The sequence below is a fragment of the Comamonas sp. Z1 genome, assembly GCF_008121555.1.
GTDB classification, from domain to species: Bacteria; Pseudomonadota; Gammaproteobacteria; order Burkholderiales; family Burkholderiaceae_C; genus Comamonas; species Comamonas thiooxydans.
Genome location: NZ_VOQT01000002.1, coordinates 55,855 through 171,197, shown reverse-complemented (window position 1 = coordinate 171,197; position 115,343 = coordinate 55,855). Strand labels below are relative to the sequence as shown.

Here is a 115,343-nt window from a genome sequence, read left to right as displayed (position 1 = left end):
GTCAGATCAGTCTCAAGCACTTGCCTTTCAAGTGCTACCAGCTCTACGTTATGTAGTGTGGCAATGGCCGCATGCTGCTGGACCAGCGTTTGAGCCCTGGCATGAGTGCGGTTGACCACGACTAGGCGGCAGGGCTTTTGCTCCAGCAAAGAGCCCAGGGCTCCAGCGGCGGCGCCGCCCGCGCCAAGCAGCAGCACATCACGCCCGGCGATGGGCACACCGGCATTGCGGGTGATGTCGGCCACGATGCCCAGGCCATCGGTGTTGTCGGCATGAATGCCGTTGGCGCCGAATACCAGCGTATTGGCAGCACCAGCCAGCCGCACGCGCTCGCTGGTGCTGGTGGCCAGCTCGGCCGCCTGCAGCTTGAAGGGCACGGTCACATTGCAGCCCTTGCCGCCGCGCGCGGCAAAGTCGCGCACAAAGTCGGCAAAGCCATCCAGCGGCACCAGGGCGCGGTCATAGCTGACGGGCTGGCCGGTCAGCTCGGCGAAGCGGGCATGAATCCAGGGAGAGCGGCTATGGGCAACGGGGTTGCCCATGACGCAGTAGGCATCAAGCGTATTTGTCATAAAAAGGCTGAAGGAAATCGCTGAGCAGAGTTGGGTACGCGTTGGGGCAGTGGCCGGCGAGATCGGCGCAGCCTAAGCCAAGGCAGCCGCACAAGGGCCGTCCCGCCGCGCTGGCTGCGTTCCCCGCCTGCAAGCGAAGCGATGCGAGAGCGGGGGAAGGCGCCGAAGGCGGCACAGGGGGTCACCTTATGTCTGTTTCCAATGTCTGCTCGCGTGTGAACTTGAAGCGCGAGACGACGGCGATCTGATCGGCCTTGGTGCGCATGGCCGGGCCGAAGTGGCCGTAAGGGGCTGCGGCGCGGGCAATGGCCTCGGCACGGGTATCGAGCATGCGGTTACCCGAGCCCTGCACAACCTCGGTGGAAAGCACGCGGCCGTCATGATTCACGGTCAGGATCATGACCAGCTCGCCATACAGCTTCTTGCCCTTGTTCTCGGGGAAGTTTTCCGTGCCCTTGTCTTCCACCTTGCGGCGCAGCGCATCGTAGTAGACGGCGTACACGGCCTCCTTGGTGGCGGGGCTGATATAGCGCTTCTTGGGGCGGGCGTTTTCTGCGTTGATACGCTTTTCAATCTCGGCCAGCAGCTTGATGAGCTGCAAGCGCTTTTCTTCCTGGGCCTCCAGGGCCTTGTTGTCGGCGCTCAGGCGCGGGTCTATCGGGGGCAGCGCGGCCACCTGCTGGCGCAGTTGGGTCAGCAACTGATTCTGCTGCTCCTGCATGGCATCGAGCTGGCGCTGTTTTTCCTCGAAATCATCGCCCACCGTCGTCAGGGCCGAGTAGGGCATGGGACTGGTGGAACGGCCCTGGTCGGCATCGCCGCCGCCGGCCAGCGAGGTCTGGGCAATGGCCTGGGCCTTGTCCGGCGTCTCGTTGGCGCGGGCATTGACCAGAATCACTTCCAGCGGCGTGTCCTGAAACACGCGCTCAAAGCGTTCCGGGTCCACGAAGCGGACGGTCAGCAACACGGCATGGACGGCGATGGAAACGCCCAGCGCCAGCTGCAGCGTACTCAGTCGTCGAAGAGAGGTGGGCAGTTTCACGGCAGCGTCAGGGCGATGAGATGTGGAGGTCAGGACTTGGGCTGGTCTGCAGCGGGATCGGCGTCGTTCATGTCCACCGCAATGGAAATGGGGCCGGCCACGGCGTCGTCATCGTCCTCGCCGCTGTCCTCACCTTCCCTCTCGGCTTCGGCGCCTGCATCCAGGTGCTCGATCAGCGTGCCCGAGATGTCCAGCGAGATCTCGTCGATCTCGCCGAGCTTGACACGCACATGGGCGCCGCGAGGCAGGTTCTGCGCACCCAGTACGGGCAGTACCAGCGGCAGATTGTCGGCGCGCACCAGGAAGGAGCCGTTGGGCCCTTCCTTGAACACGCTGGCCGTCAGTTCGCTGATGCCGTTCTGCTCCAGATACTTGAGCGTCCAGAAGCGCTCCATGCCGGCCTGATAGCCGTTGTAGGCGCTGTAGGCGCCGTCAAAGCTGCTGATGATGCCGAACAGCTCGGCATCCTTGGGCTTGAAGGGCGCGGCCAGGGCAGCCGTCTTGCCATGGCGGGCGCAGGCAATGATCTGCCACTGATTGACCAGATCCACATAGCGGCGCAGCGGGGAGGTGGCCCAGGAGTAGGCTTTCACGCCTATGCCGGCATGGGGCAAGGCCTTGGTGCTCATGCGTACCTTGACGCCGGGTGCCAGGCTGGCCTGGCTGCGGTAGATGCCGGGCACACCGTGCTCGGCCAGCATCAGGCCCCAGGTGCTGTTGGCCACGATGGCGGCCTCGGCCACGATCAGGTCCAGCGGCGCGCCGCGCTTGCGCACGGTGATCTGCACCTGCTCGCTGCCATTGGGCTCGGCGCCGTCGTTGCCGACGAGACGGAAGTTGTAGTCCGGGCGGTTGAAGTTCTCGGGCTTGCCGCGCACCACTTCGCGATTGGCCTTGAGGAACTTGGACCAGCGCTGCAAAAAGGTGAGCTCCTTGCGCTTTCCCAGCAACGAATCAGGCGTATTTTCAACCTCGATTGAGGAGTCGGTCAGCCATTCCTCGGTGACGATGTGATCTAGCTTGTCGTAGCGGAAGTTGACTTCCACGGGCACGCGCTCGAGACGGGTTTCACTGGAGATGGTCTCCAGCGTCTCTTCGTTGATCTGCACATACAGCGAGACCGCGGGGTTGGAGCGGCCTTCGTCCAGCGTGTAGATATGCACCACGTCGTCGGGCAGCATGGTGATCTTGTAGCCGGGCATGTAGACGGTGGACAGGCGGGCGCGGCCCAGCTTGTCCAGCTCGCCGCCGGGCGTGATGGCCAGACCGGGGGCGGCAATGTGGATGCCCACGGTGACGGTGCCCGTGCCCAGGCCCGTGACGGACAGTGCATCGTCGATTTCGGTGGTGGCCGAGTCGTCGATGGAAAAAGCCTTTACATCGGCCACGGGCAGGTCGGCCGGTGGCTGGGGGGCCTGCACGGAGGGGAAGCCCGTGCCCTTGGGAAAGTTGTCGAACAGGAAGCGCTTCCAGTGAAACTGGTAGGAAGAGTCGATGGCGCCGGCGCGGTGCAGCAGCTCCAGCGGGGCCAGCTTGGTGGCGCGGCTGGCATCGACCACGGCCTTGTATTCGGCTGCGTTCTTGTCGGGCTTGAACAGAATCTTGTAGAGCTGTTCGCGGATTGCCTGCGGGCACTCGCCGCGGCCCAGTTCCTCGGCCCAGGCGTCGATCTGTGCCTGAATCTGCTTTTTCTTCTCGATGGCGGCAAGGGCTTGCTGCAGGATTTCTGCAGGAGCCTTCTTGAAGCGGCCCTTGCCCGCACGACGGAAATAATGCGGTGCGTCGTACAGGCAGAACAGCGCACCGGCCTGCTGGGCCAGCGTCGCGGATTCGGAAAAATAGTCACGCGCCAGGTCGGCAAAGCCGAACTCTTCCTCGGGCGCAAATTCCCAGGCCAGATCCAGGTCGATCTCGGCGGCCTGGGCCTGGCCCTGGGCGACCAACTCGGCAGGAGCCGGCTTCTCGAACTTGAGCAGGATATTGGCGGCCTTGACCTTGACCCGCTTGCCCGAGTCCAGCTCGACTTGGGCAGAGGATTCGGCTTCGGAGAGGATGCGCCCGGCCAGAAATTTGCCGGCTTCTTCAAACAGTGCGTGCATAACCGCGCATTTTCCCACGAGCCGAACATTCGGCGCTCAGAAGTGATTCAGTTCATGCTTGAGGTCGGTCAATATCAGACGCGGCCCCCGCGCGGTCAGGGCCGTGCACAGGGGGGCGCGTTGCAGCAATACAGCCGTTTCCTGGGGTGGCGCCTGGAGTCGCCGAGGGCATCAGGCCAAGGCCAGAAATTCGTCGATCCGGTCCAGATACTCGGCAAAGTTGCTCAGGGCGTGGTCGCCGCCTTCTTGCACCAATTGAAGTGCGTGAGGGTAGCGCTCGCTCATCTCGTTCCAGTCCAGCACCTCGTCGCCCTGGGCGATCAACACCATCTCGGGTGCTGCCGGCGTCATGGTGCGGGTGTCGAGCTGGCGCAATTCCTCAATGTATTCGGGGCGAAAGAAGAAGGTTTCCTCGGGGTCATGCCAGCTGGACTGCTCGCCGATGTATTTTTCCAGGTCGCGGGCCGGGTTGACGGCGGGGTTGATCATCACGCTCTTGCAGCGCGCCAACTGGGCCACCCAGCTGGCGTAATAGCCGCCCAGCGACGAGCCCATGACGGCCATGTTCTGGCGTGGCCAGTTGGCGATGCCCTCTGCTATCACGGCCGCCGCTTCGCGCGGCGAGGGCGGCAGCTGAGTGCACCACCAGCGTACCTTGGAATGCCTGGCGCCCACATAGTCCGCCATGATGCGTGCCTTGTTGGACTGGGGGGAGGAGCGAAAGCCATGCAGATACAGCAGGTGGGTGGTCGTCATAGCGGCAATCTCCTCTGGTAAAAACACTTCTGTCTCGGTCATTGTGGACTGTCTGCCCCAAGACTATCAGGGGAGAAGGCCTATGGCGGGAGGAATGAGCGTGGGCCGACTTGAGTCGTCAGCAAAGCTCAACCCTGCAAGCTGCACGGCAGTCGGCTCCCACGATAATTGCGGCCCATGTCCGCCATCGAATTCGATAAGCCCTCGCTGCTGCAACGCATTGTTCCGCTGTTTCGCGGCTTTGATTTCCTGCTGCTCCTCTTTATCGCCATGTTGGCGGGTGCGGGGCTGCTGGCCATGTACTCGGCGGGTTTCGATCACGGCACGCGCTTTGTGGACCACGGTCGCAATATGCTGATTGCGGCGGGTCTGCTGTTCGTGCTGGCCCAGATATCCCCCCAGCAATTGATGAAGGTGGCCGTGCCGCTCTACACCCTGGGCGTGGTGTTGCTGGTGGCGGTGGCGCTGTTCGGCATCACCAAGAAGGGGGCCACGCGCTGGGTGAATGTGGGAGTGGTGATTCAGCCCTCCGAGCTTTTGAAGATCGCCACGCCGCTGATGCTGGCCTGGTGGTTCCAGCGCCGCGAGGGCAATCTGCGTGCATCGGACTTTGTCATCGCCTTTGTGTTGCTGATGGTGCCCGTGGGCCTGATCATGAAGCAGCCAGACCTGGGCACCTCGCTGCTGGTGATGGCTGCCGGCCTGTCCGTGATCTTTTTTGCCGGCCTGCCCTGGAAACTCATCGTGCCGCCCGTGCTGCTGGCCCTGGTCGGCATTTTCCTCATCGTCTGGTTTGAACCCCAGCTCTGCGCCGATGGCGTGAGCTGGTATTTTCTGCATGACTATCAGCGGACACGCGTCTGTACCTTGCTGGACCCCACGCGCGACCCGCTGGGCAAAGGCTTTCACATCATTCAGGGCATGATTGCCATCGGTTCGGGCGGTGTCTGGGGCAAGGGTTTCATGGCTGGCACGCAGACCCACCTGGAATTCATTCCAGAGCGCACCACCGACTTCATCTTTGCCGCCTATTCCGAAGAATTCGGCCTCATAGGCAATCTCTTCATCATCGTCGGCTTTCTGCTGCTGGTCTGGCGCGGGCTGGCCATTTCCATGAATGCCAACTCGCTGTTCGGCCGGCTGATGGCAGCTGCCGTGGCCATGATCTTTTTCACCTATGCGTTCGTGAACATGGGCATGGTCAGCGGCATTTTGCCGGTGGTGGGCGTGCCCCTGCCTTTCATCAGCTATGGCGGCACGGCCATGGTCACGCTGGGCCTGGCGCTGGGCGTGCTGATGTCGGTGTCGCGGGCGCAGCGGCAACTACCCGGCGGTGATGGGCATATTCCCCATGCGTGAAGACCCGTGATAGGGATTGGATGCTCTTGAAAGGAGAGCTTCCATCCTATGTTTTTCAAGCCTTGAGTAATGGTTTTGTGTGAAATTGCGTGCTGGGGCGGCGGGCTTAGATCGTTGAAAAATGTCAGTAGTTCCGTCCAGGGTCTTGCTTCGACTGTAAACAGCGTTTACAAACGGTTCTGGGGGGTCAGAAGACCGATCAAGCGGGAGCGGCAAAGACCCAGGTGGGGTTCTGCAATGCAAAGCGGGCAGGGCGGAACCCGGCAAGTGCGAAGCTAAGTGAATGGAGCGGAATGTTGTTCAGCCTGGTGGGGCAGCATTCCGCTCTTTTTTATGCGCAGCCCGAGACAAGTCAGGGCTTGCAGCTATCTCTACAATGCTCTCATGATTTCCCGCGAACCCACCATCGAACGCTTGGCCACGGCCCGTCAGTTGCTGCTTGAGCCCTTCGGCCTGGACGAAACCCATCTTGCGCGTGCGCTTGCCGAAATTCGCTCGCACCAGGTGGATGACGCCGATCTCTACTTCCAGTACACCCGCGCGGAAGGCTGGAGTCTGGAGGAAGGCATCGTCAAGACCGGCTCCTTCTCCATCGATCAGGGAGTAGGCGTTCGGGCGGTCAGCGGCGAGAAGACGGCTTTTGCCTATTCCGACGACATTTCCGAAGCCTCGCTGCTGGATGCCGCACGTACCGTGCGCTCCATCTCCAGCGCAACCCAGACGCGCCGCGTCAAGGCGGGTGCGCAGAAGATTGCGCAAAGCCGCTCGCTTTATCCTGAGCTGGACCCCATCAGCACGCTGGACAGCACGGCCAAGGTCGAGTTGCTGGGCAAGGTGGAAAAGCTGGCCCGCGCCAAGGACCCGCGCGTGGTGCAGGTCATGGCCGGTCTTGCCAGTGAATACGATGTGGTTCTGGTGGCGCGTGCGGACGGCACGCTGGCCGCTGACGTGCGCCCGCTGGTGCGCCTGTCGGTGACGGTGATCGCCGAGCAAAAGGGCCGTCGCGAGGTGGGCTCCTCCGGTGGTGGCGGTCGCTTCGGTCTGGCCTATTTCAGCGACGAGCAGATCAGCCAGTATGTGGACGAGGCCGTGCATGCGGCCCTGGTCAACCTCGAATCGCGTCCCGCACCGGCCGGTGTGATGACGGTGGTGCTCGGCTCGGGCTGGCCCGGCGTGCTGTTCCACGAGGCCGTGGGCCACGGCCTGGAAGGCGACTTCAACCGCAAGGGCTCCAGCGCCTTCAGCGGCCGCATCGGTCAGCGCGTGGCCGCCAAGGGCGTGACCGTGCTGGACGACGGCACGATTGCCGATCGCCGTGGCTCTCTGAACGTGGACGACGAGGGCCATGTCAGCCAGAGCAATGTGCTGATCGAGGACGGCATTCTCAAGGGCTATATCCAGGACTCGATGAATGCACGCCTGATGGGCGTCAAGCCCACGGGCAATGGCCGTCGCGAAAGCTACGCCCACATCCCCATGCCGCGCATGACCAACACCTATATGCTGGGTGGCGACAAGGATCCGCAGGAGATCATTGGCTCCATCAAGAAGGGCCTGTACGCCACCAACTTCGGTGGCGGTCAGGTGGACATCACCAGCGGCAAGTTCGTGTTCTCTGCCAGCGAAGCCTACTGGGTGGAAAACGGCAAGATCCAGTACCCCGTCAAGGGAGCGACCATCATCGGCAGCGGCCCGGAGTCGCTCAAGCACATCAGCATGATAGGTAACGACATGCGCCTGGACTCGGGTGTGGGCACCTGCGGCAAGGAAGGCCAGAGCGTGCCTGTGGGCGTGGGCCAGCCTACGCTGCGCATTGACGGCCTGACAGTCGGCGGCACGGCCTGATAGAGGTTTCATGACGGCTTTGCCCGTCGCGAGCACCAATCCCCGCTTTGCATGGCAGAGCGGGGGTTTTTCATTTCAGTGTGTTGCAGACCGTTCGCCACAGGCCGTTTACGGCAAAACAGCTTGTGGCAAACCGCTGTATATCGCCTGGCAGCAGGGTTTTTTCATGGCGTTTCGAGGCCTTGCCATGAATATTGCCGATTCGCTGGAAAATTGCACTGATTCTGGTTTGGTAGAATTTTTTATCAATAAAATTCTAGAAAATAAGAAAAAACGCAAAAATATTGCGAATGAATAAATTTTGAAAATGCGCCATTTCAGAGGGAAAACCTGTTTTTGACAGAACAGCGGTGCGAGCTGCCGATGTTGCAATGCAAAAGAGCTGTGCTACATTGAAAGACATGCAAACGCAACGCGCCTATTTCTTTTACTTTTGGTTCTCGCCCCCGGCGGCTGAGAGGTAAACGCGCGCATCCTGCAAACACCTCCCAAAGAACCGCCGAAGCTGCAAAGCCCGGCGGTTTTTTTTCACCCCTACGTTTCAGCACCCCCGGTTTTCAACGATCAAACACCTCACGAAAGATTGCCATGACTGCTCTGAACACTTCCGCCACCGATTCCTGGTATCGCGCCGGCTCTCCCAAGACAGGCCAGACCGACGACGCACGTATCAAGGAAATCACAGTGTTACCCCCTCCAGAGCACCTCATTCGCTTCTTCCCCATTCGCGGCACTGCCGTGGAGACGCTGATCAGCGACACCCGCCGCAGCATCCACAACATCATGCGTGCGCAGGACGACCGTCTCCTGGTCATCGTCGGCCCTTGCTCCATTCACGATCCGGCTGCTGCCCTGGACTACGCCCGCCGTCTGGCCGTGGTGCGTGAGCAGTACAAGGACACGCTGGAAGTGGTGATGCGCGTCTATTTCGAAAAACCCCGCACCACCGTGGGCTGGAAGGGGCTGATCAACGATCCCTACCTGGATCAGAGCTATCGCATCGACGAAGGCCTGCGCATTGCGCGCCAGCTCCTGATCGACATCAACCGCCTGGGTGTGCCAGCGGCCAGCGAGTTTCTGGACGTGATCTCGCCCCAGTACATCGGCGATCTGATCAGCTGGGGCGCCATCGGTGCCCGCACCACGGAAAGCCAGGTGCATCGCGAACTGGCTTCGGGCATCTCGGCGCCGATTGGCTTCAAGAACGGCACGGACGGCAATATCCGTATTGCCACCGACGCGATTCAGTCGGCCAGCCGCGGCCACCATTTCCTGTCGGTGCACAAGAACGGCCAGGTCGCCATCGTGCATACGGGCGGCAATCAGGACTGTCACGTGATTCTGCGCGGTGGCAAGACGCCCAACTACGATGCCGAGCATGTGGCGGCCGCCTGCAGGGATCTGGAGACAGCGGGCCTCACACCTTCGCTGATGGTGGACTGCAGCCACGCCAACAGCAACAAGCAGCATGAGCGCCAGAAGGATGTGGCCCGTGATATCGCGGCTCAGATCGCCGGAGGCTCCAGCAGCGTGTTCGGCGTGATGATCGAAGGCCATCTGGTCGGCGGTGCGCAGAAGTTCACGCCCGGCAAGGACGAAGTCTGCGATCTGACCTACGGCCAGAGCATTACCGATGCCTGCCTGGGCTGGGATGATTCGCTGGCAACGCTGCAAGAGCTGTCGCAGGCCGTGAGCCAGCGCCGCGCTGCTGCGCTCGCCAGCAAGCAGGAAGCAGAAGTGCTCGCCTGATCGATAAAGCGGGCGTGAACGAAACAGGCCACAGGGAGTATTTCCTGTGGCCTGTTTGTTTTTCTATATGGGAATGGGGCTGCTTGCCTGCTCGATCAGTGTTTGGTGTCCGGCGTTGATGCCGGAGTCATTTCGCATCCATTGAGGGTGGCATCGATGCGGTTGAGCAGGCGCAGCAGCTGTTGCTTGTCAAAGTCGGTGCGCTGCTGCCACTCGTGGTCGGCCAGCGGATAGACATGGCTTTGGTGGGGGAGGCTGCCCTTGGCATCGATCACGGCGCGCAGGCGCGGGATGAACACCCATTGCAGCCACTCGTGCAGCTTGAGCGTGTCGTACATGAAAGGCGTGGTGGATTCCAGTGCCTTGGGGTCTGGAGCAACGGCAGACCAGAGTTTCTGGACTTGAAGTTCGGCTTCCAGCTGCAGCAGATGCTCGCGTATTTCTTGGTGGATGTTCTCAGCGGTCATGGTGATGGTTCCTGAAGGCGTTGCAAGGCCTGCAAACTGGTATTCGTCAAAGATTTATGCAGTATGTAAGTCCTCTCATCACATTTTCAAGGCAGGAGCCTGGATGGAGATAACTGGCGGGTTACGAGTCCGTAATGACACTTGAAAAAGACAGTTTTGCCCTTATATTCTTGCCAAGCAAGCGAGCAATGCTATGAAATTTAAAGATTTTTCATTGCTTTGCATGCCATGTTCCTGTAACCACTGTGATGCTTGATGCAAGTCTTTCAGGCCATGCATTGGTTGCCGCAGCTGTTTGCAAGCCGTCAGCTTGCAGCGTCTTCAGCACCGCGGTCACTATTAAGCTGTGGCCACGACAACGAATGGTGCAAGAGTCACCAGGTCAGAGGAGATTTATGCGTAGTGAAGTAATCGTGGTTTTGGATGGCGACCGTGAATACCGGGTCGATACCCAGTCGCTGTCCCCTATCAGTTCGGACGAAGGCCGACGCTGGCTGGATCAGCAGTTTGTCTCGCTCGAGTGCGAGCCTTTGCGGGCTACTGGCAAGGTGTTGCTGGCTGACAAGCTGGTGGTGGTGGCGCGTGAGGCGCGCAATCGCCCCGAGCTGTTTGACAACGAAGACTGGCGCAACAGCTATGCCCTGGCAGCGCATGCAGTGTTGTCCAAGCCCTTGATCCGGGTGGATGTGCCTGCGATGTCGATAAGTTATTGATACCCCTGAGCCGCTTTGCGGCTTCCCTCTCTCTGCTTCGCGGAGGGGGCGACAGCCTCGCTGCGAGACGGCTCTTGCTTGCTGTCTCCGTGTCAAGGCATGCCAGTTTTGAAGGTTGCTGATGAAAATGCACGCGTAGAGCGGGCATTTGCTTTTATCGGGGCTTATTTCAGCGCTTGCAACAGCTTGGCGTGGATGCCGCCAAAGCCGCCGTTGCTCATGCAGACGATATGGTCGCCGGGGCGGACGACGGCGCTGATCTGCGCTATCAGGGTCTCGATATCACCTGCTACCTGAGCGCGCTGGCCGGGGCCTACGCCCATGGATTCCAGGGCTTCGGCGGCATCCCAGTCCAGACCTGCAGTGTGGCAGAAGACCAGATCGGCGCTTTCCAGCGACCAGGGCAACTGGCTCTTCATGGTGCCCAGCTTCATGGTGTTGCTGCGAGGCTCGAACACTGCCAGGATGCGGGCCTCTGCCCCGAGCTTGCGGCGCAGGCCGTCCAGGGTGGTGCGGATGGCTGTAGGGTGGTGGGCGAAGTCGTCATAGACCTCGATGCCGTTGACCGTGCCGCGCAGTTCCATGCGACGCTTGACGTTCTGAAAGCGCGACAGGGATTCGCAAGCCACCTCGGCACTAACGCCCAGATGGTCGGCGGCAGCGATGGCGGCCAGTGCATTGAGCTGGTTGTGCACGCCGGTCAGGCTCCAGCGCAGTTGCGCCACCTTTTTGCCGCGGTGCAGCACGGCAAAGTCGCTGGGATCGCCATCGGCGCTGAAATCACTGACCGCCGAGCCGAAGCTCCGCACTTCGCTCCAGCAGCCCTGGGCCAGCACGCGGGTCAGGCTCTCTTCCAGGCCGTTGCTCACCACACGACCGGTCGACGGTACGGTGCGTATCAGGTGGTGGAACTGGCGCTCGATGGCTGCCAGATCGTCAAAGATGTCGGCGTGATCGAATTCCAGGTTGTTGAGCACGGCCGTGCGCGGGCGGTAGTGCACAAACTTGCTGCGCTTGTCGAAGAAGGCGGTGTCGTACTCATCGGCCTCGATCACAAACACGGGTTCGTCACCGACGGGGCCAGGACCAGCGGCGGGGCGCTGGGCCGCACCGAGGCGGGCGGAGACGCCAAAGTCCAGTGGTACGCCGCCGACCAGGAAACCGGGTTGCAGACCTGCGCACTCAAGCACCCAGGTCAGCATGGAGGTGGTGGTGGTCTTGCCGTGGGTGCCGGCCACGGCCAGCACATGGCGACCGCGCAGCACATGCTCGGCCAGCCATTGCGGGCCGCTGGTATAGGCGGCGCCGGTGTCCAGAATCGCTTCCATCAGCGGGAATTTGGGCGACCCGTCGGGCAGACGTTTGCGGCTGACGACGTTGCCGACCACATACATATCGGGCTTGAGCGCAATCTGGTCGGCGCCATAGCCCTCGATCAGCTCGATGCCCAACTGGCGCAGCTGATCGCTCATCGGCGGGTAAACACCGGAATCGCAGCCCGTCACCCTGTGACCGGCTTCTCGTGCCAAGGCGGCCAGGCCCCCCATGAAGGTGCCGCAAATGCCCAGAATATGTATGTGCATGGCCGGGGATTCTACGTTTGCCTGCATGACCTGGAGGCAAGCCATGGCCTGCCTGAGCGCTGACGGTAACCTTTCTTACCAAATTGATAGCTGGTTGCGCATGGCCCATATGGATTTAAATGTGTTTTTACTTTCGGTTCGATACAAAGCGGTCGCTAGCAGCTATCAAAACCTTGGTCTGTACGGGCCAGGTCAAAGTGCGGTCATTCATCTGGGTCACAATGCGACATGACCTGCCGCGTCTACTGCGGCGGGCGTGATGAAATAGCGCTATGAGTTTGGATAACGTGACTGCTGAAATCGCTCAGACAGCGGCCCGCCTGGTGGTGGAGGAAGGCCTCGAATGGGGTCCGGCCAAGCAACGGGCCGTGCGTCAGCTCGGCCTGCCCGGCCGCACGGCGCTGCCCGACAACGACCAGCTTGAAGAAGCGGTGCGTGAATATATAGAGCTGTTCTGCGGCGACACCCAGCCGCAGGAGTTGCAGGCACTGCGCGAGCTGGCCCTGGTCTGGATGGACAGGCTGCAGGAATTTCGCCCGCATCTGGCCGGAGCAGTCTGGCGCGGCACGGCCACGCGGCTGTCGGATATCTATCTGCAACTGTTCTGCGATGATCCCAAGTCTGCCGAAATAGCGCTCATCAACAACCATGTGCAATACGAGCCGAGCACGGTCACAGGCTTTCAGGGCAAGCCGGTCGAGGCACTTTCCATTCATGCACTGTGCAAGCCGATCAATGAAACCGTGGGCGTGCATCTGCTGGTCTACGACCATGATGATATGCGCGGTGCCATGAAGCCCGACAGTCATGGCCGCAGCCCGCGTGGTGATGCCAAGGCCTTGCGCAAGCTGCTGCAGGAGAGCTGCGATGAGTGAAAACACCTCTGAGAACAAGTCGACCAATGGCTCGCGCCGTCTGTGGCTGACCGGCGCAGTGGCCGCAGTGGCGGCCGGGGGCGGCGCCGGCGTGGCCTGGTGGCGCAGCCAGCCTCAGGCCATGGGCCCTGGCATCGAGGCGCAACTGTGGGGTCAGACCTTTGAAACGCCCGATGGCAAGCCTTTTGTCATGGCAGGCTTCCAGGGGCGGCCCTTGCTGGTCAACTTCTGGGCCACTTGGTGCCCGCCCTGTGTCAAGGAGCTGCCGATGCTCAGCGAATTTGCGGCGCAGCAGGGGGCAAAAGGTATTCAGGTCGTTGGTCTCGCGGTCGACAAATCCGAAGCCGTGCTGCGTTTTTTGCAGCGTCAGCCTGTGCAATTTCCCGTAGCCATCGCCATGCAAGGGGGATTGGGACTGAGCAGAAGTCTGGGTAACTTGCAGGGAGGCCTGCCATTCACGGTTCTGTTTGATGCCAAGGGGCAAGTGCGGCAACGTAAAATAGGCGAGCTTTCCAGCGAAGATCTGACAGATTGGAGCAAATAGAGCGAATGAACATTGCTCTTGTCGTCAGAAAAGTGTAGGTAACTAAATTCCATGGCGACGTTAGTGAAAAATATCTGCCAATGCACGCAGAAGGCCGAATTTGAGGTAAATTCGCGCCCTGTTTAGAAATACGTCGCTGGAGCTCCCATGGATTTGCGAAAACTCAAGACCCTTATTGATCTGGTGTCCGAATCGAATGTGTCGGAACTGGAGATCACCGAAGCAGAGGGCAAGGTCCGTATCGTCAAGAGCGAAGGTGTGGTTCACCAATACGTTGCTGCCCCCGTGCAAGCCGCTCCTGTGATGGCTGCCCCCTTGGCGGCAGCTCCCGTTGCCGCTGCTCCCGTGGCGGCCGCAGCACCTGCTGCTGCTGAAGGCCATGTGGTCAAGTCGCCCATGGTCGGTACCTTCTACCGTGCCTCCAGCCCCGGCGCCAAGCCCTTTGTGGATGTGGGAAGCCAGGTCAAGGAAGGCGAAACCATCTGCATCGTTGAAGCCATGAAGATCCTCAACGAAATCGAAGCCGACAAGACCGGCACCATTGTTCGCGTTCTGGGTGAAAACGGCCAGGCTGTGGAATACGGCCAGCCTCTGTTCGTGATCGAGTGATAGATCATGAGGCGTTGCGTGCAGTTCGCATGGCAGCGCCGAGGTGCGCTAGCCACTGGCTGCGCGACTGAGTCATTGGCAGTAGTCTGTGCCGCGGCACAGGCACCAAGCTGCGAGGAACTTCATGTTTAAGAAAATTTTGGTTGCCAATCGGGGCGAGATCGCCCTGCGCATCCAGCGCGCTTGCCGTGAGCTGGGTATCAAGGCGGTGATGGTGTACTCCGAAGCCGATCGTGATGCCAAGTACGTCAAGCTGGCCGATGAGGCCGTCTGTATCGGCCCGGCTCCTTCTCCGCTGTCCTACCTCAATATGCCGGCCATCATCTCGGCTGCCGAGGTGACCGATGCAGAAGCCATCCATCCCGGTTACGGTTTCCTGTCCGAGAACGCCGACTTTGCCGAGCGAGTGGAAAAGAGCGGCTTCACCTTTATCGGCCCGACCCCCGAGAACATCCGCACCATGGGTGACAAGGTTTCGGCCAAGCAAGCCATGATCAAGGCCGGTGTGCCTTGCGTGCCCGGCTCGGACGGCGAACTGCCCGATGATCCCGCACTCATCAAGCGCATTGCAAAGACCATCGGCTATCCCGTGATCATCAAGGCCTCGGGCGGCGGCGGCGGTCGCGGCATGCGTGTGGTGCACACCGAAGCTGCGCTGATCAATGCCGTGCAGATGACCAAGGCCGAAGCCGGCGCTGCTTTCGGCAATCCTGCCGTCTACATGGAAAAGTACCTGCAGAATCCGCGGCACGTGGAGATCCAGGTGCTGGCCGATACGCACAAGAGCGCCGTGTATCTGGGCGAGCGCGATTGCTCCATGCAGCGTCGCCACCAGAAGGTGATCGAGGAGGCTCCGGCTCCCGGCATTCCCCGTCGTCTGATCGAGAAGATCGGCGAGCGCTGCGCTGCGGCCTGCAAGAAGATCGGCTATCGCGGTGCGGGTACTTTCGAGTTCCTGTACGAGAACGGCGAGTTCTACTTCATCGAGATGAACACCCGCGTGCAGGTGGAGCACCCCATCACCGAGCTGATCACGGGCATCGACATCGTGCGCACCCAGATCATGATCGCTGCCGGCGAGAAGCTGCCTTTCACCCAGCGCCAGGTCGAGTTCAAGGGGCACGCCATCGAGTGCCGTGTGAACGCCGAAGATCCGTACAAGTTCATCCCTTCGCCCGGCCGCATCTCCATGTGGCATGCTCCCGGCGGTCCTGGTGTACGTGTTGACACCCATGTGTACAACAATTACTTCGTGCCGCCCAACTACGACTCCATGATCGGCAAGATCATTGCCTATGGCGATACTCGCGAGCAGGCCATGGCCCGCATGCGCACGGCCTTGCTGGAGACCGTGGTGGAAGGCATCAAAACCAATATTCCGCTGCACCAGGATCTGATGGTCGACTCCAAGTTCATGGAAGGCGGCACCAACATCCACTATCTGGAAGAGTGGCTGACGCATCGCACGCCCAACAAGCGATGAGATCAGGAGCCTTGCTGCTCTGAGTTCCCATGCTGGCCTCTGGCAACGGAGGCCAGCATTTTCGTTTTTCAGGAAAGTACAAGTGCGTTCTCTCCGTCAGGGCTGACCTGGCATGGAGACGCAGTTGCTAGAAAGGATGGCCATGTTCGAGCTGAGCCTGCTGTGCCCCGAAGATCGGGTCGAAACCATTAGCGAAGCGCTGGATGCACTCGATGCATTGAGCGTGTCCGTAGAAGATGCCGATGCGCAGACCGAAGCCGAGCAGGCACTGTTCGGCGAGCCTGGCATGCCCGCACCGAAGGAGGGCTGGAATCGCAGCCGCGTGATCGCCCTCTATCCCGACGAAGCCGCGGCCACCGAGGCGCGTGATCTGCTGCTGCCTCAGGACTTTTTTGAAGGCTGCAAGATTCTGGCCCTCAAGCCCGTTCCCGAGCAGGACTGGGTGCGCCTGACGCAGTCGCAGTTCGAGCCCGTGGATATCACGCCCGAGTTTTGGATCGTGCCCACCTGGCATGAACTGCCCGAGCAGGCCAAGGTCAGCATCCGTCTGGACCCTGGTCTGGCTTTCGGTACCGGCACCCACCCCACTACTCGCATGTGTCTGCGCTGGATTGCACGCCAGCCCAAGGGTACCCTGGGACGCACGCTGGACTATGGCTGTGGCTCGGGCATTTTGGCCATTGGTGCAGCCAAGTTCGACGCGACCGATGTGGATGCGGTGGACATCGATCCCGCGGCCGTGGAATCGACCAACTACAACACCAGTGCCAACCATGTGGAAGTCAGGGCCGGCCTGCCAGATGCGGCTGGCGGCGAGTACCAGACCGTGCTGGCCAATATTCTGGCTACGCCGCTCAAGGTGCTGGCACCGCTGCTGTGCGGTCGTGTGCAAGCTGGCGGCAATCTGGTGTTGGCGGGCATTCTGGAACGCCAGGCCGACGAGCTGAAGGAGGCCTATGCGCCTTATCTCAAGCTGGAGGTGGCCGACAGCGAAGACGGCTGGATTCTCATGACTGCACAGCGAGCAGCCTGATTGCGACGCAAACCCGCAGCCAGCAGGTGTGCGGGTTGTTGCTGCCTACAATTGAACCCTGATGAGCCAAGTCACCCGTTGCCCCTCCTGTGGAACCCGCTTCAAAGTGGTCGCCGACCAACTGCGCATCTCGCAGGGCTGGGTGCGCTGCGGGATGTGCCAAAGCGTCTTTGATGCCTCGCAGGAGTTGCAGTCCGTGCCCGACGAGCTGCTGCAGCCGGAAGCTGCTGATGCGCCGCAGAGGCCTGCCGTGCAGGAGGTGCAGCCGACGGAAGCCGGAGAGCAGCGGACGCCGGTTTGGCCTCAGCAGGATGCCGCGGATGCTCCCGCCCCCGATACGCAGAAGGCTGAGGCCTTGCAGGAGCTGGCATCGGACTCGGTGGACGCGGCACCGGCTGCTGCCCAGGTCGCAGAAGTCGCACCGGCAGCAGAGTCTGCCGATGTGGTTTCCGAATCCGAGCTGTCCGGGTCCATGCCCGGGATGGCGGATGCACAGCCCTCGTTTGTCGATCAGGCGCGCCCTCTGACTGAAGAGGATGCAGCGGCTGCTCAGCATGATCCTCATCCGGATGCGAGCGAGCCGGAGGCTGGGCTGGAGTCTGGTGATATTCCCGCTCCCACCGAGCCGGAGCTGCTTGTGCCGCCGCCGCCGAGCGAGGTCCTGATGGCCGAGGCTGCGCAGGACCTCAAGGATGAGGCCCAGGCCGAAGCTGTCTCGAAGGAGGCGCTGCTGCATGCCGATATCGGCGCCATACAACCCGCCAGGGACCGGGCGCAGGCTGTCACGGAGGCGGATCAGGATGAGGCCGCAGCCATTGCCGGCAATGAACCTGGCTTTGTGCGTCAGGCCCGCCGGCAGGCGTTCTGGCACTCGGCAGGCATGCGTGTGGCGCTGGTGCTGGGCTCGCTGGTAGCCGTAGCCGGTGTCGTGGGGCAATATGCTTGGCTGCAACGCGATGTGCTGGCTGCGCAATATCCGGCACTGGCCCCTGTGCTGACCAAGGCCTGCAGTCTGGCGGGTTGCGAGCTGCAGGCCCGCCGCGCGATTGCCGATGTGGTGATCAGTGGCTCGGGCTTCAAGCAACTTGCCGATGACCATCAGTACCAGTGGAGCCTGACATTGGAGAACCGCTCCGATGTGCCAGTGGCCATGCCCATGGCCGAGCTGACCTTGACCGATGCACAGGACAGGCCTTTGCTGCGCCGTGTGATCGACCTGAGGCTGCTGGGTGCCCCGGAGCAGCTGCATGCCCGTCAGGAGTGGAGCGTGAACGTTCCTGTGCAGGTGCAGGATCTCGGCGCTGCAGTGGCGGGTTACCGGGCGCTGGTTTTTTATCCCTAATTCATTTCTGAAAGAGAACGCACCATGGCCGCTTTGATCTGCGGGTCGCTGGCATTCGACAACATCATGACCTTTGAAGGTCGTTTCGTAGACCAGATTCTTCCCGACCAGCTGCACATACTGAATGTATCGTTTCTGGTGCCCACGCTGCGCCGCGACTTTGGTGGCTGTGCCGGCAATATTGCCTATAGCCTGAAGCTGCTTGGCGGCGATGCGCACCCCATGGCCATGGTGGGCAGCGACGGTGCGGATTATGTGCAGCGCTTCAAGGAACTGGGCATTGAGACCCGTCATGTGGGTCAGCTGCAGAGCACGCATACGGCGCAGTGCATGATCATGACCGACCATGACAACAACCAGATCACGGCTTTCCACCCAGGCGCCATGATGCAGGCGCACGAGAATCGCATCACTGCCGACATGGCTGCCGATATCAAGATCGGCATTATTGCTCCCGATGGCCGTCAAGCCATGATCGAGCACGCCGCCCAGTTCAAAGCTGCAGGCATTCCCTTTGTGTTCGATCCCGGCCAGGGCCTGCCCATGTTCAATGGCGACGAGCTCAAGGCTTTTATCGAGCAGGCCGACTGGGTGGCAGTGAACGACTATGAAGGCAAGATGCTCAGCGAGCGCACGGGCCTGAACTTTGACGAGATCTCGCACAAGGTGCGCGGCCTGGTCGTGACCCTGGGCGCCGAAGGCTGCGAAGTCTGGCAGCAGGGTGAAAAGACATTGGTTGCTCCGGTGAAGCCCGCTGCCGTGGTCGATCCCACGGGTTGCGGCGATGCCTGGCGCGGTGCCTTCCTGTTTGGTCTGGAGCGTGGTTGGGACCTGGTGCGTTGCGCCGAACTGGGAAATCGCATGGGGGCGCTCAAGGTTGCGCATCGCGGCCCGCAGAACTATCAGCTGGACTTCCAGCCCTGATTGGGTGTCCGTGCCCTGAGGGCACTGATATCAGGCATGTAAAAAAGCCCGACTCTCGCAAGAGAGGTCGGGCTTTTTTATGGCGTGCAGGTCAGCGAACCGATCAGGGCTTGTTACCTGTGGGGAAGGGCCAGGCGGCTTGAGGTGCCAGGCGGGTCTGTGCCACGGGTGCAGCGGTTTCGGTTACTGCGGCAGGAGCGGGTGCTGCTGCAGCCTTCTTGGGGGCAGCCTTCGCTGGAGCAGCGGCCTTGGCAGCAGTTGCAGCCTTCTTGGGGGCAGCCTTTGCGGGAGCAGCGGCCTTGGCAGCGGTTGCAGCCTTCTTGGGGGCAGCCTTTGCGGGAGCAGCGGCCTTGGCAGCAGTTGCAGCCTTCTTGGGAGCAGCGGCCTTGGCAGCAGTTGCAGCCTTCTTGGGAGCAGCGGCCTTGGCAGCAGTTGCAGCCTTCTTGGGGGCAGCCTTTGCGGGAGCAGCGGCCTTGGCAGCAGTTGCAGCCTTCTTGGAGGCAGCCTTCGCTGGAGCAGCGGCCTTGGCAGCGGTTGCAGCCTTCTTGGAGGCAGCCTTCGCTGGGGCAGCGGCCTTGGCAGCAGTTGCAGCCTTCTTGGGTGCAGCCTTTGCGGGAGCAGCGGCCTTGGCAGCGGCTGCAGTCTTCTTGGGAGCAGCCTTTGCAGGAGCAGCAGCCTTGGCAGCGGTTGCAGCCTTCTTGGGTGCAGCCTTAGCAGGAGCAGCGGCCTTGGCAGCGGTTGCAGTCTTCTTGGGCGCAGCCTTTGCAGGAGCAGCAGCCTTGGCAGCGGTTGCAGCCTTCTTGGGCGCAGCCTTTGCAGGAGCAGCAGCCTTGGCAGCGGTTGCAGTCTTCTTGGGTGCAGCCTTTGCAGGAGCAGCAGCCTTGGCAGCGGTTGCCGCCTTCTTAGTTGCAGCCTTTGCAGGAGCAGCAGCCTTGGCAGCGGTTGCCGCCTTCTTGGGTGCAGCCTTTGCAGGAGCAGCAGCCTTGGCAGCGGTTGCAGCCTTCTTGGGTGCAGCCTTTGCAGGAGCAGCAGCCTTGGCAGCGGTTGCAGCCTTCTTGGGTGCAGCCTTTGCAGGAGCAGCGGCCTTGGGGGCTGCGGTCTTGGTTGCAGCTGCCTTCTTCACAGCTTCAGCCTTGGGCGCGGCCGCCTTCTTGGCAGGTGTCTTTTTCTCGGTTGTGGCCTTGGCGGCCGTCTTCTTCGCAGTTGCCATCATTTTCTCCTTCGTTGATTTGCATAAGACGTCCGGTTCCTTGCGGTGCCGGACGATTCAAAGCGATGTGGAGTTACGCATCGCTAGGAACACAAATTTGCTTCACGCCAAAAATCTCAGTTTTTTGTAGCAATGAAGTGAAGCAAGTCATGACTCGCATTGTGCCTGCTTAGAAGCAATTAATCCCAAGAAAGTGCGCCTCCGGTCTGATACTCGATCACTCGTGTCTCAAAGAAGTTACGTTCTTTCTTCAAATCGATCATTTCGCTCATCCAGGGGAAGGGATTTTCTTCACCGGGGAACAGTTCCTCCAGACCGATCTGCGTGGCGCGACGGTTGGCGATGTAGCGCAGATAGCCCTTGAACATGGATGCATTCATGCCCAGCACGCCGCGTGGCATGGTGTCTTCGGCGTAGCGATATTCGAGCTCCACGGCCTTCTGGAACAGCTCCGTGATTTCCTGCTTGAACTCGGCTGTCCACAGATGCGGATTCTCGAGCTTGAGCTGGTTGATCAGATCGATGCCGAAGTTGCAGTGCATGGACTCGTCGCGCAGGATGTACTGGTACTGCTCGGCAGCGCCCGTCATCTTGTTCTGGCGGCCCAGGGCCAGGATCTGCGTGAAGCCCACGTAGAAGAACAGACCTTCCATCAGGCAGGCAAAGACGATCAGCGACTTCAGCAGAGTCTGGTCGGTCTCGGGCGTGCCGGTGTTGAAGTTGGGGTCCATGATCGCTTCGATGAAGGGGATCAGGAACTCGTCCTTGTCGCGGATGGATTGGACTTCGTTGTAGGCGTTGAAGATTTCCGATTCATCCAGGCCCAGCGATTCCACGATGTACTGGTAGGCGTGAGTGTGGATGGCTTCCTCGAAGGCCTGACGCAGCAGGAACTGGCGGCACTCGGGCGCCGTGATGTGGCGGTAGGTGCCCAGCACGATGTTGTTGGCGGCCAGCGAATCGGCCGTCACAAAGAAGCCCAGATTGCGCTTGACGATGCGACGCTCGTCTTCGGTCAGACCGTTGGGGTCCTTCCACAGAGCGATGTCGCGCGTCATGTTCACTTCCTGCGGCATCCAGTGGTTGGCGCAGGTGGCCAGATACTTTTCCCAGGCCCACTTGTATTTGAAAGGGACCAACTGGTTCACATCGGTCTTGGCGTTGATGATGCGCTTGTCGGCGGCATTCACGCGCTTGTGGGTGCTGGTGGACGCGCCGGCTTCTGCGCTGGTGGCGGAAGAGGCAAAGGTGTCGTCGTCAAAGCTCAGCATATTTATTCCTTGAGGGGGGAAAAGGCTGGGTGCAATGCAATCGACATCCAGCTTTTCAGTCATTTATTGATGGAGTGGCACCACTCAAATACTGGCGCACTCTAAAGCGAGAGACACCGAGGAAGCGCCGCCGCGCACCGAGGGTGTCGTCCCCCTCCGGCGCTCAGCGCCAGAGAGGGGGAAGGCGCGGGGGCCGCCTAGGCCAAGCGCCTCAGGGGGTGCTGCCAGTTACTGGCAGGCCTCGCAGCCTGGGTCGTCGATCGCGCAGAACTTGATGTCCGTGGCGGGTGCCTGGGCACGGGCAGCGGCGGCAGCGGCTTCCAGTGCGCTCACCGCAGGCTTGGCCGCAGGGGCCGCCGAAGCGGCAGGAGCACCGGAGGACACGGCGTTCAGCACACGGCTTTGCACGGTGGACTTCTCGATATTGGTCGCGCTGGTGGTGCGCAGATAGTAAGTGGTCTTCAGACCGCGCAGCCAGGCCAGCATGTAGGTGTCGTGCAGCTTCTTGCCCGATGCACCGGCCATGTAGATGTTCAGGCTCTGGGCCTGGTCGATCCACTTCTGGCGGCGCGAGGCGGCTTCCACCAGCCATTCGGGCGAGACTTCGAACGCGGTGGCGTAGAGATTCTTGATCTCTTGCGGCACGCGGTCGATGGCGCGTAGCGAGCCGTCGAAATGCTTGAGGTCCATGACCATCACGTCGTCCCACAGGCCCAGGCGCTTGAGGTCGCGCACCAGGTACTGGTTGATGACGGTGAATTCGCCAGACAGGTTGGACTTCACGGACAGGTTGCCGAACGAAGGCTCGATCGAGGCATCCACGCCCACGATGTTGGAGATGGTGGCGGTGGGAGCAATGGCCACGCAGTTGGAGTTGCGCATGCCGTCCTTGGCGATCTTGGCGCGCAGGGCGTCCCAGTCCAGCTTGGCGGAGCGATCCACTTCCACATAGCCGCCGCGGGCCTTTTCCAGCAGCTTCAGGGTGTCGGGGGGCAGGATGCCCTGATCCCACAGCGAGCCCTTGAAGGTGGAGTAGGTGCCGCGTTCCTTGGACAGCTCGGTCGACGCCCAGTAAGCGTAGTAGCAGATGGCTTCCATGGCCTCGTCGGCGAACTCGACGGCGCCCTGGCTGGCGTAGGCGGTGCGCATTTCATACAGCGCATCCTGGAAACCCATCAGGCCCATGCCCACGGGGCGATGGCGCAGATTGGAGTCCTTGGCCTTTTGCACGGCGTAGTAGTTGATGTCGATCACGTTGTCCAGCATGCGCATGGCCGTGTTCACGGTCTTGCGCAGCTTGTCGTGGTCGATCTTGCCGTCCTTGATGTGCTGGACCAGGTTCACGGAACCCAGGTTGCAGACCGCAGTTTCGGTGTCGCTGGTGTTGAGCGTGATCTCGGTGCACAGATTGGACGAGTGCACCACACCCACGTGCTGCTGGGGCGAGCGGATGTTGCAGGGGTCCTTGAAGGTGATCCAGGGATGGCCGGTCTCGAACAGCATCGAGAGCATCTTGCGCCACAGATCCACGGCAGGCACGCGCTTGAACAGCTTGAGCTCGCCGCTGTCGGTCTTGGCTTCATAGGCGGTGTAGGCCTTCTCGAAGGCTTCGCCGTACAGATCGTGCAGATCGGGAGCGTCGGCGGGCGAGAACAGGGTCCACTGGCCTTTTTCCATCACGCGCTTCATGAACAGGTCGGGAATCCAGTTCGCCGTGTTCATGTCGTGGGTGCGGCGGCGGTCGTCGCCGGTGTTCTTGCGCAGCTCCAGGAACTCTTCGATGTCCAGGTGCCAGGATTCCAGATAGGTGCAGACCGCACCCTTGCGCTTGCCGCCCTGGTTCACGGCCACGGCCGTGTCGTTGACCACCTTGAGGAAGGGAACCACGCCTTGCGATTCGCCGTTGGTGCCCTTGATGCGCGAGCCCAGGGCACGCACACGGGTCCAGTCATTGCCCAGGCCGCCGGCAAACTTGGACAGCAGGGCGTTTTCCTTGATGGATTCGTAGATGCCGTCCAGGTCGTCGGGCACGGTGGTCAGGTAGCAGGACGACAGCTGCGAGCGCAGCGTGCCGCTGTTGAACAGCGTCGGGGTGGACGACATGAAGTCGAAGGACGACAGCAGCTCGTAGAACTCGATGGCACGGGCGTTGCGGTCGGGCTCATTCAGCGCCAGGCCCATGGCCACGCGCATGAAGAAGGACTGGGGCAGCTCGATGCGGGTCTTGCGCACGTGCAGGAAGTAGCGGTCGTACAGGGTCTGCAGACCCAGGTAGTCGAACTGCTCGTCGCGCTCGGCCTTCAGAGCCTTGGCCAGACGGGGCAGGTCGTAGTTCAGCAGCTCGGGGTTGAGCAGCTCGTTGTCCACGCCCTTTTGCACAAAGCCGGGGAAGTAGTCGGCATAGGCAGCCTGCATTTCTGCGGGCTGCACGTCGCGGCCCATGACTTCGCGCACGATGGTGTGCAGCAGCAGGCGGGCGGTGACGTAGGTGTAGTCGGGGTCTTTTTCGATCAGCGTACGGGCGGCCAGGATGGACGCCTTGTAGACCTCGGCCAGAGGCACGCCGTCGTACAGATTGCGCAGGGTCTCGGCCACGATGGGCGCGGACTGGATGTCGGCATTCAGATTGCGGCAGGAAGCGACGATCAGAGCCTCCAGGCGTTCCTGGTCCAGGGGCACGCGCTGGCCGTTGTCGGTCACATGCAGCACGGGCTTGGCGGCGGCAGCGGCGGCCACTTCGGCGGCCTTCTTCTGCTCGGCACGTTCCTGGTTGCGGCGCTCGCGGTACAGCACATAGGCACGGGCCACGTCCTGGTGACCGGCGCGCATCAGGCCCAGCTCGACCTGGTCCTGCACATCTTCGATATGGAAGGTGCCGCCATCGGGGCGCGAGCGCACCAGTGCGCGCACCACGCCTTCGGTCAGTTCGTTGACGGTGTCGCGCACGCTGGCAGATGCCGCGCCCTGTGCGCCGCGCACAGCCAGGAAAGCCTTGGTCAGGGCCACGGCAATCTTCTGGGGCGCGAAAGCCACCACATCGCCGCTGCGGCGGATGATCTGATAGCTGTCATTGGGGGAGGAAGAATTGGCTGCACCGGCAGGTGCGGCAGAAGGCAGTGAGTTCAACGCTTCTTGCATAAGTTCCTCTGAGTCAGTATGTGGATAGGCAGACAAAGGCCTGCACTGTGGGCAGGCCATCAAAAACACGATTCGGCGCCTCGGTTTACACATGGTTTGCACAGGGTGTGCACAACTTGTAAACACTAGATATGGGGTCTGAGGCTCTTCAAAACACTACCGGTAGTGTATCGCGCTTAAATCCGAGCGACCTGATGAAACTACTGAATCTGGCATTTCGAGCGCCGCTTGACAGCCGCAAAAATGACTTCATCCCGCATGAATAAAGGCCTGCGGCGCGGTTGCGCGCGGCGGCAGATCGGGCCGGAAATATGTAAAAAATTTGCGTGTTTGATGCAGGCGACAGTTGTTGCACGCGCGCCATTGACATGCCGTTTCGAGCCCCGCAACGATGGATGCTTGGGATTCTCAAAATGAGGAGCGCATGGCGCTTGCTGGTACAGGATTTCAGCTGCGAATATGTATGAAATCGAGTACTGAAAGGCGGTAGGTGCTATGAAGATTTCAGGCCGCGCCTGAGGCTGCAGCACTGGGAGGGAATTCCCAGCTTCGGGTGCTGTCTGCGCTGGCCAGCTGCTGCTGCAGCCGCTGCCAGTCGAAACCGGGTCCGGGGTCCTGCTTGCGTCCGGGTGCGATGTGCTCGTGCCCGGCAATGTAGCGCACCGGATAGTGCGCCGCGATGGCCATGCAAAGCTGCTGCAGGGCCTGGTACTGCGGAGCTTCAAAGCTCAGTCCTTCCAGGCCTTCGAGTTCGATGCCGATGGAGTCGTCGTTGCAGCGCTCGCGCCCGCGCCACTGGCTCACGCCGGCATGCCATGCGCGGTCGTCGCAACTGACGAACTGCCAGATCTCGCCCTGGCGCGTGATAAAGAAATGCGACGAGACTTCGAGGCCGCGAATGCCTTGGTAATAGGGGTGGGCGTCCCAGTCCAGCTGATTGGTGAACAGTTGCTGCACCGCGCCTGTACCGTACTGGCCCGGAGGCAGGCTGATGGAGTGGATGACGACGAGATCGATCTGCGCATCCGCGGGGCGAGGGCCGAAATTGGGAGATCTCAGCTGACGCGCCGCACCATACCAGCCGGCCTGCCAGGGCTGGGCCAGGGAGGAGGAAAGAGGCGTGGAATCAGACATTATCGCTCTGGTGTTTGCTGCCTTCGGCCGGAAGGTCTATGCCCAGACGGTCGATGCGGTAGCGAATCTGGCGCAGGCTGATGCCCAGTCTGGCCGCCGTGGCTGTGCGGTTGAAGCCGTTGTCCTGCAGGGCTCTGACCAGGATGCTGCGCTCCTGCTCATCAAGCCAGCCTTGCAGATCCTCCGGCAGCGTGGCCGGACTGCCTGCGTGCTGAGCTTGCGGCGGCGGTGCGCTCGATGCCCAAGCGCCCGAGGAAGCCGCTGCCACCACACCAGCGCACTCGGCCGGCACGCCGGATTCGGGCAGACGTAGCGGGCCTTCCTCGCCCAGTGCAATGGCGCGGTGCAGCACGTTCTCCAGCTCGCGCACATTGCCAGGCAGCGGGAGCCGGGCTATCTGGCTCAGACTGATGTCGTCCAGCTCCGGCGTAGCCAGTCCGGACTCGCGGGCCAGCTTTTGCAGCAAAGCCTGGCATAGCTGGCCCAGGTCTTCACGGCGCTCGCGCAGCGCGGGCAGCTCGATTTCGATGACATTGAGGCGGTAGAACAGGTCCTGGCGGAAATTGCCTGCCTGCACTTCCGCTACCAGATCGCGGTGGGTGGCGCTGACGATGCGCACATCGACGGCTTCTTCCTGGGTGCTGCCCAGCGGACGAATCTTGCGCTCCTGAATGGCGCGCAGCAGCTTGGCCTGCATGGCCAGGGGCAGGTCGCCGATTTCATCGAGAAACAAGGTGCCGCCTTGCGCGGCCTGGAAGTAGCCGGGCCTGTCCTGCGTGGCACCGGTGTAGGAGCCCTTGCGGGCACCGAAGAACTCGGCTTCGAGCAGGCTTTCCGGAATGGCGCCGCAGTTGACTGCGACCATGGGCCCGCCGGCCCGCTGGCTGCAGCCGTGCAGGGCGCGTGCCACCAGTTCCTTGCCCGTGCCGGATTCACCGTGGATCAGCACGGGAGCCATGCCTTTGGCGACCTTGGCAATGCGCTGCTTGACCAGTTGCATGGCCTGAGATTTGCCAACCAGAGCCTCCAGGGCGCCAGCTGGCGTTCCCGCACCAGTACCACTGGCGGCCGAGCTGTCGCTGGCCTGCGGGTTGCCGGGCTTGGGCACTGCGCCAATGCCTTGCACGGCCGAAGCCACGACCTGACGGAACTGGCGCAGGTCCACGGGCTTGGTCAGATAGTCGAACGCGCCCGCGCGCAGGGCCTCGACGGCGTTTTCGGCAGAGCCGTAGGCCGTCATGACGATGCAGCGCTCGCTGCGCGACTGATCGCGCAGCTGCAGCAGCAGCTCCATGCCGATCCCGTCGGGCAGGCGCATATCGGTAATCAAGACATCGAAATTGCGGCCTTGCAACTGAGTCATGCCTTCCTGGACCGAGCCCGCGGTTTCCACGCGGTAGCCTTCCCGCAACAAGGTCAGCTCGTAGAGCGTGCGCAGATCCGGTTCATCATCGACCACGAGAATGCTGGCCGCTGCGGATGAGTGAGGCGATGATGTCACTGGGCTTACACCATGATCGAGTCAAACAGGGAGTGGCTCGCGAGGGATGAAGGGCCGCTGCGCAGAGTCACGATAAAGGCATTGCCGTTCACCTCGCCTTGCGGTGTGCTGCGAGCCAGGCGTTGATAGCTGATGGAGGCATCGTAGCGCTGGCACAGCTCGCGGCATATATAGAGTCCGAGGCCGCTGGAGCGGCTTTGAGAGGAGAAGAACGGCTCGAACAGATGGCGCTCGACGCTGGACTCCAGCGGCGCTCCATCACTCCAGACCATGAACCAGCAGGTGTCGTCCTGCGGTGCGAGACCCTGGATCTGACCGTTCAAGGGCCCGTGGCCGCTGATCAACTGCAGGCCCGCCTCATTGCCGGCATGGCTGCGGTGGCGCTGGGCATTGTCCAGCAAGTTGATCAGCACGCGGCGCAGATGCTCTTCATCGAACAGGATATGGCGGGCCGTTGCATTGAGCCGCAGCAGAAGCTGGCGCGGCGGAGCGGCCTGTGTGCGCCATTCATGGCTGATCTGGGCCAGCAGGGTGTCCAGCGGCAACGACTGGCCCTGATGGGTTTCTGCGCCCTGTTGCACGCGCGCCAGGTTGAGGATTTCTTCGGCGATGCGGGCCAGTCGGTCGGCGTTCTGCCCCACGATCCGGCATAGCTGTTGGGGGCCGGGCTGGCTCGCCAGGTCTTCGGCCAGCAGCGCATTGGCCTGGGTGATGGCGGCCAGCGGGTTGCGTATTTCGTGGGCCACGGCAGCCGACATACGGCCCATGGAAGCCAGCTTTTCGGTGCGCAGCTGCGCTTCCATTTCGCGCAGGTCGTGAAGAAACATGACGCAAAGCGAGTGGCTGGCTTGCGCCTGCGGACCCTCGTCCAGATAGGGCGCCGAAACTTCGGTGATGCGTGTGCGCACATGCATGCCCGTGGCGCCGTGTCGTTCATGAGCCTGCAGGTGAATCGTGGCGGACAGCGGGCGGGCATGGGCAAAGCTGGCTTGTGTTGAATGCGCCAGCGGCTCCCACCAGCTGTGGGCCTGCAGGGAAAAAGGCTGGGGGTGATCTATGGGCAGGCCCAGCAGCTGCAAGGCAGCTGGGTTGGCCTGCAGAACCAGCAAGCTCGAGTCGACCACCAGCACGCCGTCGGAGAAGTGGTTGATCACCAGACTGTTGACCTGCTCCTGGGTCTGGGTGCGCAAGCGGTTGAACAGGGCCTGGGAACGCTCGCGCCGGACACGCTTGGCCAGCTCGTGCGTGAGATAGGCCACGCAGAAATAGCCGGCGCAGGAAAACGCCGTCTGGTAGTAAGACTGGGCGCCGTCGTTGAGCCCGCCATGGTATTGCCAGAAGGTGTAGGCCAGCGTCAGCAGTGTGATGCTGGCCGTGGTGCCAAAGGCCAGCATCAGTCCGCCCAGCGCCGAGGAGATCAGGACGGGAATGGCCAGCAGCGCGGTGTAGTTGAGCGAGCCGACCTGAAAGATCTGCAGCAGAAAGATCGCCGCAATGTCGATGCCGATCACGGGCAGCCATTGCAGGGCTGCGCGAGGTGCCGGCAAATGACGTCCGGCAGCCAGGCGCAGCACGACGGTCAGCGTCAGATAGGTGAAGCAGATCAGCCAGGCCAGGGGAGAGCTGATGTTCTGCAGCTGCAGATTCAGCGTCTGCAGCAGCACCAGGGCCAGCGCCAGAAGCACGCGGCCGCTGAGGAAGGCCTGCCACAGGCGCACGAACGGGGCGTTGAGACTGGCGTCCGCGCGCCGGCTGATGGCTTCATCGAGCGGGATGGCGGTGTGCTGCCAGGGCGAGGCGGAGTTCACCATGCGGTCAGTGGCGGGCAGTGTCTTGCTGGGCCAGGCGGCGGTGTTCCGCGCTGCAGAAGATCTTGCCCGAGGCGTCGCTCACGGCATCTGCTTGCGGCAGGTGAAGGCCGCAGTGAGCGCAAGCTACCATGGTCTGTGCCTGCTTGGGGGGGCTGGCAGGCCTGGTCTGCTCGGCCACTTCAGCGCGGCGTTTGCTGCGCCAGATTCCGACAGCCACCACCACGACCAGCAGGACCAGCAAATACTTCATGCTGCGCGCTCCAGCAGGACTTCAATCACAAACCGCGAGCCGGCATAGGCCAGCAGCAAAAAGATGGCGCCGATATAAAGAACACGTACGGCGCTCTGGCCGCGCCAGCCGAATCGCTTGCGGCCGAACAGCAGCACGGCAAATGCCAGCCAGGACAGCAGGGAGAAAATGGATTTGTGATTCCACACCCATGCCTTGCCGTAGAGCTGCTCGCCAAACAGCCAGCCTGCGGCCAGTGTGGCGGTCAGCAGCACAAAGCCTGCTCCGACAAAACGGAAGGTCAGCCGCTCCAGCGTCAGCAGCGGCAGTCCGCTGTCATGGTCGCCGCCCTGGCGCATCTGCCGCTCGGCATGGCTCATCAGCGCGCCATGAACGACGGCTGCGGCAAACAGGCCGTAGGAAGCAATACCCAGAGCCAGATGCAGCGGCAGCCAGGGCGAGGCGTTGACGTGCAGCGGTGTGCCGGGGAACACCACGGCCAGAAGCACGGCCACGCTGCCCAGCATGGACAGAGGCCAGCGCGAGCGCAGCTGCGGATAGAGCTGCTGCTCCACCACATAGACGGTCAGCACCAGCCAGGCAGTGATAGAGAGTGCAGGAGCAAAGCCGAAGTGCGGCAGCTCGCCAAGCAGACCCCAGCCCAGCAGCAGGGCATGCAGTGCCCAGGCCAGGCGCAGGCAGCGACGGGCACCGGCTTCTTGCAGGTGCTGGGTGGCAAGTGCAGGAATGGCGTAGGCAATGGCTGCGGCCATGGCCAGGATCCAGCCAATGGGGCCAGCTGCGGTGAGCGGTTGGGAGAGCATGCTTTCTATGATAGTGCCGCTGGCCCGCACTCATCTTTTGCAGGCCGCTGCCGTCCGGCAATTTTGTGCATAAAGCACTGTCTGAACCCGGTCATGAGCGTGGGTTTGAGCGCTTGCGAGCAGATCGTCGACTTTCGAGACCGTTCTTCAAGGATTTTCTCCTGCCGGGCGATGTCTCCAGTCCTCCCGCCCAGCCGGCCAGTCCTGCGCCACGAGCCAGGACTTGCAGGAGAGCTCGATTCAGGTCCATTCAGGACCGGCCTGCTCTCTTTTCCGAGGGAGCTGTGGGGCAGGGCGCAGCGACCTTGCACGCCTGAGGCAGATCACGGACAAGCCTGCGGGGCATCGTCAATCAAGGGCAGCGGGTAAAATGCCTGTTCATGCAGCTTCGCCTCGCCTGAGCTGGGTCCGCAAGCTGCCCGGAGAGTCGTGCTGCGCGCTCGCGCACGACTCCCGTCCTTCCATAACTTTCGAATGCTTTTTGCTTATGGCCTCCGCACTCACCGATAAACTCTCGCGCCTTGTCAAAGAGATGCGCGGCCAGGCCCGCATCACCGAGTCCAATGTGCAGGACATGCTGCGCGAAGTGCGCATGGCCTTGCTGGAGGCCGACGTGGCCCTGCCCGTGGTGCGCGACTTCATCGCCCGCGTCAAGGAAAAGGCGCTGGGCCAGGAAGTCATCAGCTCGCTGCAGCCCGGCCAGGTGCTGGTGTCCATCGTCAACAAGGAGTTGGCGGCGACCATGGGCGAAGGCGTGGCCGACATCAACCTCAACGCCCAGCCTCCTGCCGTCATTCTGATGGCGGGTCTGCAAGGCGCCGGCAAGACCACCACCACGGCCAAGCTGGCCAAGCATCTGATCGAAAAGCGCAAGAAAAAGGTGCTCACGGTTTCGGGAGACGTGTATCGCCCCGCAGCCATCGAGCAGCTCAAGACCGTGACGGCCCAGGCTGGCGCCGAGTGGTTTCCCTCCACGCCCGACCAGAAGCCCCACGATATCGCCGTGGCCGCGATCGACTACGCCAAAAAGCACTTCTTCGATGTGCTGCTGGTGGATACGGCCGGCCGTCTGGCCATCGACGAGCTGCTGATGGCCGAAATCAAGGATTTGCACGCCACGCTCAAGCCCGTCGAAACCCTGTTCGTGGTCGATGCCATGCAGGGCCAGGATGCGGTCAACACGGCCAAGGCCTTCAAGGAAGCGCTGCCGCTGACCGGTATCGTGCTGACCAAGCTCGATGGCGATTCGCGCGGCGGTGCTGCGCTGTCGGTGCGCCAGATCACGGGCGCGCCCATCAAGTTCGCCGGTGTCTCGGAAAAGATCGACGGCCTGGAAGTCTTCGATGCCGACCGCCACGCACAGCGCGTGCTGGGCATGGGCGACATCGTGGCCCTGGTCGAGCAGGTCACCAAGGGCGTGGACATGGAAGCCGCGCAGAAGATGGCCGAGAAGCTCAAGAGCGGCGACGGCTTCGACCTCAACGACTTTCTGGCCCAGCTGCAGCAGATGAAGCAGATGGGCGGTCTCTCGACCCTGATGGACAAGCTGCCCGCCGAGCTGGCCGGCAAGGCCGGTCAGGTCGACATGGATAAGGCCGAGCGCGAGATCAAGCGCAAGGAAGGCATCATCTGCTCCATGACCTTCAAGGAGCGCAAGAACCCCGCCCTGATCAAGGCCACGCGCAAAAAGCGTATTGCCGACGGCGCCGGCGTGCAGGTGCAGGAAGTCAACCGCCTGCTCAAGGAGTTCGAGCAGATGCAGACCATGATGAAGAAGTTCAAGGGCGGCGGTCTGATGAAGATGATGAAGAAGATGGGCGGCATGAAGGCCATGAAGGGCATGATGGGCGGCGGCGGCATGCCCAAGCTGCCGTTCTGATATTTGATCCCCCTGAGCCGCTGCGCGGCTTCCCCTGGCCGGGCGCCCCCAAGGGGGACGACAGCCTCGCTGCGAGGCGGCGCGGCCGGCATAGGCTCTTGCTCGCTGTCCCTGAGTTGGGGTGTGCTTGGTTTGAGATCAGCGATCTATATAAAGTGAGCTGCTTGCGCTTGTTGTTCATGGGTTTGGATGAGAAATGCATCTGAATCAAAGGAATGACAAGCGAGAGCAGCTCACTTTTTTGTAAAGAAGCGCAGTAATTGTGGGTAGAAGGTGGCTGTATGGGCGGCTTTCTGAGAACATGCCTTTCCATGAAGCTACAAGACAGGACTTTCATGGAGGCGGGCCAGCGGCAACCTCTGCCTCAATGTCTGGAGCGCCGCGGCGCGCTGATGCTGGCGGGTTCGCTGCTTGCGGTGCTGGCAGGGTGTTCAACCACCAAAGACAAGCCCCGGCCTGCTGCGCAAGGCGGATCTTCCGTGCGCCCGGCCAATGCCCTGAGTCTGGATGCAGAGCTGCGCGAGTCGCTGCTGGCGCGCACCATGCTGGTGGTCAACACGCCATACACCTATGGCGGCAACTCGCCTGAAGGCGGTTTTGACTGCAGCGGCCTGATTCAGTGGGCCGTGGGGGGCATCACGGAAATGCGCCTGCCCCGCACCACATCGCAATGGGCGCAGGCCAGCAACCCGGTGGACGGACGCGATCTGATGCGCGGCGACTTTGTGTTCTTCAACACTCTGGGCGGGCGCTATTCCCATATGGGAATTTTTGTGGGCAACGGACAGTTTGTGCACGCGCCGTCCAGCGGCGGAACGGTGCAGCGGGTACGCATGGACAATGTGTACTTCGCCAAGCGATTCACGGAAGCCCGAAGCATCTTTGCCTGAACGCCTGCGCCGCGGATGTAAAAAGGGACTGCCTGGCAGTCCCTCGGTTTTTGCGGGGGGCCCGCACTTATGCCGCAGGCTCGGGGGCGGGCTTTGCCTCATCGCCGGCCAGCGGCAGATTCCAGCTCATCGCATGCCAGGGGTGCTGCTCCTGCGTCACCCATTGCGCCACTTCTTCGGTCGTGAAAGCCTTGCCCAGCACATCGCTGCGGCCTTGTGCCAGCCATTGAGCGCGGCCCTGGGCATAGGCCTGGCCGAAAGCAAGCCAGCTGTCGAAGCATTGCTGGGCGCGCTGGGCGTTGAGCTGAAGGATATCCCAATGCAGGGCTTCGTCCGTCCATTCCAGCAGCCTGGCGCTGCGCACAAAAAAGGTCACGCGCGCGCAGGCAAACGCCATTGCGGCGCGCACGTCGTCGCTGCGCTGCAGGCGCTGCAGATCCAGCATGAACCAGCGCTGGCGCAGTGCGTCGGGCAGTTGCTGGCGCACCTGTTCGTCGCTGAGGTCGGTGCGCAGGCCAAGATGGTGCAGGATCATGGGGCGCAGCTGTCTGGCCAGCGCATCGTCAGCGCCATGCAGATCGCTGGCAAAGCCGCCTTGCATGGCGTGGTAGGCCATGGGGTGGGCCAGGGCCAGGGCCCAGTTGCGCTCCTGGCTGCCCGCCTGGTAGCTGATGATGTCGCCGCGTTGCTTGGCCTCCTTGAGGCGCTTGAAGCCGCCGCGCAGCACCCAGTAGATCAGGGCCACGATGAGCAGAAAGATCGTCCATCCGCTCATGTGCGAACTCCTGGGCGACCGGGACGCTTTCTGGCCATCAGCAAGCTCTGTTTCAGTGCGGCGGATTTGGGCATGCGTTCAATGACTTCGCTGTCCAGCGAGTCCTTGCGTGCCGCCACCATCCACTGCATCAATGGTGACTGCAGATTGAGCCGGGGCAGCAGGGCGGGGTGCTGCTGCATCAGCCACAGTTGTTCGTCGTCGGTCTGCAGCTCCTGCACCGAGCACCAGGGCGCCAGCCCTGGATGGGACTTCAGCAGCTCGGGCGGGCGGCGCACAATGCCCATGGACAGCGCGTCCTCGGGCACCTCGTCATTGAGCGGCAGATGGTTGAGCAGAGTCACCACATCGGGCATATAGCGCGCAATCGGCGGTCGGTTCTGCTTGCCCTTGATCTGCTCGATCTGAAGCTTGCCGTCCTTTTGCACATAGGCATTGACGGTGATGCGGGGCTGTGCAGTGCCCGTGCGGTAGCTGAACAGCCGCATGCGCCCCGACTCGAGACCCTCGGCGTAATGTTCTCCATAGCCGCCGCTGAAGGACTTGCGGTTGGCAAACTGGCCCACGCAGTGGCCCATCATCTGGCTTTCATAGGCCATTTCCTGGCGCATCTGCGCACTTGTGCCGTCAAACTCCACAAAGGTACCGTGCTGGCCACGCAGCAGCCCGTGCACGGCGCTCTGGCTGTGTTCAACCCGGCCGCTGTTCTGTTTTTTCTCGAAAGCCAGATGCTCCAGTGTCCAGCGCGCTAGCGCCTGTGGGCAGTTCACGCGCTGCAGCTTGCCTTCGAGAGAGGTGCCCTTGCGGGTGGAGAGAAATTCCACCAGCCGTGTCTCCAGCGCCAGCAGGGCCGCGCTGTCGGGCTGCACCCACCAGAGCTCGGGCAGCTCGAAGCCGGCCTGCCTGCGCTCCAGCCGCTCCAGCGCCCAGGCAGGCGGCTGCTGACGGCCGGCCAGCTCCTGCAACTGCCGGACGTCGGCAATGCGCAGCACGGCAGGCTCGTCGGCCTGCAGATTGCCCACCACATGGCGGTAGAAGTGGTTGCCCAGCCAGACAGCGACATCGGCTGCGTCGCCGCGCTCTGCGCTGCGCTCCTTGATGCGCTGCTTGATGGCCGGCGCGTTGACGACATCGCGCGCCTTGTAGGCACTGGCGGCAGCGGCTTTTTCGATGACCTGATTCACCAGAATTTCCACCATGGTTTGCGACCCGATGCCGCAGCGCCGGCCTGGGCGTCGCGCTCGGCCAGCTTGCGCTCGGCACGCTCTATGCCGGACTGCGACATGCGCCGCTCGTCCTCGTCGTCGTCCTTGTCCAGATAGCTGTTGGCCTGCTTGTGCAGTGCCACGGATTCCTCCAGCAGCTCGGGGTAGGCTTCCAGCGCACAGGCCAGGCGGCGCAGCGGATAGCAGTCCTGCAGCGCGATGACTTCTTGCTGATGCGCGCGCAGACGCGGTAGCACCAGCTCGGGGCGTGTGCTGGAGAAAAAGTCCAGCATGGACATCAGGGACGCCAGGTAGTTGCGGCGCACGTCGCGCTGCTCGTCTTCATCCAGGTCGTGGAACCATTGGTCCAGGCGCTCCATCCAGATGCTGATCTCGTCATCGCGGTTGAGCTTGTAGAGCGACAGGGCGACGGTGGAGAAGTAACGCGTGGGTTCGTGGCGGCTGTAGCCATGCTCCTGGGCGAAATGCCACAGGCGCTCGGCCTCGACCACGGTCTGCGCGTCGTCATCCTTGCCCACGGCACACCACAGCAGGCCGTTGTGATGCTCGGCAAACGGGCTGCTGCCCAGTCCCTTGTGGTGCAGCTCGGCGGCCTCGTCGTAGCGGTCCATGAAGCGGTACTTGATGGCCAGGTTGTTGCAGAGCATGGAGTACACATGCAGGTCGCCATCCTTGAAGCGGCCCTGGCCAGTCGCCCAGAAATGCTCGAAGCGGGCGAGACCCTCCTCGTAGTAGCGCACGACCAGAGGCTCGCGCACCTCCTGCGCAGGCACTTTCTTCTTGCCACCCATCAGCGGTGCCAGATCGTCTGCATCGTCAAGGACCACGCCGGCGGCGTAGCACCAGTGCGCGCCATGGCCCTGGGGAAAAGGCCGAGCCAGCGCTTCTTCCAGCGGCAGCGCGGCAAAGCGGGCAGCCCAGAGCGCGGGCAGCTTGTCGCTGTCGGCCATCTCGGGGTGCTGGCCCACGCCAATTTCCAGCAGCGGCAGAGCCTGCTCCATCTGGCGCTTGCGTGCCAGACGCAGGCCGTCGAGCAGAGCCAGCACCGGATGCGCCGGCTGGGCTGCGCGCACCATGTTCAGATAGAAATCCGCCGGATGCAGCGGCCTCTCTTCTTGCGCGAGCAGCTGGCGCATGTCCTCGTCGGTCTGGCCAATGGCCAGAACCAGGGCCCAGGTGATGGCGTTTTCCGGGTCGTTGCTGAACTGCTTCTTGGCGAGCTCGAAGGCGGCCACGGCCGAGACGGGACGAGCGTGGAGCACGCTCTGAAGCGCCAGATCGGCGGCTTGCTTCAGGCGCCCGGCCTGCTCCAGCCAGCCCAGCCAGGAGGCGGTGAAGGGATCGCCCGAGTCATCCGTCAGTCCGAAGTGTCCCTGAGGAGCCAGCTGCAGAGCTGCCTCCAGCTGACCGGCCTGAGCGCAGGCCTGGGCCTGCAGCCGCACGATCTTGACCTGGCGATGCGCCTTGACGGCTTGCGATGGTGGCGGGTTCTCCAGACGGGCGAGCTGTTGCTCACAGGCCATGAGCAGGGCTGGCAGGCTTTGCGGGGCCAGCGGCAGCACATGGTCGGCCAGCGTCATCCAGCGGTCAAAGTCCACCTGCTGATCGGGCGCGGCATCGCGCAGGAGATTGATGGCGTTCTGCACGAGGCTGGCTGACTCGCTGGTGTGGCCGCCTTTGTGGGCCATTTCCGCCTTGCGAACGCAGAGGATGGCATCGAGATAGGCCGCATCTTCGGCCAGGTCGGGGTTGCGACGCTCCTGGGCGCGTTGCAGCTCAAGGCCCGTGGCCGCAGCTTCCCATGCCTGGAGCTGAGAGGCCATCCAGTGCCAGCCATGCCAGTAGTTGTCGCTGTCCACATCCTCGGGCAGCCCGGCAATGGCCTGTGCCGTCGAACCCAGCAAGGCTTGCGCGGAGGGCTGGTCAAAGCCCATGCGGCTCTGGATGTCGCTGAGGCTCAGGCGCAGCGCGGCTTCTGCGGGGCTCAGTTCGTCGACAGCGGCCAGGGCAGTGCCGCGATGCTGCTGCAGCAGCTTGTTGGCCGCTTCGGGCTGATCGAGGTAGAGCCAGAAGTCGTGAACGCGCTCGAGCTCCTGCACGGTGGCTGGGGCAAAGTTCTGCTGCCCCATCAATTCCACCGCAGCGGCGATGCGGTCCTGACGGCTGATGTTGCCGGGCTTGTCGTCGTTGTAGTCGTTCAGTAGCTCATGGGCTTGGTCCAGCAGGGCGTAGATGGCATCGCCCTGCAGTGCGGCAGTTTGGTTCATGGTGTCCAGAGTTCAATCCGAGGCAGCTTGGCCCCAATAGGCCACCATCCTAGCGGCGGATTGAAGAGGTGTGTGCCATCCGGCAAGGCATCACCATTTGTTACAGAATTTATAACCAGTCATGAAAAAAGCCTGCCTTGGCATTGCCGGCAGGCTTTGTGTGGATGAGGCCGGGGACTGTCGGGTTGTCAATCCTTGACCAGGACTTCGCCGCGCAAGGTGTAAGCCTTGGCTTCGGTAATCTTCACATCCACCATCTGTCCGATCAAACGCTCGTTGCCGGGGAAGTTGACCACGCGGTTGCAATAGGTGCGGCCCATCAGCTCGCTGCCGTCGCGCTTGCTCACGCCTTCGACCAGCAGGCGTTGCACCGTGCCGACACGCTCTTCGCTGATCTCCTTGATGTTGGTGTTGATCACGGCTTGCAGCTCCTGCAGGCGGCGCAGCTTGACTTCGTGCGGCGTGTCGTCGTGCAGATTGGCAGCAGGCGTGCCGGGGCGGGGGCTGAAGATGAAGCTGAACGAGTTGTCGAAGCGCACATCGTGGATGAGCTTCATCATCTTCTGAAAGTCCTCCTCGGTCTCGCCGGGGAAGCCCACGATGAAGTCGCTGCTCATGGCCAGATCGGGGCGGATGGCACGCAGCTTGCGGATGGTGCTCTTGTATTCCATGGCCGTGTAGCCGCGCTTCATGGCCATGAGAATCTTGTCGCTGCCATGCTGCACGGGCAGGTGCAGGTGGCTGACCAGTTGCGGAATCTTGGCGTAGGCCTCGATCAGGCGCGGCGTGAATTCATTGGGGTGGCTGGTGGTGTAGCGGATGCGCTCGATGCCGGGAATCTCGGCCACATATTCCAGCAGCAGCGCGAAGTCGGCCATCTCGCTGCTGTCGCCCATCTTGCCCAGGTAGGCGTTGACGTTCTGGCCCAGCAGCGTGATTTCCTTGACGCCTTGCTCGGCCAGGCCCGCGACCTCCACCAGCACGTCCTCGAACGGGCGGCTGACTTCCTCGCCGCGCGTATAGGGCACGACGCAGTAGCTGCAATATTTGGAGCAGCCCTCCATGATGGAGACAAAGGCCGAAGCGCCTTCCACGCGTGCTGGCGGCAGGTGGTCGAACTTCTCGATTTCGGGGAAGGAGATATCGACCTGGGGCTTGGCCTTGGCCGCACGCTGATTGAGCAGCTCGGGCAGGCGGTGCAGGGTCTGGGGGCCGAAGACCACATCGACAAACGGCGCGCGCTTGATGATCTCGGCACCCTCCTGGCTGGCCACGCAGCCGCCCACGCCGATCAGCACGCCTTTTTCCTTGAGGTGGCGGATGCGGCCCAGATCGCTGAATACTTTTTCCTGGGCCTTCTCGCGCACTGAGCAGGTGTTGAACAGAATCAGATCGGCCTCGTCCACGTTCTGCGTGGGCTCGTAACCCTGGGCCGCGCCCAGCACATCGGCCATCTTGTCCGAGTCGTACTCGTTCATCTGGCAGCCAAAGGTTTTGATAAAGACTTTCTTGCTCATGGGGCGCTCTTGTCAGGTGGGCTTGCAGAGTCTGCAAGCACAAAGTGATAGCGGCTGGCGCTTGCCATCACTCGATTTAGATATGGAAACAGTTCGAAAAGCTTGCTGAAAAAGCGCAAGCAGCTCGTCAATCAATAGCGGTCGGCGCGGGCCGGACTCAGCTGCCGAACACGCGCTGCAGCAGGGTGCGCGGCTGGATCGGCTTGTATTTCTCGATTTCGGCCGGGGTCAGAATCCAGGCCGTGTGCAGACCCTGCGTCTGTGGCTCGATCACATAGCCCACCAGCAGCTTCTGGCCTGCATAGTTGCTGGCAAAGACCAGGCTGCGTTCGCGGCTGAACAGGCGAAAGCCTGGCGTGGTGCGAATGCTCGTGCCGTTGATGGCCACTTCGGGGAAATGGGTGACCGTCAGTTCGCCGAACTGCGCTGTGGGCGGAAAGTTGCGCGTGTCGTCCGAGGGCAGGCCCTGGGCCAGGGCCGGCAGGCTGGCGCTGGCGGCAGCAGCCAGCAAGGCGCAGCCCCAAAGGCGGCGGCTGAAGCGGGTGGTGGTGCAGCGGTTCATGGTGTATATCCAGGGGCTGATCGTGGGGCGGTCAGAGCTTTAGTCATGGCCGCAATGCCGTGATTCTAGAGGCTGGCGCTTGGCAGCAGGGCTTGCTCAGGCTTTGCCGCCCGCAGCATAGAGCACGGCCTTGGGCGGGCGGCACAGCCCCCAGAAGCGCAGGCCCGTCAGCTCCGCCATGCGCACGCCCATGGAGGTGGGCGCGGAAATCGTGGCCAGCGCCGCGATGCCGACCTTGGCGCATTTGCGCACCAGTTCATGGCTGCCGCGACTGGACAGCACTACAAAGCCGGGTTCGCCGAGGCGGCCCGTGTGCGCCAGCCGGCCGACCAGCTTGTCCAGCGCATTGTGGCGGCCCACGTCTTCGAGTACATCCGTGATGTCGCCCGCCAGCGTGGCCCAGCCTGCGGCATGAATCGCGCCGGCCTCGGCATTGAGAATCTGGTGTGGCGGCAGGGCGTCAATCGCCTTGAGCACGGTGGCTGCGTCTACCCGCTCCAGCCAGTCCTGGGGCGGCAGGGCGTCAAACGACAGGTCCAGCGCCGCAAAGCTCTCGACTCCGCAGACGCCGCAACCCGTGCGGCCGGTCATGCTGCGGCGCCTGTCCTTGAGCCGGGCAAAGCAGCGCGAGGCGATGTCGAGCTGCACTTCCATGCCGTCCATGCCTTCGGGCAGGCCGGCTGCCGCGGCAGACACGGGGCGGGCTTCGATGCCGTAGCAGTCTTCAGCGCTGTCGATGATGCCCTCGGTCAGCGCAAAGCCCAGCGCAAAGTCCTCCACATCGGTGGGCGATCCCATCATCACCGCATGCGAGATGCCGTTGAAGACCAGTGCGATCGGCACCTCGGCCGCCAGCACGCGCTCCTGCCGCTCCTGCTGCCCGGCGTGGAAGAAGCTCACGGCATGGGTGTGCAGCGGTGCTATCGGCTGGGCAGGGATGGGGCAGGCGGACTCGGTCATGGGCTGATGATAGTCAGCAGGCGCATCCCTTGCCGGCAAGGGGCGGATGCGCTGCGCTCAGTCCAGCAGCGCCATTCCCTTGATCTGTGCATACACCGGCATGCCGGCCTGCAACTGCAAGGCCTTGGCCGAGTGCTGGGTGATTCTGGCCAGCAGCCGGGTGCCGCCCGCCTGCAGCGAAACCATGACCTGCCCCGGCCCATCCTCGCGCAGGCCCAGCACCTGCACCGGCAGGATGTTGAGAATGCTGCTGCCCTCGGGTCTGAGCAGACTCAGGCTGACATCGCGCGCCTGCACGCGCAGCGGCACCGGGCTGCCCAATTCGCGCGGACGGGCCATGACGAGTTGGAGCCGGCCTCCGTCGAAGATCAGCGTGCTCAGATGGTCGGCCGCGTCATGGGCCTGCACCGCGGCGTGGACCACGCTGGAGGCCACGTCGCCATGGGCCAGCGGCAGATCGAGGCTGGATAGCAGCTCGGTGACGGAGCCCTGCGCCAGCACCTTGCCTGCACCAAGCAACACCATGTGCTGGGCCAGGCGCGCGACCTCGTCCATGGAGTGGCTGACATAGATCACCGGAATCCGCAGATGCCGCTGCAGCTGCTCCAGATAGGGCAGGACTTCGGCCTTGCGCTGGGCGTCGAGCGCGGCCAGTGGTTCGTCCATGAGCAGCACTTCGGGGCTGGTGGCCAGAGCCCGTGCAATCGCCACGCGCTGGCGTTCGCCGCCCGAAAGCGTGGCGGGCATGCGATCCATCAGATGGGCAATCCCCAGCAGCTCCACGGCCCGCTCCTTGGAGACCTTGCGGCGCTCCTGCGGCGTGCGCTTGAGACCGTAATCGATATTGCGCTGCACCGACAGATGCGGAAACAGGCTGGCCTCCTGGAACACATAACCGAGTGCGCGCTGGTGCGTTGGCAGCCATTGCCGGCTGGCGTCGTCCTGCCATACGGTCTGGTTGACGGTGACGCGACCTTGCGCCCGCTCCAGCCCGGCGAGGCTGCGCAGACAGCTGGTCTTGCCGCAGCCCGAAGGCCCGAACAGGGCCGTGACCCCCTGGCCGGGCAGTTGCAGATCCACATCGAGTTCAAAGTCCGGCCGGCTCAGCTTGAGCTGTGCGGTGATGAAATTGGTGGCTGTCATGCGCGGCGCTCCGCTTTGGGTTGCAGCCAGTTCAAAGCCAGCAGAACGATGAAGGAGAACACCACCATGCCGGCCGCCAGCATATGGGCGTGGCCGTACTCCATGGCTTCCACATGGTCGTAAATCTGTACCGAGACGACGCGCGTGACGCCGGGGATGTTGCCGCCCAGCATCAGCACCACGCCGAATTCGCCCACGGTGTGGGCAAAGGTCAGCACGGCGGCGGTGATGAATCCGGGACGCGCCAGCGGCAGGGCCACGGTCAGGAAGCGGTCCAGCGGACTGGCGCCCAGGCTGGCGGCCGCCTCCATGGGGCGCGGGCCCAATGCCTCGAAGGCACGCTGCAGCGGCTGCACGGTGAATGGCATGGAGTAGATCAGCGAGCCGACCACGAGGCCGGCAAAGGTGAACGGCAGATTGCCCAGGCCCATGGCCTGCGTGAGCTTGCCTATGGGTCCATTGGGGCCCATGGTGACCAGCAGATAAAAGCCGATGACGGTGGGCGGCAGTACCAGCGGCAGCGCCACCACGGCACCGATCGGGCCACGCCAGCGCGAATGGGTATGGGCCAGCCACCAGGCCAGCGGTGTGCACAACAGCATGAGCAGCACGGTAGTCACGCCCGCGAGCTTGAGCGTGAGCCAGATGGCTGCGTAGTCTTCGGCATTCAGTTGCATGGAATCAAAAACAGGACTTGCGCAAACAAGCATGCACAACGGACATTTCTATCGGCAAAGCACCATGTCCGATCCAAATTTGCGCAAGTCGTAAAAAAAGACCCTTGGAGCGCCCAGCTTAGCCGAGCAGCGCCAAGGGTAGAGCGGATTGGTTTGAGCTCCAGGATTTGCCGGTCAAGCGTCAGAAGCTATAACCATAGGAGCGGATGATGTCGTGCGCCTTGGGGCTGCGCAGGTACTTCATCAAAGCCGCGGCAGCTTCGTTGTCCTTGGCGCTATTGAGCACAATGGCGTCCTGGCGGATGGGTTCGTGCATGTTGCCGGGCACCTGCCAGGCCGAACCCTCGCGGATCTTGCCGTTCTCCATGACCTGGGATAGCGCCACAAAACCCAGCTGCGCATTGCCGGTGGCAGCGAACTGGTAGGTCTGGGCGATGTTCTCGCCCATCACCACCTTGGGCTGCACCTGTGCGCTCAGGCCGAGCTTGTTCAGCACTTCCATGGCAGCTGTTCCGTAAGGGGCCAGCTTGGGGTTGGCGATCGCGATATGCTTGTAGTCGCCGCTCTTGAGCACATCGCCCTTGTCGTCCACATAGCCGGCCTTGGGGCTCCACAGCACCAGCGTGCCGATGGCGTATGTAAAGCGCGAATCGGTCACGCCCTTGCCTTCCTTGGCCAATTTTTCGGGTGTGGTGTCGTCGGCGGCCAGCAGAATGCCGAAGGGCGCGCCGTTGTTGATCTGGGCATAGAACTTGCCGGTGGCGCCAAACGACAGCTCGGCCTTGTGGCCGGTATCCTTCTCGAACTCGGCCGCAATCTTCTTCATGGGAGCGGTGAAGTTGGCTGCCACGGCGACCGCCACTTCAGCGGCCTGCGCCTGCGCAGACCACAGGCCCAGCACGACTGTGCCGATCACGGCTGCAGAGCGAGCCAGTTGAAAGGAAAAACCGGTGGAGCGGGCAGTGATCTGAGTCATTGAAATTTCGCTATTCATTAATGGAATAGCGAGTGTAACGTGAATGAACAACTGAGGTCGAGCGAGGAAATTGGCTGTCAGGGCATGATGGCGGTCTATGTCAGACACAGAAAATTTCGAACAAGAACAATTGGATATGGCCGGCGACGAGGCTGTGTCGGGTGGCGCACTATCGTCCGACTCGGTTTCCCAGGCTCTTGGCTATGACATGGCCGACCGTCGCATTGCCATCCTGCGCGGGATTGCGCAAAGCGGCTCCATCTCCCAGGCAGCACGTGACGTGGGCGTGAGCTACAAGGCGGCCTGGCAGGCCATCGATACCCTGACCAATCTGGCTGGCGTGCCGCTGGTCGAGCGCAGCGTGGGCGGCGCCGGGGGCGGCGGCGCACAGATCACGCCGGCGGGCGAAGAATTGCTGCATGCTGCCGAGGCCATGATGCGCTTGCGCAGCGAGTTGCTGCAGCGCATGCAGGCCGGCACGCCAGGTGGCGGGCAGCCCAATCTGGGCCTGATGACCAGCATGCGCAATCAGTGGCCTTGCAGCGTGCTCAAGGTCGAGTCCATAGGCGGGCAGATTCGGGTCTGGCTGCGTGCCGCAAGCGATGCAGGCTCGGACTGGACGATTGCTGCGCGCATCACGCCCGAAAGCTATGAGCTGCTGGGTCTGGCACCCGGTGTGCAGGTGCTGGCGTTGTGCAAGGCCACGGCCGTCAAGGTCTGGCTGGGGCAGGAGCGGCCTGCGGGGTCCACGCAGCCCATCAATATCTGGCCTGCCGTGGTGCAGCGCGCGACCTATGGCGCAGCCACGGTGACGGAAGAGAGCCTGGCTTCCGACGAAGCCATCTGTCGTTTGGGCTGGGGTGCTCAGATCGTGGGCTTTGCGCCGGCCATGAGCGGGCTGGTGGCCAATGACAATGTCTGGCTGGAGGTGGCCGAGTCTGCGGTAGTGGTGGCGGTGGCCTCCCACTGAACACGACTTGCGCAAACTCGGATCTGGCTTGGCGTTGTGTTGGTAGGCATGCCTGCTGAGCATTCTTGTTTGCGTAAGCAAAAAAAGACCGCCGGTCCTTTCAGACGGGCGGTCAAAAGGGAGTTTTCGGGCAACCGGACTCCCACGTTGAACTGAAATTTCTTAGTCCACTTTCAAGCCGATTTCCTTGATCAGCGGTGCAAAGCGGGCGCGCTCCTTGGCATGGTGGTCCACGAAGTCCTGGCGGCTCATGCGCGGCTCGGGCGTGGCACCCAGGCCCTGGATCACATCGACCACGCTCTTTTGCTCCAGTGCCTTGATCACGCTGGCGCGCACGGCATCCACCACGGGTGCGGGCGTGCCGGCTGGCGCGTAGACTCCGAACAGTGTGTCGGCATCGAAGCCCGGCAGGCCGCTTTCGGCCAGCGTGGGTACCTTGGGGTACAGAGGCGAGCGGTGCGGGCTGCCTATGGCCAGCAGCTTGAGCTTGCCGGCCTCGACCTGCTTGAGGCCCGGGCCCGGATCGAACCAGTATTGCAACTGACCGCTGAGCACATCGGTCAAGGCCGGACCGGCACCCTTGTAGGGAATATGGCTGGCATCGACCTTGGCCGCGCGCTTGAACATCTCACCGGCCAGATGAGGCGAGCTGCCCGGGCCTGGCGAGCCGTAGGACAGCTTGCCCGGATTGGCCTGCAGGTGCTTGATGAAGTCCTGCACATTGCTCACGGGAAGGCTGGGGTTGGTTTCCAGAAACACATGCACGCGTGCCACGGCCGCCACGGGGATCAAGTCCTTTTCAGGGTTGAACGGCAGCTTGCTGTAGATCAGCGGATTGATGCTGATGCCACCGCCGCTGCTCAGCAGCAGCGTATAGCCGTCCTTGGCAGAGCGCACGGTTTCGCTGATACCGATATTGCCGTTGGCTCCGGGCTTGTTGTCCACCACCACGGACTGGCCCAGCACCTGGCTCATGGTGGGAGAGATCGCGCGCCCCATCACATCGGCGGCGCCGCCAGGAGCGAAGTTCACGATCAGGCGGATGGGGCGATCCGGCCATGTCTGTGCCTGGGCGGCCGGTGCCAGGCAAAGCGCCATGCCCAGGCTGGCCCAGCCTTTGGCGATCAGGGCGCGCAGCGGCCTGTGCGCAGAGGGGCGTTGAGTGATGGGAGTCTCCATATGTGTTTTCCTGTTTGTCATTGATATCGATCAGTCCAGCTTGATGTCTGCGGTCTTGATGACCTCTCCCCAGCGCTTCTTCTCGGAGAGCCAGAACTCGCGCATCTGCTCGGGAGTGCTGGGTAGGGGCTCCAGGGCCAGTGATTCGAAGCGGGCCTGCACGGCCGGCGTCTTCAGGGCTTCCTGTAGCGTCCTGGACCACAGCTGTATGGTGGCGTCATCCGTGCCCTTGGGGGCGACCAGGCCCTGCCAGGCGAAGGCCTCGAAGCCGGCCACGCCCTGCTCGATGAGCGTGGGCGTCTGAGGCAGAGTCTTGAGTCGCTGCGCACTGGCCACGCCGATGGTGCGGACCTTGCCCGTGTTGATGTGGGGCAGGCCTGCGGCACTGTCCACCAGCATGAAGGGAATCTGGCCTCCGATCACATCCAGCATGGCCAAGCCGGCGCCGCGGTAGGGCGCGTGGGTCATCTTCACGTCCATCTTCTGGGCCAGCAGTTCGGTGGCCAGGTGGTGCGGGGTGCCCAGCCCGGGAGATCCATAGCTGAGCTTGCCGGGGTTGGCTTTGGCCCAGGCCGCGAATTCCTGAAAGCTGCGCACCGGCAATTCGTTGTTGACAACCAGCAGCAGCGGAAAGCGCGCCAGCAGGCTGATGGGAACGAAGTCCTGCTCGGCGTTGTAGGCCAGCTTGGGGAACAGATGCGGGTTGGCGGCCAGGGTGGCGAAGTCGGCGGTGAAGACCAGGTTGCCATAGTCGCGCGAGCGCGCCGCATATTCTGCGGCGATGTTGGTGCCGGCGCCCGGCTTGTTGATCACTACGATGTTGCGATGGAGGGACTTGGACCAGGCTTCTGCCACAGAGCGCGCAACGGAATCTGAGCCGCCACCTGCAGCAAAGCCGACCACCCATTCCATGGGCCTGGCGGACGCCTGCTGGGCGTGGGCCGTACCCAGCATGAGCTGTACACCGCAAGCAGCGCCGGCTTTGAGAAAGGTTCTGCGCATGTTGTCTCCTTGTTGTTGAATTCGTGGGCCCGGTGCCTGCTGTCTTTCTCTTTGTTTTGCTGTCTTTTCCGAGCCTTCGATGCGTTTTCGCCGAGTCCGGGGTCTATGGCGTGCGCTGCTGTGTCATGCTGATGAGCTGGTGCAGGGTGCGTGTCATGGGCGTGGCAATGCCATGCCGCTCGCCCGCGCGCACCACCGCGCCGTGGATGGAGTCGGTCTCGGTGGGGCGCCCCGCCAGCAGGTCCTGCAGCAGCGATGGCTGGTGTCCCACATGATGGTTCAGGGCGTCCTCCACCGTGGCCTGGATGCGCAGGGCGTCCACGGCGATGCCGTTGGCCGCAGCTACGGCAACGACCTCGTCCAGGACTTCGCGGATCAGGCTGCGGCCCAGGGGGCTGGCCAGTCCGTCCACGGTCTGGCGCGTGATGCCGCACAGACCGTTGAAGGCTGCATTGAAGGCCAGCTTCTCCCAGATGGCGGTCTCGACCTCGGGATCGATCTCGCAATGCAGTCCGGCGCGGTTGAGGTCGTCGCAGAAGTCCTGGAAGCAGGCGTCCACCTGCCCGGTGCGCGGCATGAAGCGGATCTTGCCGCTGCCCAGCGAACTCACCTTTCCGGGAGCCAGCAACCGGGCCGGCCATGTCGTCACACCCACGGCGATCTGCTGGGCATCGGCAAATCCGTGCAGGGTCTCGATATGTCCTATGCCGTTTTGCAGGCTGAGCAGCAGGGTCCCGGGCCCTATCAGGTGGGCAATGCTTTGCAGCGCGGCCTGGGTGTGGGTGGCCTTGGTGAAGATCAGCCAGCGCGCGGGCGGCTGCGTCAGCTCGTGGGCCTGCTGGGCCTGAACGTCGGCGTGCAGCGGGCCCTGGTCGGTCTCGCAGTGCACGCCGTGCTCGCGTATGGCCTGGAGCAACTGCGCGTTGACATCCACCAGCGTGACGGGGATGCCGGCCCGGGCCAGCCGGGTGCCGAACAGGGTGCCCATGGCCCCCGCTCCCAGGATGCCGACAGTGGCCGCTTGCGGCTCTTGTGTGTTGTGCATGTCTTGTCTCCGAGGGCGTGGGGCCGGGTCAGGCGACCTCGACCTCGACCAGAGTGGCGCGCGGGCTGCGCAGGGCGTCCCGCAGAACCTGGGGCAACTGGGCTGCGTCGGTGACGCGCACGCCGTCGCAGCCCTGGCCCTTGGCCAGGGCCACGAAGTCGATATCGGGAAGGTCCGTTCCTTCGACCTTCTCGCCCTCACGGTAGCCGAACACCCTGGAGAAGTCCTGCAGGGCAGCGTAGCGGCGGTTCTTGACAATGATGTAGGTGACCGGCAGCTTCAGACGGGCTGCGCTCCACAGTGCCTGGATGGCGTACATGGCCGAGCCGTCGCCGATGACGCCTATGACCTTCTTGTCGGGCCTGGCCAGCGCGATGCCTACGGAAGCAGGCAGGCTGTGGCCCAGCCCGCCGCTGCACATGGTGAAGAAGGTCTCGGCAGCGTAGATGGGCAGATGGGCCTGGATGATGGAGCGCGAGCCAGGTGCCTCCTCGACGATGATGCTGTCGCGCGATCGCACCTGGGCCAGTGTGTGCATGAGGAAGGCATCGGTCATCAGCTCGCCCGGCTCGGGTGCCGCCGGGGCGGGTATGGCGGGCCGGGGCTGGAGCGCAGGGCGTGGATGTGTCAGGGGGCGGGCCAGCAACTCCTGCACGCCCATGCGGATATTGCCCACGGCCGCGTCGCCCACGGGCGCCCAGGCGGCGATGGCGGGGTCCTCGATGAGCTGGAAAAGCTGCGTGCCTTCGGCGATGAAGGGGCCGTGGCCTTCGACGTGGTAGGTGAAGGCAGGTGCGCCGATGACGAAGACCACATCATGGCCCGAGAGCCTGTCCACGATGCGCTCGCGCATGGCCGGCAGGAAGCCGCCGAACAGCGCATGGTCCTCGGGGAAGCCGCAGCGCCCGCTCATGGGTGCCACATAGACGCGCGCCTGGTGGCGTTCGGCCAGGGCCTGGACGGCCTCGAAGGCCTGGCTGCGGTCCACGGCCGCTCCGACCACGAAGGCCGGTGTGCGCGCACTCTCCAGCGCCTGGCCTATGCTGTCCAGCAGGCGTGGGTCGGGTCGGGTCTCGAAGCCGACTTTGCGCAGCGTGATGGGCTCGCAGGGCACATCCCAGTCATCGGCGGGAATGGAGACGAAGACCGGGCCGCGCGGCTCCTGCATGGCAATGTAGTAGGCGCGCGCCAGGGCCTGGGGCACGTCCTCGGCACGCGCGGGTTCGCAGCTCCACTTCACATAGGGCTTGGGCAGCTCTGCGGCCTGGTTGGAGTGCAGGAAGGGGTCGAACTGCAGCAGCGAGCGGGTCTGCTGGCCGGCCGTGATGACCATGGGCGTGCGGTTCTTGAAGGCCGTGAAGATATTGGCCATGGCGTGGCCCACGCCGGCGGCCGAGTGCAGGTTCACGAAGCTGGCATTGCGCGTGGCCTGGGCATAGCCGTCTGCCATGCCCACGACCACGGTTTCCTGCAGGCCGAGGATGTACGAGAAGTCCTCGGGATAGTCGCGAAACAGGGGCAGCTCGGTGGAGCCCGGGTTGCCGAAGATGCGCGTCATGCCCAGCTCGCGCAGCATGTTGATGACGGCGTGGCGTACGGTGAAGACCTCGGCGGCCTGGGCATTGGGGGTGGTGTTGGCAGGCAAAAAATTCTCCTTGGATCGGGCTGGCACTGGGCCTTGGCACTGTTGGCATCAATCCTGCCTTTGGAGATAATTTCCAGCAATTGAATAAATCATCTAAGAGATATTCGTTTAATGGATATATCAGGTCTGGATCTCAATCTGTTGCGTGTTTTCGATGCGGTGTTCCGCCACGGCAGCGTCAGCCGCGCTTCGCAGGAGCTGGGTCTTTCCCAGCCCGCAGCCAGTCAGGCGGTGACGCGGCTGCGCCATTTGCTGGGCGATCCGCTGTTCGAACGCATGCATGGGGGTGTGCGCCCCACGCCGCGTGCCGAGCGGCTGGCTCAGGCGGTAAGAACTGCACTGGCAACGCTGGAGGTGGCCTTGGCAGAGGCGCACAGTTTTGATCCCTTGCAGGCGAATCAGTGCTTTCGCATTCACCTCAGCGATATCGGCGAGGCGCGCTTCCTGCCACCGCTGATGCAGGCCTTGCGTGAGAAGGCCCCGAATGTGCAGCTCGAAACCCTGCCCATGCCCATGGGCGAGATTGCCGATGCGCTGGATCGCGGCTCGCTGGATATCGCCATCGGCTTTCTGCCTGGTGTGACGGGCACGCAGCAGAAGGTTCTGCTGTCCGACCACTACGCCCTGTTGCTGCGTCAGGGGCATCCGGTGCTCAAGGGTTTGAAGGCGGAGAGACTGAGCGCTGAACATTTGCGCGGGCTCGACTATGTGGCCGTGCGCTCGCATTCCGAGACGCTGCGCATTCTGCGCAAGCTCGAGTTGCAGGATCAGGTGCGGCTGTCGGCGGCCCACTTCATGGCCGTGCCTTCCATCGTGCATCAGACGGATCTGGCCGTCATCATGCCCGCCGAGATTGCCGAGACCTTTGAAGCACAGGGCGGATATGTGGTGCTGCAGGCCGATCTGCCAGAGAGTGCTTTCGATGTCTCTTTGCACTGGAGCTGGCGCTTTGCGCAGGAGCCCGCGAACCAGTGGCTGCGGGAATTGGTCAGCGAAGTGTTCGGGCAGCGCAGATAAGGGGCTAAGTCCCCACACGTACCCGCTTCGTGTGGCAGCTGCCCCTGCGTCGGGCGCCCAAGCGGAGGCTTGTTGCCTTGGGCTGACTCAGCGGCAATAAAAAAGCGCCAGGCTATAAGGCTCTGGCGCTTGATGGGTCTGCGATGGCAGCTATCTTTAATGAAGTTCCTTGCCCTTGAGCTCGGGAATCAGAAAGACCGTGGCCAGCATGTCCAGCACATAGATGGCGGCCAGCAGGGCAATGGCCACCTGAAAGGAGTAGGCCATGGCCAGCGCACCGATGACGACCGGGCCCAGGCCGCCGACGGCGCGGCCGATGTTGAACAGCACGTTCTGAGCCGTGGCGCGGGCCTCGGTGGGGTAGGCTTCGCTGATGACGGCGCCATAGCCGCCCATCATGCCGTTGACGCACAGACCCATGATGGCTCCCACCCACAGCATGGCCGTGGCATCGGTGAGCTGGGAATAGGCCAGCACCGAGATCACGGAGCCGAGCTGGAAGATCAGGAAAGTGGGCTTGCGGCCGATGCGGTCGGCCAGCTGGCCGAAGACCCAGATACCCAGCGACATGCCGATGATGGTGACAGCCGTCCACACCGACGACTTGGTCAGGCTGAAGCCCATCTGCTTGGACAGAAAGCTGGGCATCCAGATCATGATGCCGTAGTAGCCGAAGTTCTGCACCGAGGTCAGCACGATCACGCCCAGGCTGATCTTGCGCGTGGCCTTGTCCTTCATCAGCAGCTTCAGGCATTGCATGGCCGAGGGCTGCTCCTTCTTGCTGCGTGCCACGAACACTTCGGGCTCATGCAGCTTGTTGCGGATGACCCAGGCCACGACAGCGGGAATCACGCCGACCAGAAACATGCCGCGCCAGCCTATCGAGGGCAGCAGCAGCGGGGTCAGCATGGCTGCGCCCAGCACGCCCAGCTGCCAGCCCAGCGCCACATAGGACGAGACGCGTGCGCGATGGCGTGCGGGCCAGGCCTCGGCGGCCAGGGCCATGCCGATGCCGAACTCTCCGCCCAGGCCGATGCCGGCAATGGTGCGGTAGATCAGCAAGTCCCAGTAGCCTTGTGCAAAAGCACACAGGCCGGTAAAGACGGCAAACAGCACGATCGTCCAGGTCAGCACGCGGATGCGGCCATATCTGTCGCTGAGCATGCCGAAGACGATGCCGCCGAAGACGGCACCGATCAAGGTCCAGGTCACGAGAGAGCCGGCCTGGCCGGGCGTGAGGTTCAGCTCCTTGGAGATGGCCGAGAGCATGAAGCCCAGAATCAGCAGATCAAAGCCGTCCATGGCGTAGCCGACGGCCGAGCCCATGAGTGCTTTCCAGCTGTATCCGTTGACTTCTGTTGGAGCGGCGGGCGCGGCTATGCCTGCCACGGCGCCTGTGGTTTGTGTGGTCACGGGAGAGTCCTTGAGCGAAGACGGACTTGGGGTGCCTGCAGGCCGGCTTTTTTTGCAGAAAAAAGCAGGCCCTCGCTGGGCGCAAGACCAGCGCGCGGGCACGCAGCGTGCGTGCAGCATCCTTGAGGTGCAACGGGCACGAAAAAGTCCTTGAAGGGGAGGTTTGAGCGGCTGGAGCATGGCGGCGCGGACTGCGTTGATTTCTGCAGGGCAGAAAGAGCAGTGCGGCGCAATGTCGCCTCTGTAAAAAGCGAAAAGCCCCAGCTGCGTGAGCAACTGGGGCTTGGATTTGGTGGTCGTAGCGGGACTCGAACCTGCGACATCAGCATTATGAATGCTGCGCTCTAACCAACTGAGCTATACGACCGACAGCCCGCAATTGTATAGGAAGAAATTGCCTTGGCAGCCAAGTTGGGATTTTTTGTGTGCAGCCTGCAGCGGTCGCAGGGAGAAAGAAAAAACCGCAGTGCTTTTGCAAGCACTGCGGTTTTCTGTTTGGTGGTCGTAGTGGGACTTGAACCTACGACATCAGCATTATGAATGCTGCGCTCTAACCAACTGAGCTATACGACCGAAGACAGCGATTATATGCAAAAAATGGCTGCTTCAAGTGGTTTGCTGAAATTTCTTGCGAAAAATCTGGTGCTTACTGATGGGTGAAGTTCGCGGGGCGCTTGTTCACAAACGCGTCCATGCCTTCCTTCTGGTCCTGGGTGGCAAACAGGGCATGGAACAGGCGGCGCTCGAACATCACGCCATCGGACAGGCCGCTCTCGAATGCACGGTTCACGGATTCCTTGGCAGCCATCACGGCCAGCTGGGAGAAGCCGCTGATGATGATGGCCGCACCCAGAGCTTCTTCCATCAGCTTGTCAAAAGGCACGACGCGGCTGACCAGGCCGGCGCGCTCGGCCTCGCTGGCATCCATCATGCGGGCGGTCAGAGCCATGTCCATGGCCTTGGATTTGCCCACGGCGCGCGGCAGGCGCTGTGTACCGCCGGCACCGGGAATCACGCCCAGCTTGATCTCGGGCTGGCCGAACTTGGCGTTATCGGCAGCGATGATGAAGTCGCACATCATGGCCAACTCGCAGCCGCCGCCCAGGGCAAAGCCGCTGACGGCGGCAATCACGGGCTTGCGGATGCTGCGAATGGTTTCCCAGTTGCGCGTGATGTAGTCGCCGCCATAGGCGTCGGCAAAGCTGTACTTGGCCATGGCACCGATGTCGGCACCGGCGGCAAAGGCGCGTTCGCTGCCGGTAATGATCATGCAGCCAATGCTTTTGTCGGCATCGAACTTCCTGAGCGCATCGCCCAGTTCGTCCATGAGCTGGTCGTTCAGGGCATTGAGCTGCTTGGGACGGTTCAGTGTGATGACGCCGACTTTGTCCGCTTCCACGCGGACTTCGATAGTTTCGTAGGCCAAGTTTGTCTCCTGCTAAAGAATGAATGGCTGCTGTCAAGAATAACCGCTGAGTCTGGCTGCCAGCTGTCGCGCTGCAGCGCCACTTTGGGGCCGGGCTCAGGCCGCAATGCCCGTCAGCCAGCGCTCTGCGGCGGCCTTGTCGCTGATTTCCAGCCCCAGATTGCTGATGGGGCTGGCGCTATCTGCATCCTCGCTGGCGGCTTTGGCGAGCAGGCCGCCCGGGTTCAGCGTCAGCTGCAGGATCTGCTGGTCGCGTGCTACCCAGGCCGTGAGCTGATTGGAGCCGGCCGCGTACAGCTGCACATCGTCCAGTTTGCTGATGCGCCAGCGTTGACCATCGGCCTCGACGGCCAGCCACTCGTCTCCAGCCATCATGCCGGCCTGCTCGGCAGCGCCGCCGCGCAGCACGGTCTTGATCTGCACGCTATGGTTTTCCTGGACGCGCAGACCCAGTTTCTGCGCCAGCTGTGCGGGCTCGGCCCTGCTCTTGATGCCATGCCGAGCCAGCAGCTCGCGCAGCGGCAGGTCCTCGGTGGAATGAACCCAGGCTTGCAGCTGTCCGGCAATCTCAGGGTTACCCGCTTCGCTGACCACGGCCACTACATCGGCTTCGCTGATGGGGCCACCTTCACTGCTGCGCCACAGGCCGCGCATCACATCGTCCAGGTTGCTCTTGCCGTTGGCGCGCAGGGCCAGATCGAGGCACAGAGCGACCAGCGAGCCCTTGGTGTAGTAGCTGACCGTGTGATTGGCGGTGTTCTCATCCTGGCGGTAGTACTTGACCCAGGCGTCGAAGCTGGCCTCGGCCACGGACTGCACCAGGCGGCCCGGCGTCTGCAGCACCTGGTTGATGGTGCGCGTGACGAGCTTGAGGTACTGGCTGTTGTCCAGCAGTCCGGCACGGCGCAGGAACAGGTCGTCGTAGTAGCTGGTGAAGCCTTCAAAGAACCACAGCAGCTCGGTGTAGTTCTCCTGCTCGTAGTCGTAGCGGGCCAGTTCGGCCGGGCGCAGGCGCTTGACGTTCCAGGTGTGGAAGTACTCGTGGCTGATCAGGCCCAGCAAGGTGTTATAGCCCTCGCCGGCCTTGGCCTCACCCTTGCGCGGCAGATCGCGGCGGCCACAGATCAGTGCCGTGCTGTTGCGGTGCTCGAGGCCGCCATAGTTGTCATCCACCACATTGAGCATGAAGACATAGCGATCCATGGGCGGCTGGCTGCCGTCGGCGTGCCAGAAGGCGATCTCGGCCTCGCAGATCTTTTTCGTATCGGCGAGCAGGCGCTCGCCATCAAAGCTGGGCGCGGCACCGGCCACCACGAACTCGTGGGGCACGCCTCCGGCTACAAAGCTGCCGCGCCAGAACCGGCCCATCTCCACGGGGCAGTCCACCAGCTCGTCGTAATGGGCTGCCGTGTAGAGGCCGAAGCCGTTGGCATCGATTTGCGCGGGCGTCAGGCCGGTGGCCACCTGCCAGTCCTGCGTGGCGGGGCTGCCGAGCAGCTCCAGTGCATGGGGGCGCTCTTCCTGACCATGCACGCGCAGGCACAAGCTGGTACCGTTGAAGAAGCCACGCCGGCGATCCAGCCAGGCGGTGCGCACCGAGGTGTCATAAGCGCAAACCTGATAGCTGATAACGCAATCTGCATCGGCGTTACAGGCGATTTTCCATTGATTCTTGCTGAGCTGTTGCACGGCCACTGACTGACCGTTCTGCGTGGCCTTCAAGCCCTGTAGGTTCTTGGAAAACTCGCGCACCAGGTAGCTGCCCGGAATCCACACCGGCAGCGACAGCAACTGCTGTGCCGCAGGCTGGGCGATATGCAGCTGCACATCGAAAAGATGGGCTTCCACCGCGCTGGCCTGCACGGCAAAGTGGATGTCGGGGCGAATGCCGGAGGCATTGGGGGCAGAGGTCATGGCAGCTCCAGAAATGCGGGCCGGAGCATGCGAACCTATCGCAGCGTGCCTGAAACTTCATCAGAGGCACGCTGCTCCGGCAATGAGACAGGGATTACTTGGCGGCGGCCAGGTGCTTTTCGACCTCGGCAGCCGAGATGGCGCCGGGCACACGCACATTGTTGGAAAAAATCACGGTGGGCGTGCCGGTGATCTTGTACTTGCGGCCGAAAGCCAGATTGCGCTGGATGGCGGCGGGGTCGCACTGGGCGGCTGGTGCGTTCTTGCTGTTCAGCATCTGCTCATGCCAGGCCTTGGCCTGATCCTTGGCGCACCAGATATTGCGCGACTTCTCGGCCGAGTCCGGGCTCAGGATGGGGTAGAGGAAGAGGTAGATGGTGACGTTGTCCACGCTTTGCAGGTCTTTTTCGAAGCGCTTGCAGTAGCCGCAGTTCGGGTCTTCAAACACGGCCATCTTGCGCTCGCCCTTGCCATGCACGATGGTGATGGCGTCCTTGATGGGCAACTGTTTGAAGTCCACGGCCGTGAGCTGGGTCATGCGGTCTTCGGTCAGATTGCGGCGCGCCTTGGTGTCGATCAGCTCGCCCTGAATCAGATAGTTGCCCTTGGCATCGGTGTAGAAGATGTCCGTGCCCACGCGTACTTCGTACAGGCCGCTCATGGGGGTGGAGCGCACCTCGTCGATTTTCTCGAGCTGGGGAATGCGCTCGGTCAGCGTCTTCTTGAGGTTGGCATCCTGGGCATGCACGCTCAGGCCGAAGGTCAGGCTGGCGGTGGCCAGCAGGCAGGCAACAAGTTTCATGGAAGATGTCGTGGGCTGCAGCGCGCTGCAGCGTGGAAAGAATGAGGTCGGCTGCCATCCACTATGCATGGACGGCAGGGCTGTTGCTTGGAGTACGGACTGAGTCAAGGGTTCCCTGAGCCGTCTTCTCAGAGCAGACCCATGGCCTGCTTGGCCATCCAGGACTTGAGCAGGCCGCTGCGCTCAAAGCCTTTCATGCCCCAGTTGCGCAGCATCTGCACAGGCACTTCGGGACGGGCAAACAGCTGCTGCAGACCGTCCATGGCCAGGCCCATGGGGGCCAGAGATGCCTTGCGCTCACGCTCGTACTGGCGCAGCAGCTTCAGATCGGCGGGGCTGCGCCAGTAGTCGCGCTCCTGAAGGATGCGTGCCAGAGTCTGCACATCGCCCAGGCCCAGGTTCAGACCCTGGCCGGCCAGCGGGTGGACGTTGTGGGCGGCGTCACCCGCCAGCACCCAGCTTTGTTGACTGTTCCTGTCCAGCGGTCCGCACCAGCGGTCGGCCACGGCCTGCTGCAGAGGCCAGGTGGCGCGCTCGGCCACCAGCTCCAGCTGGCCCAGCGCATCCTGGCTGATGGACTGCAGGCGAGTGGTAAAACTTTCTTCGTCGCTTTCCAGCCAGTCAGGCACCAGCGATTGCTCCAGCGACCAGACAACGGCCACTTCGTGACCGTCGGGACCGCCCATGGGCAGAAAGGCCAGGATCCCTTCCGGCGTGAACCACTGGCGTGCAATGCCGCCATGCGGCAGCTCACAGCTCAACCGGGTGGCAATGGCGTGCTGGGAGTAGGGCGTGACGGAGAACTCCACGCCGAATTCGGTACGCGTGCTGCTGGAGCGGCCTTCGCAGACGGCGGTGAGTGCGGCTTCCACCGGCTCCTTGACGATTTCCACCTGGGGTTGATAGCGCACGGCCTCGGCCAGGCGCTGCTCCAGCGCGGGGACATCGACGATCCAGGCCAGTGCCGGCACTTCCTGAGAAGCTGCATCGAACTGGACCTGGCCGTCCAGATCGCCAAACACCTGCATGCCGACCACGGGTGTGGCATCCTCGTCGTCAGGCCAGCAGCGCAACGACTGCAGCACAGTCCTGGAACTGGCATTGAGCGCATAGGCGCGCACATCCTTTTGTTGCGGGGATCGAGGCTGTGGCGGCGCCACCAGCGCCACACGCAGACGCTCACGCGCCAGCAAAAGAGCCAAGGTCCGGCCCACAATGCCGGCTCCACGAATACATACATCAAAGGTTTGCGCCATGTCCGGCATTGTAGGAGGCGCGGACAGGGCCTGCGCCCATAGAGGAAACCTCATGCCATGCGGTCGTCGACCGCAGCCAACTATGTTGTTGATAGCGGGCTGTGCAGGTCAGGCAGGGACTAGAGGGCAAAATGAGAGATGAATCCGTAATCGAAGGAGATGTGATGACCGACACCGCCTATGACGTGCAGGGCCGGATTGCCGAACTGTGGATCTACCCTGTCAAATCCTGCGCCGGTATTGCCGTGCCGAAGGCCGCGCTCTCGCGCCATGGCCTGCAATGGGACAGGCACTGGATGGTGGTCGATGCCAATGGCGATTTCTTGACCCAGCGCAGTCATCCGCGTATGGCGCTGATCAGGCCCGAGATTACGGACGAATACTTGCTGCTGCATTTTCCGGGTATGGACAGCTTGCAGATTCCTTTGCTGGTACAGGGCAACAAATGCCGTGCGCGGGTCTGGAAGGACACGGTCGATGCCTGGGACCTCGGCGAATGGGCCGCGCCTGCACGCAACTGGCTGAGTCGGGCTCTGGCGCAGGACTGCCATCTGGTGCGCTTTGATGGTTCGCAACCGCGCCAGGCCAGCGAACGCTGGGTGGGCGATAGCGACGCTCCAGTGCATTTTGCCGACGGCTACCCTTTGCTGCTGCTCAGCCAGTCGGCCGTGGACGAGCTCAATCAGCGACTGACGCAGGCCGGCGAGGCTGCTGTCGATGCGCGGCGCTTTCGTCCGAATATCGTGATTGCCGATATCGAAGCCCATGATGAAGATCGTATGGAACAGCTGGATCTGCCCCAGTTGCCCGGTCTGAGCCTGCTGCCCTGCAAGCCCTGTACGCGCTGCCCGATTCCCGATATAGACCCCGACACCGCCGTGCCCGGCACGGCAGTGGGAGATTCAATTTTCAGTTATCGCCAAGATCCGCGTGTGGATGGTGCTATTACTTTTGGTATGAATGCCATAGTGCTGGGTCTGCCGGACGCTGCGGATGCTGCAGCAGAGCTGGCTGTGGGCCAGCAACTGGCGGGCAATCTGCGCTTTGATTGAGGGTGTAGGCCTTTGACCCTCAACGACTTGGGGCATCCCTGTAATGGTGATGCAGCAGAACCAGTGTCCAATAAGCCATTGGCAGCAGCAACGAGGGGAGGGTGGCATGGCTGAATTCAAATCTGGCGATTTCGTGGTTCTCACCGGCAGCAGTGCTTTTGCCGGAAAGATCGCTCGCCTGACTTTTCGTGCCCCTGACAGAGATTTCTGTCTGCCGGACGGTCATGGCCATATTGGCTGTGAGGCCGGAGACTGGGTGCTGGAGTTTGCCCAGAAGGTGCCCGCCTTGATGCGCAGCTGTCGGACTCCCTGCATGACCAAATATCTGTGCAGTCCGCAATCCCAGTTCCGACGGCTGGAGGAGACCGCCGGGCTGGAGCAACTGTTTGGCCCCATGCGACAGAGTTCGCCGGCATTGACCGCTGATTGATCCGACATTTCCCGGACTTTTTCTCCCAAGCCTGTCTTTGCGCAGGCTTTTTTGCTTTCTGGCCGGAACAGCGGCGCAATCTACCGCAGATGAGCAGAGATTGCCGGGTCATTACAATCGGGGGCTTTCCGTGGCCAAACCGGGACGAAACTCTGGGTGAACAGAGTGCCTATGGGTCACGCTTCAAAAGAACCGGATTCGCGACGATGCGGATCGGGCACTTCCGCCACATGGGTGTGGTGCCGGGTAGTGCATTGATACATAAGGAATTTCCATGAGCCTCAAATGCGGCATCGTGGGCCTGCCCAACGTGGGCAAGTCCACTCTTTTCAACGCGCTGACCAAGGCCGGCATCGCCGCCGAGAACTATCCCTTCTGCACTATCGAGCCCAACACCGGCGTGGTGGAAGTGCCCGATCCGCGTCTGGATCAGCTCTCCGAGGTCGTCAAGCCCGAGCGCATCGTTCCCGCTATCGTGGAATTCGTGGACATCGCCGGCCTGGTGGCTGGTGCTTCCAAGGGCGAAGGACTGGGCAACCAGTTCCTGGCCCATATCCGTGAAACCGATGCCATCGTCAACGTGGTGCGCTGCTTTGAAGATCCCAACGTGATTCACGTGGCGGGCAAGGTGGACCCGATTTCCGACATCGAAGTCATCCAGACCGAGCTGTGCCTGGCCGACCTGGCCACGGTGGAAAAGGCTCTGAATCGCTATAGCAAGGCCGCCAAGTCCGGTAACGACAAGGAAGCCGCCAAGCTGGTGGCACTGCTGACTCCCATTCAGGCAGCCCTGAATGAAGGCAAGCCCGCCCGTGTGGTGTCGGTGTCCAAGGAAGATGCACCCCTGCTCAAGCCTTTCTGCCTGATCACTGCCAAGCCCGCCATGTTTGTGGGCAACGTGTCCGAAGACGGCTTTGAAAACAATCCTTTTCTGGATCGTCTCAAGGAATATGCAGAAGCTCAGGGCGCACCGGTGGTCGCCATCTGCGCCAAGATCGAGGCCGAGATGGCCGAGATGGAAGACGAAGACCGCGATATGTTCCTGCAGGAGCTGGGTCTGGAAGAGCCAGGCCTGAATCGCCTGATTCGTGCTGGCTTCAAGCTGCTGGGCCTGCAGACCTATTTCACCGCCGGTGAAAAGGAAGTGCGTGCCTGGACTGTGCGTGTCGGCGCTACGGCTCCCCAGGCTGCGGGCGTGATTCACGGTGACTTCGAGCGCGGTTTCATTCGTGCCCAGACCATTGCCTTTGAAGACTTCGTCGCTTTCAAGGGCGAGCAAGGTGCCAAGGATGCCGGCAAGATGCGCGCCGAAGGCAAGGAGTACATCGTCAGGGACGGCGATGTGATGAACTTCCTGTTCTCCCCCAAATAAGCACGATTGACATGCACCCTGGCCACATATGGATGTCCATGTGTGCCCAGGTGCCATCGTCATCGTAGGGCGTAACCGGCAGATGCTTGCGGCGGCATTGTTGAATCAATCAGTGTCGCGGCCGCAGTCCAGCCCCGCTATCGAGCACCAACGAACGCAGTACAAGGCAGCGCTCAGCTCCGGCTTTGTGCCGGAGGCGGCGATAGCCGGTATCGGCAGGCGGTGCATCAATCCAGCGAGGGCGGGCTGCTTCTGCTTGCTGAGTCCACCGGACTCAAATTCCCGGGGCGGCGGTACCGCCGCAATTGCAGGCACAACCCACGGCGATAAGTAGCGGTTGCCCATCACGGCTTGTGGAGCTCATGACGCACAGCCCCCTGCATGTCGCCCCACCACACCCATCACTCGCCCGAGAGAGAATGCCCGGATGCGCAAAGGCGATGTCTTTGTGCATCGCGATGAGAGCGACTGCAGCATGCAGGCGCTTTGGACGCAAGGCATGCCATGGCTGGCGCGGGGATCACCGGCGCAGCTAGGTGGAGACCAAGCTGCATTGCATCAAGCAACTGGTGAGAGGGTGATGTCGCCTGGGCTTGAACCTGACAGCTCAATGAGCTGAATATCAGACCTCAGGGCTTCACTTCGACGACCTGCTCGAAACCCCCAAAGATCATGCGCTTGCCGTCGAAGGGCATGGGCGGGTTGCCGGGGGCGGATGGGTCCATGCGTGGGTCTTCCATCATCTTCTTCATGGCTGCGTCGCGCGTGGCCTTGTCCGGCCATTCGACCCATGAAAAAGCCACCGTCTCCTCGGCCGTGGCCTGAACCGAGCGGCGGAAGTCGGTAACTTTGCCATCGGGGACGTCATCTCCCCAAGCCTCGATCACCCTGATTGCGCCCAGCTCGATGAATATCGGGTCGAGCTTGCGCGCGTGCTCTATGAACTTCTGCTTGTTGGCAGTGGGGACAGCGATCACGAAACCATCGATATATGACATCTCTTCACTCCTGCTGAATTGACCGTTAGATGCGGAGCTGGCGCCGCACTCACAATGCCCGCAGGGCCGGTGGCAGCAGTGCTCTCAGCCTGGACCCCTTGAGCTCGCAGATCACGCTCCAGCAATCAGGCTGAGCATGGCCTTTCAACATTGCCTGTGGCGACCGGGAACCTGAGCAGCCAATGCACATGCAGCCTGCTCCTCAACTCGATGTCGGTCGAGTGGTTCGCTGGGAACGTAGTGGCAGTTTTCGCGTTGATCGTAATGCAGCTCAGCAGCGCAGAAGCTGAAGTTTGTGACAGACAGCTTCTGGCCGTCGGCAAGATCCGTTGCCGCCTTTGCTGCTGCCAGGGCAACACAGACATTGTCGAGCGGCGTTGCAACCTTTCGTCATTCTTTCCTGTGCTCATCGAACATCAGCGCCGGTGCCGCCTCCATGACGGATTCAGATCAGGGACTGGCTATGGCTTTGCGTTGTGTCCCGAAAGTCTGCTACTCGCTGTGCCGGACTTTTGGTGGATACAACAACTTTGTTGCGACCTGTCGTCTTGGCCTTGTACAGCGCCTCATCGGCCGAACGGATCACCGAGGCTACGTCTGCATCGTGTTCTGGCTCCCATGCCGCACAACCAATGCTGACGGTGATGTAGCCGAATTCGCTTCCGGAGTGCTCGACAGAGAGTTGCGAAACGGCGGCGCGGATGCTTTCTGCAAGGCATGAAGCGCCCTCTAGAGACGTATCCGGCAAAACAACGATGAACTCCTCGCCTCCGTAACGAGCTGCGATATCTCCCGGCCTGCGAATATTGTCACCAATGCATTTGGCTATGGTTGCGATGACGTCATCCCCAGCTTGGTGTCCGTATGTGTCGTTGTAGGCCTTGAACCTGTCAATGTCGACGAATAGCAATGAAAAAATACTATGGTTTCGTCTTGCCCTGTGCCATTCCTGATCCAGCATTTCGTCGAGTCTGCGGCGGTTGTTCAAGCCCGTCAGCCCATCGGTACGAGCTAGCAGAGCCAGCTCCGACTCGGCATGTATTCGTCGCTTGAGCTGTGTCACGAAAGCAAAGGACAAGCCGATAAAGGCCGCTGTGAGCACCCCCATCAGACAGGCAATGATCAGTGCACGTTGTCGCCAAGCCGTGAAAATATCGGAGTGCGCTTTCGCGACCATGATAATGAACGGCAAGCTCGGAAGATTCTTGAAATAGTACAGGCGATGAGTGCCATCGAGGTAGGAAATATCTGAAAAGCTGCCCTCAGGCTCCGCAATGAACCGCTTGAATGTGCTTGCGTTTCGTATATTGCGTCCTATGACCTTGGCATCAAAGGGTTGGCGCATCATCATCGCACCATCTTTTCTTATCAATGCGAGCGATCCATTCTCACCCAGCGATAGCCCGGAAAATAGTTTTCTGAAATATTCAAGCTGGACATCGATCAGCACTACGCCTGCGAAAGAGCCGTCTGCATGAGAAATCCGACGGCTCAGGGGAATGCTCAAGGCGCCGCCATGTAGCGGCGATGCGTATGGATCTCCCACATAGAGTCCCTTGGCTGAATTTTCTCGATGTACGGTGAAGAAATCATGGCCAGATAAGTTGACATTGCCCGGGTTGACTTTTTGTGCATCGATGGCAATGTTTCCCTCGGTATCCAAGATCAGAATTGATCCCAAATAGGATGCAGTCGCAGCTTTGTCGAACAAGGCAACTTCGCGCAGATGTGGCGATGCCGCCATCACTTCGGGATCGTTCAATCCATCAATCACGGCCTGCAATGACAGCGAATAGAGCTCGAGATTTCTAACCACATCATTTTCGGCGAGAAGAGCCACATTACGCGATGTTTCCACCGCGTGCTTCATGGTGTCCAGTCGACTTTGATAAAGAGCAGCCGCGCAGATCGCCGCCATCGAGAGCGCAATTGCTCCAGCCACGAAGAGCATTGCATAGGAGATGCTGGAGAAGTGACTACGATCAATAGCAAACCAATGAGTTGATTTCATATTGTCTAAGCACCTGCACTGGTGATATCGAGCTTGTAAAGATTGTGCTTGAATAAGTCAGCACAGCGCTTTTTTCACATTTCACAACAGTCTGCTTTGATGGCTCTTGGGGATTTCGGCCATAGACGGTTTGTGATCGCAGGGGCGAGTTTCATCACACCTCGTTCGCCGATAGTGCCGAGCGCTTGCTTTTCGAGGAAATCTAGCCTCTGGTCGAAAATAGCTTTTGCACCAGCGGGTGTAGTACCTTCCTGCTTGCACCAATCGCGAAGAAGTGTTCCTCCACACCCTCGCAATCGCCCAAACGTTTCACCTCATATCGGGTCGTCAAGTCTTCGTGAACCAAGCTGGCCATTGGAAAGACACCCATGCCAGCTGCTCCAAACGTCTTGAGCAATGCACTGTCCTCGAACTCGCCTATGACATGCGGTTTGATGGATTCACGTTCAAACCACTGATCAAGCCTTGCGCGCACTGCCGCATGGGCCGTTGGCAGAAGTACGGGAACTTTGGCCAGAGATTGCGGAAAGTCTTGCCGAGCAGCCGCAAACAAGGATGCAGGTGCGTACCAGGCCAATGGGGATGAGCCCAGAGAGTGGCTATAGACCTTGAGGTTGGGGTTTGGAGGAGCGGCCCGGTCGGCAAGAACGACATCAAGTCGATGCAAAGCCAGGTCACCCAGCAAATCCTCGAATTCGTCAACCAAGCACAAAAGTCGAAGATGGGGTTCCTGCATCACAGGTTGCATCAGGCTTCGCACCGCCAGTTCGGGCAACTCGTCGGCGATACCGACGATCAAACGCATGGTCGGCATGCCCACTGCGTCACGCACTACCGCAGGCAGCTGTTCCCCTAGCTGGAAGATTTGCTCTGCCTGTCGCATGGCGGCAAGTCCTGCGTCTGTCAGGACAACGCCTCGCCCTGCAGGTTTGAGCAGTGCATAGCCCAGTGACCGCTCCAGCTCACGAACTTGGGTACTAACTGTTTGTACAGCCATGCCCAGGCGCTCGGCAGCACGGGCCATGCCTCCTTCTTTGGCGACAACCCAAAAATAGTAAAGGTGCCTGTAACTGAAGCCAGGGCTCATTGTTCGGCTTTTCGGAGCTATTGCTTCCGAATTATCTGCTTTTATTAAATTGCAGCATCGCTATCGTTGGTGTTGTCCAGGGCCAGGAGAAGTGCTCGGCAAAGAACCTTCGAATCAGAAGGCGCAAGAGGTCTTTGAACGAGGATTCACTCAGGTGAGTCACTGCACCACGCAGCTCACCTCAAAGGAGATGCACCATGCTGAGAGTTCTTGTCCCGTCAGACGGATCAGCCAATTCGTTGTTTGCAATACGTCACGTGATCGACGAGTTCAGGAAGAGCAAAGATCTGGAGATTCATCTCCTGAACGTGCAGCCGCCATTCTCGAAACTCATCACCGATTACTCAAGCAGGAGTGACAGGATGGAGTTTCACCACGAGCAGACGGAGTCGGCGCTCTTGACCGCTCGACGAATGCTGGATGCCGCCGGGATTCCATATGCTGTCCACTCGGAAGTCGGGAACAAGGTCGACTGCATTGTGGATGTCGCGCTCAGGCTCCATTGCGACCTGATTGTCATGAGTACGGCACGCAAGAGCTCCTTGGTGCGTCTTATCGAGAATTCAGTGACGAATCAGGTGCTGGAGCGAACCAGCGTGCCTGTAGAGGTGATCCCGGGTGGGCCTGCCTCGAAACTGGAGCGCATTGGTATTCCAGCGGGAGTCGGTGCCGGAGCGGGCATTGTGGCTCTATGGATGGCTTCCAGTTAAGAGCTCGACAGCGACGTTGAGAGCCGCTCGCACTGCCCTTGCTACACCGTTGCTTCGCCTTGTCTCTGCGGTTGGCCGGGGCATGTCAGCGGCCCATGCTGCAAGCAGTATCTCAAGGCAAAAGAAGCAAACGCTTGGGGCCATTTCATGCACAACATCGAAACCTTGGCAACCGGCCCGATGTGGATCGGCTTCATTGTCTTTGTGCTCATCATGCTGGGCCTGGATCTATTTGTCCTCGGAGGAAACAGGGCTCACCGCGTATCGGCCAAGGAGGCTGCAAGCTGGACTGCCACCTGGATGGCTCTTGCCACCACATTCGGCGCGTTGTTATGGTGGTATTTGGACGCTACCGCAGGTCGTGAAATTGCCAATCGCAAGGCACTTGAATTCTTTACCGGCTACCTCATCGAGCAGGCATTGTCGGTAGACAACATGTTCGTCTTCGTGATGATCTTTACCTACTTCGCTGTGCCGCCAGAGTTGCAGCGACGCGTGCTGCTGTATGGGGTTCTTGGAGCGATCGTGATGCGGGCAGCAATGATTCTCGGCGGAATCTGGCTCGTTTCCGAGTTTGAGTGGGTGCTCTACGTTTTTGGGCTGCTGCTCGTGGTCACGGGCGGCAAGATGTTGATCATGGCCGAGCAAAAGCCCGATCTGGAAAAGAATCCACTGCTACGCTGGTTGCGCTGCCACATGCGTATAGCGTCAGGCTTTCACGGCCAGTCGTTTTTCGTACGCATCGATGGATTGCTTTATGCAACACCAATGTTCTTGGTGCTTCTGATGATTGAAGCGAGTGACCTGGTCTTTGCCGTGGATAGTATTCCGGCCATCTTCGCTGTCACCACCGACCCATTTATCGTTTTTACATCCAATATCTTCGCGATACTGGGTTTGAGGGCGCTGTACTTCCTGCTGGCCGACATGGCCGAACGCTTTCACCTGCTCAAGTACGGCCTTGCTCTGGTACTGATCTATATCGGAGGCAAGATGCTGATGATGCCCTGGTTTCATATGCCCGTGCATTGGTCGCTACTCATTGTTGGCTCGATTGTCCTGATTTCCGTGCTGCTTAGCGTGAAGCTCTCAGGCCGAAAATCTTCAAGGAGTGTTCTATGAGCGATGCAGCGATGCCTGCGCCTGATCTCGAGCGGCGCGATAGCCTTGGCAGGCTGATTTCATTGACGTGGAAAGGCGAATGCAGTTGTGCAAACACCAGCGGCGAACGTTGGCTGGTGGCAGTGGACGGCTCTGCATGCTCTTCGCGTGCTGTTGCCGTTGGTGCGCGTTTGGTGGCAATGGGGCAAGGCAGCATGCTTGAGCTCGTGAATGTGCAACCCTGGTTGAGCAAAGAGGCGGCGGAGACAGGGTTGGGTCGATACGGCTGGGCAGCCACGGCCAGGGCGCGCCGAGCGCTCGCAGAATCAGCTACCCTTATCCCCTGGCATCTTCACGTCGTCATGGGTGATGATGCAATCGCGATCGTGGGTTTGGCTGAATCTCTTGGCTGCTTCGGTATTTGCATCGGCTCCCACGGGCTAACGGCAACAGAAGCCGTGCTGCTCGGGTCTGTGACTTGCAAAGTCTTGCGCTTGGCACGGATGCCGGTTTTGATCGTGCGTTGAGTCAATATCTACATGGGGTTGGCCGGCGCAACAGACTGTCTGCATTCGCGCCGAGCTGACGCATTCAGCGGACCGGCGATGCTTGACTGGTGAGAGTGGATACCAAGCCGGCATCGGGAATCGAATTCTTGCGGAGTGGTTGCTGCAGTGAGTGCTTGGCCTGTGCAGTCTTTCCGTGGCCGGATCTGATGGGTTTGGGCGGAAAGACCAGTTCGGTGCTCACGTTGACGTCTGAGTCGTCACTGCGCAAGCAACTGCATGGTGAGCAGCCTGCATCAAGGCGTCAAAGTCACTTGCTCAAGTAGATGGATTCATGTCTGCAGGTGCTGGCAGATTCGACTGTTCCATGCAATATATGGGCTGAACACAGCGAGGCTCAGTGCTAGCAGTTGCCTTTCTTGGCTTGCCCGGGTGGGCACCCATGAGGGTGAGGCTTTCTGTATCCGTCGTCGTAGTAGCCGTTCGGATACACGACACAGCCGCTGAGTAGCAAAGCTGTCGCGACCAGCGTTAGCACTTTCTTCATATGAATCCTTTGGATCTGCCGCATGTCACAGAGAGCTGCAGGGTGCCTTGAGAATGATCGGCGAGATCTCGGTGACGTCACTATTTCTTTTGCTCAGGGCCTGGAACTGGCGGTCGCGATTGATGCTGGCAACAGCGTCGTTCGGCCTCAAAGGGCTAGTCGTTCTGTCCCAAGACGATCAGGACTGCACCGCTGAGGAGCAGCAGGATTGCCAAAGCTATCCAGAGCTCAAAGTTCGCGATGCTGCCCTGGGCATCCAGGGCAAATCCTGCTGCACAAGAAAGTGCCGCACTGACCACCAGCAGTGTTCCCAATTTGCTGCGCAGCATGGCTTTTGTCTGTACTTCTCTATCAATGATTGCTCAATGGCGGCAATGCAGGCTTGGCATCCGAGCCTTCTTAGCTCCCATACCTGAATCACCTCGACCATGCCCTATTTTCGGCGATGACCGTGGCATATGGAGGCTGGTTTCAATGGCTTTGTTACCGAAGGTAGAGCATGATTGGATCCGCACATAGACCGGCTCGAATGCGGGGTCTACGAGTCGTAACACTGTATCCAAGGGCACTCCTAGCATTGCGCTGTCTTTGTTTTCAAAAAGGTAAGGTATGAGCAACTTGCATGGATTCCGGTCTGCCAAGGCCTTGTGCTGGACGGGTCTGGGTTTGATTGCTGCCGGCCTGGCAGCATGTGGCGGCGGTGGCGGTGGCGATAGCAACCCACAGCAAGGCACGCTCAAGCTGGCCATGACCGACGCTCCGGCATGTGGCTACGACCATGTCTATGTCACGGTCACTAAAATACGCGTGCATCAGAGCGCTACTGCAGGTGCCACGGATGCCGGCTGGAGCGAGCTGGCGATTCCTGCCCAGCGCATTGACCTGCTCGGTTTGACTAATGGCGTGCTGCAGGAATTGGGTTCGCTACCGCTACCGGCTGGCAACTACCAGCAAGTCCGCTTGGTGCTGGCTGACAATCCTTCCAACCCGACATCCGCCAATCCGTTGGCCAATGCACTGGTGCTATCGGGCTCTACCAACGAGATCGCGCTGACCACTCCCAGCGGCCAACAAAGCGGCTTCAAGCTGAAGGCCAACTTCAATGTCACCGGCGGCCAGGTCGCCGATATGGTTCTGGACTTCGATGCCTGCAAGTCCATTGTCAAGGCAGGTAACTCAGGCAACTACAACCTCAAACCCGTGGTGGCAGTCATCAAGCGGTTGACTACAGCAATTGTGGGCTATGTGGATCCTGCTCAGGCCTCCAGCATCGTGGTGTCCACGCGTGACCCGGACAACAATTTGCGCGCCACCGTGCCCAATGCCACCACAGGCAAGTTCGTACTGGCATATCTTCCGGAGAACACCAACTACACCGTCGTCGTTGCAGGCCAGAACCTGACCACCGCCGCAGTGACTGGCGTTCCTGTCTCGATCGCTGCTGGTACCACCACGCTCAACGCATCGACGGCCCCCATTCCACTGCCTGCATCTGCTTCGGCGACTGTTGCGGGCAAGGTGACAAACACATCCAATACGCCTTTGACCGATGCTGATGTGAATGCCCAGCAGGTGCTGAGTGCAGGCCAGAGGCTTGATGTTGCATGGACTTTGGTTGACCCCGCCAATGCAAACTACAGCTTGACTCTTCCACTTGGGGCTCCCAATAAAGCACCATACGTCGCAAGCGGGCCTTTGATTTTCACTGCAGACACCGCTGCCGCTGGCAAGTACAACATCTTGGGTAGCGCTGCCGGCTACACCACTCAGACCACTGCGCCAGCCGTGACGCTGACAACCGCCAACAGTGTGACGACCAAGGATCTGGTTCTGGCACCTTGAGGAAAAAACTGGGCAATGGACCGAAATGCAGCTCGTGGCATTCCATATCCATGCCCAGATCATGCTGTCGTCTGCTTCCCAAAATGAAAGCCTGGCCTTTTAGGCCGCTTTCATTTCATCCATGGAGGATCACCGGGGTTGCAATCGCAGTATGAAGCGCCGGGAGTTCCGGCAAGTGACGAGCACGCTGGATGCACCAGCACTTCAGGAGGGTGAACCGATCGCTCTGGCGAGACCCCTGGCTCAATCGGTCTCCTCATTACCCGAGCCGTCGTCGAAGCTCATGAGGGTGCATCATCGCCACCGCAGCATGAACACCGGGATGAGCTGCCCGGTATTTGCATCAAGCAGTATTTGGGCCTGCATTGCCTGCCTGGGCGGAGGTCGGATCAATCAGCTCAGGCGTATACCCCGCATCCTGGATGGCTTCTGCAAACTCGGCGTCAGATGCGGTTCCCGATATCAGCACGGTTCGCTCCTTAAGCTCAAACTCGATACAGGCCTTGTCATCCATGGCCACAATTGATCGTTTGATGCGCCCTGCGCAGCCACCGCATGTCATATCGGTCACACGAAAAGCAGTCATTACATGTTCCTTTCAAGGTTGTGAGTCAAGTCTCAACCCTGACATCATGAGAATGTCAAATGCCTTGTATCAACGGTGCTGACCGGGAACGATGCCATCTGCCATGGCTGTTGTTGATGCGCTTGGTCTGCACGAGGGAACACGCCAGCGGCCCCGCCGAGAGCACGCTGGGAGTGCAACCTGGGTTTACTTGTGCGCCTTCTGCGGATCATCTGCCGGATCGACGTAGTTCAGGTCGAATGGGCCTTCCCCGTGGATCTGGATCACTGTTGGAACCTTGAACATGGCGAAGTGATTGGTCTTGGCCGGAATCGAACCGAAGCTGCCTGCTTTTTGGACTTTGAGTGCCTTCGAGTCCCACTTGTCGCCCATTCCGATCATGACCGTGCCCGAGATGACGGTCACGTTCTCGGCTTGGCTGTGCCAATGCGGCAAGACGCGATAGCCGGCGGGCACGGACAGACGCACCACATAGGGGCCGGGTTGATTGGGATCACCCAGGAGTACCGCGAATTTGGCTCCTTTGGCGAGAACAGGAGGCGGTGCTCCCCACTCGACACCTTCGGTGCCGTGAATGGCCCAGGATGCCATAGGAATCACTGCCAGCGCGACGAGGCTGGCCGAGCGAGCGAACGAGAAATGAGACATCAGAGTCTCCTTGCGCGCGACCCATACACACCGCCGCTGACATCGCACGCGTCATCAGGGACGAGCCTCCTGAATTGGGCTGTGATGATCCGCCATGCGCACTTCACAGATGTTGACAGGAGGTATCAAAGCCTATTGCAGGCGGATTGGGTTTACAAGCCATGCCAATGCTAAAGCTAATGTCTGTGTGCGCAGCTCATGGCGGCTGCTGGTTCTCGACAACCTGGAGTCAAGAGGCACCAGGGGGCGCGGTTGCCAAGCTCGAGGTTGCAGAACCTGCAATTTGCTCCGGTATGCGGCGTCACAGGTTCCGATATGGAGTGAGACCCTGGAGTCGGCAGATCGCAGAGTCGATTGACAACAACGGCAGGTTTTGCGGCTGTCGCACATCGACACGATGCAGTCCTGTGCCAGGAGAGGGCTTTGCCGCGATTGGAGCTACTCATGGTCACATTGCGGCCTGTCGGTCATCTCGGCCATCGTTTCACAGCGCTCAGCCGAGCCACGACTCCGGGGGGCTGCGCAGTCACGAGCGGTCGTCGCATACAGCAAATGATTCACGGCAAGTCCGCGGTCAGGGCTCACGCAAAAGAGCTGAAGGCCGATTGCCGCGCAATCGGCCTCGATGTTCAGCGGTTCTTGGCACTGAGACCATATGAACCGAGCCTGTTGACTACGCTGATGCTTCGGACTTGAGGCCTCAGCCATCGTCATAATTCGTGCTGTGCCCGAATAGTTCCGCCCAGGCGACGTGGTTACGCTGAGCCTTCAGTAACTTCACATCTTGCGCTTTCAAACCACATGTCCAATACACCTTCACGCTCTAATCTCGCTTCACCGCAAGTGAAGCTGCGCATGCGTGTTATGGCCGGTGACATCATTGCCATCGGCCCTGGGAAAATCGAACTCCTGGAGACCATTAACGAAACCAAATCCATTGCTGCGGCCGCCAAATCCCTGGGCATGTCCTACCGCCGGGCCTGGTTGCTGGTCGATGGCATCAATCATGCGCTGAATAAGCCGGCGGTGATCACATCGACGGGAGGCTCTCATGGAGGTGGTACGGAGCTCACTGAAACGGGGCATCTGGTGATTGCTCTGTACAGGCGTATCGAGCAACATGCTCTTAGGGCATGTCAAGCAGATCTGGACAAGCTGGTCGCCTTGGTTCACAGCAGCTAGGCAGGCTGGCGGCACAAGCCCCTGCACGCTGCGGCATCCTGCCTGGCCCGCAGTGGCGTAGTGCAAAGAATCTCTCATGGCATTGAACTGCGTGCTGAGGCTCAAGTACGAATTTCATCGCTTAACGCTCATCGCTCATTGACTCCCCATCACCACGGGAGCAGGGCGCTGAGTGCGTCGCATCAATTCCGCTAGAAACGCTGGCCTGCTCCTCGCAAAGCATGAGCAAGCAGTGCTGCAGATCTTCGCCCACCATATTCAGCGTGTGGCTCATTTCTGCGTAATATATACTTGAATATAACGAAGGCAGGCTTCGTCTAGTTGGCGCGCAGTGGCTCCTCCTGCTTGCACCTGCCACGGCCTCCCGAACTCTTGTGCCTATGTGAATTGAGACCTATATGGGAAGCGAAAAGCTCAGCGTTGAAGAGCGGCTGCAAGTGCTGGAGATACTGTTGGAGGAGTCAATCTGGGGGCTCCATCTCGAGCGGCCAGAGCACCGCAAGGCTATCGCGTCTGCTCTGTATACCCGCCTTGAAGTGGCCAACCTGCACCAGGCGTACTCGCCAGGCGTGACTGCGGCTTTGTATGAACAGGCGGATGCCCTGTCCGAGCTGGACAACACGCCTGATCCGCTCAAACCCATGCTGCGTCCTTTGGTTCGATATTCAGGGGCTGCAGACTGAACGCTACATCTTCCCCTCAAAGATTTGCGCAAGCAGGCGCGCAGCTTTGCAAGGGAAGACATTGATTCACGAAGATGTGCGCTTTATGTGCAAAGACATGACGAACATGGCTTGCCCAGATCACCGTTCATAAGCTGGTTCGAATAACCAATGCCGTGTTCGTACTTCGCGACGATCATGTTTAGTAGAGGGCTTTAGTGAAGCAAGATCACATTTCCTACCTTCTGGCCCTCCATCGGGAGCAGGACTGGGCGGCAGCAGCAATTGCATGCCAAATCTCTCAAGCGCAGTTGAAGAAAGCTGTGGCAGAAGCCGAACGCGAGTACGGCTGTTCCCTTGTGAAAACCGGGACAGTCTTTCAAGGGTTCACGACTGAAGGCGAGAAGGTCGTTGTCTGGGCTCAAGGCTTGTCGGAGGCCATTTCCACCCTCAAGCATGTATTTGCGGTTTCGAACAGCAGAAAGGCAATTGCCCCTCTTCTGGATCGACGCTCCGTCTCACCGAAGCGACTTGAGGCACCTGGAGCGGATAGCCAGGAGATTGACCTGATGATCGAGGCGGCGTTGAGAGCACCAGATCATGGTGGTCTGCATCCTTGGCGTGTACTGGTGTTTCCCGCGGATTCTCGAGCGCGCCTGGCAGATTTATTCGAACAGGAGAAATTGCGCCGCGACCCTCTCGCCTCCAGTGAGGACCTCAGGCGTGCGCGTGAGCACGCTACACGCAGCCCGACTTTGCTCGCTTTCATCATTTCGCCCAAGCTGCGCATGCGGGTGCCGGAGCGTGAACAATGGCTGGCAGCCGGCTCAGCGCTGGGCAACCTGCTGAATGCCGCGCATCAACTCGGCTTTGGTGCCATCATGCTCAGCGGAGAGCGCTGCTTCGACGTTTTGCTTTGCTCTGAGCTGGGGGTCGAGTCCACCGAGTATCTGGCCGGATTCATCAGCCTCGGCAGCATCAGGGCAGCGCCGCCGCAGCGAAAGCCCGTCATGCTTGATTCTGTGAGAGCCTTCTGGCATTCCGGTGAACCGAGTGTTGAGACACCTGCGAAAAGCCAGGTCTGCCTTGATTCGGCGGCCAGCAATGCAATCTCCGAATCACAGGCTCCCCGCTAAGCTATGCGACATCTTCGCCAGACGCAGGCGGCATGCTTTCGGCAGGCAAGCTGCGAGTGCAGCGCTTGACTGGCCAAGTTTGCGCAAGGAGATGACCGGCATGCTTGAGCGGGTCACGGGCAGCGGTCGGCCCGAAGGCTAGCCTCAGGTCTTCACTTCGACTGAAGGCTCGAAGCCCCCAAAGATCATGCGTTTGCCAGGTAGGAGTGCTGCTTGATGTTTCGATTCGATGCTGCCGCTGCATATCTGTCCAGAGGCTGAGGTTTGCGGCCGCAAGCTTCTGGCCCAAAGCCGCGACTGTGCTCGACTGAGGCCGTATGAAAAATCGAAGAGTCAGGTTTTGGGGAGCAGTCGAACCATTCCAACTGCTGTGATTGTCGATTCCCGTACGCTGCTGCTCACCCGAGCACGATGCAGCAGCTCGATTGCGACGACCAAGGGCTGCTTTGCAACACTCACTCTCAGACAAGAAATGCCTTGCCGGCAGTCGCTTGACGGTGGCCTAGAGCGACTGGCCAGGATTGCGGGAGGCTTCGGCCATTCTCTGGCGTGTGCCTTCGTCGAGGATCCTGCGCATCAATGAAAACAGAGGTTCGGCGCTGGTGTGCTTCTGACCGTAGGTCAGATTGAATCCGTAGTCGAAGTCGGCCGGGTTGGCTCCCTGGTTGTGCTGAAGAATGGTCTCCAGCTTGTCCAGTGCCTTTACGGCTTTGGCTTCGGGCGATGCGGCATCCTCATACTCCTGCCAAAGCGAGAGGATCTCGGCTTGGTGCGACTTATCGAGAGAGCGTGTGAGATGCAGCAGGTCGGCCTTTTCCTGCTCGCTTTTGTCAGGGTGCTGGTCTTTTTCGATGGCAGGAATGTCTCCGTGAATCGCTTCGCCCAAATCATGCACAAGGCACATTTTCAGCAGCTTGAGCATGTCCATGCCGGCCAGCTCGTCCTCGAATGTCATCGCCATCAGGCACAGGCGCCAAGTATGTTCGGCGGTACTCTCCGTCCTGCCTGTCGACGTGTGTGCGCTTCGGAGCACGCTCTTGAGCTTTTCCGCTTCTTGCAGAAAGGCCAGACGGCCCTTGATCTTGTCGATATCCATGCCCGATTCTATAAAGACCCGTATGTTCTCGGTCGTCACATGTCGAAAACTCCCGCTGAAAAGCCTGGGAGGCCGGGAGATGATCATTCGCGCTAGAGCTGGATTTCGGCAGTCACGATGCGTGCCCCGGCCTATGCCGGAGCCACTGCCGGTCACCAGAACGGTCTTGCCCTTGAAGCCGGCAACCATGCTTTCTTTCCATTGATGATTGCTTCCAGGAATCATGGAAATGACTGTGGCACGCCACTGGAGTTGCAGCCTTCCCCCCGGTTTGCCGCTCGGTGGCTTCGGCAATGCAAAACCAGGTGTTAGGGGGCTGCCCTGTGTTCCCATTACGGTCGGCCAGAAGCCGGCAACTGCCATCCATCCGATTGCATCCCGAGGCGGTGTTCAGTATTCGTGCCATGCAGGTATCGGATATGCGTGGTTTGAGCTATCGATGTCCCTGACCATGGGTAATGAGCGCGGGAAGGGAAGCGGGCAGCTCAGCCAACGGGAAAAGCCCGGAAATTTCCGGTTTATGGCCTGGTGGCTGCACAGCCGAGGGCAGCTTGGCGTGGGCAAGCTGAGATGCTGATGTTTTTGGTATACGCAAGTGACGCAAAGTAACGAATAATGAGCCTTCACGACTGCAAGCGCGCTCGAGGTTCAAACATGATTCGTGCCAATGCCATCGCAAAGCGAACGATCACCGGCCAGTTGCTGGAGATCGCCATGGCTCAGTCCTTTTGCGCAGTGATGATTACCGGTGCCAGGTTGGATGGAGAGGGGGCTGTCATCGAGTACTGCAATGCAGCCATGTGCGAGATGACCGGATACACCGAAGCAGAGCTTCTGGGCAGCTCGCCGCGCATGTTGCAGGGGCCGCTGACGGATCAACTGGTGTTGCAGCGTTTGCATGAGTCTCTGGAGCAAGGCCTGCCATTTCAGGGCAGTGTGGTGAACTACCGCAAGGACGGCAGCACCTACCACGTGGAGTGGAATATTTCCCCCGTGCGTGATGAGAAGGGCGTCATTCGGCACTTTGTGGCGGTGCAGCGCGATATTTCGGAGCGTGTGCAGGCCGAGCAGGAGCGCGCGCTGCTCGCCAGGGCATTGAATGCGACCAATGACGGCATCTTGATCACGGATCGCGACTCCACCATCGTCTTTGTCAACCAGGCTTTTGAAGCTCTCACGGGCTATAGCGCGGCGGAACTGCTGGGCCAGCCCACCGAGATGCTGCGCTCGGGCCTGCATGAGCCGGAGTTCTATGCCCAGTTGCAGGAAGCATTGAGTCTTGGCCACAATTTTCGCGCCACCTTCATCAACCGTCACAAAAGCGGCGGCGTGTACTACGCCGAGCAAAGCATTGCAGCTCTGCGCGACGAGTCAGGGCAGATCAGCCACTATGTAGGGGCATCAAAGGACATCAGCCGCATGGTGCAGCGAGAGATGGAGTTGCGCGAGCGCGCAAACCGCGACAAGCTGACGGGCTTGCTCAACCGCCATGCAGGCGAGACCGAACTCAAGCGCAACCAGCTCCAGGCTCAGAATCAGCTGCGGCCTTATGGCGTGATATTGGGCGATATCGATCTTTTCAAGCAGGTCAACGACCGCTTTGGCCATGTCGCCGGAGATCGCGTGCTCAAGATGGTGGCACATGTGCTTTCCGGCAAGGTTCGTCGCTATGACCATGCCGTGCGCTGGGGCGGGGAGGAGTTCCTGATCGTCCTCTCGGATGCCAGCCTCGGTGTGGCCGCAGGACTGGCAGAGCGCATTCGCTGTGCCGTGGCGGAATGCGCAGATCCCGAGGTGGGGCGTTTCACCATTTCTTTAGGGGTTGGGCTCTGGGAGCCAGGCGAAACCGAGGACGATCTGCTCAAGCGCGCAGATGCGGCGCTCTACAGGGCCAAGCATAGGGGGCGCAATCAGGTGGCCATCGCCACGGGGTCGATGAACATGCCTTTGGTGCAAGCGCCCGAGTTGCTGGCGCAGGGCGATTCCTTGACCTTTTCGGGGAAGAGTCCGGATAAGCCGTGGACAGGGGCTGCCTCACCGTAGAATTTGCTATTCCTCCCTGTCCTCGTCTTCATAGCTTTTGAGTGGTTTGAACAATTCCGAACTGCATTCCGTGCAGGCCGATCTGGTGGCAGTGCTGGTTGCCGTCACGGGTGGCCAGCCCCGTATCCTGACCACCGGGTCCGGGCGAGCCTTGCCTGCCGGGCCTTTTACCAGCAACCACCGCTCGCTGCAGGCCAGCTTGCGTGCCTGGGTGGAGAAACAGACCCACCATCCTCTGGGCTTTGTGGAGCAGCTCTACACCTTCGCAGACCGGGAGCGCTCGCAGCAGCTGGGCATGCATGTCATCTCCATCAGCTATCTGGCGCTGACTCAGGAACTGGATGAGGTCGGTGCCGCACAGCCGGGCTGGCAGGACTGGTACCGCTACTTTCCCTGGGAGGACTGGCGCGACGGGATGCCCGGCGTGATTGCCGAGCGCATTGCGCCAGCGCTGCATGCCTGGAGCGAGGCTGCTTCAGATAGTGTAGCTAGAAGCGCACGCTGGCAAAGAGCTTCAATGACTTTTGGCCTTGATGAGCACGAATGGAACGAGGAGCTGGTTCTGCAGCGCTACGAGCTGCTGTTTGAGGCAGGTGTGGTGCCCGAAGCCGGGGGCGAGGGCGATGACGCACGCGCGGCCGAATTGCTGCCCGGTGCCGCCATGAGTAATGATCACCGCCGCATTCTGGCTACCGGCATGGCCCGTTTGCGCGCCAAGATCAAATACCGGCCCGTGGTGTTTGAGCTGATGCCCGAGGAATTCTCGCTGCTGCAGTTGCAACAGACGGTGGAGGCATTGGCGGGGCGCGGCTTGCACAAGCAGAACTTCCGGCGCCTGATCGAGCAGCAGGCGCTGGTTGAGGAAACAGGCCAGATGACGGCCGTAGGTGCGGGCCGCCCGGCCAAGCTGTTCCGCTTCCGACGCAATGTAATGCTGGAGCGCGCCATTGCTGGCAACAAGCTGCCGCTGGCAAGAAGTCATTAGCCCCTGAACCACTCTTGGGATGGAGGACTGTTTTAACTGCGGGAGCGGCTTGACTTAAATAATGCTCAGACTTAGCATAAGTCCGTTTGCGTAAGGCCTGAAAGCGATCTGGAAGTCTTTGCGTTTTTTATTGAACTAAAAATACTCAAAATGAGCATTAATAAAATTGCAGCCTTGCCCGTCCCATCCCTGCCCGATGTAATGCTGGAGCCGCTGGTACGCATGGCCTTGCTGGAAGATCTGGGACGCGCCGCAGACTTGACCACCGACACCATTGTTCCTGCCGATGCGATGGGCGAGTTGCGTCTGGTGGCCAGGCAGGATGGCATCTTGGCCGGACTTGATCTGGCTCGTCTGGCCTTTGTGCTGATGGATGCTCGCATGGAGTTTGACGTCCGCTGCGCAGACGGCACGCTGCTGCAGCCAGGCATGGAGATCGCCCGCATTCGTGGCAAAAGCCGAGCCATTCTCACGGCCGAGCGTACGGCGCTCAACTACCTTTGCCATCTCAGCGGCGTGGCCAGCGCCACGCATTCGATTGCAGAGGCCATCAAGCCCTTCGGCACCCGAGTGACCTGTACGCGCAAGACCATGCCGGGCCTGCGAGCCTTGCAGAAGTACGCCGTGCGTGTCGGTGGCGGCAGCAACCACCGTTTTGGCCTGGACGACGCCGTACTCATCAAGGACAACCACATTGCGCTGGCCGGCGATGTCGCCACGGCTGTGGGGCGTGCTCGTGCCGGCGTGGGACATATGGTCAAGATCGAGCTGGAAGTGGATACGCTGGCCCAGCTGGATGTGGCGCTGCAACTGGGCGTGGATGTAGTGCTGCTGGACAATATGGGTCTGGATGATTTGCGCACTGCGGTCGGCATGTGCAAGGGCCGGGCCATCACCGAAGCCTCGGGGCGTATTACCCCCGAAACCGCAGCTGCCGTGGCTGCCACGGGCGTGGACCAGATTGCCGTGGGCTGGCTCACGCACAGCGCGCGCGTGCTCGATATAGGCTTGGACGCTTGAAATGAGATACCCCCTGAGCCGCTGCGCGGCTTCCCCCTGGAAGGGGGACGGCGCCATTGCTGCGGGGCGGCCCTTGCTTGGAACCCCTGGCCCGGGTTGCGCCAGTTTTGTGGACGCTGGAAATCAATAGGAAAAGCGCTTATGCCCATCACACAGCAGTTTGTTAGGGCGCGCGGAGCCTGGATTCTGGCGGCCGCAACGCTGGTCAGTGCGGCTGCCGGGCTATGGCTGGCACGCACGGGTGCGGCTGCCGTGCGCCTTGAAAAGCCCATCACCATCGTTGTGACCTTTCCGCCAGGCGGTGGCACGGACCTGCTGGCGCGTCGCCTGGGCGCGGCCATGCAGCAGCGTTTGGGCCAGTCCGTCGTGGTGGAGAACCGGCCCGGCGCCAGCGGCAATATCGGAGCGAGCGCAGTGGCCGAGGCAGCCCCCGACGGCGCTACGCTGCTCATGGCCAACAGCTCGTTTGCCATCAATCCCGGCGTCTACCGGCATCTGGACTTCGACCCACGCCGGGACTTCAAGGCTGTGTTCAACGTCGGCAGCATCGCTTCGGTGCTGGTGGTTCCCAGCCAAAGCAGCGTGCGCAATCTGCACGATGCGCTGGCCGGAGCGAGCGTTGGCCAGCCTTTGCCATTTGCCTCCTGCGGCAACGGAACGCCCCAGCATATGGCGGGTGAGATGCTGGCTCAGGCCGCCCATGCAAGCCTCCAGCATGTGCCTTACAAGGGTTGCGGCCCGGCCATCACTACAGTAGCCGCAACACAGCTACCTGTGGCCGTGGTCACGGTCAGCAGCGCCGCGCCCCTGATAGCTGCAGGCCGCGTGCGGGCCATCGCTGTCACGGCGCCGGCCCGCGTCGCATCCTTGCCCGATGTCCCCACGATGGCCGAGCAGGGCCTGGCTGGTTTTGCCGTAGAGCAGTGGCATGGCTTGCTGGCGCCGGCTGCCACGCCGGAGCCTGTGATCGCCCGTCTGCACCAGATGCTGACGCAAATACTGGCCGAGCCAGAGATGCAGCAGGCGCTGCGCGAGCAGGGCTATACCCCGGCCGGGGAGTCTACCGCCCAGTTCGGCAAGCTCATCGCAGCCGATATCGAGCGCTATGCGGCCGTGACCGCGCAGCTCGGGCTCACGGTTGATTGAGCGCAAGTCAGCGGTTGACTCCGGATGTCCATGTTCGTGACGGGCCACCTGCAAAGGTGGCCTGTTCTGTTTCAGGCATATGACGAGTTAGCTATACGAAGGTATAGCTGGGGCCAACCAAAAGCCAAGCCTCTCTTCCCAAGGCAGGCTCGCTTTGTCGACTGGCGGGTTTGATAATCAAAGGCGGGGATCAGGGCACCAGACCCTGGCGCCACGGCGGCATGCTTTGCCGCCCATCGCATGAAGAAGCTACCTTTGGATGCCCATTCCTTGACGGCGCTATGACGCGCGGCTTCCTCATGCTCTTCCGCTTCTCTGTCCTGCTGCAAATGCTTCTGTATTCAAGAAGTTGCGAGGGCGAGACAGGATCAATCCTGGGCCGGGACCTGCCCTGGCCATATCGATGCCATTGTTTGCTGCTTATGAAACAAGCCCTGAACTCCTGCAGTCCCGTGGGGCCTGCCTGCCTGCTGTTGTGCCTGGCACTCGCTGCCTGCAACGGCGACAAACAGACGCCGGCCGCTGCTGCCGATAGCCGGACTGCGCTGCGCCGCGAAGGCAATCTGGTCGTGGTGCCGTCGCAATCTCCAGTGCTGGCGCAGCTGAAGCTGGCACAGGCCACCCAGGAGCAGGTCCAAACCCTGATCTCGGCGCCGGCGAATATCGAGGCCGAGCCTGAAAAGATGGTCAAGATCACGCCTCCGGTCGCGGGCCGGCTGGTGCATCTGCATCGACAGCTCGGCGACCCGGTCAAGGTCGGCGAGGCCTTGATCACCATGGACTCCTCCGATATCTCGGTCGCTCGGGCGGACAATGCCAAGGCCCAGTCCGCGCTGCTGCTGGCGCGTCAGGAGTTCGACCGTCAGAAGCTGTTGTTTGATGCCGAGATCGCGGCGCGCAAGGACTACGAGGCCGCGCAGCAGGCGCTGGCCGCAGCCAGCGCCGATGCGCGCGCTGCGAGCGACCGCCTGGCTCAGCTTGGTGCCGATGTGCAGGCCAGCTCGCGCGGCAGCTATGTGATCAAGTCGCCGATCAGCGGACGCGTGGTGGAAATGGCGGGCTCGCAGGGCGGCTATTGGAACGACGTGAATGCCTCGGTGATGACCGTGGCCGATCTCAGCAAGGTCTGGCTCAGCGCCAGCGTGCCCGAGCGCGACCTAGCCCATGTGGATGTGGGCCAGCAAGCGCATATCGCGCTGACCGCTTATCCCGACCTCAAGCTCGAAGGCCGTGTGCAATACGTGGGTGAGATCGTTGATGCCGCCACGCGCAGCGTCAAGGTGCGCGTGGCCGTGGACAACCGCGCAGGGCGGTTGCGCCCGGGTATGTTTGCGCGCGTGAGCTTCGACGGACCGGGTCGTGACGCCCTCATGGTGCCGACCACGGCGCTGCTCCAGGGCAATGTGAGCTCACGGGTGTTCGTAGACAAGGGGCGCACGGACAAGGGCGCCCGCTTTGAGCCACGCGACGTGCAGGTCGGCGTGCAGCAGGATGGCAAGGTGGAGATCCGCTCGGGCCTGGCGGCCGGCGAGCGCATCGTCGTCAACGGTGGAGTGCTGCTGCAATGATCGAGCGCATCGTCAATCTCAGTTTTGCACGTCGCGGCGTGGTGTGGCTGATCTTCATCTTTGCAGCCCTGTATGGCGGGTTCAGCTGGAAGCAGCTGCCGCTCGAGGCCTATCCCGACATCGCCGATGTGACCTCGCAGATCGTCACCCAGGTGCCGGGTCTGGCGGCCGAGGAAATCGAGCAGCAGATCACGATTCCGCTGGAGCGTGCGCTGCTGGCCACACCGGCCATGCATGTGCTGCGTTCGCGCAGTCTGTTCGGCCTGTCGCTGATCACCGTGGTGTTCGAGGATGGGGTCGATGGCTACTGGGCGCGCCAGCGCCTCAAGGAGCGCATGGACGAGGTCGATCTTCCCTATGGCGCGCGCGCCGCGCTCGACCCCTACAGCTCGCCCACGGGCGAGGTCTACCGCTATACGCTGGAAAGCCCCACACACAGCCTGCGCGAGTTGTCCGAGCTGCAGCAGTGGGTGGTGATTCCGCGCCTCAAGAAAGCACAGTCCGTGGTGGACGTGACGAATTTTGGCGGCCTGACCACGCAGTTCATGCTCGAACTCGACCCCGCGCGCCTGCTGCAGTACGGGCTGACCCTGTCCCAGGTGATCGAGGCCCTCAATGCCAACAACGCCAGCGGCGGCGGCAGCGTCATAGACCGTGGCGAAGTCTCTTATGTGGTGCGCGGCGTGGGCCTGCTGAGATCGCTCGACGACATGGGCAATGTGGTGGTCAAGACCTCGGACAACGGCACGCCGATTCTGGTCAAGGACCTGGGGCGCCTGACCTATGGCAATGTGGAGCGCCGCGGCATTCTGGGCAAGGACGACAACTCCGACACGCTGGAAGGCATCGTGCTGCTGCTCAAGGACGCGAACCCCTCCAAGGCGCTGGCAGGCATCCATGCCGCAGTGAAGGAGCTCAACGAGAAGCTGCTGCCGCCCGACGTCAAGGTCGTGCCCTATCTGGACCGCACCACGCTGATCGAGCGCACCACGCATACCGTGGGCAAGACCCTGGCCGAAGGCATGATCGTCGTGACCCTGGTGCTGCTGCTGTTCCTCGGCAGCCCGCGCGCGGCGCTGGTCGTGGCGCTGACGATTCCCATGGCGCTGCTGCTGGCCTTCGTCTTCATGCATCACGCCAGGATCCCGGCAAATCTGCTGTCGCTGGGAGCCATAGATTTCGGTATTTTGGTGGACGGTGCTGTGGTCGTGGTCGAGAACATTCTGCGCCGCCGCGAGGCCCAGAAGGACAAGCCCTTGACGCCGCGCGATGCCATCTCGGCCACGCTGCAGGTGGCGCGCCCCATCTTCTTCGGCATGTGCGTGATCGCCGCTGCCTATCTGCCGCTGTTCGGTTTCGAGCGCATCGAGTACAAGCTGTTCTCGCCCATGGCCAGTGCCGTGGGGGCGGCCCTGGTGGGAGCGCTGGCCGTGGCGCTGCTGCTCACGCCGGGCCTGGCCTGGATGGCCTTTCGCCGTCCGCGCAAGATCTTCCACAACCCCGTGCTCTACTTCCTGGGCGAGCGCTATGACCGCTTTCTCAGCGACGCTGTGGGGAAGATGCGTTGGCTGGTAGGGGCCGTGGCGGCGGCGATGGTGGCGCTGGTGCTGCTGGCCGGCACCATAGGCCGCGACTTCCTGCCTTATCTGGACGAGGGCTCGATCTGGCTGCAGGTGCAGATGCCTCCCGGCATCACGCTGGACAAAGCCCGCGACATGGCCGACGAGCTGCGTCGGGCCACGCTGGAGTTCCCCGAGGTGTCCTATGTCGTGACCCAGACTGGACGCAACGACGACGGCACCGATTACTGGACGCCTTCGCACATCGAGGCCAGCGTGGGCCTGCATCCCTACGATCAATGGAAGTCGGGCCTGAACAAGCAGCAACTGATTGCCAAGATGGCTGAGCATTTCGAGAGGATGCCTGGCTATACCGTGGGCTTCATGCAGCCCATGATCGACGGCGTGCAGGACAAGCTCTCGGGGGCGCACAGCGACCTGACCGTGAAGGTCTACGGCCAGGACCTGGGCGAGGACCGGCGCGTGGCCGACGAGATGGTGGGCATTCTGTCCAAGGTGCCCGGTGCAGCCGATGTGGCCGTGGACATCGAGCCGCCGCTGCCCAATCTGCGCATAGACCTGGACCGTGCGGCAGCCGCGCGTTACGGCATCAACGCGGCCGATGTGGCCCAGCTGATCTCCACAGGTGTGGGTGGGGCCTCCATAGGCCAGCTCTACGTGGATGAACGCAGCTACGACATGACGGTGCGCTTCGCGCCCGGCACTCGCAGTGACCCCGAAGCCATAGGCGCGCTGCGTCTGGCCGCTGCCAATGGCGCCCAGGTGCCGTTGGCCGATGTGGCGCGCATCAGCACCACGGTGGGACAGAGCGTGATCGTGCGCGAGGGCGGCGAGCGCCACATTCTGGTCAAGCTCAATGTGCGCGGCCGTGATCTCGCGGGCTTCCTCAAGGATGCGCATGAGGCTCTCGATGCCCAGCTCCAGTACGACCACCAGAAGACCCATATCGAGTGGGGCGGCCAGTTCGAGAACCTGCAGCGTGCCGAGGCACGGCTGCTGGTCATCCTGCCACTGACGCTGGGCATCATGCTGGTGCTGCTGTTCGGCGAGTTCGGCAATCTGCGCCAGCCGCTGCTGGTGCTGGGCGTGGTGCCGCTGGCCATGATCGGCGGCTTTGCCGGACTGCATCTGCGCGGCATGACGCTCAATGTCTCGAGTGCCGTGGGTTTCATCGCGCTGTTCGGTGTGGCCGTGCTGTCGGGCGTACTCATGGTTTCGCAGATCAACCGGCTGCGTCGCGAGGACGGTCTGGAGTTGCGCGATGCCGTGCTCGAGGGGGCATCGAGCCGCATGCGTCCGGTGCTGATGACGGCCACGGTGGCAGCCTTCGGTCTCATGCCGGCCATGCTTGCTACGGGCCTGGGCAGTGATGTGCAGCGGCCGCTGGCCACCGTGGTGGTCTGCGGGCTGGCCAGCGCCACCTTGCTTACCCTGCTGCTGCTGCCCAATCTCTATTACGTGATCGAGCTGCGTGCCCAGCGTGCGCTTGAGCGCAAGCGCCGGCGAGCGGCCGAGCGCGGGGAACTCGACGACGAGGATGCCGCTCCGGTGACGACATCGGCCGCCGCGGAGCGCATGGCCCCCTGAGTCCGGGCCCGCGCGATACCTACCAACTTGGAAGCACCATGCAATTTCCTTTTTTTTCCCTCAAGCGCCTGGCTCTGCTGCTGGCGACGCTGGGCCTGGGTGGCACGGCATTGGCCCAGGCCGCGGCGCAGCCTGCCGCCGCCGGGCTGCGCTTCAGCGACTATCTGAGCGCTGTCGAGCAGCACAGCCTGGACCTGCAATCACAGCAGCAGAACGTGGTGTCGGCCCGGGCTGGCGTCGGCATCGCGGGCATACGACCCGATCCCCAACTCTCGCTGGGCGCTGCGCGCGAGCAGGTCAATAGCGGCCTGCCGCGCCCGCAGAACCGGACCTATGAACTCAGCATGGAGCTGGAGACCGGTAGCAAGCGCTCGGCTCGCATTCGCGCCGCACGCAGCCAGGTGCGGCTGGCCGAGGCTGAGGTCGAGGAATTCCGCACCCAGCTGTTCTCCGATGCTGCCCAGGACTTCACACAGGCCTGCCGCGATCGCCAGGCGCTGGAGCGCAAGGAGCAGACGCTCAATGCTCTGTCCGATGTAGTCAAGGCCAACGAGGTGCGACGCAAGGCCGGCGACGTCGGCACCGTAGAGTGGCGGCAGTCGCGCGTGGAGCGCGACCAGTTCCAGGCCGACGTGACGCAGGCGCGGGCCGATGCCCAGACCTCACGTCTGGCCCTGAGCGTGCCGCTGGGGCGCAAGATCCTGGAGATTTTCGGCACCGACGAGCTGCAATGCGATTTCCAGCCCTTTGCGAACGACAAGAGCATCGATGCCCTGGTGACCCAGGCTCTGCATGTGCGCAGCGATGTGCGCGTGGCCCAGGCCACGCTGGACAATGCGCGCGACAATGCCGGCCTGGCCCAGGCCAACCGTTGGGTCAATCCCACGCTGGCCGTGGGATTGACCGCCATACCAGCCACGTCTGCGGGTGTGGACGCCAAAGGCAATGTCTTCGATGCGAACAACCGCTCGCGCATGTTGTCGGTCTCGGTGAGCGTGCCCATCCCGTTCTCGCGCCTGAACCGCGGTGAGGTGTTGCAGGCCGAGGCCATCGTGACCCAGGCCATGCTGGGGCTGCAGCAGTCGCAGCACAAGGCCGAGGCTGATGTGCGCTCCGCCTACTTCCGTTTCGCGGCGGCGCAGGAGAATGTGGAGCGCTATCGCAGCAATGTGCTGGCGGATGCGCAGCGCGTGCTCGAGAGCATCCGACTGTCCTACCGTCACGGCCAGGCTTCATTGCTGGAGCTGCTGTCGGCCCAACGCTCGGCCGATGATGCCTACCTCGGCTATCTGCAGGCCAATGCTGATCTGGCCAAGGCTACGGTCGATCTGCAACTGAGCATAGGCCAGCGGCCCGCGCTGTGATGAGTGGAGTAGGCGGGCAGGGCTGGCGTGCGCGCATCTTGCGCCACAATCAACGGGTCTTTCACGCTCTGAGCTCCGCCCTGCATGCCATGACAGCCAAACCGCAACGCTTCCTGCATCTGCGCCGGGCCCTGATCCTGGCTGGCATGGCAGCGACCATGGCAGCCATCTTCGCACTGGATACGCTGACCGAGTATGCGGTGGCCGCGGCCGTGTTCCACACGGCCGTCATCCTCGTGGCGGTGCGCTGGTTCAGCCCGCGCCTGGTGATAGGCACCACGGCGCTGTGCATAGCGCTCACCCTGGCCAGCTTTGCGCTGACGCCGGCTGGCGCCTACCGAACCGGACTCATCAACACGGGCATCAGCATCCTGGCCATCGTTATCACGGCCTATCTGGGCCTGAAGATGGTGGCCGCCCAGAATGCGGCCCACGCAGCACAGACCCAGTTGCTGCGCATCACTCAGGCCACCAGCCTGGGACAGGTGACGGCCTCGATCGCCCATGAGGTCAACCAGCCGCTGGCCGCCATCGTCACCAGCGGCAATGCCAGTCAGCGTTGGCTGGCTCAGCAGCCACCGAATCTCGAAAAAGCCGGTCAGGCGCTGGAGCGCATCCTGGGTGATGCGCAGCGCGCCAGCGAGGTCATTGCGCGTATCCGCTCCATGGCGCGCGGCGAGGCACCGAGCAAGCAGAAGTTCGATCTCAACGAGGCAGTGCGCGAGATGGTGAATCTGTCGGGCGCGGACCTGAACCAGCGCGCCATTGCCATGGACCTGCAACTGGCGCCGGGTCTGGCGCCGGCCTGGTGCGACCGAGTGCAGTTTTTGCAGGTGCTGGGCAATCTGCTGCTCAACGCCATGGACGCCATGCAGGAAACGCCGGCCGTGCAGCGGCGCATTGCCGTGGCTACCCAGGCCTTGGGCCAGCAGCTGGTGCTGACAGTCACCGATGCGGGAGAGGGGCTATCGCCGCTGGCCAAAAGCCATTTGTTCGATGCCTTCTGGAGCACCAAGCGTGAGGGCATGGGTCTGGGGTTGAACATCAGTCGCCACATGGCCGAGGCTAACGGTGGCCGGATCTGGGCCACAGAGCGAGAGGACGGGCACAGCGGCGCCGTGTTTCATGTGACCATCGCGGCTCTCGCCGCCTCGGGTGATCCCGCATCAGGAGGACACAAGCTTGGCTGAGCTCGAAACCGTGTATGTGATCGATGACGACGCCTCGGTGCGCGCGGCCATCGAGGATTTGCTTCTCTCCGTGGGACTGGCCGTGTCCGCCTTCGGTGCGACGCGCGACTTTCTCGCCCATCTGGAGCTGAGCCCGCCCGAGGGGCCGGCCTGTCTGGTGCTGGACATCCGCATGCCGGGCCAGAGCGGTATGGAGTTCAGGCGCCAGATGCTGGAGCAGGGGCTGCGTTTCCCTACCATCTTCATCACCGGCCATGGCGATATTCCCATGAGCGTGGAGGCCATGAAGACCGGGGCCATAGAGTTTCTGACCAAGCCGTTTCGCGATCAGGACTTGCTCGATGCCATACAGCAAGGTATTGCCCTTGATCGCCAGCGCCGTGCGCAGGATGGGCAGTTGCTGGAGTTGCGTTCGCGTTGGAATTCGCTGTCCAGTGGGGAGCAGTCGGTGTTGATTGGCGTGGTGCGAGGCATGCTCAACAAGCAGATCGCGGGAGAGCTGGATGTCAGCGAAATCACCATCAAAGTCAGGCGATCTCAAGCCATGCGCAAGATGGAAGCTGGCTCGGTTGCCGAGCTGGTGCGCATGCTGGAGAAGCTGAGCATCCGCTGATGGCAGCCACATGGTTGGCCTGCCGGACTGTTACTTCGCGGGCGCAGCAGGCGTCGCGGGTGCCGGTACGGCGAACGTAAGAATTGTTCGTGTCGGTTTCCATGTGCAGATTGCGCATGAATTTTCTGGAGCGTGTGCGGGTTTGCCAGTTCACAATGGCTCCTTCGCCAGGAGCGGTCAATGCGTCAGCAAAGAACATTCAATAACAAAATTGGTTTCGCCAAGCTTTGCACGGGCAGTTTGATGTCCTTGTGCATGATATGGGGGCAGCCTGCTCATGCGCAGCAGAGTGCAGAGCCAGTCCATGCAGGCAGTGAAGAAGCCTCTGCAGCAGCGTCAGCAGCTGATGCGGGTGGGGTAAACACAGAGCCTGAGAGGTGGAATGCCAAGTTCCAGGCCACCTATGTCTGGCAGCGCAAGCCGTCCTTTTCTGCACCCTATACCGGAGAGAAAAGCCTGTTGCCGGGGCGCGAGCGCAGCTACTCCTTCACGACCACTGCATCTCTTGGATACCGTCCATGGGCCGGGGGGGAGGTCTATCTTGATCTGGAAGGCGCGCAGGGCATTCCTCTGTCGGGACTGGCAGGCCTGGGTGGCTTTACCAATGGGGAATTGGCCAAAACTTCGGGAGCAAGATTGAAGCTCTATCGCGCCCGTGCATTCTTGCGCCAGACCTGGAGTCATGGCGGCGAGCAAGAGGCGGTGGAGTCGGAGGCAAGGCAGTTGGCGGGCATGGTGGACAAGCGTCGTACTGTGCTCACGGTGGGCAATCTGGCGGTCATCGATATCTTTGACGACAACCGCTACAGCCATGATCCGCGCACGCAGTTCATGAACTGGTCGCTGATGACTCAAGGCGCGTTTGACTATGCCGCAGATGCCAGAGGTTACAGCTGGGGGGCGGTGCTGGAGTGGTTTCACGACGATTGGGAGGTGCGCTTCGGTCGCTTCATCCAGCCCAAGGAGCCCAACGGCCAGCCGCTGGACTATCGAATTTTCAAACACTACGGCGATCAGCTGGAAGTAGCCCACGCGCACACGCTGGCGGGCCAGCCGGGCAAGTTGCGTGCTTTGGTCTTTCGCAACCACGCCGTGATGACGCGCTATGACGACGCACTCAACCTGGCGACGCAGACCGGGGCGGTGCCGGATCTGAATGTTGCGCGCTACGGTGCCAGAAGCAAGCAAGGCTTCGGCATCAACCTGGAGCAGGCGCTGAGTGATGACGTGGGTCTTTTTGCCCGTGGCAGCTGGGCCGATGGCAAGACGGAAATCTATGCCTTCACGGAAATCGACCGTTCTCTTTCTGCGGGTCTGCTGATCCAGGGGCGCAAATGGGGACGGGCGAACGATACGCTGGGCATAGGCGTGGCGCGCAATTTCCTCTCGTCCACACACCGTCAGTATCTGGCAGAGGGCGGGGTGGGGGCGTTCATTGGTGACGGGCGTCTGAACTACAAGCCCGAGAATATTCTCGAGATGTTCTACAGCGTGGGGATCAGCAAACAATCCAGCATCAGCTTTGACTGGCAGCATATCCGCAACCCTGCATACAACGCGGACCGTGGGCCCGTCAACGCACTGGCTGTGCGTTTGCACACCGAGTTCTGATCTAGAAAAACCGCAGGATGATCTGGTGCAGGCCTGCCGTCATCAAGGTATAGCGCAGGAATTTTCCAACTGCCATATAGGCGACGCAGGGCCAGAAAGGCAGGCGCACCCAGCCGGCGACCGCGCATAGCGGGTCGCCGACGACGGGCAGCCAGCTCAGCAGGCAGGCCTTGGCGCCGTATTTACGCAGCCAGTAACGGGCGATGCGGTTCCAGCGTGACTTGTGGTGCATGTTCTGGGGCGGCGGCTCTCCATGTCGGCGCAGCTTTTTGGCCTTGTTCCAGGCCTGGTTGGCGGCCAGTCCCATCCACCAGCTGATGGCCCCACCCAGCGTGTTGCCCGCCGTGGCGACCACAATGGCGGGCCAGAACAGATCGGGGTTGGCTGAGACCAGTGCGGCCACCACGGGCTCAGAACCCAGCGGCAGCAGGGTGGCCGAGACCAGGGCCACGACAAACACGGTGCTAAGGCCCAGCTCCGGCAGGGCCAGCCATTGCAGCAACTGATGTATCCACGCTTCCATAGGGCGGCTAGTTTAGGCGGGTCGCTCAATTCCCTGAACTTTGCATCCTGTCATTTCTCGGTCATCGGCCATAGTTGGAGGCTGTTGATATATGGTTTCTTATCCAAATGCGTACATAGGTGTTATCCGGTAACGCCAGATCAATGGGAGTAGGAATGGCTTTCAGCCCTCTAAAAAAAATGATGCGATCGAGTCAGGCCGCAGGCCTGGCGGTCGTTTTGCTTTTGATAGCTGGTTGCGCATCGAACATAAAGACCATCGCGCCGTCCGATGCCAGATCAGCGGTCACGGTGGCTGCCGATCTGGTGCCGCTGGCGACGCTGGCGCCCGGCATCAAGCAGGACATGCGCTATGTCTCCAAGCACAACTTCATGGGCCGCCCCGTGGCTGGCTACGAAGCCGGGGTTTGCTGGCTCAGCCGCGTGGCTGCCGAATCTCTGGCAGCTGTTCAAAAGGAACTGGCTGGACAGGGGCTGGCTCTGAAGGTCTATGACTGTTACCGACCCCAGGCGGCCGTCGACGACTTTGTGCGCTGGGGGCGCGATATGGCCGATCAGAAAAACAAGGACATGTATTACCCGCGCGTGCCCAAGAGCGAGCTCTTCAAGCGTGGCTATATCGCCGAGAAATCGGGTCACAGCCGTGCCAGCACCGTGGACATGACGCTGCTGGTGGTGGATGCCAAGCGCGCCAGAAAGCTGGTGCGTGGCCCGCTGGCCGACGGTATCGAAGTGGACATGGGAACGCCCTTCGATCTCTTTGACGAGCAGTCGCATACCGACAATGCCCAGCAATCGCCCGATGTGCAGCACAACCGCCGCTGGCTGCGTAGCCTGATGCAGCGCAACGGATGGAAGAACCTGCCAGAGGAGTGGTGGCATTACACGCTGGTCAGCGAGCCCTATCCCGAGCAGTACTTTGATATGCCGGTGCGTAAAAACTGAGACGCCGGTGCTGCATTGCCCGATAGTGACTCGCCTCGCAGGGTGATGCATGGAGTTTGGTTTTGCTGAAAATTTGAGCAGGTATAATTGCCCCCTCTTTTCCAGCGCCCGGTCTGTGCCAGACATTGCCTGCCGCAGAAACCAAACTCTCTCCATGCCCGCCCTGCACATTGGTCATATTCCATTGGCAAATCGTCTGTTTGTCGCTCCCATGGCGGGTGTGACGGACCGGCCGTTTCGTCAGCTGTGCAAGGCACTGGGGGCCGGTTATGCGGTCAGCGAGATGGTGACCAGCCGCAAGGACTTGTGGAACAGTCTCAAGACCAGTCGCCGTGCCAACCATGAAGGCGAGCCTGGGCCGATCTCGGTCCAGATTGCCGGCACCGAAGCGCCCATGATGGCCGAGGCTGCCATCTACAACATCGAGCGCGGCGCGCAGATCATCGACATCAACATGGGCTGTCCGGCCAAGAAGGTCTGCAACAAATGGGCGGGTTCCGCTCTGATGCAGAACGAGCCGCTGGCCGTGGAAATTGCCCAGGCCGTGGTGGAGGCAGCACGTCCCTACAACGTGCCCGTCACCCTGAAGATGCGCACAGGCTGGTGCGATACGCACAAGAACGCAGTTCTGCTGGCGCGCCAGTTTGAAGATGTCGGCATCCAGATGCTGACCGTGCACGGCCGCACGCGCGAGCAGGGCTACAAGGGCTTTGCCGAGTACGACACGATTGCGGCCGTCAAGCAGGCCGTCAAAGTGCCCGTGGTGGCCAATGGCGATGTCAACAGCCCTGAAAAGGCCCGCGATGTGCTGGCCTATACGGGGGCGGACGCCATCATGGTCGGCCGTGCAGCCCAGGGCAGGCCGTGGATCTTTCGCGAGATCGCGCACTTTCTGGCCACGGGCGAGCATCTGGCTCCTCCTCTGGTGGCCGAGCTGCGTCGTCTGCTGCTCGAACATTTGCAAGATCACTACAGCCTGTATGGCGAGGGAGTCGGCGTGCGCAGCGCCCGCAAGCATATTGCGTGGTATCTGCGAGCTCTGCCGGGCGGGGAAGAGTTCAGAAAACACATCAACACTATTGAGGACTGTGCGGTGCAATGGCAGGCCGTGGCCGACTATCTGGATGCCCTGGGGCAGCAGATGGAGCGGATCCCGGCGGCCACGGCCGCTGCTGAAGCAAGCAGCGAGCTGGACGAACCGGCAGAAATGGCTGCATGAGCAATCAGAATTTAGAACAAGTCGTTCGCGATAGCCTGGAGGGCTATTTCCGCGATCTCGAGGGCGAAACACCGGCCAATGTCTACGACATGGTGATTCGTCTTGTCGAAAAACCGCTGCTGGAAGTGGTGATGGGCCAGGCCGACAACAACCAGTCGCGCGCCGCCGAATGGCTGGGCCTGAATCGCAACACCCTGCGCAAAAAGCTCGTCGATCACGAATTGCTCTGAACGACGAAGCTACCAAATCCATAGCTGCAAGCGCTTGATATATCTGCACTTGCAGCTTGTTTTTATCCAAACTTTGAATTGACGCCCATGAAAGCTCTGATCTCCGTCTCTGACAAGACCGGTATCGTCGAATTTGCGCAAGCCTTGCACGCTCTTGGCGTGCAACTGCTGTCCACCGGTGGCACCGCCAAGCTGCTGGCAGGCGTGGGCCTGCCCGTGACCGAAGTCGCCGAAGTCACCCGATTCCCCGAGATGCTGGATGGCCGCGTCAAGACCTTGCACCCCATGGTGCACGGTGGTCTGCTGGCTCGCCGCGAACTGCCCGAGCACATGGCTGCTTTGAAGGAACATGGCATCGAGACCATCGATCTGCTGGTCGTGAACCTCTACCCCTTTGAAGCCACCGTGGCCAAGGCCGGCTGCACGCTGGCCGACGCCATCGAGAACATCGATATCGGCGGCCCCGCCATGGTGCGCTCCGCCGCCAAGAACTGGAAGGATGTGGGCGTTCTGACCGCTGCCGACCAGTACGAAGCCGTGCTGGCCGAACTCAAGGCGAACGGCAAGCTGTCCGACAAGCTGCGTTTTGCGCTGTCCGTGGCGGCCTTCAACCGCATTGCCCAGTACGACGGAGCGATCAGCGACTATCTGTCTAGCGTCAAGTTCGAAGACGAAAAGCTCAGCGAAGAATATGTGCCCGAGCGCGCCCTGTTCGGCGGCCAGTCCAACGGCCATTTCATCAAGGTGCAGGATCTGCGCTACGGTGAAAACAGCCACCAGCAAGCCGCCTGGTACCGCGATCTGTACCCCGCTCCCGGCTCGCTGGCCACGGGCGTGCAGCTGCAGGGCAAGGAGCTGAGCTACAACAATATCGCCGACGCCGACGCGGCCTGGGAATGCGTCAAGAGCTTTGACACCCCTGCCTGCGTGATCGTCAAGCACGCCAACCCCTGCGGCGTGGCCGTGGGTGCCAACGCCTTCGAAGCCTATTCCAAGGCCTTCCAGACCGACCCCACCAGCGCCTTCGGCGGCATCATCGCCTTCAACCGCGCTGTGGACAAGGCCGCTGCCGAAGCCGTGTCCAAGCAGTTCGTCGAAGTGCTGATGGCTCCCGAGTTCAGCGCCGAAGCCCTGGAAATCTTCAAGGCCAAGGTCAATGTGCGCCTGATGAAGATCGCTCTGCCCGCCGGCGGCGCAACCGACTGGGACAACGGCCGCAACGCCATCGAGTCCAAGCGCATCGGCTCGGGCCTGCTGCTGCAGACCTCGGACAACCATGAGCTCAAGCTGGCCGACCTCAAGGTCGTGACCGTCAAGCAGCCTACTCCCGAAGAGCTTCAGGACCTGCTGTTCGCCTGGAACGTGGCCAAGTTCGTCAAGTCCAATGCCATTGTCTTCTGCAAGAACGGCATGACCATGGGCGTGGGCGCAGGTCAGATGTCGCGCCTGGATTCGGCCCGCATCGCCTCCATCAAGGCCGAAGCCGCCAAGCTGTCGCTGCAGAACACCGTCGTGGCGTCGGATGCCTTCTTCCCCTTCCGCGACGGCCTGGACGTGGTGGTCGATGCCGGTGCCACCTGCGTGGCCCAGCCTGGCGGCTCCATGCGCGATCAGGAAGTGATCGATGCGGCCAACGAGCGTGGCGTGGCCATGGTGTTCACCGGCGTGCGCCACTTCAGGCACTAATTGCTCCCCCTGAGGCGCTATCGAGCCTTCCCCCTCTCTGGCGCTGAGCGCCGGAGGGGGACGACACCCTCGGTGCGCGACGGCGCTTCCTTGGTGTCTCTGGTTTTAGGGCGCGCCAGTTTTGTGCTTTGTGCTCTGTGGCCGGCATTTGCTGGCCATTCTTTTTTGAATCTGGTGCTTGGTATGACAGATCCCATCGACGACGAAGAAAACTACCCGCCGCGTCCGCGCTGGATTGGCTGGCTGATCGGGCTGGTCATGGTGGCTAGCGCCTTGGGTGTGGCCAATATCGGCTGGCGCATCATGCGGGTCAGCACGGCCGAGAAGGCGGCGGATGCGCTGGTGGCTGCCAAGCCCGAGCTGGCGGCGGCCCGAAAGCTGGTGGAGGGCGCAGATTGCATGCGCTGCCATGGTCTGGACCGCAAATTTGTGGGCCCGGGCTTTACGGAGATCGCACAGAAGTACGGCTCGCAAGCCGATGCCCAGAGCTATCTGGCAGACAAGATTCGCAGCGGCAGCGTGGGTGTCTGGGGCAATGTGATCATGCCGCGCCACCCGCAGATCAGCGAGGCTGATTCTCTGCAGATGGCCCGTTGGGTGCTGTCGGCTCAGGCGCCATCGGCCGCGGCTCAATAGGCCCGGTTGCCGAGATCCTGCGTGAATTCCAAGGCTGCCAGCGCTTTGCGCTGCTAGCCTTTTTTGCTTTGCAGCCTACGCAGGGTGGCAGGCCTTGCTTTCATAATCCGCTCATGGCAAAACCCGCGCGTGCTCCCGCTCTTCGCCCCGCCGATCAGGCAGTCCACGGATCCGGGGCTGGTCCGGCTCGCCAGCGTGGCTTTGTCTTCTGGGCCATATGGGTGAACATCGCCACCTACGCGATCTATCCTACGGCCAACTGGCTGGCCAGCCTGCGCGACCAGCGCTATGACTTCATCACGCGCTGGGATGCCATGATTCCGCTGGTGCCGGAATTCATCTTTGTCTATTTCTCGTTTTTCCCGTTTCTGGCCCTGCCGTTCTGGCTGGTGGGGCAGCCCGGCACGGCGGCTCTGGGCAAGCGCCAGGTGTTGGGTACGCTGATCTGCGGTCTGATCTTCGTGCTGTTTCCGGCAAATTTGGCCTTCGAGCGCGCGATTCCCGAATTCGAGCCCTATCGCAGCATTTTTGCGACCATGTTCTTGGTGGACAAGCCGCACAATCTGCTGCCCTCTTTGCACATCGTCTACACGGCGTTGACCTGTCTGGCCATCTGCCAGGCGCAATGGCAGCGTGGTCGCAGGGGGCTGTGTCTGCTGATTGCGCTATGGAGCGCGGCCATCTGCGCCTCAACCATGCTGGTGCATCAGCACCATGTGCTGGATGTGGTCACTGCGCTGATGCTGGTGCCAGTGCTTTGCCTGCTGATTCGCCCGGCCGATGTGCCGCCACAGCCTCCGCGTATCTGAGCCGGGCAGGATCGCTCTGCCTCGGGTCTTTTTGAATCCTGCGTCAGTGCTCGCTTGCATGCAGGACTGCAGCGCGATTTTTGAGCGCGGTGCAGGCTTCGTGAAACGCGGGCCTGACTAGTCTGTTTTGAGATGGGTGTGCAGCCGGGCCTGCACAAAACATGCAGATGGACTGGTGATGCTGCAGGGAATCTGCGCATCACTGGTGAAATCCCTAGGATGCCTTTTTGACAAAAAGGACCGGGCCGAAGACGCCGCGCCAAAAGCGTGGCTAAGAACGTGTTTACGATCTCCTCGCGCCGCGACAGTGGCTTTGCGGGATGGGATGCCAGGCGCGATACCGCAGCAATAGCCGTGCTATTGCGAGGATTCGCAACGCCGCAGACCGCCCGCAAAGACACTGTCCCGAAGGGGTGGAGCGAAATCGGGCGATTTCTGTGCGCTGTCTCTTGCTTGCACCCCGGTGCAAGCGGCGAGCCATCGCTTCGAACTCATCCCGATTGCGCTCCAACGCGGCTGCGTAGAGATCGTAAACACGTTCTCAAAGCCCGGGGATATGCATGCAGTGGCTGAAAACCAAAACCATTGAACAGGCGCTGGCCGATTCCGACGAGCCGGGCCGGCAGCTCCAGCGCACGCTGGGTGTTTTCGATCTGATGATTCTGGGCCTGGCCGTGGCCGTGGGCGCAGGGATTTTCTCGGTGGGCGCTCGCGCAGCCGGCAGCTTTGCCGGGCCGGCCGTGATTTTCTCCTTCATTCTGGCGGCCGCGACCTGCGCGCTGGCCATCATGTGCTATGCGGAGTTCGCCTCCACCGTGCCCGTCACGGGCAGCGCCTATACCTATACCTATCTGACGCTGGGCGAGGGCCTGGCCTGGATCATTGGCTGGAATCTGCTGCTGGAGATGATCTCGGCCGCTGCCGTGCTGGCCAAGTACTGGGGCATCTATCTGTCGGCCGTGTTCTCCACGGCAGGGCTGGAGATCGCGCAGAGCGTCGAGATCGGCGGCTTCTCGCTGAACTGGGGGCCATTCTTCATCGTGGCCGTGTTCACGGCCTTGCTGATCGCAGGCACCCAGGTCTCGGCCAAGGTCAACAACCTGTTCACCGTCATCAAGCTGGCGATCACCGTGTTTGTGATCGTCGTCGGCTTCACCTACATGAACACCGACAACTTCAGGCCTTTTGTACCCAGTGCACAGCCGCCCGTGGTGGCTCATGGCGTAAGCGGTGACCTGTGGGGGCAGCCCATGCTGGCCTGGCTGTTCGGTGCCGAGCCCAGCCAGTATGGCTGGCTGGGCGTGATCTCGGGCGCATCGCTGGTGTTCTTCGCCTTTCTGGGCTTTGATGTGGTGGCAACCTCGGCCGAAGAGGTCAAGGACCCGCAGCGCACGCTGCCACGCGGCATTCTCGGCGGGCTGGTGCTGGTGACGGTGCTCTACATCCTGGTCACGCTGGCGCTGACCGGCATGGTGCCCTATACGGCACTGGCCAGGGCCGAGAACCCGTCGCTGGCCACTGCATTCATTGCCGTGGGCGCCGGCTGGGCGGCGCAGGTCATCTCGGTCGGCGTGCTGATCGGCATGACCACCGTGGTCATGGTGCTGCTGATGGGCAGCTCGCGCGTGTTGCTGGCCTTGTGCCGCGACGGCCTGCTGCCGCGCAGCTGGGGCGTGACATCGGCCAGGCGCAAGACGCCGGTTCGCCTGCAACTGGCTGTGGGCGTGATCGTGGCGCTGCTGGCAGGCTTTACCAAGGTGGAGCTGCTGGAGGAGATGATCAACATCGGCACGCTGTCGGCCTTTGTGCTGGTCAGCATCGGCGTGCTGGTGCTGCGCAAAAAGCGTCCCGACGCCGGAGCCGGCTACCGCGTGCCTTTTGTGCCTGTGCTGCCAGTGCTCTCGGCCCTGCTGTGCTTTTATCTGATGCTGAATCTGACCACGCTGACCTGGCTGCGCTTTCTGGGCTGGATGGCGCTGGGTGCTGTGATCTATATGGCCTATGGCATGCGCCATTCGCGCCTGGCTCAGACGGATAAAAAGTGAGCTGTTAGCGCTTGATATTCATTGATTCCAATATGTTTAATATCTGAAATCGTTTGATATCAAGCACAAGAAGCTATCAAAAAAAAGCCCTGCAGAGAACGCTCTGCAGGGCTTTTGCATTGGTTAGAGTGCTGGGCATGAGTACCGAACCCACCGAGACCACGCCGACCCGCTCCCCCACCCAGTCCGCCGAAGACGGCCAGCAGCGCTGCCGCTGGTGTCTGGCCACGCCGGGCTATGTGAACTATCACGACCGCGAATGGGGATTTCCGGTGGGCAGCGATCAGCGCCTGTTCGAGAAACTCTGTCTGGAAGGCTTTCAGTCCGGCCTGAGCTGGCTGACCATTCTCAACAAGCGCGAGAACTTTCGCGCGGCCTTTGCGGGTTTCGATTTTCATAGCGTGGCGCAGTTCGGCGAGGCCGATGTGCAGCGCCTGTTGCAGGACGCGGGTATCGTGCGCCACCGCGGCAAGATCGAAGCCGTGATCAACAACGCCCAGCGGGCCATCGAAATGGTCCAGGCCGAAGGCTCTCTGGCCGCGTTCTTCTGGCGCTATCAGCCTGCTGTGCCATCGACAGGCACGACCATTCAGGCCCAGACGCCGGAGTCGCAAACCCTGTCCAAGGAGCTCAAGAAGCGCGGCTGGAAGTTTGTCGGGCCGACCACCATGTATGCGCTGATGCAGGCCATGGGCATGGTCAACGACCATGCGCCGGGCTGCATCACCAGAGCTGAAGTGGAGCGCGCCAGAGCCGCTTTTCAGCGGCCCTGAGGGCGGGCTTGTTCCGCCTTGCCGGCCCGGGGGGTCAAGCCTTGACCAGCAGCCCCGGCGCGCTGGCCAGAACTTTCATGGAGGCTTCGGTGCTGGCGGTGAACTGGCGGTTGCTGATGGTGTTCACATATATCCAGTCGGCGCGGCAGGCATCCGCCGTGGCCGTCACCAGCATATAGCCGCGGCGCGAGGTGTCGCAGTATTTGAGCGGCTTGATGAGCTGCTGCAGCGCAGCGGCCAGCGCGGCGGGGTCTTCGCCCGGCAGGTATTCCTCGAAGCCCGGCGAGCTGACCGAGGAGGTCGCAAACTCCACGCCCACGGCCTTGCCGTTCATGTCCTGCAGCTCGCTGGCCCAGGCGTTGTGCGTGTCGCCGGCCAGCACCACCAGCTTCTTGCCGAGCTGACGCGCGGAGCCCAGAACGGTCTCGCGCGCGGCCTGGTAGCCATCCCAGGCGTCCAGGTTGTAGGGGATCGAAGGCTGGGCCAGGATGGCCTGCTCCTGAGGCGTGAGTGTGGCTGGCGCGGTCTGCGCCTTGGCAACCAGCGCTGCGTACTGCGAGACCGATACGCCCGCGCCGGCTTGGATGGTCTCCATGAGTATGGGAGCGGGAATGTTCATGCGCCCCATCAGCACCTGTTGGCCCAGTACCTGCCAGGTGGCACGGGAGGCCGCCATCTGCTGCTGCAGCCACTGTGTCTGGGTCTGCCCCAGCAGCTGACGCGACGGATTGGCCATGGCCGTGGTGAAGCCCGCCGAGTCGATGCCGGCAGAGGTCATGAAATCGGCATAGTCCAGCTGCTTGTCGCGGCCTATCACGCGGGTGTCCAGCATGTGCAGCGAGACCAGATCGCCAAAGTCGAAGCTGCGGTAGATCAGCTCGGCGCTCGCGGTGCGCGTGGGCATCCACTCGTGGTAGGCCTGCATGGCAGCCGCCTTACGCATGGCGAAGTCGCCCTCGCCGGGCTGGTGATTCTCGGCTCCCGCACTCCAGGTGTCGTTGGCAAATTCGTGGTCGTCCCAGATGGCAATCATGGGCGCGGCGGCATGCAGGGCCTGCAGGTCGGCATCGCTCTTGTACTGGGCATGGCGCTGGCGGTAGTCGGCCAGCGAGAGAATTTCTCCGGCAGGATTGACCAGACGACCCATGGCCTCGGCCTGGGCCGAGGCATAGCCGCCGCGCGCGTATTCATAGATGTAGTCGCCCAGGTGTACCGTGGCGTCCAAGTCGCTGCGCCTGGCCGCATCGGCGTATACATTGAAGTAGCCGGCCGGGTAGTTGGCGCAGGAGAAGACAGCCAGTCTGACCTGGGCCACCGAGCCGGTGGGCAGGGTACGCGTGCGTGCTGCCGCCGAAGTTACGCCATGGGCGCGGAAGCGGAAGTGATAGACCGTGGCAGGCTTGAGGCCGGCTGCATCGACCTTGACCGTGAAGTCCCTGGCGGCGGTGGCGCTGCTCTCGCCACGCACCACGATGGAGGCGAACGCCGCGTCGCTGGCAAGCTCCCATTGCACGGGAATGTCTGCCTGGTGGCCGGCGGGCGGGGTGACGCGGGTCCAGAGCATCACGCGGTCGGACAGAGGGTCGCCGCTGGCCAGGCCATGGACGAAGCGGACTTCGGGGTCGGCCGGCTTGACCTCTGTCTGGCTGCCATCGCCGCCGCCGCAGGCCGCGAGCGGCAGCACGGACATTGCGCCGGCGCTCCAGGCCATCTGGCGCACAAAGCGGCGGCGGTTCAGTTCACTGGCTTGGTCGGTGGTGCCCTTGAGCAGGTTGTGCAGCGGCGGCTTGCTGGATTCGTCGGTCATGGTGCTTTCATTGCTGACAAAAACGCGAGCGTGGCAAGCGTCCATGACGTGGCTGTGAAACGCCGAGCCGCTGCGGCTGAAGCCGGCGCAGGCGCAGTCCGCCGCCAACAATGAAAAAGCCCTGCAGACATGGTCTGCAGGGCCTGTTTGGCGGGCAGGGATTTACAGTGTCTTGAACACTTCGCGGGCCGCTTCTATGGTGCGGTCGATATCTTCGTCGCTGTGCGCCGCGCTGACAAAGCCTGCCTCATACAGCGCCGGGGCAAAGTAATGACCGCGCTCCAGCATGCCATGGTAGAACTTGTTGAAGACCTTGCCGTCGGTCTTCATGACCTGGGCGTAGTGCGTGGGCAGCTCGGGCAGGAAATAAAAGCCGAACAGCCCGCCTTGCCAGTCCACGCTGAAGGGAATGCCGGCGGCATTGGCTTCGGCCTTCAGGCCCTGCATCAGGTGGCCGGTCTTGAGGTGCAGCTCGGCGTGGAAGCCGGGGCGGCTGATCAGCTCCAGCGTCTTCAGGCCGCAGGCCGTGGCAATCGGGTTGCCCGACAGCGTGCCGGCCTGGTAGACGGGGCCCAGCGGCGAGAGCTTTTCCATGATCTCGCGGCGGGCACCGAAGGCCGCCATGGGCATGCCGCCGCCGATGACCTTGCCCATCACGGTGATGTCGGGCGCAAAGCCTTCGATCTCCTTGGCATACAGGCTTTGTGCGCTGCCCAGGGCGACGCGAAAGCCCGTCATGACTTCGTCATAGATCAGCAGCGCGCCATGCTCGCGGGTCAGCTCGGAGATGCGGCGGGTGAAGTCCACCGAGGCGCGCACAAAGTTCATATTGCCGGCAATCGGCTCCATGATGACGCAGGCAATGTCGCTGCCCATCTTGGCAAAGGCCTCTTCGAGCTGTGCAACGTCGTTGTACTCCAGCACGATAGTGTCCTTGGCCACATCGGCAGGCACGCCTGCCGAGGAAGAGGCGCCGAAGGTGGCCAGACCCGAGCCGGCCTTGACCAGCAGGGCATCCGCATGGCCGTGGTAGCAGCCGTTGAACTTGATGATCTTGTTGCGGCCCGTGTAGCCGCGCGCCAGGCGCAGCGCGCTCATGCCGGCTTCGGTGCCGGAGCTGACCAGGCGCACCATGTCCATGCTGGGCATGAGGGCGCGGATCTTCTCGGCCAGCACGACTTCGCGCTCGGTGGGGGCGCCGAAGCTGAAGCCTTCGAGCACGGCGGCCTGCACGGCCTCGACCACTTCGGGGTGGCCGTGGCCCAGGATCATGGGGCCCCAGCTGCCGATGTAGTCGGTGAACTGCTGATCATTCTGGTCCCAGAAATAGGCGCCCTGGGCGCGCTTCACAAAGCGCGGCGTGCCGCCCACGGCGGCGAAAGCGCGCACCGGCGAGTTCACGCCGCCGGGGATCACGCCCTTGGCGCGTTCGAACAATGCAATATTCAGATCAGTGTTTTGTGTCATGAGAGGGAATCACAAAGCCTTCAATCGGCTTGGAGTCGGGTTCGTCATCGGTGGCGTCTTCGGCCTGCTCGTCTTCGGACTCCTCGTCCTCGGTGGGCTGGGCCCAGAACAGGCGATCGGGCAGATAGTGGCCCATGCCGGGGCGAAAACCTGCATCCAGGCTGTGGTCCAGGTATTCCAGTGCCTCCAGCGTCGCGGCGCCCAGATCGTTGCCGGTGGCCAGCAGGGCCGTAATCGCAGCGGACAGCGTATCACCGGCACCTGTGAACGTGGCGTCAAACATCTCGTACTTGCTGTTGCCCAATACGGACTGGGCCGTGGTCAGCACGTTGTCCACGAACTGGTCGGGCAGGGGGATGCCGGTCACCAGCACATAAGGCACTTCCAGTGCCTCGGCGGCCATGGCAATGTCGCGCGCCGTGGGTGCACGGCTGTTTTCCCATTCAGGCAGCAGCCAGCGCCACAGCGTGTTGTGGTTTCCAACCAACACCGAGGTTTGAGGCAGGACAAGCTCCTTGAACGCATCCAGGTACTGATCCTGCTTGTCGTCCTCCCACCAGGACAGGTCCGGCATGTAGCTGATGATGGGAATGTCGGGGTAGTCCGATGAGATAGTGGCAATGGCGGCCAGGTTGGCAGGGCTGCCTACAAAGCCGACCTTGATGGCGGTGACGGCAATGTCCTCCAGCACCATGCGCGCCTGCTCGGTTACCGCATCGTCGTCGAGTGCAAAGTGCTCGTAGATGCGGGCCGTGTCTCTGGCGTAGGCGCCGCAGGCCACGGGCAATGCATGACCGCCGATGGAGGAGATGGTGGCGATGTCGGCCGAGAGCCCGCTGGCTCCGCTGGGGTCACTGCTGTTGAAAGACAGCACGCAGACGGGTGCTGATTCTGTCGCTTCTTCCTGGCGGGTGCGGCGAGGGGGAGTGGAGGAGATGGGGTTCAATGCCATGGCGCACCCCAGTTTGCACCCGGGAATGCAAGGGTGGGAGCCGGGGTTGTGACTAGATACAATCGTTGCATTCTATGTGAAGCCCCTTTAAGCTGTGACTGACCCTAAAACCTGGATGTGTTTGACCTGTGGCTGGCTTTATGACGAAGCCCAAGGCTGCCCCGAACATGGAATTGCTCCAAACACCCGCTGGGAAGATGTGCCTATGAACTGGACATGCCCGGAATGCGGTGCACGCAAAGAAGATTTTGAAATGGTGGAAATCTGAGTGCAAGAGTCGCTCACTCCATCAACGACCGAATTGGGAGGAATTTCACCGTGACAGCATCTGGTGCGCCTTTGCGCGTTCTGGTCGTGGATGACAGCAACACCATCCGCCGCAGCGCTGAAATTTTCCTCAAGCAAGGTGGTCACGAAGTTCTTCTTGCCGACGATGGCTTCGATGCCCTGTCCAAGGTCAATGACTACCAGCCCCAGCTCATCTTCTGCGACATTCTGATGCCCAAACTCGATGGCTATCAGACCTGCGCCATCATCAAGCGCAATGCTCGCTTTGCCAATACGCCCGTCGTGATGCTGTCATCCAAGGACGGTGTATTCGACAAGGCTCGCGGTCGCATGGTGGGCTGCCAAGACTATCTGACCAAACCGTTTACCAAAGATCAATTGCTGCAAGCCGTACAACAATTCGCGCTGCAAGCTGCAGATGTGGGAGCTGCATGATGACAATTCAAAAAGTTCTGGTCGTTGACGATTCCAAGACGGAGCTGATGGCTCTGAGCGATATCTTGCAAAAGCAGGGCATGCAGGTGCGTACCGCGGAAAATGGCGAGGAAGCCATGAAGCGCCTGGCCGAAGACAAACCCGACCTGATCCTGATGGATGTGGTCATGCCTGGACAGAACGGCTTTCAGCTGACCCGCGCCATTTCTCGCGATCCCCTGTATGCCGATGTGCCGATCATCATGTGCACCAGCAAGAATCAGGAAACCGACCGGGTCTGGGGCATGCGTCAGGGCGCACGTGGCTATATCACCAAGCCCGTGGATGCCGCCGAGCTCCAAGCCAAGATCGCAGCGCTATAACGAGCCGCGCTGCTTATGGCGAACCGTGAAGCCCTCCGAGATCTCCAATCCCGTCTGGCCGGGCGCCTGCAGGCAGCACGCAGCGAAGGCGTCAGCGTTGCTGCCTGGCTGGCAGTGCAGGCTGGCGGACGGGATTATTTGCTGCCGCTGAATCAGGCAGGAGAAATCTTTCCCTGGACCGGCGTTCAGCCCGTCCCATACACACAGGCCTGGTTTCTGGGCATCGCCAATCTGCGCGGTGCTTTGATGGGGGTGGTGGACCTGGCTCAATTGCTGGGTCATGGAAGTGTCCGCAATGAGCAGGAACTGATGGACTGCAGCCTGCTGGCCTTCAACCCTGCATTGGAGGTCAACGCGGCCCTGCTGGCCGATCGTCTGCTGGGCCTGCGTGCCGCAGACGCGTTTTCCAAGGCCGAGCCTGCGCCTGAGCGTTCCCCGAGTTTCTTCGGAGCCGTCCATATCGATGCGAGCGGCCGCCGCTGGCAGGAGCTGAAATTGCAGTCCCTGTCTCAAACCGCCAAATTTTTGAGCATTCGTGCTTGAGGTTCCTGGATACAGCGCTATGTCCTTTGCACAGAAAATAAATCAGTTGTTCCGACGCAAGCCCATCGCGGCTGCCGTCAGTGGTGATAGCAGCATGATGGGAGACACGGTCGTACAGGATATGTACGACGGATCGCTCAATAGCGTGCAGGGGGCACCTTCCGTCTTCGGCGTCGAGGAGGCCGGTCGCGCGGACGAACTGGTGAGCCTGCCTATTCTTGGTACGGCCACGACTGCCAAGCATCAGCGCACCTTGTTTACCTTGCTGGGTGGCTCGGTGCTGGTGCTGGTGGTTCTGTCGGCATGGATGCTGCGCGAAGCAGGCAACTCCAACCAGCAACTGGCGGCGACCGGCCAGGCATTGATGCAGTCGCAACGTCTGGCCAAGTCGGTCTCCATCGCCATGACGGGAGCCGCTCCTGCGTTTGCCGACGTCAAGGACAGCGCCGGCGTTTTAGCGCGCAACGTGCGAGCGCTGGCTGCCGGCGATTCCGATCTGGGCGTGAACGCGCTGGGTGGCGGTTTGCAGGACGAGCTCAGCTCCATCAGCACCCTGATGGAGCGAGCGGAAAAGAGCGCCGGGCTGATTCTCGGACAGCAAAAGACTCTGACTCAAGTGGGCGACGCGCTGCGCACCATCAACCGTCAGTCCTCCGATCTGCTGGAAACCGCGGAAACCATTTCTTCGCTGAAGCTGCAGCAAGGCGCTGGCGCGGCCGAGATCTCTGCTGCCGGTCAACTGGTGATGTTGACTCAGCGTATTGCCAAGTCTGCCAACGAATTCCAGACCCTGGAGGGCGTGAGTCCCGAGGCCGTTTTCCTGCTGGGCAAGGACTTGAATTCCTTCAAGGAAATCTCCGAAGGTCTGCTCAACGGCAGCGCTGAAATGCGGCTGTCGGCGGCACGCGATCCTCAGGTGCGTGAACAGCTGGAGACGTTGATCAAGCAGTACGACGATACGCGTACCCAGGCCAGTGCCATTCTGGGCAATCTGCAAGGGCTGGTGTCGGCCCGGGAAGCGCAGACCAGCATCAACAATGACAGCGAACCGCTGCGTCAGCAGCTGGAGCAGCTGCAGACGGCGCTGCAGGGGTTGGGCGGGGCCAGCATGCTGCAGCTGGCGCTGCTGGCCATCGCCATTTTGACCGCGGTTCTGAGCGGTATCGGCATCTCGCGCGTGCAACTGCTGGACAGCCGGGCGCGCCAGCAGGAAGCCGAGCGTCACCAGGTTGATGCCCGTTTGCAGGAGCAGGAAGCCAAGCGCATCAACGACGCCAACCAGGCGGCTATTTTGCGTTTGATGAACGAGTTGCAATCGGTGGCCGAGGGCGATCTGACGCAGGAAGCCACCGTGACCGAGGACATCACGGGCGCGATTGCCGACTCGGTGAACTACACGGTGGAAGAGCTGCGCGCTCTGGTGGGATCGGTGCAGAACACCGTGACCCGCGTGGCCCAGACCACCGAGCAGGTGGACGTCACCTCGACCGAGCTGCTGGCTGCATCGAACGAGCAGCTGCATGAAATTCGCGAAACCGGCAAGTCGATTCTGGACATGGCCGGCCGTATCAACAATGTCTCGGCTCAGGCGCAGGAATCGGCCCAGGTGGCCCGTCAATCGCTGCAGGCTGCGGACTCGGGTCTCAAGGCGGTGCAGAACGCCATCGGCGGCATGAACTCCATCCGCGATCAGATTCAGGATACCTCCAAGCGAATCAAGCGTCTCGGTGAGTCGTCCCAGGAGATCGGTGAAATTACCGAACTGATTTCGGACATTACCGAGCAGACCAACGTGCTCGCATTGAACGCCGCCATTCAGGCTGCGTCTGCAGGTGAAGCAGGTCGCGGCTTCTCGGTGGTGGCGGAAGAAGTGCAGCGCCTTGCCGAACGTTCCGCAGACGCCACGCGACAGATTGCCGCGCTGGTGAAGGCCATTCAGACCGACACCCAGGATGCGGTGGCCGCCATGGAGCGCTCTACCCAGGGCGTGGTGGAAGGGGCTCGTCTGTCCGACTCTGCAGGTACTGCACTGTCTGAAATCGACAGCGTGTCGCGCCGACTGGCCGAGCTGATCGAGCAGATTTCCAACTCCACATCACGTGAAGCCAATATGGCCAACGGCGTGGCGGAAAACATTCAGCACATTTTTGCCGTGACCGAGCAAACCGGTGAGGGAACCCGCACCACTGCGCAGCAGGTGCGAGAGCTCTCCCACATGGCTGAAGAGCTGCGTCAGTCTGTTTCCCGATTCAAGATTGCCTGATTTGACTGGCTCTTTCTCTCATAAAAATGCACGACCCTTGAGGGTTAAGGAACTAGAGCATGTCAGTGGTTGACGACTCGCCAATACGTACAGCCATGTCTGCAACTGCAGAGCAGGATCTGGGCCCGCTGGCCTGGGTGCTCGATGAAGTGCGCAAGTCGCTGGAGGCAGCGACCAAGGCTGTGAGCCGTTTCATGCGCGATGCGGATGCGGCCCGTTTGTCTGATCTAGAGGAGTTGGATACATCGGCACTGCGCATTGCACGCCAGCAGCTGCATCAGGCCTGTGGTGCTCTGGAGATGGTGGGGGTCACCGCCCCGGCGCAGGTGCTGCGCAGCATGGAAGCTGCGGTCAACCGCTTTGTACAGCGTCCCGAATACTGCACGCAGGAAGCCGCGACCACGCTGGAGCGCACGCACTTTGCGCTGATGGAGTTTCTGGAGGCCGTTCTGGCCGGTCAGCAGGTCTCGGCTGTAGCCCTGTTCCCTCAGTACCGTGAGACCCAGGTGCTGGCCGGCAATGACAAGGCCCACCCGGCTGACCTATGGCCTGCCGAGCGCCGTGCACGCGAGCCCCGCTGGACCGGGACCATGCCGGAGCCGCTGGCCTATGGCCCACATGCACGTGCCATGCTGGACGGTGTGGTGCTGCGCATGGTCAAGAGCGACGACCGCGAGGCGGCAGCCCAGATGTGCGAGCTTTGCCGGCGCTTTGCGGCAGCTCAGTCCGAAGATGTGGCGGCGCGCAGTTTCTGGAAAATCGCTGCGGCCTTCTTCGACGGCCTGGCACGTGGACTCATCACTGCCGATATCTACGTCAAGCGCATGGCTTCGCGCGTGCTCATGCAGTACGCCAGCATGGCCAAGGGCGACAGCCTGCCGCCCGCGCGCCTGCTGCAGGACCTGATGTTCTTTTGCGCGCAGGCCAAGCCCCGCGAGCAGGCCGGTGAGAGTCTGAAGGCCGTACACGAGGCCTATGCCATGGAGCAGATGCCGGTGGTGGACTACCACGTGGCGCGCTATGGCCGCTTCGATCCCTCGGTGCTGGTGCAGGCGCGCAAGCGCATTGCGGCCGCCGCAGAGACATGGTCTGCCGTAGCGGGTGGCGACCGCAGCAAGATCAGATCCATGGCCGAGCAGTTCGGACTGGTGTCCGAGTCGCTGGTCAAGCTGCAGCCAGTCAGTCACGGGCTGGCGCGCGCGCTGATTCGTGTGGCGGAGACGGTGGAGCGCATTGGCGAGCCGCCACCAGCCGAGCTGGCCATGGAGGTGGCGACCGCGGTGCTGTATCTGCAGGCCAGCTTCATGACTGCCGGGCATGACGACGAAATACAGGCCGCCCAGTCCAGCGTGCTGGTCCAGCGTCTGGATGCGGCTTTGCATGGCGCGCAGTCCGAGCCGCTGGAAATCTGGATGGAGGAGCTCTACCGTCAGGCCAGCGACCAGCAGACCATGGGGTCGGTGGTTGGAGAGCTGCGCATCACCCTTGGCGAGGCTGAGAAGCAGCTGGATCTGTTCTTTCGCAATCCCGCGGACACCTCGGTGCTGGCCTCGGTACCGGGCCAGATGGCGCAAATGCGTGGGGTGCTGTCGGTGCTGGGATTCGAGCAGGCCGCGACCGCCATGCAGCGCATGCGTGACACCGTCGAGCATCTGATGCTCGGCGAGGTGACGGTCGAGAACCAGCCTCGCATCTTCGAGAAGCTGGGCAGCAGCCTCGGTGCCATGGGCTTTCTCATCGACATGCTCAGCTACCAGCGCAATATGGCGCGCAAGCTGTTCGTCTATGACGAGGAAAAGGACGAACTGCGCATCGTCATGGGTCATAGCCGCAGTCGCGGCCCCGAAGCCTTCCGTCCCACCGTGGATATTCCCATGGATGGCGTACCGTCTTCTGGACAGACTCCAGTCGCTTCGGCTGCCGTGATTGCTGATCCGGCAGTGGAGCCCTCGGTCGCCGCACCGCCACCGCCTGTCGAAGTGAGGCCAGTTCCCGCTGCTGTGGCGAAGCCAGAGCAGTTGCAAGTCAGGCACATCGAGGACGAGGACACCCCGCCGTGGGCAGTGACCGAGCCAGGTGCCTTGCCCGAGTTTGAGGTAGCACCCGCACCAGCCGTGGCAGAGTCGGCCGGCGTGGGCTCCGATGCCCTGGCCGATGCCATGGCTCAGGTGTTTGCGGGCATGCAGTCGGGCAAGCAGGCAACTGACGAGGCGGATGTCGCTCGGGATCTGACAGCGGCAGTCGCAGCTCCTGCGGGCGTGCCTGCGGCTGCTACGGTGCCGGCCGCCGAATTGAACACTGTAGATCTGGACGGCGACGATGAGCTTCTGTTCATCTTCCTGGAGGAAGCCCGCGAAGTCGTGGATAACGGCTTGCAGGCCCTCAAGGTTTTGGCGGACGAACCCGGCAATCTGAGCGAGCAGACCACGCTGCGCCGTGCGTTCCACACGCTCAAAGGCAGCTCGCGCATGGTGGGGCTGGATGAGTTTGGTGAAGCCGGCTGGGCCATGGAGCAGATGCTCAATGCATGGCTGGCAGAGCAGCGACCCATGCCGCAGGCCATGCAGCAGCTGGCTCAGGATGCCCTGAAGGCCTTTGCCGTCTGGGCACAGGATATAGAGAACCAGCAGGCGCAGAACTGGTCGGCCACGGCCTTCCGTGCCGCTGCAGACGCCATGCGTCTGCAGGGCGAGCGTGCCGAGGTGGCCCTGGTTCCGCGTCGCGGCGAGCGCGCCCAGGGCCTGGAGTCGACCGAGGCGGCCGCTGCTGCGGATGCACCCGTGCTGGAGTTGCCTGTAGCGCCCGAGCCGATCGCCGAGCTGCAGTGGCCACTGGAGCCACAGACCGTGGCCGCAGAGCCCGTATTTGCGATGCCGGAGCTGGAGTTCCCGCAAGAAGAGCTGTCTGCGCAGCCAGATCAGGAGCCGGTGGCTGAGCTGGAGGCGGCAGCAGCCGACTTTGCCTTGCCGGAACTGGATATTCCAGACGACCTGCTGCATCAGCTTCAGGCACCCGATGCGCTTGAAGCGTCCGCATTGCCTGCTCTGGAGTCGGCGGCAGAGCCCGAGTGGATAGAGGGCGCCGAGGAGGTTCAGCCTTCGCTGCAGGAAATCACCGCGGCAGAAGAGGTGCAGGAGCTGGATTTTGCCGCCTTCGAAGCGGCCATGCGTGAAAGCGAGCAGGCTGCCATAGACATGCAGACTGCCGTGGAGCCCCCCGCCATGGACGCAGCTACCGGGGTGCCGGCCGCTGTGGAGATGGCGCTCGAGCTGCCGTCTGCAGAGGCTGCGATCGAGCTGGAGGCCATTGAAGCCTTGCTGGATGGCGTGCCCGAGCCAGTCATGGCCGAAGAACCCGCTCAACTGCCGGAGCCCGAAGTCTCTGCGGTTGAGCAGGTGCTCGAACAGACAGAACAGACAGGTGAGACAGACGACAGCTATCGCAATATAGACGGGCTGCGCATCAGTGCAGCGCTGTACAACGTCTATCTCAACGAAGCAGACGAGTGGTCAGAGCGACTGGGTGAGGTGTTGCAGCAGTGGTCGCAAGAGCCGGCTGCCGTCATTCCCGACGACGCGATCGCGCTGGCGCATTCCCTGGCAGGCAGCTCCGGCACCGTGGGCTTCAAGGCCTTGTCGGAGCTGGCGCGTTTGCTCGAGCATGCACTGCTGCATCTGCAGCCTCAGGGCTATGCCGGCGCGCTGCAGATTCAGCAATGCGTGACCGCATCCGATGAAGTGCGCCGCTTGCTGCATCAGTTTGCGGCAGGCTTTCTCAAGGACGCTTTACCCGCTGTCGAAGACGCACTGCGTGAAATCCTGAATACTCCGATCGATGCCGGTGCAGCAGCTGAAACTGCCGATCTCGAGCTGTCCGATCTGGCCGAGCTGGATGAGGCAGAGTGGCCCGAGGTGCAGGCGCTGCAGCCGCCTGCAGATCCCAAGGACTTGCCGCTGGACTTTGCTGCCGAGCTTTCGCAGGATGGGGCCTTGCCCGAGCTTGCGGGTGATGGACCCAAGGGTGTGGCCGAGGAAGACGTGGGAGCATCGGCAGCCGACCCGTTGCTGGATGCCGTGGTGAAAGCCGCGGATCAGGCACCGTATTCCATGGTGCCTGCCGCGGGCAGCGTGGAGCATGAGGCCGAGCTGCAGCGCCGCATCGATGAAGCCATCGCGCTGGCGGTGCATGCCGGTGACGACGAAGACGATATCGATGTGCTCGATCAGGTCGATGCCGACCTGTTTCCCATTTTCGAGGAAGAGGCCATCGACCTGCTGCCCAAGCTCGGTGCTGCACTGCGCCGCTGGCATGGGCGCCCGACGCTGGATGAGGCTCGCAACGAAGCTCTGCGCGCTTTGCACACCATCAAGGGCAGTGCCCGCCTGGCGGGTGCCATGCGCATGGGTGAGATGGCCCACCGCCTGGAGTCGGCGGTGGAACGTATTGATCAGGAGCGTCCCGCAGCCGAAGCGATCGAGCCGCTGCTGAGCAGCTTTGACGCTTTGCAAGCCAGCTTCGATGTGCTGCGCATGGCCGGTGAGCAGGAGTCCGAGCAGCCACTGGCTCAACTGGACGATCTTCTTGCTCAGGCGCCTTTGCATCTGAGCGCGGCGGAGTCTGATGTAGAGCAAGCAGCGGAAGCTCAAGCCGGAGAAAAGACTGCCGCAGATTTTGAGCAGGCCATTGAGCTGCCGGCTCCGGTGGTACCGCGTCCTGCGTCGCAGCAGACCGTGCGTGTGCGGGCGCAACTGCTGGACCGCTTGATTTCCCAGACCGGTGAAGTGCTGATTGCCCGCTCGCGTGTCGATGCGCGGCTGTCGCAGGCGCGTTCGGCGCTCAATGACTTGACGGGCAACCTGGAGCGCCTGCGCACGCAGCTGCGCGACATCGAGGTGCAGGCCGAAAGTCAGATGCAGTCGCGTCTGGCCCTGTCCAAGGACACGGCAGCCGGTTTCGATCCGCTGGAGTTCGACCGTTTCACCCGCGTGCAGGAACTCACGCGCATGATGGCCGAGTCGGTCAACGACGTGGCCACGGTGCAGCGCAATCTGCAGCGGGATCTGGCCGCTGCCGAAGACGATCTGGTTGCTCAGGGCCGGCAGGCACGTGATCTGCAGCGAGATCTGCTGCGCACGCGCATGGTGGAGTTCGACTCCTTTGCCGAGCGTCTGTACGCCGTGGTGCGCCAGACGTCCAAGGAAATGGGCAAGCAGGTGCGCCTGAACATCCTGGGCGGCACCATCGAAATGGACCGAGGCATGCTGGAGCGCATGATGCCGGCCTTCGAGCATCTGCTGCGCAACTGCGTGGCTCATGGCATCGAATCGCCCGAGCGGCGCCAGGAGCTGGGCAAGCCGGCTGTCGGCACCATCGAGATCGTGCTGAGTCAGGAGCGCAACGACGTGGCGCTGTCCGTGGAGGACGACGGGGCCGGTCTGGACCTGGAGCGGATTCGCGCCAAGGCCATCAGCCTCAAGCTCTGGAACGACGAGCGTCCCATGACGCTGGAAGACGCGGGGCGCCTGATTTTCGAGCCGGGCTTCAGCACGGCCGCCGAGGTGACGGGTGTTGCCGGCCGCGGCATCGGCATGGATGTGGTGCGTTCCGAAGTGAATGCTCTGGGCGGTCGTATCGAAACCCATACCGAGCCAGGCCGTGGCAGCGCCTTCCGGCTGGTTGTGCCATTGACCACGGCCGTGACCCAGGTGGTGATGCTGCGCATGGGCGCCGTGTCCATGGGCGTGCCCGCCAACCTGGTGGAAATCGTGCGTCGCGTGCCCGTCGATGTGCTGGAGGAGAGCTACCGCAAGCAGGAGTTCCAGGACGGCAGCGAAGTCATGCCCTTCTATTGGGCCGGCGCGCTGTGGCAAACCTCGCTGCGCAGCGAAGAAAACCTCGGGCGCACGCGCCCCGTGGTGATAGCTCGCAGTGCCTCGCAGCGTGTGGCGCTGCATGTGGACGAAGTGCTGGGCAACCAGGAAGTGGTGATCAAGAACCTGGGGCCGCAGCTGTCGCGTCTGCCCGGTCTTACCGGCATGTCCGTGCTGCCCTCGGGGGCCGTGGTGCAGATCTACAACCCGGTGGCGCTGGCCAACGTCCATGGCGAGCAGGTGCGAGCCATGCTGGCCAGGGCCGAGCAGGCCGCAGCCGATGGCGAACTGCAGGCTCTCTCAGGCGGTGCCGATCTGCTGGGCGCCGAAGCTGCGCAGACCACGGTGCCGCTGGTGCTGGTGGTGGATGACTCCATCACCGTGCGCCGCGTCACCCAGCGTCTGCTGCAGCGCGAAGGCTACCGTGTCACGCTGGCCGCTGACGGCCTGCAAGCCATGGAGCGTCTGCAGGACGAGCGCCCGACCCTGGTGCTGTCGGACATCGAAATGCCGCGCATGGACGGCTTCGATCTGTTGCGCAATATCCGCGCCGATCAGACGCTCGAAGGCATGCCGGTGGTCATGATCACTTCGCGCATTGCCCAGAAGCATCGCGAAATGGCCCGCGACCTGGGAGCCAATCACTACCTGGGCAAGCCCTATTCCGATGAGGAACTGCTGGGTCTGATCCAGCATTACGCCTTGCAGCGCAGCGGCCCCGCGCCTGAGCGCAGCCCGCTCGGCGGGTTTGCGGCCGAGGAGTCGGGAGTGACAGTCGAATAAGGTCTGCTCCTCATAACAGAGCGGCTTGCGCTGATCCGGATTGAATTTCAGATTGATATTGATCTGAAATACATGAAGGCCGTGCGCAAGCCGCTTCTTTTTTGAGTGACAGCCTATTGGACGGCTGGCAGCCGAGTACACCTGGATGTGGAGCTCCGCAGGGCCTGGAGCCAGGAAAGCTCAAGCTTCTTTCTTGAGGACTCCGTAGCGCGCCAGGGTTTTCTCCCGCGCTGCCGCATGATCCACGACGGGCAAGGGATAGTCGCGCCCCAGTGCGATGCCTGCTTCGGCCAGTTCCAGCGGCTTGGCCAGCCAGGGGGCATGCCGCAGTTTGCTGGGCAGCTGAGCCACTTCAGGCACATAACGCGCTATGAACTTGCCGTCCGGATCGAACTTCTCGCTCTGGGTTACCGGGTTGAAGATGCGGAACCAGGGCTGGGCATCGCAGCCCGTGGAGGCCGCCCATTGCCAGCCGCCGTTATTGGCCGCCAGATCGAAGTCATTGAGCTTTTCGGCGAAATAGGCCTCACCCCGGCGCCAGTCCAGGCCCAGGTCCTTGACCAGAAAGCTGGCCGTGACCATGCGCAGCCGGTTGTGCATATAGCCGCTGGTATTGAGCTGGCGCATGGCGGCATCGACCAGCGGGTAGCCGGTGCGGCCCTCGCACCAGGCGGCGAAGAGGGCGTCGGCCTCGGCTCCCGTCTCCCATTCGATAGCGTCATAGGCTGGCTTGAAGCTGCGTTCCACGACATAGGGCTGGTGGGCCAGGATCTGGAAGTAGAAGTCGCGCCAGATCAGCTCGCTGAGCCAGGTGGCAGCTCCTTCACGCGCTGCGGCAGACCAGTCCTCGTTGTGCGCCGCCTCGTGGGCGAGGCGGGCCAGCTCGCGTATCGACACGGTGCCGAAGCGCAGATGCACGCTGAGATAGCTGGGACCCTTGAGGGCCGGGAAGTCGCGCGCCGTCTTGTACTGCGGCAGGCGCGGCAGAAAATCGGTCAGCAACTGGCGTGCGCCGCTGACTCCGGAGGGCAGGCGCAGGCCGGCCAGTGTGTCCGCGGCAAAGCCCAGATCTGCAGCCGAGGGAATCGGGCGGCGCTCGGTGTCCGGCAGGTCGGCGAGCTTGCTCGCCAGATAGCGCTCGCTGGGGTAGGCCGAGAGATAGAACGGCGTGATTTTTCGCAGCCAAGCGTTCTTGTAGGGCGTGAAGACCGAAAACGGCGACAGGCTCTGGGTCAGCACCTCGTCGCGCGCAAAGATGCGGTGGTCCTTGAAGCGCAGCAGCAACTGCCCCTGGCTCTTGAGGCTGCGCGTCACCTGGGCATCGCGGGCGATGGCCGCCGGCTCGTCGTCGTCGTTGCAGAAGACGGCGCCCGCGCCCAGCTGCCGGGCCAGGGCAGGGATGATGTCCTGGGGCAGGCCGCGCCGCGTGATCAGCCCTGTCTGCGGACGTCCCGCGGTCTCGCGCAGGGCTGCATCCAGCTCGGCCAGACTCTGGCAGATGAACTCCACGCGGCGGTCGGCGCGGGGCAGGGCGGCAAGAATGCTGTCGTCGAAGACAAAGACGCAATACAGCTTTTCACATTGCTGCAATGCATGATAAAGGGCCGCGTTATCGGCCAGACGCAGGTCGCGCCGCAGCCAGATCAAGCCCACAGGGTAAGAAGGAGTCATGGATCGCCAGTAAAATCGCTGCATGTCTGCAGAATCTGCGCCTATCAACTTGACGCACCACTTCCTGATTGCCATGCCCGGCCTGGAAGATGAGTCGTTTTCGCGCAGCGTTGTCTACCTGTGCGAGCATAGCGAGCGTGGCGCGCTCGGTCTGATTATCAACAAGCCCTCCAAGCTCAGCCTGCAAGGCCTGCTGCAAAAAGTGGATTTGGGTCTCAAGCGCGATGATTTGCGCGACCAGCAGGTCTTTACCGGTGGCCCGGTGCAGACCGATCGCGGCTTTGTGCTGCATGAGCCCATGGTCATCGAAGGCGCACCCGAGAACGAATCGGCCTATGCCTCGACCATGACCATTCCAGGCGGTCTGGAGATGACCACGTCCAAGGATGTGCTCGAAGCCCTGTCGGACGGTGCCGGCCCCAGGCGCGTGCTGGTCACGCTGGGCTATTCCTCCTGGGATGAAGGCCAGCTCGAATCCGAAATCGGCGAAAACGCCTGGCTGACCGTGGAAGCCGACCCCGAGGTGATCTTCAGCACCCCGGTGGACGAGCGCTATGACCGCGCTCTGGGCCTGCTGGGTCTGCAGCGCTGGATGTTGTCCCCAGAGTCGGGTCGCGCATGAACGATATTTCCTCTTCCAACAAGGCCGCCGATGCGGCCTTTTCCTCGACTTTTTCCTCGGCCGAAAATGCGGCTGCCAGGCCTGCAGCAGCGCCAGCACCGCAAAAGCCGGAGGTTTCGGCCCATTTTCAGCAGTTCCTGGGCTTTGACTTCGGCATCAAGCGCACGGGTTGCGCCTCGGGCAACCGCGTGCTGGGCGGCGCCAACCCGCTGCCCACCATCAAGGCCGAAGCGGCGGATGCACGCCTGGCCGCGGTGGAAAAGCTGATCCGCGAGTGGCAGCCCAACGCCCTGGTGATAGGCGTGCCCTACCACCCCGATGGTGCGGCACACGAGAACACGGCCCGGGCCCTGAAATTCGGCCGCCAGCTCAGAAGTCGCTTCAAGCTGCCGGTGTACGAGGTGGACGAACGCTACAGCACGACCGAAGCCCTGGCGGGTGGCGCACGCGACGCCGACGCGGCTTCGGCCTGCATCATTCTTGAACAGTTTTTGAGGAGTCTCCCATGAGTGAAACCATTGCAGGAAACCAGCCGGGACAAGGCAGCCTGATCCTGGACGCCGAAGCCCTGTATAGCGAGCTGCTGCGCGGCGTGCAGCGCATCATGGGCCCCAATACCCGTCTGGCGGGCATCACCTCGGGCGGCGCCTGGCTGGTCGAGCGCCTGCACAAGGATCTGAACCTCAAGGGCAAGCCCAGCGTGCTGTCTTCCTCGCTGCACCGCGACGATTTTGCCCAGCGCGGCATGGCTTCCAGCGCCCAGACCCAGATCGCCTTCGATGTGAACGGCGCCGATGTGCTGGTGCTCGACGATGTGCTCTACACCGGCCGCACCGTGCGCGCCGTGCTCAACGAACTCTATGACTACGGCCGTCCCGCCAGCGTGCGACTGGCCGTCCTGGTGGACCGGGGAGGGCGCGAGTTGCCCATCCAGGCCGACTTTGCCGCAGCGCGCGTGGCGCTGCCGGCCGACCGTTCCCTGGCGCTGGCGCGCGACGAGGGCGGTGTTTTCCACTTCCGCATTCAAGAGGCCTGATCGTGCTGTACAAGCGCAACCCCCAACTCAACAAGAACGGCGAGCTGATCCA

The 115,343-nt window shown here is 61.8% G+C and carries 98 protein-coding genes, 2 tRNA genes and 1 pseudogene (2 of these 101 only partly in view); 55 read left to right on the top strand and 46 right to left on the bottom strand.

Features of this window, described 5'->3' with window-relative positions; translation table 11 throughout:
• From aroE to FSY45_RS04140, 4 genes are all read right to left on the bottom strand, one after another.
• Positions 1–572 carry the 5' portion of a shikimate dehydrogenase gene (gene aroE / locus FSY45_RS04155; protein ID WP_046460596.1) on the bottom strand. Its footprint begins 295 nt before the window's first position, so only the first 572 of its 867 coding nucleotides appear in the window; its start codon is at positions 570–572; the stop codon falls past the left edge of the window.
• Positions 573–753: 181 nt separating this feature from the next.
• Positions 754–1,614: an energy transducer TonB gene (locus FSY45_RS04150; RefSeq protein WP_046460597.1), complete on the bottom strand. Its 861-nt coding sequence runs from the start codon at positions 1,612–1,614 to the stop codon at positions 754–756.
• A 29-nt stretch (positions 1,615–1,643) separates the two neighbouring features.
• The gene (locus tag FSY45_RS04145; protein ID WP_046460598.1) at positions 1,644–3,713 is read right to left on the bottom strand and encodes a ribonuclease catalytic domain-containing protein; all 2,070 of its coding nucleotides are present in this window, start codon (positions 3,711–3,713) and stop codon (positions 1,644–1,646) included.
• Positions 3,714–3,884: 171 nt separating this feature from the next.
• Positions 3,885–4,469, bottom strand: coding sequence for a YqiA/YcfP family alpha/beta fold hydrolase (locus tag FSY45_RS04140; RefSeq protein WP_148747922.1), 585 nt, complete (start codon positions 4,467–4,469; stop codon positions 3,885–3,887).
• 177 nt (positions 4,470–4,646) lie between these two features.
• Here FSY45_RS04140 and rodA point away from each other — a divergent pair, with 177 nt between their 5' ends.
• The 4 genes from rodA (at position 4,647) to FSY45_RS04120 (ending at position 9,422) form a co-directional block, all read left to right on the top strand.
• Entirely contained in the window at positions 4,647–5,828 is a 1,182-nt protein-coding gene (gene rodA / locus FSY45_RS04135) for a rod shape-determining protein RodA (protein ID WP_003068946.1), read from the top strand.
• 384 nt (positions 5,829–6,212) lie between these two features.
• Positions 6,213–7,673 (top strand): metalloprotease TldD, encoded by a 1,461-nt coding sequence (tldD, locus tag FSY45_RS04130; RefSeq protein ID WP_003051333.1) that lies wholly within the window; start codon positions 6,213–6,215, stop codon positions 7,671–7,673.
• A gap of 10 nt (positions 7,674–7,683) precedes the next feature.
• The gene (locus FSY45_RS27755; protein ID WP_187427528.1) at positions 7,684–7,971 is read left to right on the top strand and encodes a hypothetical protein; all 288 of its coding nucleotides are present in this window, start codon (positions 7,684–7,686) and stop codon (positions 7,969–7,971) included.
• 290 nt (positions 7,972–8,261) lie between these two features.
• The gene (locus FSY45_RS04120) at positions 8,262–9,422 is read left to right on the top strand and encodes a 3-deoxy-7-phosphoheptulonate synthase (protein ID WP_003068944.1); all 1,161 of its coding nucleotides are present in this window, start codon (positions 8,262–8,264) and stop codon (positions 9,420–9,422) included.
• A gap of 95 nt (positions 9,423–9,517) precedes the next feature.
• On the opposite strand, the gene FSY45_RS04115 is transcribed toward FSY45_RS04120, so the two are convergent.
• Positions 9,518–9,889: a YqcC family protein gene (locus FSY45_RS04115; protein WP_012839819.1), complete on the bottom strand. Its 372-nt coding sequence runs from the start codon at positions 9,887–9,889 to the stop codon at positions 9,518–9,520.
• Between the two features lie 395 nt (positions 9,890–10,284).
• Between FSY45_RS04115 and FSY45_RS04110 the strand changes: the two genes are divergently transcribed.
• Entirely contained in the window at positions 10,285–10,602 is a 318-nt protein-coding gene (locus FSY45_RS04110) for a hypothetical protein (protein WP_012839818.1), read from the top strand.
• A 164-nt stretch (positions 10,603–10,766) separates the two neighbouring features.
• Here the strand turns inward: FSY45_RS04110 and mpl are convergent, their stop codons facing one another.
• Positions 10,767–12,185, bottom strand: coding sequence for a UDP-N-acetylmuramate:L-alanyl-gamma-D-glutamyl-meso-diaminopimelate ligase (gene mpl / locus FSY45_RS04105; protein WP_003068939.1), 1,419 nt, complete (start codon positions 12,183–12,185; stop codon positions 10,767–10,769).
• Between the two features lie 43 nt (positions 12,186–12,228).
• Here mpl and FSY45_RS04100 point away from each other — a divergent pair, with 43 nt between their 5' ends.
• The 8 genes from FSY45_RS04100 (at position 12,229) to FSY45_RS04065 (ending at position 18,995) form a co-directional block, all read left to right on the top strand.
• On the top strand, positions 12,229–12,417 hold the full coding sequence (locus FSY45_RS04100) for a hypothetical protein (protein WP_131667111.1): 189 nt from the start codon (positions 12,229–12,231) through the stop codon (positions 12,415–12,417).
• Positions 12,418–12,457: 40 nt separating this feature from the next.
• Complete coding sequence (locus FSY45_RS04095; RefSeq protein WP_003068937.1) at positions 12,458–13,060, top strand: hypothetical protein; 603 nt, start codon at positions 12,458–12,460, stop codon at positions 13,058–13,060.
• Positions 13,053–13,604: a TlpA disulfide reductase family protein gene (locus FSY45_RS04090; RefSeq protein ID WP_003068935.1), complete on the top strand. Its 552-nt coding sequence runs from the start codon at positions 13,053–13,055 to the stop codon at positions 13,602–13,604. Before FSY45_RS04095 ends, FSY45_RS04090 begins: the two co-directional genes overlap by 8 nt.
• A 147-nt stretch (positions 13,605–13,751) precedes the next feature.
• Positions 13,752–14,213, top strand: a complete 462-nt coding sequence (gene accB / locus FSY45_RS04085; RefSeq protein WP_003068934.1) for an acetyl-CoA carboxylase biotin carboxyl carrier protein — start codon at positions 13,752–13,754, stop codon at positions 14,211–14,213.
• A gap of 124 nt (positions 14,214–14,337) precedes the next feature.
• Positions 14,338–15,696 carry an acetyl-CoA carboxylase biotin carboxylase subunit gene (gene accC / locus FSY45_RS04080; RefSeq protein WP_003081083.1) on the top strand — a complete coding sequence of 453 codons (1,359 nt, stop codon included), beginning with the start codon at positions 14,338–14,340 and terminating at the stop codon, positions 15,694–15,696.
• A 142-nt stretch (positions 15,697–15,838) separates the two neighbouring features.
• Entirely contained in the window at positions 15,839–16,729 is an 891-nt protein-coding gene (gene prmA / locus FSY45_RS04075; protein WP_046460614.1) for a 50S ribosomal protein L11 methyltransferase, read from the top strand.
• A gap of 61 nt (positions 16,730–16,790) precedes the next feature.
• The gene (locus FSY45_RS04070) at positions 16,791–18,071 is read left to right on the top strand and encodes a zinc-ribbon and DUF3426 domain-containing protein (protein ID WP_046460599.1); all 1,281 of its coding nucleotides are present in this window, start codon (positions 16,791–16,793) and stop codon (positions 18,069–18,071) included.
• 24 nt (positions 18,072–18,095) lie between these two features.
• Positions 18,096–18,995 carry a carbohydrate kinase family protein gene (locus FSY45_RS04065; RefSeq protein ID WP_046460600.1) on the top strand — a complete coding sequence of 300 codons (900 nt, stop codon included), beginning with the start codon at positions 18,096–18,098 and terminating at the stop codon, positions 18,993–18,995.
• A gap of 103 nt (positions 18,996–19,098) precedes the next feature.
• On the opposite strand, the gene FSY45_RS28485 is transcribed toward FSY45_RS04065, so the two are convergent.
• The 8 genes from FSY45_RS28485 to FSY45_RS04025 form a co-directional block, all read right to left on the bottom strand.
• Positions 19,099–20,205: a hypothetical protein gene (locus FSY45_RS28485; protein WP_148747921.1), complete on the bottom strand. Its 1,107-nt coding sequence runs from the start codon at positions 20,203–20,205 to the stop codon at positions 19,099–19,101.
• Positions 20,206–20,384: 179 nt separating this feature from the next.
• Positions 20,385–21,476 carry a ribonucleotide-diphosphate reductase subunit beta gene (locus tag FSY45_RS04055; protein ID WP_045838669.1) on the bottom strand — a complete coding sequence of 364 codons (1,092 nt, stop codon included), beginning with the start codon at positions 21,474–21,476 and terminating at the stop codon, positions 20,385–20,387.
• 228 nt (positions 21,477–21,704) lie between these two features.
• Complete coding sequence (locus FSY45_RS04050) at positions 21,705–24,614, bottom strand: ribonucleoside-diphosphate reductase subunit alpha (protein ID WP_046461822.1); 2,910 nt, start codon at positions 24,612–24,614, stop codon at positions 21,705–21,707.
• 504 nt (positions 24,615–25,118) lie between these two features.
• The gene (ampD, locus tag FSY45_RS04045) at positions 25,119–25,748 is read right to left on the bottom strand and encodes a 1,6-anhydro-N-acetylmuramyl-L-alanine amidase AmpD (RefSeq protein WP_003070972.1); all 630 of its coding nucleotides are present in this window, start codon (positions 25,746–25,748) and stop codon (positions 25,119–25,121) included.
• Positions 25,741–27,207: a sigma-54 dependent transcriptional regulator gene (locus FSY45_RS04040; protein WP_080944472.1), complete on the bottom strand. Its 1,467-nt coding sequence runs from the start codon at positions 27,205–27,207 to the stop codon at positions 25,741–25,743. Before FSY45_RS04040 ends, ampD begins: the two co-directional genes overlap by 8 nt.
• A gap of 47 nt (positions 27,208–27,254) precedes the next feature.
• Positions 27,255–29,060, bottom strand: coding sequence for a PAS domain-containing sensor histidine kinase (locus FSY45_RS04035; protein ID WP_046461820.1), 1,806 nt, complete (start codon positions 29,058–29,060; stop codon positions 27,255–27,257).
• 4 nt (positions 29,061–29,064) lie between these two features.
• Positions 29,065–29,310, bottom strand: a complete 246-nt coding sequence (locus FSY45_RS04030) for a PP0621 family protein (protein WP_003070981.1) — start codon at positions 29,308–29,310, stop codon at positions 29,065–29,067.
• A complete protein-coding gene (locus tag FSY45_RS04025; protein ID WP_034357803.1) occupies positions 29,307–30,113 on the bottom strand; it encodes an inner membrane protein YpjD in 807 nt (268 codons plus the stop codon). The genes FSY45_RS04030 and FSY45_RS04025 overlap by 4 nt, the downstream gene beginning before the upstream one ends.
• Positions 30,114–30,600: 487 nt before the next feature.
• Here FSY45_RS04025 and ffh point away from each other — a divergent pair, with 487 nt between their 5' ends.
• Positions 30,601–31,992 (top strand): signal recognition particle protein, encoded by a 1,392-nt coding sequence (gene ffh, locus FSY45_RS04020; RefSeq protein WP_003070990.1) that lies wholly within the window; start codon positions 30,601–30,603, stop codon positions 31,990–31,992.
• 311 nt (positions 31,993–32,303) lie between these two features.
• Complete coding sequence (locus tag FSY45_RS04015) at positions 32,304–32,882, top strand: C40 family peptidase (protein ID WP_045838664.1); 579 nt, start codon at positions 32,304–32,306, stop codon at positions 32,880–32,882.
• Between the two features lie 67 nt (positions 32,883–32,949).
• Here FSY45_RS04015 and FSY45_RS04010 read toward each other — a convergent pair whose 3' ends face one another.
• From FSY45_RS04010 to modA, 9 genes are all read right to left on the bottom strand, one after another.
• Positions 32,950–33,657 carry a DUF1266 domain-containing protein gene (locus tag FSY45_RS04010; protein WP_046461819.1) on the bottom strand — a complete coding sequence of 236 codons (708 nt, stop codon included), beginning with the start codon at positions 33,655–33,657 and terminating at the stop codon, positions 32,950–32,952.
• Positions 33,654–34,856, bottom strand: a complete 1,203-nt coding sequence (locus tag FSY45_RS04005) for a hypothetical protein (RefSeq protein ID WP_046461818.1) — start codon at positions 34,854–34,856, stop codon at positions 33,654–33,656. The genes FSY45_RS04010 and FSY45_RS04005 overlap by 4 nt, the downstream gene beginning before the upstream one ends.
• Complete coding sequence (locus FSY45_RS04000) at positions 34,838–37,150, bottom strand: hypothetical protein (RefSeq protein WP_046461817.1); 2,313 nt, start codon at positions 37,148–37,150, stop codon at positions 34,838–34,840. Before FSY45_RS04000 ends, FSY45_RS04005 begins: the two co-directional genes overlap by 19 nt.
• Positions 37,151–37,338: 188 nt before the next feature.
• Positions 37,339–38,667: a tRNA (N6-isopentenyl adenosine(37)-C2)-methylthiotransferase MiaB gene (miaB, locus tag FSY45_RS03995; protein ID WP_003071003.1), complete on the bottom strand. Its 1,329-nt coding sequence runs from the start codon at positions 38,665–38,667 to the stop codon at positions 37,339–37,341.
• 157 nt (positions 38,668–38,824) lie between these two features.
• Complete coding sequence (locus FSY45_RS03990; RefSeq protein WP_046461816.1) at positions 38,825–39,229, bottom strand: hypothetical protein; 405 nt, start codon at positions 39,227–39,229, stop codon at positions 38,825–38,827.
• A gap of 96 nt (positions 39,230–39,325) precedes the next feature.
• Positions 39,326–40,189 carry a formate dehydrogenase accessory sulfurtransferase FdhD gene (gene fdhD, locus FSY45_RS03985; RefSeq protein ID WP_046461815.1) on the bottom strand — a complete coding sequence of 288 codons (864 nt, stop codon included), beginning with the start codon at positions 40,187–40,189 and terminating at the stop codon, positions 39,326–39,328.
• 57 nt (positions 40,190–40,246) lie between these two features.
• A complete protein-coding gene (modC, locus tag FSY45_RS03980) occupies positions 40,247–41,332 on the bottom strand; it encodes a molybdenum ABC transporter ATP-binding protein (protein WP_046461814.1) in 1,086 nt (361 codons plus the stop codon).
• On the bottom strand, positions 41,329–42,009 hold the full coding sequence (modB, locus tag FSY45_RS03975) for a molybdate ABC transporter permease subunit (RefSeq protein WP_003071014.1): 681 nt from the start codon (positions 42,007–42,009) through the stop codon (positions 41,329–41,331). Before modB ends, modC begins: the two co-directional genes overlap by 4 nt.
• A gap of 181 nt (positions 42,010–42,190) precedes the next feature.
• A complete protein-coding gene (gene modA, locus FSY45_RS03970; protein WP_003075262.1) occupies positions 42,191–42,985 on the bottom strand; it encodes a molybdate ABC transporter substrate-binding protein in 795 nt (264 codons plus the stop codon).
• A 97-nt stretch (positions 42,986–43,082) separates the two neighbouring features.
• Between modA and FSY45_RS03965 the strand changes: the two genes are divergently transcribed.
• On the top strand, positions 43,083–43,955 hold the full coding sequence (locus tag FSY45_RS03965) for a TOBE domain-containing protein (protein WP_223305699.1): 873 nt from the start codon (positions 43,083–43,085) through the stop codon (positions 43,953–43,955).
• 162 nt (positions 43,956–44,117) lie between these two features.
• On the opposite strand, the gene FSY45_RS03960 is transcribed toward FSY45_RS03965, so the two are convergent.
• The 4 genes from FSY45_RS03960 to mdlC all read right to left on the bottom strand — a co-directional run bounded on the left by FSY45_RS03960 (position 44,118) and on the right by mdlC (position 48,826).
• The gene (locus FSY45_RS03960; RefSeq protein WP_003071023.1) at positions 44,118–45,134 is read right to left on the bottom strand and encodes a tripartite tricarboxylate transporter substrate binding protein; all 1,017 of its coding nucleotides are present in this window, start codon (positions 45,132–45,134) and stop codon (positions 44,118–44,120) included.
• A 30-nt stretch (positions 45,135–45,164) separates the two neighbouring features.
• Entirely contained in the window at positions 45,165–46,136 is a 972-nt protein-coding gene (locus FSY45_RS03955) for a tripartite tricarboxylate transporter substrate binding protein (RefSeq protein WP_046461813.1), read from the bottom strand.
• A 103-nt stretch (positions 46,137–46,239) separates the two neighbouring features.
• A complete protein-coding gene (locus FSY45_RS03950) occupies positions 46,240–47,181 on the bottom strand; it encodes a ketopantoate reductase family protein (protein ID WP_046461812.1) in 942 nt (313 codons plus the stop codon).
• A 28-nt stretch (positions 47,182–47,209) separates the two neighbouring features.
• A complete protein-coding gene (mdlC, locus tag FSY45_RS03945; protein WP_046461829.1) occupies positions 47,210–48,826 on the bottom strand; it encodes a benzoylformate decarboxylase in 1,617 nt (538 codons plus the stop codon).
• A gap of 111 nt (positions 48,827–48,937) precedes the next feature.
• On the opposite strand from mdlC, the gene FSY45_RS03940 reads away from it, so the two are divergent.
• Positions 48,938–49,843, top strand: coding sequence for a LysR family transcriptional regulator (locus tag FSY45_RS03940; protein WP_003071036.1), 906 nt, complete (start codon positions 48,938–48,940; stop codon positions 49,841–49,843).
• A gap of 156 nt (positions 49,844–49,999) precedes the next feature.
• Here the strand turns inward: FSY45_RS03940 and FSY45_RS03935 are convergent, their stop codons facing one another.
• The 7 genes from FSY45_RS03935 to FSY45_RS03905 form a co-directional block, all read right to left on the bottom strand.
• Positions 50,000–51,169 (bottom strand): MFS transporter, encoded by a 1,170-nt coding sequence (locus tag FSY45_RS03935; protein WP_187427537.1) that lies wholly within the window; start codon positions 51,167–51,169, stop codon positions 50,000–50,002.
• Positions 51,170–51,546: 377 nt separating this feature from the next.
• Positions 51,547–51,623, bottom strand: a tRNA-Met gene (locus FSY45_RS03930).
• 129 nt (positions 51,624–51,752) lie between these two features.
• Positions 51,753–51,829, bottom strand: a tRNA-Met gene (locus FSY45_RS03925).
• A gap of 73 nt (positions 51,830–51,902) precedes the next feature.
• The gene (locus FSY45_RS03920; RefSeq protein WP_012839788.1) at positions 51,903–52,682 is read right to left on the bottom strand and encodes an enoyl-CoA hydratase; all 780 of its coding nucleotides are present in this window, start codon (positions 52,680–52,682) and stop codon (positions 51,903–51,905) included.
• Between the two features lie 96 nt (positions 52,683–52,778).
• Entirely contained in the window at positions 52,779–54,596 is a 1,818-nt protein-coding gene (locus FSY45_RS03915; protein WP_046461811.1) for a M61 family metallopeptidase, read from the bottom strand.
• A 94-nt stretch (positions 54,597–54,690) separates the two neighbouring features.
• Positions 54,691–55,398: a DsbC family protein gene (locus FSY45_RS03910; protein WP_003071046.1), complete on the bottom strand. Its 708-nt coding sequence runs from the start codon at positions 55,396–55,398 to the stop codon at positions 54,691–54,693.
• A gap of 128 nt (positions 55,399–55,526) precedes the next feature.
• Complete coding sequence (locus tag FSY45_RS03905; RefSeq protein ID WP_003071048.1) at positions 55,527–56,654, bottom strand: FAD-dependent monooxygenase; 1,128 nt, start codon at positions 56,652–56,654, stop codon at positions 55,527–55,529.
• Positions 56,655–56,818: 164 nt separating this feature from the next.
• On the opposite strand from FSY45_RS03905, the gene FSY45_RS03900 reads away from it, so the two are divergent.
• From FSY45_RS03900 to ychF, 3 genes are all read left to right on the top strand, one after another.
• The gene (locus FSY45_RS03900; RefSeq protein WP_046461810.1) at positions 56,819–57,706 is read left to right on the top strand and encodes an MOSC domain-containing protein; all 888 of its coding nucleotides are present in this window, start codon (positions 56,819–56,821) and stop codon (positions 57,704–57,706) included.
• Positions 57,707–57,749: 43 nt separating this feature from the next.
• Complete coding sequence (locus tag FSY45_RS03895) at positions 57,750–58,136, top strand: hypothetical protein (protein ID WP_223305698.1); 387 nt, start codon at positions 57,750–57,752, stop codon at positions 58,134–58,136.
• Positions 58,137–58,410: 274 nt separating this feature from the next.
• Positions 58,411–59,508 carry a redox-regulated ATPase YchF gene (gene ychF / locus FSY45_RS03890; protein WP_003071057.1) on the top strand — a complete coding sequence of 366 codons (1,098 nt, stop codon included), beginning with the start codon at positions 58,411–58,413 and terminating at the stop codon, positions 59,506–59,508.
• Between the two features lie 629 nt (positions 59,509–60,137).
• Here the strand turns inward: ychF and FSY45_RS03885 are convergent.
• The 3 genes from FSY45_RS03885 to FSY45_RS03875 all read right to left on the bottom strand — a co-directional run bounded on the left by FSY45_RS03885 (position 60,138) and on the right by FSY45_RS03875 (position 63,604).
• Complete coding sequence (locus FSY45_RS03885; protein ID WP_003071059.1) at positions 60,138–60,506, bottom strand: DUF1428 domain-containing protein; 369 nt, start codon at positions 60,504–60,506, stop codon at positions 60,138–60,140.
• Between the two features lie 445 nt (positions 60,507–60,951).
• Positions 60,952–62,517, bottom strand: a complete 1,566-nt coding sequence (locus tag FSY45_RS03880; RefSeq protein WP_034363538.1) for a sensor domain-containing diguanylate cyclase — start codon at positions 62,515–62,517, stop codon at positions 60,952–60,954.
• A gap of 202 nt (positions 62,518–62,719) precedes the next feature.
• Complete coding sequence (locus FSY45_RS03875) at positions 62,720–63,604, bottom strand: LysR family transcriptional regulator (RefSeq protein ID WP_034357761.1); 885 nt, start codon at positions 63,602–63,604, stop codon at positions 62,720–62,722.
• 197 nt (positions 63,605–63,801) lie between these two features.
• Between FSY45_RS03875 and FSY45_RS03870 the strand changes: the two genes are divergently transcribed.
• From FSY45_RS03870 to FSY45_RS03860, 3 genes are all read left to right on the top strand, one after another.
• Complete coding sequence (locus tag FSY45_RS03870; RefSeq protein ID WP_046461808.1) at positions 63,802–64,314, top strand: universal stress protein; 513 nt, start codon at positions 63,802–63,804, stop codon at positions 64,312–64,314.
• Positions 64,315–64,461: 147 nt separating this feature from the next.
• Positions 64,462–65,436: a TerC family protein gene (locus FSY45_RS03865; RefSeq protein WP_003071071.1), complete on the top strand. Its 975-nt coding sequence runs from the start codon at positions 64,462–64,464 to the stop codon at positions 65,434–65,436.
• Entirely contained in the window at positions 65,433–65,942 is a 510-nt protein-coding gene (locus FSY45_RS03860; protein WP_046461807.1) for a universal stress protein, read from the top strand. Before FSY45_RS03865 ends, FSY45_RS03860 begins: the two co-directional genes overlap by 4 nt.
• A 681-nt stretch (positions 65,943–66,623) precedes the next feature.
• Here FSY45_RS03860 and FSY45_RS27750 read toward each other — a convergent pair.
• Complete coding sequence (locus FSY45_RS27750; RefSeq protein WP_003071077.1) at positions 66,624–66,797, bottom strand: hypothetical protein; 174 nt, start codon at positions 66,795–66,797, stop codon at positions 66,624–66,626.
• A 280-nt stretch (positions 66,798–67,077) separates the two neighbouring features.
• Here FSY45_RS27750 and FSY45_RS03855 point away from each other — a divergent pair, with 280 nt between their 5' ends.
• Entirely contained in the window at positions 67,078–68,310 is a 1,233-nt protein-coding gene (locus FSY45_RS03855; protein ID WP_046461805.1) for a DUF4382 domain-containing protein, read from the top strand.
• A gap of 343 nt (positions 68,311–68,653) precedes the next feature.
• On the opposite strand, the gene FSY45_RS03850 is transcribed toward FSY45_RS03855, so the two are convergent.
• Both FSY45_RS03850 and FSY45_RS03845 read right to left on the bottom strand, forming a co-directional pair.
• On the bottom strand, positions 68,654–68,896 hold the full coding sequence (locus FSY45_RS03850; RefSeq protein WP_003071081.1) for a heavy-metal-associated domain-containing protein: 243 nt from the start codon (positions 68,894–68,896) through the stop codon (positions 68,654–68,656).
• A 186-nt stretch (positions 68,897–69,082) separates the two neighbouring features.
• Positions 69,083–69,544 (bottom strand): cupin domain-containing protein, encoded by a 462-nt coding sequence (locus FSY45_RS03845; protein WP_039049792.1) that lies wholly within the window; start codon positions 69,542–69,544, stop codon positions 69,083–69,085.
• An 864-nt stretch (positions 69,545–70,408) separates the two neighbouring features.
• Here FSY45_RS03845 and FSY45_RS03840 point away from each other — a divergent pair.
• From FSY45_RS03840 to FSY45_RS03830, 3 genes are all read left to right on the top strand, one after another.
• Positions 70,409–70,726 carry a winged helix-turn-helix domain-containing protein gene (locus FSY45_RS03840; protein WP_003071090.1) on the top strand — a complete coding sequence of 106 codons (318 nt, stop codon included), beginning with the start codon at positions 70,409–70,411 and terminating at the stop codon, positions 70,724–70,726.
• A gap of 398 nt (positions 70,727–71,124) precedes the next feature.
• Positions 71,125–71,409, top strand: a complete 285-nt coding sequence (locus FSY45_RS03835; protein ID WP_003071094.1) for a hypothetical protein — start codon at positions 71,125–71,127, stop codon at positions 71,407–71,409.
• A gap of 197 nt (positions 71,410–71,606) precedes the next feature.
• Complete coding sequence (locus FSY45_RS03830; RefSeq protein WP_003071097.1) at positions 71,607–72,524, top strand: nitroreductase; 918 nt, start codon at positions 71,607–71,609, stop codon at positions 72,522–72,524.
• A 502-nt stretch (positions 72,525–73,026) separates the two neighbouring features.
• Here the strand turns inward: FSY45_RS03830 and FSY45_RS03825 are convergent.
• Positions 73,027–73,620, bottom strand: coding sequence for an HD domain-containing protein (locus tag FSY45_RS03825; RefSeq protein ID WP_034363595.1), 594 nt, complete (start codon positions 73,618–73,620; stop codon positions 73,027–73,029).
• 654 nt (positions 73,621–74,274) lie between these two features.
• Between FSY45_RS03825 and FSY45_RS03820 the strand changes: the two genes are divergently transcribed.
• From FSY45_RS03820 to FSY45_RS03775, 10 genes are all read left to right on the top strand, one after another.
• Complete coding sequence (locus tag FSY45_RS03820) at positions 74,275–75,663, top strand: GGDEF domain-containing protein (protein WP_046461804.1); 1,389 nt, start codon at positions 74,275–74,277, stop codon at positions 75,661–75,663.
• Positions 75,664–75,709: 46 nt separating this feature from the next.
• On the top strand, positions 75,710–76,648 hold the full coding sequence (locus FSY45_RS03815; protein WP_046461803.1) for a membrane protein: 939 nt from the start codon (positions 75,710–75,712) through the stop codon (positions 76,646–76,648).
• Positions 76,649–76,798: 150 nt separating this feature from the next.
• Positions 76,799–77,668, top strand: coding sequence for a carboxylating nicotinate-nucleotide diphosphorylase (gene nadC, locus FSY45_RS03810; RefSeq protein WP_034378190.1), 870 nt, complete (start codon positions 76,799–76,801; stop codon positions 77,666–77,668).
• Between the two features lie 141 nt (positions 77,669–77,809).
• The gene (locus tag FSY45_RS03805; protein ID WP_046461802.1) at positions 77,810–78,814 is read left to right on the top strand and encodes a tripartite tricarboxylate transporter substrate binding protein; all 1,005 of its coding nucleotides are present in this window, start codon (positions 77,810–77,812) and stop codon (positions 78,812–78,814) included.
• Between the two features lie 422 nt (positions 78,815–79,236).
• Positions 79,237–80,382: an efflux RND transporter periplasmic adaptor subunit gene (locus FSY45_RS03800; protein WP_046461800.1), complete on the top strand. Its 1,146-nt coding sequence runs from the start codon at positions 79,237–79,239 to the stop codon at positions 80,380–80,382.
• A complete protein-coding gene (locus FSY45_RS03795) occupies positions 80,379–83,549 on the top strand; it encodes an efflux RND transporter permease subunit (protein ID WP_046461799.1) in 3,171 nt (1,056 codons plus the stop codon). Before FSY45_RS03800 ends, FSY45_RS03795 begins: the two co-directional genes overlap by 4 nt.
• Before the next feature lie 38 nt (positions 83,550–83,587).
• Complete coding sequence (locus FSY45_RS03790) at positions 83,588–84,913, top strand: TolC family protein (RefSeq protein ID WP_046461798.1); 1,326 nt, start codon at positions 83,588–83,590, stop codon at positions 84,911–84,913.
• Between the two features lie 89 nt (positions 84,914–85,002).
• Positions 85,003–86,103, top strand: coding sequence for a sensor histidine kinase (locus FSY45_RS03785; RefSeq protein ID WP_003071124.1), 1,101 nt, complete (start codon positions 85,003–85,005; stop codon positions 86,101–86,103).
• Positions 86,096–86,716 carry a response regulator transcription factor gene (locus tag FSY45_RS03780; RefSeq protein WP_003071126.1) on the top strand — a complete coding sequence of 207 codons (621 nt, stop codon included), beginning with the start codon at positions 86,096–86,098 and terminating at the stop codon, positions 86,714–86,716. The genes FSY45_RS03785 and FSY45_RS03780 overlap by 8 nt, the downstream gene beginning before the upstream one ends.
• A gap of 243 nt (positions 86,717–86,959) precedes the next feature.
• Positions 86,960–88,327, top strand: coding sequence for a carbohydrate porin (locus tag FSY45_RS03775; RefSeq protein WP_223305697.1), 1,368 nt, complete (start codon positions 86,960–86,962; stop codon positions 88,325–88,327).
• A gap of 1 nt (position 88,328) precedes the next feature.
• On the opposite strand, the gene FSY45_RS03770 is transcribed toward FSY45_RS03775, so the two are convergent.
• Positions 88,329–88,850 (bottom strand): YqaA family protein, encoded by a 522-nt coding sequence (locus FSY45_RS03770; RefSeq protein ID WP_012839739.1) that lies wholly within the window; start codon positions 88,848–88,850, stop codon positions 88,329–88,331.
• A gap of 179 nt (positions 88,851–89,029) precedes the next feature.
• Here FSY45_RS03770 and FSY45_RS03765 point away from each other — a divergent pair, with 179 nt between their 5' ends.
• The 8 genes from FSY45_RS03765 to FSY45_RS03730 all read left to right on the top strand — a co-directional run bounded on the left by FSY45_RS03765 (position 89,030) and on the right by FSY45_RS03730 (position 97,192).
• Complete coding sequence (locus FSY45_RS03765) at positions 89,030–89,794, top strand: M15 family metallopeptidase (RefSeq protein WP_231879740.1); 765 nt, start codon at positions 89,030–89,032, stop codon at positions 89,792–89,794.
• A gap of 154 nt (positions 89,795–89,948) precedes the next feature.
• A complete protein-coding gene (gene dusB, locus FSY45_RS03760) occupies positions 89,949–91,013 on the top strand; it encodes a tRNA dihydrouridine synthase DusB (RefSeq protein WP_003071134.1) in 1,065 nt (354 codons plus the stop codon).
• The gene (locus FSY45_RS03755) at positions 91,010–91,243 is read left to right on the top strand and encodes a Fis family transcriptional regulator (protein WP_003071135.1); all 234 of its coding nucleotides are present in this window, start codon (positions 91,010–91,012) and stop codon (positions 91,241–91,243) included. Before dusB ends, FSY45_RS03755 begins: the two co-directional genes overlap by 4 nt.
• Before the next feature lie 87 nt (positions 91,244–91,330).
• A complete protein-coding gene (gene purH / locus FSY45_RS03750; RefSeq protein WP_003071138.1) occupies positions 91,331–92,929 on the top strand; it encodes a bifunctional phosphoribosylaminoimidazolecarboxamide formyltransferase/IMP cyclohydrolase in 1,599 nt (532 codons plus the stop codon).
• Between the two features lie 183 nt (positions 92,930–93,112).
• Positions 93,113–93,565: a c-type cytochrome gene (locus FSY45_RS03745; RefSeq protein WP_039049778.1), complete on the top strand. Its 453-nt coding sequence runs from the start codon at positions 93,113–93,115 to the stop codon at positions 93,563–93,565.
• A 113-nt stretch (positions 93,566–93,678) separates the two neighbouring features.
• The gene (locus FSY45_RS03740; protein ID WP_223305696.1) at positions 93,679–94,374 is read left to right on the top strand and encodes a phosphatase PAP2 family protein; all 696 of its coding nucleotides are present in this window, start codon (positions 93,679–93,681) and stop codon (positions 94,372–94,374) included.
• A 560-nt stretch (positions 94,375–94,934) separates the two neighbouring features.
• Positions 94,935–96,419 (top strand): amino acid permease, encoded by a 1,485-nt coding sequence (locus tag FSY45_RS03735; RefSeq protein ID WP_003071145.1) that lies wholly within the window; start codon positions 94,935–94,937, stop codon positions 96,417–96,419.
• Positions 96,420–96,556: 137 nt separating this feature from the next.
• The gene (locus FSY45_RS03730; RefSeq protein ID WP_046461796.1) at positions 96,557–97,192 is read left to right on the top strand and encodes a DNA-3-methyladenine glycosylase I; all 636 of its coding nucleotides are present in this window, start codon (positions 96,557–96,559) and stop codon (positions 97,190–97,192) included.
• 34 nt (positions 97,193–97,226) lie between these two features.
• Here the strand turns inward: FSY45_RS03730 and FSY45_RS03725 are convergent, their stop codons facing one another.
• The 3 genes from FSY45_RS03725 to FSY45_RS03715 all read right to left on the bottom strand — a co-directional run bounded on the left by FSY45_RS03725 (position 97,227) and on the right by FSY45_RS03715 (position 101,418).
• A complete protein-coding gene (locus tag FSY45_RS03725; protein ID WP_046461826.1) occupies positions 97,227–98,999 on the bottom strand; it encodes an alkaline phosphatase in 1,773 nt (590 codons plus the stop codon).
• 162 nt (positions 99,000–99,161) lie between these two features.
• Complete coding sequence (gene hemL / locus FSY45_RS03720; protein ID WP_003071150.1) at positions 99,162–100,466, bottom strand: glutamate-1-semialdehyde 2,1-aminomutase; 1,305 nt, start codon at positions 100,464–100,466, stop codon at positions 99,162–99,164.
• Positions 100,450–101,418, bottom strand: coding sequence for a bifunctional hydroxymethylpyrimidine kinase/phosphomethylpyrimidine kinase (locus tag FSY45_RS03715; RefSeq protein WP_012839730.1), 969 nt, complete (start codon positions 101,416–101,418; stop codon positions 100,450–100,452). The genes hemL and FSY45_RS03715 overlap by 17 nt, the downstream gene beginning before the upstream one ends.
• A 115-nt stretch (positions 101,419–101,533) precedes the next feature.
• Here FSY45_RS03715 and FSY45_RS03710 point away from each other — a divergent pair, with 115 nt between their 5' ends.
• From FSY45_RS03710 to FSY45_RS03685, 6 genes are read left to right on the top strand one after another with little or no spacing between them, the layout of a single operon-like run.
• The gene (locus FSY45_RS03710) at positions 101,534–101,686 is read left to right on the top strand and encodes a rubredoxin (protein WP_034399566.1); all 153 of its coding nucleotides are present in this window, start codon (positions 101,534–101,536) and stop codon (positions 101,684–101,686) included.
• 50 nt (positions 101,687–101,736) lie between these two features.
• Entirely contained in the window at positions 101,737–102,141 is a 405-nt protein-coding gene (locus tag FSY45_RS03705; RefSeq protein ID WP_003071158.1) for a PleD family two-component system response regulator, read from the top strand.
• Positions 102,141–102,503 (top strand): PleD family two-component system response regulator, encoded by a 363-nt coding sequence (locus tag FSY45_RS03700; protein ID WP_003071159.1) that lies wholly within the window; start codon positions 102,141–102,143, stop codon positions 102,501–102,503. The genes FSY45_RS03705 and FSY45_RS03700 overlap by 1 nt, the downstream gene beginning before the upstream one ends.
• Before the next feature lie 15 nt (positions 102,504–102,518).
• The gene (locus FSY45_RS03695) at positions 102,519–103,046 is read left to right on the top strand and encodes a chemotaxis protein CheW (RefSeq protein WP_003071161.1); all 528 of its coding nucleotides are present in this window, start codon (positions 102,519–102,521) and stop codon (positions 103,044–103,046) included.
• A 19-nt stretch (positions 103,047–103,065) separates the two neighbouring features.
• Positions 103,066–105,309, top strand: coding sequence for a methyl-accepting chemotaxis protein (locus tag FSY45_RS03690; RefSeq protein WP_046461795.1), 2,244 nt, complete (start codon positions 103,066–103,068; stop codon positions 105,307–105,309).
• Positions 105,310–105,368: 59 nt separating this feature from the next.
• Positions 105,369–111,962 carry an Hpt domain-containing protein gene (locus tag FSY45_RS03685; RefSeq protein WP_046461794.1) on the top strand — a complete coding sequence of 2,198 codons (6,594 nt, stop codon included), beginning with the start codon at positions 105,369–105,371 and terminating at the stop codon, positions 111,960–111,962.
• 180 nt (positions 111,963–112,142) lie between these two features.
• Here FSY45_RS03685 and FSY45_RS03680 read toward each other — a convergent pair whose 3' ends face one another.
• Positions 112,143–113,633, bottom strand: coding sequence for a deoxyribodipyrimidine photo-lyase (locus tag FSY45_RS03680; RefSeq protein ID WP_046461793.1), 1,491 nt, complete (start codon positions 113,631–113,633; stop codon positions 112,143–112,145).
• Positions 113,634–113,655: 22 nt separating this feature from the next.
• Between FSY45_RS03680 and FSY45_RS03675 the strand changes: the two genes are divergently transcribed.
• The 4 genes and pseudogenes from FSY45_RS03675 to FSY45_RS03660 all read left to right on the top strand — a co-directional run.
• Entirely contained in the window at positions 113,656–114,255 is a 600-nt protein-coding gene (locus tag FSY45_RS03675) for a YqgE/AlgH family protein (protein ID WP_003071169.1), read from the top strand.
• Entirely contained in the window at positions 114,252–114,764 is a 513-nt protein-coding gene (gene ruvX / locus FSY45_RS03670) for a Holliday junction resolvase RuvX (protein WP_046461792.1), read from the top strand. The genes FSY45_RS03675 and ruvX overlap by 4 nt, the downstream gene beginning before the upstream one ends.
• The gene (pyrR, locus tag FSY45_RS03665) at positions 114,761–115,291 is read left to right on the top strand and encodes a bifunctional pyr operon transcriptional regulator/uracil phosphoribosyltransferase PyrR (RefSeq protein ID WP_003071172.1); all 531 of its coding nucleotides are present in this window, start codon (positions 114,761–114,763) and stop codon (positions 115,289–115,291) included. The genes ruvX and pyrR overlap by 4 nt, the downstream gene beginning before the upstream one ends.
• An 11-nt stretch (positions 115,292–115,302) precedes the next feature.
• Positions 115,303–115,343, top strand: a pseudogene (locus FSY45_RS03660) (aspartate carbamoyltransferase catalytic subunit); its annotated part runs 913 nt beyond the window's last position; the annotation flags it as partial.

Coding starts and splice junctions, on each gene's coding strand:
- FSY45_RS03940 (WP_003071036.1), top strand. CDS start 48,938: ATGGATATATCAGGTCTGGATCTCAATCTGTTGCGTGTTTTCGATGCG.
- FSY45_RS03825 (WP_034363595.1), bottom strand. CDS start 73,620: ATGGATATCGACAAGATCAAGGGCCGTCTGGCCTTTCTGCAAGAAGCG.
- dusB (WP_003071134.1), top strand. CDS start 89,949: ATGCCCGCCCTGCACATTGGTCATATTCCATTGGCAAATCGTCTGTTT.
- pyrR (WP_003071172.1), top strand. CDS start 114,761: ATGAGTGAAACCATTGCAGGAAACCAGCCGGGACAAGGCAGCCTGATC.
- ffh (WP_003070990.1), top strand. CDS start 30,601: ATGGCCTCCGCACTCACCGATAAACTCTCGCGCCTTGTCAAAGAGATG.
- FSY45_RS03875 (WP_034357761.1), bottom strand. CDS start 63,604: ATGAGCCCTGGCTTCAGTTACAGGCACCTTTACTATTTTTGGGTTGTC.
- rodA (WP_003068946.1), top strand. CDS start 4,647: ATGTCCGCCATCGAATTCGATAAGCCCTCGCTGCTGCAACGCATTGTT.
- FSY45_RS04015 (WP_045838664.1), top strand. CDS start 32,304: ATGAAGCTACAAGACAGGACTTTCATGGAGGCGGGCCAGCGGCAACCT.
- FSY45_RS03860 (WP_046461807.1), top strand. CDS start 65,433: ATGAGCGATGCAGCGATGCCTGCGCCTGATCTCGAGCGGCGCGATAGC.
- fdhD (WP_046461815.1), bottom strand. CDS start 40,189: ATGACCGAGTCCGCCTGCCCCATCCCTGCCCAGCCGATAGCACCGCTG.
- FSY45_RS03765 (WP_231879740.1), top strand. CDS start 89,030: ATGATGCGATCGAGTCAGGCCGCAGGCCTGGCGGTCGTTTTGCTTTTG.
- FSY45_RS03775 (WP_223305697.1), top strand. CDS start 86,960: ATGTCCTTGTGCATGATATGGGGGCAGCCTGCTCATGCGCAGCAGAGT.
- FSY45_RS03965 (WP_223305699.1), top strand. CDS start 43,083: ATGTCAGACACAGAAAATTTCGAACAAGAACAATTGGATATGGCCGGC.
- FSY45_RS03870 (WP_046461808.1), top strand. CDS start 63,802: ATGCTGAGAGTTCTTGTCCCGTCAGACGGATCAGCCAATTCGTTGTTT.
- FSY45_RS04025 (WP_034357803.1), bottom strand. CDS start 30,113: ATGCTCTCCCAACCGCTCACCGCAGCTGGCCCCATTGGCTGGATCCTG.
- FSY45_RS03795 (WP_046461799.1), top strand. CDS start 80,379: ATGATCGAGCGCATCGTCAATCTCAGTTTTGCACGTCGCGGCGTGGTG.
- FSY45_RS03755 (WP_003071135.1), top strand. CDS start 91,010: ATGAGCAATCAGAATTTAGAACAAGTCGTTCGCGATAGCCTGGAGGGC.
- FSY45_RS03770 (WP_012839739.1), bottom strand. CDS start 88,850: ATGGAAGCGTGGATACATCAGTTGCTGCAATGGCTGGCCCTGCCGGAG.
- FSY45_RS03895 (WP_223305698.1), top strand. CDS start 57,750: ATGGTGATGCAGCAGAACCAGTGTCCAATAAGCCATTGGCAGCAGCAA.
- FSY45_RS04050 (WP_046461822.1), bottom strand. CDS start 24,614: ATGCAAGAAGCGTTGAACTCACTGCCTTCTGCCGCACCTGCCGGTGCA.
- FSY45_RS03740 (WP_223305696.1), top strand. CDS start 93,679: ATGGCAAAACCCGCGCGTGCTCCCGCTCTTCGCCCCGCCGATCAGGCA.
- FSY45_RS03685 (WP_046461794.1), top strand. CDS start 105,369: ATGTCAGTGGTTGACGACTCGCCAATACGTACAGCCATGTCTGCAACT.
- ampD (WP_003070972.1), bottom strand. CDS start 25,748: ATGTCTGATTCCACGCCTCTTTCCTCCTCCCTGGCCCAGCCCTGGCAG.
- FSY45_RS03990 (WP_046461816.1), bottom strand. CDS start 39,229: ATGAACCGCTGCACCACCACCCGCTTCAGCCGCCGCCTTTGGGGCTGC.
- FSY45_RS03715 (WP_012839730.1), bottom strand. CDS start 101,418: ATGGCATTGAACCCCATCTCCTCCACTCCCCCTCGCCGCACCCGCCAG.
- FSY45_RS04035 (WP_046461820.1), bottom strand. CDS start 29,060: ATGGTGAACTCCGCCTCGCCCTGGCAGCACACCGCCATCCCGCTCGAT.
- FSY45_RS04145 (WP_046460598.1), bottom strand. CDS start 3,713: ATGCACGCACTGTTTGAAGAAGCCGGCAAATTTCTGGCCGGGCGCATC.
- FSY45_RS04055 (WP_045838669.1), bottom strand. CDS start 21,476: ATGCTGAGCTTTGACGACGACACCTTTGCCTCTTCCGCCACCAGCGCA.
- FSY45_RS03690 (WP_046461795.1), top strand. CDS start 103,066: ATGTCCTTTGCACAGAAAATAAATCAGTTGTTCCGACGCAAGCCCATC.
- purH (WP_003071138.1), top strand. CDS start 91,331: ATGAAAGCTCTGATCTCCGTCTCTGACAAGACCGGTATCGTCGAATTT.
- FSY45_RS04115 (WP_012839819.1), bottom strand. CDS start 9,889: ATGACCGCTGAGAACATCCACCAAGAAATACGCGAGCATCTGCTGCAG.
- FSY45_RS27750 (WP_003071077.1), bottom strand. CDS start 66,797: ATGCTGCGCAGCAAATTGGGAACACTGCTGGTGGTCAGTGCGGCACTT.
- modA (WP_003075262.1), bottom strand. CDS start 42,985: ATGACTCAGATCACTGCCCGCTCCACCGGTTTTTCCTTTCAACTGGCT.
- FSY45_RS03855 (WP_046461805.1), top strand. CDS start 67,078: ATGAGCAACTTGCATGGATTCCGGTCTGCCAAGGCCTTGTGCTGGACG.
- FSY45_RS03835 (WP_003071094.1), top strand. CDS start 71,125: ATGGGAAGCGAAAAGCTCAGCGTTGAAGAGCGGCTGCAAGTGCTGGAG.
- modC (WP_046461814.1), bottom strand. CDS start 41,332: ATGACAGCCACCAATTTCATCACCGCACAGCTCAAGCTGAGCCGGCCG.
- miaB (WP_003071003.1), bottom strand. CDS start 38,667: ATGAGCAAGAAAGTCTTTATCAAAACCTTTGGCTGCCAGATGAACGAG.
- FSY45_RS03725 (WP_046461826.1), bottom strand. CDS start 98,999: ATGACCGACGAATCCAGCAAGCCGCCGCTGCACAACCTGCTCAAGGGC.
- FSY45_RS03910 (WP_003071046.1), bottom strand. CDS start 55,398: ATGAAACTTGTTGCCTGCCTGCTGGCCACCGCCAGCCTGACCTTCGGC.
- FSY45_RS03905 (WP_003071048.1), bottom strand. CDS start 56,654: ATGGCGCAAACCTTTGATGTATGTATTCGTGGAGCCGGCATTGTGGGC.
- FSY45_RS03675 (WP_003071169.1), top strand. CDS start 113,656: ATGTCTGCAGAATCTGCGCCTATCAACTTGACGCACCACTTCCTGATT.
- ruvX (WP_046461792.1), top strand. CDS start 114,252: ATGAACGATATTTCCTCTTCCAACAAGGCCGCCGATGCGGCCTTTTCC.
- FSY45_RS03695 (WP_003071161.1), top strand. CDS start 102,519: ATGGCGAACCGTGAAGCCCTCCGAGATCTCCAATCCCGTCTGGCCGGG.
- prmA (WP_046460614.1), top strand. CDS start 15,839: ATGTTCGAGCTGAGCCTGCTGTGCCCCGAAGATCGGGTCGAAACCATT.
- hemL (WP_003071150.1), bottom strand. CDS start 100,466: ATGACACAAAACACTGATCTGAATATTGCATTGTTCGAACGCGCCAAG.
- FSY45_RS03900 (WP_046461810.1), top strand. CDS start 56,819: ATGACCGACACCGCCTATGACGTGCAGGGCCGGATTGCCGAACTGTGG.
- FSY45_RS03960 (WP_003071023.1), bottom strand. CDS start 45,134: ATGGAGACTCCCATCACTCAACGCCCCTCTGCGCACAGGCCGCTGCGC.
- FSY45_RS04070 (WP_046460599.1), top strand. CDS start 16,791: ATGAGCCAAGTCACCCGTTGCCCCTCCTGTGGAACCCGCTTCAAAGTG.
- FSY45_RS04000 (WP_046461817.1), bottom strand. CDS start 37,150: ATGAACCAAACTGCCGCACTGCAGGGCGATGCCATCTACGCCCTGCTG.
- FSY45_RS04100 (WP_131667111.1), top strand. CDS start 12,229: ATGGCCTGCCTGAGCGCTGACGGTAACCTTTCTTACCAAATTGATAGC.
- FSY45_RS04140 (WP_148747922.1), bottom strand. CDS start 4,469: ATGACGACCACCCACCTGCTGTATCTGCATGGCTTTCGCTCCTCCCCC.
- FSY45_RS28485 (WP_148747921.1), bottom strand. CDS start 20,205: ATGGCAACTGCGAAGAAGACGGCCGCCAAGGCCACAACCGAGAAAAAG.
- FSY45_RS04110 (WP_012839818.1), top strand. CDS start 10,285: ATGCGTAGTGAAGTAATCGTGGTTTTGGATGGCGACCGTGAATACCGG.
- modB (WP_003071014.1), bottom strand. CDS start 42,009: ATGCAACTGAATGCCGAAGACTACGCAGCCATCTGGCTCACGCTCAAG.
- FSY45_RS03880 (WP_034363538.1), bottom strand. CDS start 62,517: ATGAAATCAACTCATTGGTTTGCTATTGATCGTAGTCACTTCTCCAGC.
- tldD (WP_003051333.1), top strand. CDS start 6,213: ATGATTTCCCGCGAACCCACCATCGAACGCTTGGCCACGGCCCGTCAG.
- FSY45_RS04065 (WP_046460600.1), top strand. CDS start 18,096: ATGGCCGCTTTGATCTGCGGGTCGCTGGCATTCGACAACATCATGACC.
- FSY45_RS03710 (WP_034399566.1), top strand. CDS start 101,534: ATGTGTTTGACCTGTGGCTGGCTTTATGACGAAGCCCAAGGCTGCCCC.
- FSY45_RS03730 (WP_046461796.1), top strand. CDS start 96,557: ATGAGTACCGAACCCACCGAGACCACGCCGACCCGCTCCCCCACCCAG.
- FSY45_RS04120 (WP_003068944.1), top strand. CDS start 8,262: ATGACTGCTCTGAACACTTCCGCCACCGATTCCTGGTATCGCGCCGGC.
- FSY45_RS03885 (WP_003071059.1), bottom strand. CDS start 60,506: ATGTCATATATCGATGGTTTCGTGATCGCTGTCCCCACTGCCAACAAG.
- mpl (WP_003068939.1), bottom strand. CDS start 12,185: ATGCACATACATATTCTGGGCATTTGCGGCACCTTCATGGGGGGCCTG.
- FSY45_RS04005 (WP_046461818.1), bottom strand. CDS start 34,856: ATGGTGGAAATTCTGGTGAATCAGGTCATCGAAAAAGCCGCTGCCGCC.
- FSY45_RS03845 (WP_039049792.1), bottom strand. CDS start 69,544: ATGTCTCATTTCTCGTTCGCTCGCTCGGCCAGCCTCGTCGCGCTGGCA.
- FSY45_RS03840 (WP_003071090.1), top strand. CDS start 70,409: ATGGCCGGTGACATCATTGCCATCGGCCCTGGGAAAATCGAACTCCTG.
- FSY45_RS03800 (WP_046461800.1), top strand. CDS start 79,237: ATGAAACAAGCCCTGAACTCCTGCAGTCCCGTGGGGCCTGCCTGCCTG.
- FSY45_RS03745 (WP_039049778.1), top strand. CDS start 93,113: ATGACAGATCCCATCGACGACGAAGAAAACTACCCGCCGCGTCCGCGC.
- FSY45_RS03820 (WP_046461804.1), top strand. CDS start 74,275: ATGATTCGTGCCAATGCCATCGCAAAGCGAACGATCACCGGCCAGTTG.
- FSY45_RS04010 (WP_046461819.1), bottom strand. CDS start 33,657: ATGAGCGGATGGACGATCTTTCTGCTCATCGTGGCCCTGATCTACTGG.
- FSY45_RS03790 (WP_046461798.1), top strand. CDS start 83,588: ATGCAATTTCCTTTTTTTTCCCTCAAGCGCCTGGCTCTGCTGCTGGCG.
- FSY45_RS03935 (WP_187427537.1), bottom strand. CDS start 51,169: ATGGGCTCGGCCGTCGGCTACGCCATGGACGGCTTTGATCTGCTGATT.
- nadC (WP_034378190.1), top strand. CDS start 76,799: ATGAGCATTAATAAAATTGCAGCCTTGCCCGTCCCATCCCTGCCCGAT.
- FSY45_RS03915 (WP_046461811.1), bottom strand. CDS start 54,596: ATGACCTCTGCCCCCAATGCCTCCGGCATTCGCCCCGACATCCACTTT.
- FSY45_RS03865 (WP_003071071.1), top strand. CDS start 64,462: ATGCACAACATCGAAACCTTGGCAACCGGCCCGATGTGGATCGGCTTC.
- accB (WP_003068934.1), top strand. CDS start 13,752: ATGGATTTGCGAAAACTCAAGACCCTTATTGATCTGGTGTCCGAATCG.
- FSY45_RS04095 (WP_003068937.1), top strand. CDS start 12,458: ATGAGTTTGGATAACGTGACTGCTGAAATCGCTCAGACAGCGGCCCGC.
- FSY45_RS03805 (WP_046461802.1), top strand. CDS start 77,810: ATGCCCATCACACAGCAGTTTGTTAGGGCGCGCGGAGCCTGGATTCTG.
- FSY45_RS03955 (WP_046461813.1), bottom strand. CDS start 46,136: ATGCGCAGAACCTTTCTCAAAGCCGGCGCTGCTTGCGGTGTACAGCTC.
- FSY45_RS03950 (WP_046461812.1), bottom strand. CDS start 47,181: ATGCACAACACACAAGAGCCGCAAGCGGCCACTGTCGGCATCCTGGGA.
- FSY45_RS04090 (WP_003068935.1), top strand. CDS start 13,053: ATGAGTGAAAACACCTCTGAGAACAAGTCGACCAATGGCTCGCGCCGT.
- FSY45_RS03680 (WP_046461793.1), bottom strand. CDS start 113,633: ATGACTCCTTCTTACCCTGTGGGCTTGATCTGGCTGCGGCGCGACCTG.
- FSY45_RS04030 (WP_003070981.1), bottom strand. CDS start 29,310: ATGAAGTATTTGCTGGTCCTGCTGGTCGTGGTGGTGGCTGTCGGAATC.
- FSY45_RS03700 (WP_003071159.1), top strand. CDS start 102,141: ATGACAATTCAAAAAGTTCTGGTCGTTGACGATTCCAAGACGGAGCTG.
- ychF (WP_003071057.1), top strand. CDS start 58,411: ATGAGCCTCAAATGCGGCATCGTGGGCCTGCCCAACGTGGGCAAGTCC.
- FSY45_RS03850 (WP_003071081.1), bottom strand. CDS start 68,896: ATGACTGCTTTTCGTGTGACCGATATGACATGCGGTGGCTGCGCAGGG.
- accC (WP_003081083.1), top strand. CDS start 14,338: ATGTTTAAGAAAATTTTGGTTGCCAATCGGGGCGAGATCGCCCTGCGC.
- FSY45_RS27755 (WP_187427528.1), top strand. CDS start 7,684: ATGACGGCTTTGCCCGTCGCGAGCACCAATCCCCGCTTTGCATGGCAG.
- FSY45_RS03785 (WP_003071124.1), top strand. CDS start 85,003: ATGACAGCCAAACCGCAACGCTTCCTGCATCTGCGCCGGGCCCTGATC.
- FSY45_RS03735 (WP_003071145.1), top strand. CDS start 94,935: ATGCAGTGGCTGAAAACCAAAACCATTGAACAGGCGCTGGCCGATTCC.